Source organism: Ruegeria atlantica (assembly GCF_013032455.1).
Taxonomy (GTDB): Bacteria; Pseudomonadota; Alphaproteobacteria; order Rhodobacterales; family Rhodobacteraceae; genus Ruegeria; species Ruegeria atlantica_B.
In genome coordinates this window covers 173014-271039 of sequence record NZ_WQCF01000006.1, presented here as the reverse complement: position 1 = coordinate 271039, position 98026 = coordinate 173014, and the positions used below count along the sequence as shown (strand labels likewise).

Annotated in this window: 89 protein-coding genes and 1 riboswitch (1 of these 90 cut by a window edge); of the genes, 42 read left to right on the top strand and 47 right to left on the bottom strand. The window is 56.7% G+C overall.

What is annotated here, in order from left to right:
- Positions 1-181 precede the first annotated feature (181 nt).
- The 4 genes from GOW93_RS12845 to GOW93_RS12830 all read left to right on the top strand — a co-directional run bounded on the left by GOW93_RS12845 (position 182) and on the right by GOW93_RS12830 (position 4615).
- The gene (locus GOW93_RS12845) at positions 182-1222 is read left to right on the top strand and encodes a YeiH family protein (RefSeq protein ID WP_170384697.1); all 1041 of its coding nucleotides are present in this window, start codon (positions 182-184) and stop codon (positions 1220-1222) included.
- 73 nt (positions 1223-1295) lie between these two features.
- Positions 1296-1400: riboswitch (TPP riboswitch) on the top strand.
- 32 nt (positions 1401-1432) lie between these two features.
- Complete coding sequence (thiB, locus tag GOW93_RS12840) at positions 1433-2413, top strand: thiamine ABC transporter substrate binding subunit (protein ID WP_170384695.1); 981 nt, start codon at positions 1433-1435, stop codon at positions 2411-2413.
- Positions 2389-3936, top strand: coding sequence for a thiamine/thiamine pyrophosphate ABC transporter permease ThiP (locus tag GOW93_RS12835; protein ID WP_170384693.1), 1548 nt, complete (start codon positions 2389-2391; stop codon positions 3934-3936). The genes thiB and GOW93_RS12835 overlap by 25 nt, the downstream gene beginning before the upstream one ends.
- A complete protein-coding gene (locus tag GOW93_RS12830; RefSeq protein WP_170384691.1) occupies positions 3923-4615 on the top strand; it encodes a thiamine ABC transporter ATP-binding protein in 693 nt (230 codons plus the stop codon). The genes GOW93_RS12835 and GOW93_RS12830 overlap by 14 nt, the downstream gene beginning before the upstream one ends.
- A 68-nt stretch (positions 4616-4683) precedes the next feature.
- On the opposite strand, the gene GOW93_RS12825 is transcribed toward GOW93_RS12830, so the two are convergent.
- Positions 4684-5430, bottom strand: a complete 747-nt coding sequence (locus tag GOW93_RS12825; RefSeq protein WP_170384689.1) for a creatininase family protein — start codon at positions 5428-5430, stop codon at positions 4684-4686.
- Between the two features lie 69 nt (positions 5431-5499).
- On the opposite strand from GOW93_RS12825, the gene GOW93_RS12820 reads away from it, so the two are divergent.
- Complete coding sequence (locus GOW93_RS12820; RefSeq protein ID WP_170384687.1) at positions 5500-6108, top strand: helix-turn-helix domain-containing protein; 609 nt, start codon at positions 5500-5502, stop codon at positions 6106-6108.
- Positions 6109-6149: 41 nt separating this feature from the next.
- Here the strand turns inward: GOW93_RS12820 and GOW93_RS12815 are convergent, their stop codons facing one another.
- Positions 6150-6920, bottom strand: coding sequence for a transporter substrate-binding domain-containing protein (locus GOW93_RS12815; protein WP_170384685.1), 771 nt, complete (start codon positions 6918-6920; stop codon positions 6150-6152).
- Between the two features lie 121 nt (positions 6921-7041).
- Here GOW93_RS12815 and GOW93_RS12810 point away from each other — a divergent pair, with 121 nt between their 5' ends.
- From GOW93_RS12810 to GOW93_RS12795, 4 genes are read left to right on the top strand one after another with little or no spacing between them, the layout of a single operon-like run.
- Positions 7042-7782, top strand: coding sequence for an amino acid ABC transporter ATP-binding protein (locus GOW93_RS12810; RefSeq protein ID WP_170384683.1), 741 nt, complete (start codon positions 7042-7044; stop codon positions 7780-7782).
- A 9-nt stretch (positions 7783-7791) separates the two neighbouring features.
- Positions 7792-8550 (top strand): amino acid ABC transporter permease, encoded by a 759-nt coding sequence (locus GOW93_RS12805; protein WP_170384681.1) that lies wholly within the window; start codon positions 7792-7794, stop codon positions 8548-8550.
- Between the two features lie 10 nt (positions 8551-8560).
- Entirely contained in the window at positions 8561-8896 is a 336-nt protein-coding gene (locus tag GOW93_RS12800; protein WP_170384679.1) for a carboxymuconolactone decarboxylase family protein, read from the top strand.
- Between the two features lie 4 nt (positions 8897-8900).
- Positions 8901-9953 (top strand): aromatic ring-hydroxylating dioxygenase subunit alpha, encoded by a 1053-nt coding sequence (locus GOW93_RS12795; RefSeq protein WP_170384677.1) that lies wholly within the window; start codon positions 8901-8903, stop codon positions 9951-9953.
- A 1-nt stretch (position 9954) separates the two neighbouring features.
- Here the strand turns inward: GOW93_RS12795 and GOW93_RS12790 are convergent, their stop codons facing one another.
- Positions 9955-11061, bottom strand: a complete 1107-nt coding sequence (locus GOW93_RS12790) for a hypothetical protein (protein ID WP_170384675.1) — start codon at positions 11059-11061, stop codon at positions 9955-9957.
- A gap of 147 nt (positions 11062-11208) precedes the next feature.
- Between GOW93_RS12790 and GOW93_RS12785 the strand changes: the two genes are divergently transcribed.
- Positions 11209-11790 (top strand): carboxymuconolactone decarboxylase family protein, encoded by a 582-nt coding sequence (locus tag GOW93_RS12785; RefSeq protein ID WP_170384673.1) that lies wholly within the window; start codon positions 11209-11211, stop codon positions 11788-11790.
- 24 nt (positions 11791-11814) lie between these two features.
- Here GOW93_RS12785 and GOW93_RS12780 read toward each other — a convergent pair whose 3' ends face one another.
- A complete protein-coding gene (locus GOW93_RS12780; protein WP_170384671.1) occupies positions 11815-13170 on the bottom strand; it encodes an MmgE/PrpD family protein in 1356 nt (451 codons plus the stop codon).
- Between the two features lie 225 nt (positions 13171-13395).
- Here GOW93_RS12780 and GOW93_RS12775 point away from each other — a divergent pair, with 225 nt between their 5' ends.
- The 3 genes from GOW93_RS12775 to GOW93_RS12765 all read left to right on the top strand — a co-directional run bounded on the left by GOW93_RS12775 (position 13396) and on the right by GOW93_RS12765 (position 16173).
- On the top strand, positions 13396-14292 hold the full coding sequence (locus GOW93_RS12775) for a LysR substrate-binding domain-containing protein (protein WP_170384669.1): 897 nt from the start codon (positions 13396-13398) through the stop codon (positions 14290-14292).
- Positions 14293-14533: 241 nt separating this feature from the next.
- Positions 14534-15748, top strand: coding sequence for a pyridoxal phosphate-dependent aminotransferase (locus tag GOW93_RS12770; RefSeq protein WP_170384667.1), 1215 nt, complete (start codon positions 14534-14536; stop codon positions 15746-15748).
- A complete protein-coding gene (locus tag GOW93_RS12765; protein WP_170384665.1) occupies positions 15745-16173 on the top strand; it encodes a RidA family protein in 429 nt (142 codons plus the stop codon). The genes GOW93_RS12770 and GOW93_RS12765 overlap by 4 nt, the downstream gene beginning before the upstream one ends.
- 53 nt (positions 16174-16226) lie before the next feature.
- Here GOW93_RS12765 and GOW93_RS12760 read toward each other — a convergent pair whose 3' ends face one another.
- Positions 16227-17003 (bottom strand): FadR/GntR family transcriptional regulator, encoded by a 777-nt coding sequence (locus GOW93_RS12760; protein ID WP_170384663.1) that lies wholly within the window; start codon positions 17001-17003, stop codon positions 16227-16229.
- Positions 17004-17339: 336 nt separating this feature from the next.
- On the opposite strand from GOW93_RS12760, the gene GOW93_RS12755 reads away from it, so the two are divergent.
- The 4 genes from GOW93_RS12755 to dld all read left to right on the top strand — a co-directional run bounded on the left by GOW93_RS12755 (position 17340) and on the right by dld (position 23449).
- Positions 17340-18389: a TRAP transporter substrate-binding protein gene (locus GOW93_RS12755; protein ID WP_170384661.1), complete on the top strand. Its 1050-nt coding sequence runs from the start codon at positions 17340-17342 to the stop codon at positions 18387-18389.
- 112 nt (positions 18390-18501) lie between these two features.
- Positions 18502-20571: a TRAP transporter large permease subunit gene (locus tag GOW93_RS12750; protein WP_368039669.1), complete on the top strand. Its 2070-nt coding sequence runs from the start codon at positions 18502-18504 to the stop codon at positions 20569-20571.
- A gap of 12 nt (positions 20572-20583) precedes the next feature.
- The gene (locus GOW93_RS12745) at positions 20584-21735 is read left to right on the top strand and encodes an alpha-hydroxy acid oxidase (RefSeq protein WP_170384657.1); all 1152 of its coding nucleotides are present in this window, start codon (positions 20584-20586) and stop codon (positions 21733-21735) included.
- A gap of 19 nt (positions 21736-21754) precedes the next feature.
- Entirely contained in the window at positions 21755-23449 is a 1695-nt protein-coding gene (gene dld, locus GOW93_RS12740; protein WP_170384655.1) for a D-lactate dehydrogenase, read from the top strand.
- 52 nt (positions 23450-23501) lie between these two features.
- Here dld and GOW93_RS12735 read toward each other — a convergent pair whose 3' ends face one another.
- The 5 genes from GOW93_RS12735 to GOW93_RS12715 form a co-directional block, all read right to left on the bottom strand.
- Positions 23502-24008 (bottom strand): hypothetical protein, encoded by a 507-nt coding sequence (locus tag GOW93_RS12735; protein ID WP_254443531.1) that lies wholly within the window; start codon positions 24006-24008, stop codon positions 23502-23504.
- Positions 24009-24188: 180 nt separating this feature from the next.
- Complete coding sequence (locus tag GOW93_RS12730; protein ID WP_170384653.1) at positions 24189-24776, bottom strand: TetR/AcrR family transcriptional regulator; 588 nt, start codon at positions 24774-24776, stop codon at positions 24189-24191.
- Positions 24777-24780: 4 nt separating this feature from the next.
- A complete protein-coding gene (locus tag GOW93_RS12725; RefSeq protein ID WP_170384652.1) occupies positions 24781-25842 on the bottom strand; it encodes a flavin monoamine oxidase family protein in 1062 nt (353 codons plus the stop codon).
- Between the two features lie 18 nt (positions 25843-25860).
- The gene (locus GOW93_RS12720; RefSeq protein ID WP_170384650.1) at positions 25861-26529 is read right to left on the bottom strand and encodes a cupin domain-containing protein; all 669 of its coding nucleotides are present in this window, start codon (positions 26527-26529) and stop codon (positions 25861-25863) included.
- A 151-nt stretch (positions 26530-26680) separates the two neighbouring features.
- Positions 26681-27550 (bottom strand): LysR family transcriptional regulator, encoded by an 870-nt coding sequence (locus tag GOW93_RS12715; RefSeq protein ID WP_254443530.1) that lies wholly within the window; start codon positions 27548-27550, stop codon positions 26681-26683.
- Positions 27551-27692: 142 nt separating this feature from the next.
- On the opposite strand from GOW93_RS12715, the gene GOW93_RS12710 reads away from it, so the two are divergent.
- The 11 genes from GOW93_RS12710 to GOW93_RS12660 all read left to right on the top strand — a co-directional run bounded on the left by GOW93_RS12710 (position 27693) and on the right by GOW93_RS12660 (position 40500).
- Positions 27693-28316, top strand: a complete 624-nt coding sequence (locus tag GOW93_RS12710) for a glutathione S-transferase family protein (RefSeq protein ID WP_170384647.1) — start codon at positions 27693-27695, stop codon at positions 28314-28316.
- A 71-nt stretch (positions 28317-28387) separates the two neighbouring features.
- Entirely contained in the window at positions 28388-30448 is a 2061-nt protein-coding gene (locus GOW93_RS12705) for an FAD-binding oxidoreductase (RefSeq protein WP_170384645.1), read from the top strand.
- Positions 30449-30572: 124 nt separating this feature from the next.
- Positions 30573-31652: a cysteine synthase A gene (gene cysK, locus GOW93_RS12700; RefSeq protein ID WP_170384643.1), complete on the top strand. Its 1080-nt coding sequence runs from the start codon at positions 30573-30575 to the stop codon at positions 31650-31652.
- Positions 31653-31709: 57 nt separating this feature from the next.
- Positions 31710-34049 carry a fatty acid cis/trans isomerase gene (locus GOW93_RS12695; RefSeq protein ID WP_254443529.1) on the top strand — a complete coding sequence of 780 codons (2340 nt, stop codon included), beginning with the start codon at positions 31710-31712 and terminating at the stop codon, positions 34047-34049.
- 80 nt (positions 34050-34129) lie between these two features.
- Positions 34130-34798 carry a PAQR family membrane homeostasis protein TrhA gene (trhA, locus tag GOW93_RS12690; protein ID WP_170384641.1) on the top strand — a complete coding sequence of 223 codons (669 nt, stop codon included), beginning with the start codon at positions 34130-34132 and terminating at the stop codon, positions 34796-34798.
- A 313-nt stretch (positions 34799-35111) separates the two neighbouring features.
- On the top strand, positions 35112-36092 hold the full coding sequence (gene bioB / locus GOW93_RS12685; RefSeq protein ID WP_170384639.1) for a biotin synthase BioB: 981 nt from the start codon (positions 35112-35114) through the stop codon (positions 36090-36092).
- The gene (locus GOW93_RS12680) at positions 36089-37222 is read left to right on the top strand and encodes an 8-amino-7-oxononanoate synthase (protein WP_170384637.1); all 1134 of its coding nucleotides are present in this window, start codon (positions 36089-36091) and stop codon (positions 37220-37222) included. The genes bioB and GOW93_RS12680 overlap by 4 nt, the downstream gene beginning before the upstream one ends.
- Positions 37219-37839, top strand: a complete 621-nt coding sequence (gene bioD / locus GOW93_RS12675) for a dethiobiotin synthase (RefSeq protein WP_170384636.1) — start codon at positions 37219-37221, stop codon at positions 37837-37839. The genes GOW93_RS12680 and bioD overlap by 4 nt, the downstream gene beginning before the upstream one ends.
- Complete coding sequence (gene bioA / locus GOW93_RS12670) at positions 37836-39122, top strand: adenosylmethionine--8-amino-7-oxononanoate transaminase (RefSeq protein ID WP_170384634.1); 1287 nt, start codon at positions 37836-37838, stop codon at positions 39120-39122. Before bioD ends, bioA begins: the two co-directional genes overlap by 4 nt.
- On the top strand, positions 39119-39739 hold the full coding sequence (locus GOW93_RS12665) for a pimeloyl-ACP methyl esterase BioG family protein (RefSeq protein WP_170384632.1): 621 nt from the start codon (positions 39119-39121) through the stop codon (positions 39737-39739). The genes bioA and GOW93_RS12665 overlap by 4 nt, the downstream gene beginning before the upstream one ends.
- Positions 39736-40500 carry a methyltransferase domain-containing protein gene (locus tag GOW93_RS12660; RefSeq protein ID WP_170384630.1) on the top strand — a complete coding sequence of 255 codons (765 nt, stop codon included), beginning with the start codon at positions 39736-39738 and terminating at the stop codon, positions 40498-40500. The genes GOW93_RS12665 and GOW93_RS12660 overlap by 4 nt, the downstream gene beginning before the upstream one ends.
- Here GOW93_RS12660 and GOW93_RS12655 read toward each other — a convergent pair.
- Positions 40497-41105: a GntR family transcriptional regulator gene (locus tag GOW93_RS12655; protein ID WP_170384628.1), complete on the bottom strand. Its 609-nt coding sequence runs from the start codon at positions 41103-41105 to the stop codon at positions 40497-40499. The two genes, GOW93_RS12660 and GOW93_RS12655, sit on opposite strands and share 4 nt — an antisense overlap.
- A 174-nt stretch (positions 41106-41279) precedes the next feature.
- On the opposite strand from GOW93_RS12655, the gene GOW93_RS12650 reads away from it, so the two are divergent.
- Entirely contained in the window at positions 41280-42521 is a 1242-nt protein-coding gene (locus GOW93_RS12650; RefSeq protein ID WP_170384626.1) for an acyl-CoA dehydrogenase family protein, read from the top strand.
- Positions 42522-42525: 4 nt separating this feature from the next.
- Here the strand turns inward: GOW93_RS12650 and GOW93_RS12645 are convergent, their stop codons facing one another.
- From GOW93_RS12645 to GOW93_RS12635, 3 genes are read right to left on the bottom strand one after another with little or no spacing between them, the layout of a single operon-like run.
- Positions 42526-43305 (bottom strand): carnitinyl-CoA dehydratase, encoded by a 780-nt coding sequence (locus GOW93_RS12645; protein ID WP_170384624.1) that lies wholly within the window; start codon positions 43303-43305, stop codon positions 42526-42528.
- Between the two features lie 3 nt (positions 43306-43308).
- A complete protein-coding gene (locus GOW93_RS12640) occupies positions 43309-45324 on the bottom strand; it encodes an acetate--CoA ligase family protein (RefSeq protein ID WP_170384622.1) in 2016 nt (671 codons plus the stop codon).
- A gap of 2 nt (positions 45325-45326) precedes the next feature.
- Positions 45327-46487 (bottom strand): acyl-CoA dehydrogenase family protein, encoded by a 1161-nt coding sequence (locus GOW93_RS12635; RefSeq protein ID WP_170384620.1) that lies wholly within the window; start codon positions 46485-46487, stop codon positions 45327-45329.
- 98 nt (positions 46488-46585) lie between these two features.
- On the opposite strand from GOW93_RS12635, the gene GOW93_RS12630 reads away from it, so the two are divergent.
- Positions 46586-47509 (top strand): GlxA family transcriptional regulator, encoded by a 924-nt coding sequence (locus tag GOW93_RS12630; RefSeq protein ID WP_170384618.1) that lies wholly within the window; start codon positions 46586-46588, stop codon positions 47507-47509.
- Between the two features lie 38 nt (positions 47510-47547).
- Here GOW93_RS12630 and GOW93_RS12625 read toward each other — a convergent pair whose 3' ends face one another.
- The 8 genes from GOW93_RS12625 to napF are packed head-to-tail and all read right to left on the bottom strand — an operon-like array spanning position 47548 to position 54183.
- Positions 47548-47805, bottom strand: a complete 258-nt coding sequence (locus tag GOW93_RS12625; protein WP_170384616.1) for a hypothetical protein — start codon at positions 47803-47805, stop codon at positions 47548-47550.
- 10 nt (positions 47806-47815) lie between these two features.
- Positions 47816-48520, bottom strand: coding sequence for a NapC/NirT family cytochrome c (locus GOW93_RS12620; protein ID WP_170384614.1), 705 nt, complete (start codon positions 48518-48520; stop codon positions 47816-47818).
- 29 nt (positions 48521-48549) lie between these two features.
- Complete coding sequence (locus tag GOW93_RS12615; RefSeq protein WP_254443528.1) at positions 48550-48990, bottom strand: nitrate reductase cytochrome c-type subunit; 441 nt, start codon at positions 48988-48990, stop codon at positions 48550-48552.
- A gap of 9 nt (positions 48991-48999) precedes the next feature.
- Positions 49000-49917, bottom strand: a complete 918-nt coding sequence (napH, locus tag GOW93_RS12610) for a quinol dehydrogenase ferredoxin subunit NapH (RefSeq protein ID WP_170384612.1) — start codon at positions 49915-49917, stop codon at positions 49000-49002.
- Entirely contained in the window at positions 49914-50732 is an 819-nt protein-coding gene (napG, locus tag GOW93_RS12605) for a ferredoxin-type protein NapG (protein WP_170384610.1), read from the bottom strand. Before napG ends, napH begins: the two co-directional genes overlap by 4 nt.
- A 27-nt stretch (positions 50733-50759) precedes the next feature.
- Positions 50760-53252 carry a nitrate reductase catalytic subunit NapA gene (gene napA, locus GOW93_RS12600; protein ID WP_170384608.1) on the bottom strand — a complete coding sequence of 831 codons (2493 nt, stop codon included), beginning with the start codon at positions 53250-53252 and terminating at the stop codon, positions 50760-50762.
- A complete protein-coding gene (locus GOW93_RS12595) occupies positions 53249-53542 on the bottom strand; it encodes a chaperone NapD (protein ID WP_170384606.1) in 294 nt (97 codons plus the stop codon). Before GOW93_RS12595 ends, napA begins: the two co-directional genes overlap by 4 nt.
- A complete protein-coding gene (gene napF, locus GOW93_RS12590; RefSeq protein ID WP_368039668.1) occupies positions 53539-54183 on the bottom strand; it encodes a ferredoxin-type protein NapF in 645 nt (214 codons plus the stop codon). Before napF ends, GOW93_RS12595 begins: the two co-directional genes overlap by 4 nt.
- A gap of 366 nt (positions 54184-54549) precedes the next feature.
- Here napF and GOW93_RS12585 point away from each other — a divergent pair, with 366 nt between their 5' ends.
- Positions 54550-55722, top strand: a complete 1173-nt coding sequence (locus GOW93_RS12585; protein ID WP_170384605.1) for an acetate/propionate family kinase — start codon at positions 54550-54552, stop codon at positions 55720-55722.
- Positions 55723-55725: 3 nt separating this feature from the next.
- Here GOW93_RS12585 and GOW93_RS12580 read toward each other — a convergent pair whose 3' ends face one another.
- The 5 genes from GOW93_RS12580 to GOW93_RS12560 all read right to left on the bottom strand — a co-directional run bounded on the left by GOW93_RS12580 (position 55726) and on the right by GOW93_RS12560 (position 60321).
- A complete protein-coding gene (locus tag GOW93_RS12580) occupies positions 55726-56199 on the bottom strand; it encodes a phage holin family protein (protein ID WP_170384602.1) in 474 nt (157 codons plus the stop codon).
- A gap of 10 nt (positions 56200-56209) precedes the next feature.
- Positions 56210-56467 (bottom strand): hypothetical protein, encoded by a 258-nt coding sequence (locus tag GOW93_RS12575; RefSeq protein WP_170384600.1) that lies wholly within the window; start codon positions 56465-56467, stop codon positions 56210-56212.
- 115 nt (positions 56468-56582) lie between these two features.
- A complete protein-coding gene (locus GOW93_RS12570) occupies positions 56583-57254 on the bottom strand; it encodes a D-lyxose/D-mannose family sugar isomerase (RefSeq protein ID WP_170384598.1) in 672 nt (223 codons plus the stop codon).
- 16 nt (positions 57255-57270) lie between these two features.
- Positions 57271-58197: a carbohydrate kinase family protein gene (locus tag GOW93_RS12565; RefSeq protein WP_170384596.1), complete on the bottom strand. Its 927-nt coding sequence runs from the start codon at positions 58195-58197 to the stop codon at positions 57271-57273.
- A 39-nt stretch (positions 58198-58236) separates the two neighbouring features.
- Positions 58237-60321 carry a family 1 glycosylhydrolase gene (locus tag GOW93_RS12560; RefSeq protein WP_170384594.1) on the bottom strand — a complete coding sequence of 695 codons (2085 nt, stop codon included), beginning with the start codon at positions 60319-60321 and terminating at the stop codon, positions 58237-58239.
- A 357-nt stretch (positions 60322-60678) separates the two neighbouring features.
- Here GOW93_RS12560 and GOW93_RS12555 point away from each other — a divergent pair, with 357 nt between their 5' ends.
- The 4 genes from GOW93_RS12555 to GOW93_RS12540 all read left to right on the top strand — a co-directional run bounded on the left by GOW93_RS12555 (position 60679) and on the right by GOW93_RS12540 (position 65272).
- Positions 60679-61803: an extracellular solute-binding protein gene (locus GOW93_RS12555; RefSeq protein ID WP_170384592.1), complete on the top strand. Its 1125-nt coding sequence runs from the start codon at positions 60679-60681 to the stop codon at positions 61801-61803.
- Positions 61804-61921: 118 nt separating this feature from the next.
- A complete protein-coding gene (locus GOW93_RS12550; RefSeq protein WP_170384590.1) occupies positions 61922-63034 on the top strand; it encodes an ABC transporter ATP-binding protein in 1113 nt (370 codons plus the stop codon).
- Between the two features lie 13 nt (positions 63035-63047).
- On the top strand, positions 63048-63968 hold the full coding sequence (locus GOW93_RS12545; RefSeq protein ID WP_170384588.1) for an ABC transporter permease: 921 nt from the start codon (positions 63048-63050) through the stop codon (positions 63966-63968).
- The gene (locus tag GOW93_RS12540) at positions 63965-65272 is read left to right on the top strand and encodes an ABC transporter permease (RefSeq protein WP_170384586.1); all 1308 of its coding nucleotides are present in this window, start codon (positions 63965-63967) and stop codon (positions 65270-65272) included. Before GOW93_RS12545 ends, GOW93_RS12540 begins: the two co-directional genes overlap by 4 nt.
- 36 nt (positions 65273-65308) lie before the next feature.
- Here the strand turns inward: GOW93_RS12540 and GOW93_RS12535 are convergent, their stop codons facing one another.
- The 10 genes from GOW93_RS12535 to GOW93_RS12490 form a co-directional block, all read right to left on the bottom strand.
- Positions 65309-67216 (bottom strand): beta-galactosidase, encoded by a 1908-nt coding sequence (locus GOW93_RS12535; RefSeq protein ID WP_170384584.1) that lies wholly within the window; start codon positions 67214-67216, stop codon positions 65309-65311.
- Positions 67213-68073 (bottom strand): SMP-30/gluconolactonase/LRE family protein, encoded by an 861-nt coding sequence (locus GOW93_RS12530; RefSeq protein WP_170384582.1) that lies wholly within the window; start codon positions 68071-68073, stop codon positions 67213-67215. The genes GOW93_RS12535 and GOW93_RS12530 overlap by 4 nt, the downstream gene beginning before the upstream one ends.
- Complete coding sequence (locus tag GOW93_RS12525) at positions 68070-68675, bottom strand: 2-dehydro-3-deoxy-6-phosphogalactonate aldolase (protein ID WP_170384580.1); 606 nt, start codon at positions 68673-68675, stop codon at positions 68070-68072. The genes GOW93_RS12530 and GOW93_RS12525 overlap by 4 nt, the downstream gene beginning before the upstream one ends.
- Positions 68672-69565, bottom strand: a complete 894-nt coding sequence (locus GOW93_RS12520; protein WP_170384578.1) for a 2-dehydro-3-deoxygalactonokinase — start codon at positions 69563-69565, stop codon at positions 68672-68674. The genes GOW93_RS12525 and GOW93_RS12520 overlap by 4 nt, the downstream gene beginning before the upstream one ends.
- A 4-nt stretch (positions 69566-69569) precedes the next feature.
- On the bottom strand, positions 69570-70337 hold the full coding sequence (locus GOW93_RS12515) for an SDR family NAD(P)-dependent oxidoreductase (RefSeq protein WP_170384576.1): 768 nt from the start codon (positions 70335-70337) through the stop codon (positions 69570-69572).
- On the bottom strand, positions 70337-72043 hold the full coding sequence (locus GOW93_RS12510; protein WP_170384574.1) for an IlvD/Edd family dehydratase: 1707 nt from the start codon (positions 72041-72043) through the stop codon (positions 70337-70339). Before GOW93_RS12510 ends, GOW93_RS12515 begins: the two co-directional genes overlap by 1 nt.
- A 57-nt stretch (positions 72044-72100) precedes the next feature.
- Positions 72101-73441, bottom strand: coding sequence for an alpha-glucosidase/alpha-galactosidase (locus GOW93_RS12505; RefSeq protein ID WP_170384572.1), 1341 nt, complete (start codon positions 73439-73441; stop codon positions 72101-72103).
- Complete coding sequence (locus GOW93_RS12500; RefSeq protein ID WP_170384570.1) at positions 73438-74286, bottom strand: carbohydrate ABC transporter permease; 849 nt, start codon at positions 74284-74286, stop codon at positions 73438-73440. The genes GOW93_RS12505 and GOW93_RS12500 overlap by 4 nt, the downstream gene beginning before the upstream one ends.
- 1 nt (position 74287) lies before the next feature.
- Entirely contained in the window at positions 74288-75211 is a 924-nt protein-coding gene (locus GOW93_RS12495) for a carbohydrate ABC transporter permease (RefSeq protein ID WP_170384568.1), read from the bottom strand.
- Positions 75212-75304: 93 nt separating this feature from the next.
- Positions 75305-76564 carry an ABC transporter substrate-binding protein gene (locus GOW93_RS12490; protein ID WP_170384566.1) on the bottom strand — a complete coding sequence of 420 codons (1260 nt, stop codon included), beginning with the start codon at positions 76562-76564 and terminating at the stop codon, positions 75305-75307.
- Positions 76565-76705: 141 nt separating this feature from the next.
- Between GOW93_RS12490 and GOW93_RS12485 the strand changes: the two genes are divergently transcribed.
- From GOW93_RS12485 to GOW93_RS12455, 7 genes are all read left to right on the top strand, one after another.
- Entirely contained in the window at positions 76706-77512 is an 807-nt protein-coding gene (locus GOW93_RS12485; protein ID WP_170384717.1) for an IclR family transcriptional regulator, read from the top strand.
- Complete coding sequence (locus GOW93_RS12480; protein ID WP_170384564.1) at positions 77509-78567, top strand: ABC transporter ATP-binding protein; 1059 nt, start codon at positions 77509-77511, stop codon at positions 78565-78567. The genes GOW93_RS12485 and GOW93_RS12480 overlap by 4 nt, the downstream gene beginning before the upstream one ends.
- 158 nt (positions 78568-78725) lie before the next feature.
- Positions 78726-79685 carry a dihydrodipicolinate synthase family protein gene (locus GOW93_RS12475; RefSeq protein ID WP_170384715.1) on the top strand — a complete coding sequence of 320 codons (960 nt, stop codon included), beginning with the start codon at positions 78726-78728 and terminating at the stop codon, positions 79683-79685.
- Positions 79676-80608, top strand: a complete 933-nt coding sequence (locus GOW93_RS12470) for a proline racemase family protein (protein ID WP_170384562.1) — start codon at positions 79676-79678, stop codon at positions 80606-80608. The genes GOW93_RS12475 and GOW93_RS12470 overlap by 10 nt, the downstream gene beginning before the upstream one ends.
- Positions 80605-81843 carry an NAD(P)/FAD-dependent oxidoreductase gene (locus GOW93_RS12465; protein ID WP_170384560.1) on the top strand — a complete coding sequence of 413 codons (1239 nt, stop codon included), beginning with the start codon at positions 80605-80607 and terminating at the stop codon, positions 81841-81843. The genes GOW93_RS12470 and GOW93_RS12465 overlap by 4 nt, the downstream gene beginning before the upstream one ends.
- Before the next feature lie 9 nt (positions 81844-81852).
- Positions 81853-82878: a trans-3-hydroxy-L-proline dehydratase gene (locus GOW93_RS12460; protein ID WP_170384558.1), complete on the top strand. Its 1026-nt coding sequence runs from the start codon at positions 81853-81855 to the stop codon at positions 82876-82878.
- Positions 82879-83105: 227 nt separating this feature from the next.
- Positions 83106-85319: an NADP-dependent isocitrate dehydrogenase gene (locus tag GOW93_RS12455; RefSeq protein WP_170384556.1), complete on the top strand. Its 2214-nt coding sequence runs from the start codon at positions 83106-83108 to the stop codon at positions 85317-85319.
- A gap of 332 nt (positions 85320-85651) precedes the next feature.
- On the opposite strand, the gene GOW93_RS12450 is transcribed toward GOW93_RS12455, so the two are convergent.
- The 10 genes from GOW93_RS12450 to GOW93_RS12405 all read right to left on the bottom strand — a co-directional run.
- Positions 85652-86752 (bottom strand): transporter substrate-binding domain-containing protein, encoded by a 1101-nt coding sequence (locus tag GOW93_RS12450; RefSeq protein ID WP_170384555.1) that lies wholly within the window; start codon positions 86750-86752, stop codon positions 85652-85654.
- A gap of 43 nt (positions 86753-86795) precedes the next feature.
- Positions 86796-88058 carry a transporter substrate-binding domain-containing protein gene (locus GOW93_RS12445; protein WP_170384553.1) on the bottom strand — a complete coding sequence of 421 codons (1263 nt, stop codon included), beginning with the start codon at positions 88056-88058 and terminating at the stop codon, positions 86796-86798.
- Between the two features lie 21 nt (positions 88059-88079).
- A complete protein-coding gene (locus GOW93_RS12440; RefSeq protein ID WP_170384551.1) occupies positions 88080-88865 on the bottom strand; it encodes a PP2C family protein-serine/threonine phosphatase in 786 nt (261 codons plus the stop codon).
- Positions 88866-88868: 3 nt separating this feature from the next.
- The gene (locus tag GOW93_RS12435) at positions 88869-89879 is read right to left on the bottom strand and encodes an FHA domain-containing protein (RefSeq protein WP_170384550.1); all 1011 of its coding nucleotides are present in this window, start codon (positions 89877-89879) and stop codon (positions 88869-88871) included.
- 206 nt (positions 89880-90085) lie between these two features.
- On the bottom strand, positions 90086-92206 hold the full coding sequence (locus GOW93_RS12430) for a serine/threonine protein kinase (protein ID WP_170384548.1): 2121 nt from the start codon (positions 92204-92206) through the stop codon (positions 90086-90088).
- Positions 92207-92544: 338 nt separating this feature from the next.
- Positions 92545-93831: a dynamin family protein gene (locus GOW93_RS12425; RefSeq protein WP_170384546.1), complete on the bottom strand. Its 1287-nt coding sequence runs from the start codon at positions 93829-93831 to the stop codon at positions 92545-92547.
- Positions 93828-95870, bottom strand: a complete 2043-nt coding sequence (locus GOW93_RS12420; RefSeq protein WP_170384544.1) for a dynamin family protein — start codon at positions 95868-95870, stop codon at positions 93828-93830. The genes GOW93_RS12425 and GOW93_RS12420 overlap by 4 nt, the downstream gene beginning before the upstream one ends.
- 66 nt (positions 95871-95936) lie before the next feature.
- Positions 95937-96797, bottom strand: coding sequence for a hypothetical protein (locus GOW93_RS12415; RefSeq protein WP_170384542.1), 861 nt, complete (start codon positions 96795-96797; stop codon positions 95937-95939).
- Positions 96798-96820: 23 nt separating this feature from the next.
- The gene (locus GOW93_RS12410; RefSeq protein ID WP_170384541.1) at positions 96821-97222 is read right to left on the bottom strand and encodes a hypothetical protein; all 402 of its coding nucleotides are present in this window, start codon (positions 97220-97222) and stop codon (positions 96821-96823) included.
- 22 nt (positions 97223-97244) lie between these two features.
- Positions 97245-98026 carry the final stretch of a dynamin family protein gene (locus GOW93_RS12405; RefSeq protein ID WP_170384539.1) on the bottom strand. Its footprint extends 943 nt past the window's final position, so the window shows 782 of its 1725 coding nt (coding positions 944-1725); its start codon lies beyond the right edge, outside the window — the gene reads right to left on this strand; its stop codon occupies positions 97245-97247.

Below are 98026 nucleotides of genomic sequence, written 5' to 3'. Positions count from 1 at the left end.
ACTCGGTGAGCCCTTCCGCCGCGACGCAATGAAAAAACCCGTCGCCGTCGCAGGCATCGATGCCACAGACATGACACCGCAGGCAGAGGCGTAATCCAACCAGCAACTGTCCGGGTCAAATGTGACTCGGGCGGTTGTGGATGTGGCCAATTGACCATCCGATTGTGACAAAGGAAACAAGATGCAGGCGTTGAATGCATCCAAGTCGCCCTGGAGCTGGGCGCGGTCTTTCGTGCAGACAAACGGTCACGGTATCCTTGTATCCGTGGTTGTGGCGGTTGCCGCCAAATTTTTGTCTGAGCACTACGGCGCCCCGGCGATGCTGATGGCGCTGTTGCTGGGTATCGCATTTCATTTTCTGTCCGAGGACGATGCGGGCGGGTGTCGTGCTGGCATTGAATTTACGGCTCGAACGGTGTTGCGGTTTGGGGTCGCTCTTTTGGGCGCGCGTATCTCGATCGAACTGATGATGAACCTGGGAGCCGATCTGATCGTGGTTGTAATCGCTGGGGTTATTCTGACGATCCTGTTTGGCCTTCTGGGCGCGCGGCTGCTTGGACGTGGCTGGCGGTTCGGGGTGTTGACAGGCGGTTCGGTTGCGATCTGCGGCGCGTCCGCAGCGATGGCCCTGTCGGCCATTCTGCCCAAGAATGAGCATTCCGAGCGCAACCTGATCTTCACTGTGCTGTCAGTAACGGTGCTGTCGACCATCGCCATGATAGCTTACCCGATCCTGACCGAAGCCTTCAATTTTGACGATGACATATCAGGGGTGTTCCTGGGCGGCACCATCCACGACGTGGCGCAGGTGGTAGGCGCGGGATTCTCGGTGTCTGAGCAAACGGGTGAGGTTGCCACACTGGTTAAACTGATCCGCGTTGCTATGTTGGCCCCGGTAGTTCTGGTCGTCTCGTTCCTGGTGCGCCGCCACGCAGAGTTCAGCGAGGAAGATGGCAAGCGCCCGCCCATCCTGCCGATGTTCGTCGTCGGTTTTCTGATCTTCGCGGTTATGAATTCGATGGGTCTAATCCCCGAGTTTATTTCAACGGCCATGGCCAGCCTCAGCCGTTGGGCGCTGTTGATATCGATTGCCGCGGTGGGAATGAAAACGTCGCTCAAGCGAATTCTGGATGTAGGCGGTCAGGCCATCGCTTTGATCGTGGCCGAGACAGTCTTTATCGCAGTGCTTGTTCTGGTGGGCGTCTACCTCGTGCACTACTGACGATCTGGCCTGAAACTATCAGGCCAGACAAATACTAATCTGGTTGTAATTTGGTCTGTTCCGACCTACTCACAACTTCACCTCGGGGTGCGTGGCCTGCCGCGCTGAGATGCCATTGGCGAACCCGTTGAACCTGAACCGGCTAGAACCGGCGGAGGGAAAGGTAACGGTTTCATCCATCCTTGCCCTCTCGCCGCAATGGAGGATGACATGAAACATCTGATGATTGCTGCGGGATTACTGAGCGCAACTTCGGCCATGGCGGCCGATAAACCTCAGTTGACCGTTTACACCTATGACAGCTTTGTCTCGGACTGGGGTCCGGGGCCGCAGGTCAAAGAAGCTTTTGAGGCTGTGTGCGACTGCGAATTGAACCTTGTCGGCGTCGAGGATGGCGCGGCGCTGCTGTCCCGCATCCGTCTTGAGGGTGAAAACTCGGACGCGGATGTGGTGCTTGGTCTGGATACAAACCTAATCACCGCAGCCAAGGAAACCGGCTTGTTTGCACCCAGTTCGGTCAGCGCCGAGTACGCGCTTCCGATTGAATGGTCGGATGACGTCTTCGCGCCCTACGACTGGGGCTATTTCGCTTTTGTCCACAACGCGGACACCCCGGCACCCGCCAATTTCCGAGAGCTGGCCGAAGGTGATACCAAGATCATTATTCAGGATCCACGCTCATCGACGCCCGGTCTGGGGCTGCTGTTGTGGGTCGAAGCCGCCTATGGTGACGACGCACCCGAAGTCTGGGCAGGGTTAGCCGACAATATCGTAACCGTCACCAAAGGCTGGTCCGAGGCTTATGGCCTGTTTCTGGACGGCGAAGCGGATATGGTCCTGAGCTACACCACCTCGCCGGCCTATCACCTGATTGCTGAAGAAGACGCCAGCAAGGCAGCAGCAGCTTTTGACGAAGGTCACTATATGCAGGTTGAGGTTGCGGCAAAACTGGCCGGAACCGATCAACCAGAACTGGCGGATCAGTTTCTGGAGTTCATGGTTTCTGACACTTTCCAGCAGATTATTCCGACGACAAACTGGATGTATCCGGCAGTGACCCCGGCTTCGGGTCTGCCCGACGGGTTTGACACACTGATCACTCCGGAAAAATCTCTGCTGTTCAGTCCCGAAGAAGCCGCAGCAGTGCGGGATCAGGCGCTTGCGAAATGGCTGGGCGCGCTCAGCCAGTAAGCCCATGGCCGGGTGCTGGCGCGGCGGCTTTGGTCGCGGCGCTGATCTTGGGCACTTTGGCCGCTGTGGCCTTGCGTGCAGAAACATCAGCCGGGTTCGGCCCGGCTGACTGGGCTGCGTTGAGGTTTACGCTGGTGCAGGCGGTGTTGTCTGCGGTGTTCAGCGTGGCCTTGGCCATTCCGGTCGCGCGCGCACTTGCCCGGCGTCGATTTCCGGGCAGACGCGCTTTGATCGCATTGTTAGGAGCGCCTTTCATCTTGCCGGTCATCGTGGCGATCCTTGGATTGTTGCAGGTCTTTGGAAGGGCAGGTTGGATATCGGAGGTTTTGGGGTTGTTCGGCCTGTCGCCTCTGCGCATTTACGGGCTGCACGGCGTGGTCTTGGCTCATGTGTTTTTCAACCTGCCTCTGGCAACGCGCCTGATCCTGCAGGCATGGCAGGAAATCCCGGCTGAACGCTTTCGACTCGCTGCACAATTGGGCTGTAATGGTACAGCGATGTTTCGGCTGATCGAACTGCCCATGCTGAGGCGCATACTGCCGGGCGTTTTGGCTGTAATCTTCGCAATCTGCCTGACAAGCTTTGCTGTCGCGTTGACCCTCGGAGGAGGGCCGCGAGCAACAACAATCGAACTCGCGATCTATCAGGCCTTCACCTATGACTTCGATCTCGGCCGGGCGGCGCTGCTGTCCGCATTGCAACTGGCCCTGACCGTGGTCGCTGCACTGGCTGCGCTGAGGTTTTCACAGGGTGATGGGTTCGGTGCAGGGCTGGACCGCGCCATCCGCCGTTGGGACGGTGGGTCGCCCTTGTTCGATGTATTTTGGATTGGCACCGCTGCGGCGTTCCTGCTACTGCCATTGGCCGCAGTTGTCATATCTGGATTGGTCGGGTTGTTTGAGATGCCCGCCTTGGTATTTCGTGCCGCGTTGATCTCGGTTCTGGTCGCCGCAGCCAGTACAGCCGTTTTGTTGCTACTTGCGTTGCCAATGGCCACGGCCGTCGCAACCGGGCGCTATGGGATCGTGGAGCTTTGCGGTATTTTGGGGCTGGCGGCTTCGCCTTTGGTGATCGGGACGGGGTTGTTCATCCTAATTCGCCCGGTAGCCAACCCGACAACGCTGGCACTGCCGGTGACGGCGCTTGTGAACGCGGTCATGGCGCTGCCGTTTGCCCTACGCATTCTGGTACCCGCTGCGCAGGACGTGGTCACCCGGCATGGACGGCTGGCCCTGTCACTGGATATGGACAAGAAGACATTTTTTACTCGCGTTCTGCTGCCCCGCATGCAACCGCAAATACGCTTTGCCGCTGGCCTGTCGGCTGCCTTGTCGATGGGTGATCTGGGCGTTATTGCCCTGTTCGCCGATCCGCATATCGCAACACTCCCATTACAGATCTACCGTTTGATGGGCGCGTACCAGATGCAGGCCGCAGCCGGTGCGGCGTTGCTGCTGCTGCTCCTGTCGATGGGGGCATTCTGGTTGCTGGATCGAGGAGGGCGTTTGCATGCTGAAACTTGACGGTTGCCTCATCGAGAACGGAAGCTTTTCGCTGCAAGCCGATTTCACCGTCGAGACCGGCTCCAGCGTGGCTATTATCGGCCCCTCCGGGGCAGGAAAATCGACGCTACTTGAATCGATTGCCGGGTTTCGCGATTTGAAACGCGGGCAGATTCTCTGGAACCGAGGTCGAATATCTGATCTCTCCCCCGGGCAGCGTCCATTGGCGATCTTGTTCCAAGATGGCAATCTGTTTCCTCACCTGACAGTCGAACAGAATGTCGCCCTCGGGCTGCGTCCTAACGGTCGTTTGTCCGGTGACGAGCAAGCGGAAGTCCAAAATGCGCTGACCCGCGTGTCCCTCTTTGGTCTGGGCGGTCGCAAGCCCGCCGAACTGTCCGGTGGACAACAAAGCCGGATTGCGTTGGCTCGCGTCCTTGTGCAACGTCGCAAACTCTTGTTATTGGACGAACCCTTTGCAGCACTGGGACCAGCACTGAAGGCCGAAATGCTTGACCTCGTTGCCGGATTGGTAGCCGAAACTGGCACGACCCTGTTTATGGTCAGCCATGATCCACAAGACGCGCGCCGCATTACCAGCCATACTGTTCTGGTGGCGGATGAACGCGCACATCCGCCAGCATCGACAAAGGCTCTGTTGGACAACCCGCCACCCAGCCTGCGCGATTATTTGGGGTAGGTGTCGAACTGGTTCGGTGCAGGCGCTTCCACCACCAAAATTTTCTTCGGCAAGCTGCACAGAGAAATTCAAGGCAACCTAAGCCTGGCCTGAAATTCTTCGAATTCCTTCGCGACGCCAGAAGCACTTGCCGCTAACAACTTGTGCCCGTCTTCCGGGGTTGCCAAAGCCGAGTGTGATCCGACGCGGCCATCTGGGAACTGCGCACGATGTGCATCAGGCGGCCCATGCCGATCCCCTGAATGCTCACGCAGATACTCGGCGCTCAGGCGTTGCGGAGGATCAGAGGCTTCGTTGGGTGGAAGCGAACCCAGCAGGGCTTGCGTGATTGCAATTTCCGAAGGCGTCGCGTGCATGCCTTCCCATTCGCCGTAAAGATCTGACCGAAGTGCATTGACTGCTGCGGGTTCCCACCAACTGCGTATCATGCATCTGTCCACCGTCAGCTGTTCAACGATCCTTCGGAGCGGTTCCAGATTGGCGCCGTGACCGTTCACTATAAAAATACCCAAAAAACCCTGCGCCAAGCATCCCGAGATGACCTCGTGCGCCAGATTTTGGAATGCCTCTTCAGATACGGAAATCGTACCCGGGAAAGCGGTGTTAAATGGCGCGGGTGTATAGGCCAGTGGAGGTGCGACAATTGCACCGACCTTTTCTGCCGCAGCCAGCGCAACGGCGTTGGCGCAGATCGTATCCGTGCCGATCCGACCCATTGGCCCGTGTTGTTCGGTGGACCCGACCGGCAGTAGGATGGCGGCGCCTTCTTTGATACGGGTTTCCACCTCGTACCACGTCATGTTTTCAAGTTTCATTCGCACCCTCTCTGCCTTTGACCCTGAGTATCGCTTTTCCTTTTTGCACGACGGCACTAGGCTGAGCCAATGGAAGATTCACCTGTGATCGAGACCCGGAAACCACCTCTGGACCAGCTGATCGGAACCGCTGTGAAATCCCATCGGGTGCTGGCCGGTCTGACGCTGACGGAATTGTCGGCGCGGTCTGGTGTGTCCACGGCCATGATCTCGAAAATCGAGCGCGGTCAGGTGTCTGCATCTTTGAACTCTCTGGAAGCGTTGGCACAAGGTATCGGCGTGCCTTTGATCAACTTTTTTGCTGCAACTGTCGACCGTTCAGATGCGTCCTTTGTGGCGGCGGGTGAGGGGGTTACGGTTCGGCGCGTGGGCAGCGGGTATGGTCATAGCTACAAGCTGATAGGTCGGGCCGAAGCAAAACATGTGAGTTTCGAAAGCTTCAGCGTGACCCTCGAGGCGCCGCTGGACGCCCGCCCGCTCTACCAGCATCAAGGCGTTGAGTTCATTCATGTCACGGATGGAGAGATGGTCTATGGCTGCGGCGATGCCACCTATCACATGCGTCCGGGAGATAGTCTGAGCTTTGATTCAAACGCTGCGCATGGCCCGACCGAGCTGAAAACGGAGAAAGTCAGTTTTGTGACCGTAGTTGCCAAGGCTATTACCGGCGAAAACTAAAACGCCCGACTATTATAGCCGGGCGTTTTCCTTGATCTGAATTACAGACCCCATTTCTCTCTGTTTTGTTCAAAGAAGCCTTGGGCTTTTTTGACTTCGATCCAATTGTTCACATAGTTGATCCAGACCTGATCGCCCTGCGGCAGGATCATTGCAATCGGAGATGGTGAGCGCGGCCCCGCATTTTTTACCCGCTCAACCGGGAATTTCTCTTCCAGGGTCGCGCCTTCGATATTTGATGTGATGAACACATCTGCACGGCCGGCAATGACCTCTTGGAACCCGCGTGCGGGGGCCTCGACCACTTTGATGTCAGCATTGGGGAACCACTCGCGCACGCGCTTTTCAAAAGTGGTGCCCAAGGTTGTGGCAACCTTTACGTCCGGTTGGTTGATCGAGTCGTAACCATCGAACTTATCGGCCTTGTCCTTGGTTGTGTAGGGAAACAGTTCAACCGAGATGTAACTGTCCGAGAACCCGGCAACCTTCATGCGTGGCGGAGAAATGGAGGCTGAGCCGGTGAGGTGATATTTGCCCGCGACCACACCATTTACCAGCGTTTTCCAGTCGGTCGGCACGTATTCAACTTCAACCCCAAGATCGGTGGCCAGCTCGTTCATGATGTCAATATCATAGCCTTTATAGCTGTTTGTCGCGGGATCACGTAGGGACATGGGATTCCAGTCCCCTGTGGTGCCGACCTTCAAGACCCCTGAATCCAGTACTTCGTTCAACGCCGATTGCGCCTGAGCGGCCCCCGACAATACCACGCCAAGCGCAGCAACAGCTGCGGCTTTCCAAAATGTTTTCATCTTTGTCTCCCGTTGGTGGCGGTTAGGCCTTGCTGCCATATTGTTCCTTGATTTAAGCGCAAAGACAAAGATAACCTCAAGAAAATATTCCACTGTGAATAAAATAAGGGCAGTTCAGCCGATGCCAGACGCCGTGATCGAGCTTGTGAACGTAAACAAGTGGTATGACACATTTCACGTTCTCAAAGACATCAACCTGACAATCGACAGCGGTGAGAAAGTGGTCATCTGTGGCCCGTCCGGGTCAGGCAAATCAACCGTGGTTCGCTGTATCAACCAACTGGAAAAGCACCAGAAAGGCACCATCCGCGTTGATGGAGTCGAACTGACGGATGATCCGAAGTCAGCGGCTGCGATCCGATCCGAGGTTGGGATGGTATTTCAGCAATTCAACTTGTTCCCCCATCTGACCGTACTTGAGAATCTGACCCTTGGCCCGATTAAGGCACGCGGGCTCAGCCGCAAGGATGCCGAAGAGAAGGCCCGCCATTACCTGGAGCGCGTACATATCCCCGACCAGGCCGACAAACGTCCGCTCCAACTGTCCGGTGGCCAGCAGCAGCGCGTGGCCATTGCCCGATCCCTGTGCATGGAGCCGCGGGTTCTGTTGTTCGATGAACCCACCTCGGCGCTGGACCCCGAGATGATTTCCGAGGTTCTGGATGTAATGGTCGAACTGGCACAAGAGGGCATGACCATGGTGGTTGTCACCCACGAGATGGGTTTTGCCCGAAAAGTCGCTGACAAGATGATCTTCATGGATGCTGGTGAAATCGTGGAACAGGGCAAGCCTGAACATTTCTTCACCAACCCCGAATCCGAACGGTGCCGGAAGTTCCTCAGCCAGATTCTGCAGCACTAGGTGAGACCGATGAAAAAAATCCTGTTGATCTTGCCCCTGCTGTTGCTGACGGGTTGTTCTTCATCTCAGACTTGGGGTTGGTATGTGATCGACCCGACCACGCAATCGGGTTGGACCAATGTGAAATTCCTGATCTCGGGCATGGGCGCGACGATTCAGATTTCGCTGATCGCAGCTGTGCTGTCGATTGGCATCGGGTTGTTGGTGGCGCTGCCCGGCTTGTCGGAAAAGCGTGGCTGGCGGTTGATCAACCGTGTTTATGTGGAATTTGTCCGCTCGATTCCACTGCTGCCGATGCTGTTTTGGGTGTTTTACGGGCTGCCGATCGTGTTCCAGTCGATGGGCATGAATATTCCGATCGACCCGTTCTGGGGTGCGATCATCACTCTGGCAATCTCTGACAGCGCTTTCACTGCTGAAATTTACCGGGCAGGCATTCAATCCATTGCAAAGGGCCAAAGCGAAGCCGCGCGGACAATCGGGCTAAATTACGTGCAGACGATGCGTTACGTGATACTGCCGCAGGCGATCCGGCGTATCCTGCCGCCCCTGGCCAACCAGTTCATCTACATCGTCAAGATGAGCGCCTTTGCCAGTGTCATCGGCATGCAGGAACTCACCCGTCGGGCGAATGAGCTGGTGGTCACCGAATACCGCCCGCTGGAAATCTACACATTGCTGATCTTTGAATATCTGATCCTGGTTCTGATCATCAGTGCCGGTGTGCGCTGGTTGGAACGCCGCATGGGCGCGGATGAGCGCGGATAAGGAGGGCCTTATGGACTGGAAAGACTTCATTGCTGAGACCGAGGCCAATATCGGTAGCTTTTCAAAAGAGGTGCCTGATACTGTCCGTGGCTTTGGCATCATGGGTAAAGCGGCCAAAACTGACGGAGCGCTCAGCGAGAAAACCAAAGAGTTCATGGCCCTTGGCATTGCCGTGGCGACACGCTGTGACAGTTGCATCGGATTTCATGTGAAATCGCTGGTGCGTCTGGGTGCCACCCGCGAGGAACTATGCGAGGCACTGGCCATGGCAACCTATATGGGCGGTGGACCCTCGTTTGCCTACAGCGCCAAGGCGCTCAAGGCGTTTGATGTATTTTCGGAGTAGACAGATGCGCCCAGACCTGGCCGGAGCCGAAGGCTTTATCCGCAATTGCTGGTACGTGGCTGGCCGTAGCGAGGATTTCGGCCGCACCCTCAGCGCGGTGCGGATGCTGGATGAAGAGATTGTTATCTATCGCGACACCAAAGGCATGGCCATCGCGTTGGAGGATGCCTGCCCGCATCGCAAGCTGCCCCTGTCGCGCGGCACGATTGAAGGCGATCATGTGGTCTGCGGTTATCACGGGCTTACTTTTGGCTGCAGCGGGGAGTGCGTGAGCGCTCCGACCCAGTTGGACAATCCTCCACGCCGGGCGGCTGTGCATTCATATCCGGCCGAGGATCGCTGGGGGTTTTTGTGGCTGTGGATGGGTGACCCGGTGCAGGCCGATCGCAATGATATCATCGACATCCCGAACTTCGAAAGCCCGTCCTGGGGCAAGACGCAGACTGGTGCGATGGAGATGGCGTGCCATTACCTTTACATCATCGACAACCTGCTGGACCCAAGCCATGTCGCCTGGGTGCATCTGACCTCATTTGCGGGGGCTGGAACCGATAGTCGACCGTTGGATCTGGAAGAAACCGACGAGGGCGTGATCGTGTCCCGCTGGATCGCTGATGAGCCTGCGCCGCCCTACTACGCTCCGATCCTGCCTTTTGGTCCAAGCTGCGACCGCAAGCAGCATTATGAATGCCGTCTACCCTCGACCGCGATTAACATGTCGGTCTATACCCCGACAGGTGAGGGTGGGGCAGATCGCGAGCTGTCACCGAATGCTTTTGTAAACATATCGTATAATTTCATCACGCCGGTCGATGAACAGAACTCGCGTTATTTCTGGTTCCAGCACCGCAACATGCATGCGGACGACGTGGCCATGTCCCAGCGGATGTTTGACGGTGCAATAATGGCGTTCAACGAAGACAAGGACGTGCTGGAATATGTTCAGACCGGCATGGCGCGACGCAAAACCGGGTATATCAACCTGGGGCTGGATGTGGGCGCAATGCGCTTTCGGTCACGCGTTGCCAAACGGATCACTGAAGAAGCTGCGCCCTGACTTACTTGGCCGACAGGCGCCCGTCAGAGCTTTGGCCAACTTGCCGTTCAGGGGCGTCAAACACTGCTTTAATCGAAGGGTGCCGATCCAGAATTTCGTCGCCTCCGGGTATGGTTTCCGGTCGCAATACGCCCTTGTCCCACACGGCAACACCATCCACCCGGATCGTCGGGTCCAGGACATTCAGAGAAATTTCGCCCGGCGCGTAATCTCCGCAGGTGTGGAAATGCAGCAGCCGGGGATTTCCGAAGGCCGAACCGCTCCAGCGTTCATAATTTTCATACGCAGGGGTGGGATAAGCACATCCAGGGTGTATTCCCGCATGCCATGAGTGCATTGTCATCGGGTCCAGATCGAACATTTTGCCGACGGCTTCATAGTGCATTGTGGCACAATGCACGTCCATCTGGTGGCCCGAAAACCCGGTAAGTGTGTTGTCTTTGAAATGTACCGCAAGTGGTTCGCGCAATGTGCAGCCGTAGGGTTCATAGAACTTCGACCCGGTACCCACGAGAAATCCGTCCTGTATCAAAGTGCCGGAAAACCCTTGCGCCGGAACCGGGGCAAATACCGACATTGGAAACCGCGCTACGCTGACATCTGCTGCTCCCGCCTTTGGATAGGCTGCCCCGGGGCCGGAGAAATCCGTACCCAACGGGCATGTGACCTGAATCCGTGTCGCGGTAGCCATTAGCGCATTCACGGCATCCTTTAGCGCCACAAAACCAAAATAATCGGCCCGCCCAAACCCTGACGCCAGCATTCCCGCATCCACCACGTAGGACATGATAGGGCGAATGTCGCTCATCCCGGCGTCAAAGCGGATCTGATCCCCGGTGCGTGACAAGAACAACGTACGATCGGCAGATTTCATTGACGCGATCAGACCATCTGGCAACGCCCCGCCCATTGGGTCAAACGGAATGGTCTGAACAGATGTTTCTATTCCGTGTTGCCGGGCGCAATCCACAACCGCCTGACAGAGATCGGCATAGTAATACCCCAGGCTGGGATCTTCACAGAGTACCAGCAACCGGTCACCCGCCTTTAGGCCACCACATTCAAGCAACAGGTTTTCTGCTCCGGTGCGCAAATCCGGGTTTCTCATGATCGTGGCTTTCAACAGTGTTCGGTCAGAATTTACACTGATCACATTCCTGTGATCCACTAAAATGTCGCCACAGGAAAATTTTTTACTGACACTCCGCGTTCCGTTGTTCATATGATGATCCCATCACAGACAGGAGACGCCGAAATGAGCGCTTGGATCGAAATGGTCTCGGACGAACAGGCCGAGGGCCGCCTGAAAGAGCTGTTGGATAAGGCTCGGACCCCTCATGGGACCGTGGACACTGTGATGCGCGTTCACTCACTTCGGCCCGAGACGATGAACGGGCACGTGACGCTTTATCGTTCCGTCCTGCATTCCAAAGACAATGTGCTGCCCTTTTGGTTTCTTGAGGTGGTGGCCAGCTATACCTCGATCCTGAATGACTGCACCTATTCTCTGACCCATCATTTCATGAATGTGCGCAACTTGCTAAAGGATCAGCCCCGCAGCGACCGCATTTTTGTAGCCCTCAAGGCGCAGCGGCCCGAGAATGAATTCGAGGGTAAAGAACTTGCGCTTTTGCGTTATGCGGCCAAGCTTACGACCGATGTGGGAAAAATGGTAAAATCCGATTTTGAGGCGCTCAAAATCGAAGGGTGTTCGGATGGCGAAATCCTCGAGGTCAATCAGGTCTGCGCCTATTTCAACTACTCGAACCGGTTGCTCAACGGGCTCGGCGCCACAACCGATAACGATGTGATCGGGTATTACAAAAGCGATGACTGACCGCTTGCTTCACCTGGGAGTTCGCTAACCGAACTTGGGCGCGTCATAGATCAGTGCACCTAGGTCCGAAAACTTTAAGGTTGGATCAGTTAAACTTAGCGCTACATCTCGAATGGCCGCGGCCCGGCCCTTGCCCAAGGACGGCGTGGCGAATTCCATGAATTTGTCGACGATTTCGGATTGATCCATTGGGGCTTCGGGGCCACCGCGCGCGTGGACATCCCCCGAGTTCAACACGCGCCCATTGTTTAGCGTCATGCTAACATCGGCAACGCGGCTTGTGGGGAAACGTTTCGAATGGCGCGCGTCTTCAGCCACGGAAATGCGTTCGATAATCGACGCCACCATAGGATCGGACAGTCCCGCCCCGGTGATATGTTCAACACCGATCCGCCCATAAGCCATCATCGTGGCGACGGCAAAAGGCAGGGAATATTGCGCCTTTGAGGTATCGTCAGGCATACCCTGGAATAGACAGGCGCTTTCGTGGAACGTGTTGACCTGAACCGAGGCGATGTCCGAATGGCTCAGATGATGTTCTTTGATCAGCGAACGAGTGGCGTCGATGGCAGCGTGCGCCCATCGGCAGATCGGGTAGGGCTTCACATATTGATGCTCCATCTGCCAGAACTGGCCTAGGTCTTGCCAGTGCGGGGCGGCCTCCTCTGCCTCGACGGTGATGGCGGGTGCTCCGGTAAAGCCTTTCTCGGCCAATATTGCCGCCGAGATTCCTACCAGTGCGCCGCAGCCCGAGCCGTCATGCAGCATGGTGGGGTTGGCAATCTCGCGCATCATCTGGCTGCGGGGGCCGTGATATTCGGCGATGCCCATCGCCTCTCGCATCTGTTCCGGGCTAAGTCCGCGCATACGTGCGGCGACGGCAACAACCCCCAAAGCGTTCCATGCGCCCGAGGTGTGGTAATCGCTGGCGGTATTGTGCAGCGAGATGCCCGCACGCCCGGCGACCTCGTACCCGATGGTCACGGCTGCCAATGCTTCTGGCCCTGAGAAATCCGGAACCGTTTCAGCCAAAGCAGCAAGGGCAGGAATAACAACGACACCGATATGGCCTTTTGTGGGGTTGTACCCATCATGCCCGTCTAGATTGTCGGTTTGGGTGGCTGCGGCATAGGCCGCCCCGGCCACGCTGACCCGGCGACCGTCAAACAACATTCGTGCGCCAAGTGTATCCTCACCCGCGCCGTAAAGCGCCAGTGCCGCTTCCCGTGCAATTGTGCCCGCTGTCATCGGACCCGACCCGATTGTAATGCCTAATGTATCCAACAGCATCAGCGCCGCCGCATTCAGCGTCGTATCCGGAATATCCCCAGCTGTGCTGCCGAGTGCGAAGTCTGCAACCTTTTGAAATGTTTCCACCACAGCCAGCCTGCTTGTCTTGGAGTTTGGGACAATATGCTTGCAATCCAATCTAGGTGAAATTGAACCAAGCGGCACGAAAACAATCCTTGGGCTATGGCGCTGGATTTATTGTGGTTGTCAGTTTCGTTGTGCCGCGAACAAGACAATTCTAAAGTCGCAAATGAACTAGAGGGTCCGTTCTGACCGGCTTAATCAATGTAGTATCAGCCTCGGAATACGCCAAATATGATGAACCTGCCTCACCTGTCCTTTCTCCGTTCCTTTGAGGCGGCCGCTCGGCATCTGAGCTTCACAAGCGCGGCGGAAGAGCTGAACTGCACCCAGTCCGCTGTCAGCAATCACGTGCGGTCGCTGGAAGAGTTCATCAAACGGCCCCTTTTCGTTCGCCACCCGCGTTCCTTGTCCCTGACCGATGTCGGCAGGGCCTACCTGCCGTCCGTGCGCCACGCGCTGCAAGAGATCGACGCGGCCACACAATCGATTGTGCTGCGCTCGCATACCCGCACCGTAGTCGTCTCGTGCCCGATCAGCCTGGCAGAGAATTGGTTGCCGAACGTCATTCAGGGGTTTTCACAGGAGCACCCGGATATTGCCCTGACTGTTCACGGCACGATCTGGACGGATGTAGAGCCAAACGTGTCGGATGTATCTATCACGATCAACCATGTGGATGATGTGGCGGATGGGCTGACGCGCTTGTGGGTGGACAAGCTGACCGTGGTTTGCGCCCCCGGATTTACGGTCAATGGGGATCCTTTGACCCATCCCGAACAACTGGACGACGCGCCGCTGATACATATCCTTGGCCGCCCCGCCTATTGGGAAAAAATCGCTGCCGCGTTCGGTCTTGAAGATCTGAACCTCAAAGAGGGGCAGCGAACCAATGTGTCCAACCTCGCGTTAGAGCTGGCGGCGAAATCTCTGGGATGTGTCGCGTTGCCGAAATCACTGGTACGGTCCTATGTGGATCGGGGGCTGCTGGTCGAGCCGCTGGAAATTGATCTGGACAGCCCTTGGGCCTACTACGCCAAATTGCAAGAGAAATCGGTAACCCCTGCTGTTCGTCTTTTTCAGGATTGGCTTTTGCAGATGGCGACCGAAACGGATGCTGTGATCCGATGATCCGAGATGGGGCGTTCTTTATGGTCCAAGGCCTGATCACCCTTCTATCCCAGTTGTCTGGATCGTTTTACCAAGCTTTTGCGAAGAGCTTTTCCATGGCTTCTAATACGCTACACAGCCATAGCGGGCGTCAGTTTCCCGACCCGTGTCGTATTCGCAAACGAACCGAGATTTTCCGCCTTGTACCCATTTCGAGGCGACGTGACCCCAGAGTGATAACATCTGAAAATAGGTGGAATTGATGCCGAATATTCTTGAGAAATTTGCGAAAATGGCGACCGAGAATGCCCCCGGACAGGAAGCGCGGCACGACGACGGGCATCTACATACCATTATGGTGGGCGACGTTTTGCCCGGTGAGCCGGTGGATTTTTCACACGGTGATGTAGATGCGCATGCGCCGACGCCCGGCGCCCGCGAGATTTGGAACGAAGGATACGACGCGGGTGGTTGTCAGGCCTATACCGAATATCGGGGTCTGGCTGAAATCCGCGATGGTGTCGCCCGGCGGCTTGCTGCATTCACGGGTGCGCCGGTTGATCCGGTACATGAGCTGATCATCACCCCGGGCACTCAGGGCGCTTTGTTTCTGGCGCTTGGGGCTACGGTCGATACGGGCACTAAGGTAGCCATTATCGAGCCTGATTATTTTGCCAATCGTAAACTGGTTACCTTTTTTGGAGGCACCATTTTACCTGTTGGCCTGCGCTATCAGGGGGCAGATGATGAGACCGGGCTTGATCTTGAGGCGCTTGAGCAGGCATTTCAGGGTGGGGCAGAGGTTTTGGTTTTTTCGAACCCGAACAACCCGACCGGTTTCGTATATTCTCAGCACGAGATTCAGGCGATGGCCAAACTTGCGGCGCAATACAGTGTCACCGTAGTTGCCGACCAACTGTATTCCCGCCTGCTATATTCTGACGCGCAGTTCACCCATTTTCGCGCCTGCGACACTTGCCCCAAGAATGTCATCACAATCATGGGCCCATCCAAAACCGAGTCACTCAGCGGTTTTCGACTAGGTGTGGCATTCGGAACAGCTGCGATCGTCGACCGGATGGAGAAATTGCAGGCCGTCGTGTCGCTGCGGGCGGCGGGGTACAATCAACGCGTGCTAGAGACTTGGTTTAATGAGCCCGAAGGCTGGATGGCGGATCGGGTCGCGCAACATCAGGCCATTCGCGACGATCTGCTACAGATTTTCAACTCGGCAGGTCTGCCGACAACAATACCTCAGGCGGGAAGTTACCTGTTTCCGCGGCTACCGGAACTGACTGTATCGCCGGTTGATTTTGTGCGGCTACTTCGTCTGCAGGCAGGCGTTATTGTCACCCCAGGTTCTGAGTTTGCACCCTGGACCGCCAACAGCGTTCGCCTGAACTTTTCGCAAGACCACGCAAAGGCCGTTGCGGCGGCTAAGCGGATCGTGACTATGGTTGAAAGGTACAAGCAATGACGCTCAAGGTTCCACCGCCCCAAGGATTTTACAATCCGGTCGCACGGTACGGGGATATTGTCTTTACCTCGGGGATGACACCGCGTCAGGACGGCAAGTTGTTGTTTTCCGGTGCAATCAAGGTAAACGATACACCGGATCAGCACCGTGAAGCCGTTCGCTTGGCGGCGCAGAATGCGCTGATGGCAGCACGCTCAGGCCTGACCAAAGGTGAGAAGCTGGGAGTGATCCTGCAACTCCAGGTCTTTCTGAATTGTGAGCCGGGCTTTGCCGCGCATCCTCAGGTGGCGAATTTTGCTTCGGAGTATCTGGCGGAAGAATTGGGCGCGGCCAGTATTGGCAGCCGTGCGGCGATTGGGGTTTCATCCCTACCGTCAAATGCCACTGTCGAGATCACGCTTACAGTGGCGGTTGATCGTCCATAATGCTTTGGCGTCGGCCGTTCACCACTTCATGGCGATTTGCGCGGTTTCGAAAGTTACCGTTCAGATAACAATCGGCGCTTTTCGGCCATGGCTTCGCGGCGGCTGCGTTCGATACCCAATCTGAAGGACTCTTCGACAAAATCGATATGATCGGTGGCAGCTTTGGCGGCGCGTTCTTCATCTCCGTCGATTACTGCCCGACCCAGTTCCAAGTGCTGCGCCAAAAGTTGGCGCCCTGTACCGTCAATCGTTTTCAGAAAGTCGCGGTTGTAGAATACACCTCTTCGGGTGAGTTCATAGATCGAAGCCATGATATGGATCAGGGTCGCATTTTGACTGGCGTCCACGATTGCCGAATGCAGAGCAAAGTCAGCTTCCTGTGCGGCTTTAGTATCGTTGTCCCGCCAGGCACGCTCATTTTCGGTCAGAATTTCTTCGATCCGCTCTTTGTCCGCTTTGGTTGCCCGCCGTGCTGCCAAGCGGGCCGCAAAACTCTCTTGCTCGCGCCGGTATTCTAGATAGTCGAAAAAGGCGGGCTCATGCCGTTCGTACAGCGCCAGAAGTGCGGGCATCATCGCTTGGCCGGTCAGGGCGGCGACAAAGGTGCCTTCCCCATGCTGAGTTGTAACTAGACCGCGTTCTTCCAGAATGGCCAGAGCCTCGCGCAACTTTGGGCGGGACACGCGCAACATCTCGGCCAGATCCCTTTCAGATGGCAGTTTGCGCCCCTGTTTCAGAATGCCCGAGGCAATCAAGTCCTCGATCTGCGCCACCACGGCGTCGGCCAGCGATTCGTGTCCAACAGGTTCAAATATTGCTGAGGGGCTCATGACGGTTTGCCTTAAATAGCTGCCAGCTCAAAGGTTACTGGTAAATAAATATAACCATATTGGACGAATATTCAAGCGACACAGGAGGCTCGCACTGAATGCGGCAGTATTATGATTTCACTGAAGAAACAGTGAGAATTATTTTCTAACTGCTTTTTTAAACTCAGTGACAAACTTCTTCTCGAAGTCGTGCGTTTAATAATGGAAGAATGCCAGTGGTAAATAAAATTGTTGACTGGTTTGTAATGGTAAAGTTAGTTTACCACCGGAGCGGCGCTGGAAGAGCCTGCGCCATTGATTGGGGTAGATACCCCGACCAACCCTGGAGGAGATTTTATGAAAAAGACCCTGACGAGCCTCGCCGTGGCAGCCAGCCTACTGGCCGCACCTGCGGTTGCCGCTGACAAGCTGCTGCTGAAAACACCGATTGCTTTTTCGACTGAGCTGCCGGGCCTCGGGTCGCCGATCCCGCGTGTGGCCGAACAGCTGAACGTGATGTCTGGCGGCACGCTGAAGATGAAAGTGTATGAGCCGGGCAAACTGGTTCCGCCGTTCGAAATTCTGGACGCTGTGTCCACAGGCAAGATCAACTCGGGCTACACCACGGCTGGGTACTGGGCGGGTAAAATCCCGGCTGCACCGCTGTTTTCTGCGGTTCCCTTCGGTCCTGAGGCGGGCGAATACATGGCGTGGCTGTACTACGGCAACGGTTTGACGCTGTATCAAGAGATGTATGATCAGGCTGGCTATAACGTCCACGTTCTGCCTTGCGCGATCATTGCGCCTGAAACTTCGGGCTGGTTCGCATCCGAGATCAACGCGCCTGAAGACCTGAACGGACTGAAGATGCGTTTCTTCGGTCTGGGCGGTAAGGTGATGCAGAAACTGGGCGTGGCGACCTCGCTGCTGCCGGGTGGTGAGATATTCCCCGCGCTGGAAAAAGGCGCCATCGACGCGACCGAGTTCTCGATGCCAGCCATTGACGCGCGTCTGGGCTTCCACAAGCTGGTGAAGTTCAACTACTTCCCCGGCTGGCACCAGCAAGCGACCGTGTTCGAACTGCTGATCAACAAGGACGTCTGGAATGAAACCAGCGACCAGCACAAGGCGATCATCGAAAGCGCCTGTAAGGCTTCGATGGCTGACAGCTTTGCCGAAGGTGAAGCCATCCAGCACGCGGCTCTGATCGACAATGTTGAAAACAACGGTGTCACCATCAAGCAATGGTCGCCCGAGATGCTGGATACCTTCCGTGCGACTTGGGAAGAAGTTGCCGCAGAAGAAGCAGCAAACGACGCCTATTTTGCGAAAGTCCTGGCCGACATGAAAGAATTCCGTGACGGCTACGACCTGTGGAAAACCAACGCTTTCCTCCCGCGTCAGTAACCTCCCACGCTGACGAAACCGGGGCGGCGGTGCCCGTCGCTCCGGTTCTTTTTTCCTGAACTTCGGAATTTCTAACCTTTCACTGCCCGCGCGCCGGGCTGCTGAGCGAGGAATGACCATGGCCAATCAAAAGAACCTCAACGATCCGGTCGAAGCCTATGAGGGCATCCTGGAACACCCCGAGACTGACCGTCAGAAGATAGCTGTCGCGATCGACTCGAGCGTAAAAGCAATCGGCCATGTGGTCATGTGGGCAAACGTGTTGCTGATGGGGGCGATTTTCGCTCAGGTCTCGCTGCGCTATCTGTTCAGCCAAAACTATCCCAAGTTGGATGAGATCCAGTGGCACTTCTACGGCATCGTCACGATGATCGGCATTTCCTATGCCTTGATCACCGATAGCCATGTGCGGGTCGACGTGTTGCACATGCAGCTTTCACGTCGCGCGCAGCGAGTGATTGAAGTGATCGGCATCCTGACCCTACTAACCCCGTTCATCTATCTGATAGTGGATCAGGGATATGACTATTTCTACGAAAGTTTCCGCGTTAACGAGCGCTCGGACAGCCCCACCGGACTGCCTGCACGTTGGGCCTTCAAGGCGGTCATTCCGATCAGTTTCATTCTGCTGGCGCTGGCGGCACTTGCGCGATTGATCCACGACGGGCACGCGTTGCTGTACGGACCGGAGTCCGAACGTGAAGGCGCGCCGCTGCGCCGGATACTGCTGGTGCTGGCCGTGTTTGCCGCCGTCTGCGTCGGCCTGACCTTCTTGGTTGAAACGACCGAGGAAAAGCTGGTCATCGCGATGTTCCTGACCTTCATCGCGCTGCTGTTCACCGGTTACCCGGTGGCTTGGGTTCTGGCCGGTGTAGGCGTGGCTTATTGCGGTCTGGCCTATCTGTTCGACAATGATCTGATGCTGTGGACCGGGTTAGAGAGCACCTTCACCGGGCTCGACTACCTGACCCTCGGTGCCGTGGTGAACCGCGTCTATGCGACCATGTCTAACGCGGTTCTGGTTGCCCTGCCGATGTTCATCTTCATGGGCCTGATGCTGGACGAATCCGGTGTGGCCGAGCGTTTGATGTCTTCGATGCAGCGTCTCTTCGGTACGGTGCGTGGTGGGTTGGCAATCACGGTGACCCTGATCGGGATCATTCTGGCGGCTTCGACCGGCATCATCGGTGCGTCTGTCGTCCTGCTGGGTGTGCTGTCGCTGCCGTCGATGATACAGCAGAAATACCAACCGACGCTGGCGGCTGGCGTGGTCTCAGCTTCCGGTACGCTGGGCATTCTGATCCCGCCGTCGATCATGCTGGTGATCATGGCCGACCAGATGGCTCTTTCGGTCGGTGATCTGTTTATGGCAGCGGTCTTCCCCGGTGTGATCATCGGTGGCCTGTACCTGACATATATCTTCATCCTCGCACTGGTGAAGCGCGACGCGGCCCCCGTGCCCGAAGGTGCCACGGCCCCTGATTGGGCCGCGGTGAAGGATGTGCTGATCGCCGTAATCCCGACGCTGATGTTGATCCTTGCCGTGCTTGGTTCCATTTTTGCCGGTCTGACCACTCCTACCGAAGCCTCGGGCATCGGTGCGCTGGGTGCGACACTGCTGGCTCTGGGGTATCGTAAACTGACCTTCGCCAAGCTGTGGAACGTGCTGGTCTCGACCTTCAACACCACCGCTTATATCTTCGCGATCTTCCTTGGCGCGACCGTATTCTCGTATGTACTGCGGGAATTGGGTGGCGATGAACTGATCGAACATGTGGTGCAGTCCACCGGCTTTGGTGCCAACGGGACGATCCTGTTCATCCTGTTCATCGTCTTCCTGCTGGGTTTCGTGTTGGACTGGATCGAGATTACGCTGATTGTGCTGCCCCTGATGCGCCCAATCGTGAACGGCCTTGGCATCGACATCCCCGGCTTTGGCGTTCTGGATGAGCCCGCACTGGTGTGGTTCGTGATCCTTGTCGCGGTGACGCTGCAAACCAGCTTCCTGACACCTCCAGTAGGCTTTGCCTTGTTCTATCTCAAAGGCGTTTGCCCGCCAGAGATTAAACTGACGCATATCTATAAGGGCATTATCCCCTTTGTCCTACTGCAATTGACCGGTCTGGCGCTTGTCTTCCTGTGGCCGACACTTGCCACCTGGCTGCCTTCGGTCGCCTACTAAGGAGATCTCGTGATGCGTCTAAACCAATGTCATAACTTCCACGATTTCCGGCGGCTGGCCAAACAGAGGCTGCCGGGACCGATCTTCAACTATATTGATGGCGGTGCCGATGATGAGGTGACGTATCGGGAAAACACCAATGCGTTTGACCGCTGCGATTTGCTGCCTTCGGTCCTGCGCGGGGTGTCCGAGGTGGACATGTCTGTCACGGTGATGGGGCAAAAGCTGGATATGCCGGTCTATTGCTCGCCGACAGCATTGCAGCGCCTGTTTCACCATCAGGGTGAACGCGCAGTTGCGGCAGCCGCCGAGAAATACGGAACCATGTTTGGGGTCTCATCGCTGGGCACTGTTTCGCTGGAAGAACTGCGGCAAAAGCACAAGAACCCCCAAGTTTACCAATTCTATTTCCACAAGGATCGCGGCCTGAACACCGCAATGATGAAGCGCGCCAAGGAAGCGGGTGTCGAGGTGATGATGCTGACCGTCGACAGCATCACTGGTGGCAATCGGGAGCGTGACCTGCGAACTGGTTTCTCGATCCCATTCCGCCTGACACTTAGCGGTATGATCCAATTCGCGATTAAGCCGATGTGGGGGATCAACTATGTCACCCACGAAAAATTCCGCCTGCCACAGTTGGAAGAACACGTGGATATGGGTGGTGGAGCAAGCTCGATCGGTGGGTACTTTACTGACATGCTGGATCCGTCGATGAACTGGGATGACGTGGCGCAAATGGTGCGTGACTGGGATGGTCAATTCTGCCTCAAGGGCATCATGACCGTCGAAGACGCCAAGCGCGCGGCTGAGATCGGTTGTACTGGCATCATTCTGTCGAACCACGGTGGCCGCCAGCTGGACGGTTCGCGCACGCCCTTCGATCAATTGTCCGAGATCGTGGATGCTGTCGGAGACAAGCTGGACGTGATGATGGACAGCGGTATCCAGCGGGGAACCCATGTACTCAAGGCATTGTCGATAGGCGCTAAGGCGGTTGGGGTCGGGCGGCACTACTTGTATCCGCTGGCCGCGGCAGGGCAGGCGGGTGTCGAGCGTGCCTTAGGTCTGATGCGGGCCGAGATCGAACGCGATATGAAACTGATGGGCGTTACCTGCGTCGACCAACTGAGCCGCGAAAATATCCGTTTCCGCAACGTTTGAACCCAAGACGAGGGCTGCTATGACCAACGACGAATTGATTAGACATTTTCGCTCAATCGTCGGTTCGCGCCACGTTTTAACGGGCGAGCGTGCAACAGAAAGGTTTCGGCGCGGTTTCCGTTCGGGTGAGGGTGAGGCCCTATGTGTCATCCAGCCCGGCAGCCTGCTTGAGCAGTGGAAGGTGCTGCAAGCTTGCGTCGCGGCGGACAAAATCGTCATCATGCAAGCCGCCAACACCGGCCTGACCGAGGGCTCAACCCCGTCGGGCAGCTATGACCGGGACGTGGTGCTGATCAACACGCGCAGGATGGATACTCTGGTGTCGTTGAACAATGGCGAACAGATTGTCAGCTTTCCTGGTGCCACGCTATTTGCGTTGGAAAAACTGCTGGCCCCGCTGGGGCGCGAACCACATTCGGTGATCGGTTCATCCTGCATCGGGGCGTCGATCGTGGGCGGGGTTTGCAACAACTCCGGCGGGTCGCTGGTAGAGCGGGGACCTGTCTATACCGAGCTGTCCCTCTATGCACAGATCAACGAGCGCGGCGAACTGGAACTGGTCAACCACTTGGGTATTGACCTAGGCGACACACCCGAGGCGATCCTTGCCAGTCTCGACGCAGGCACGTTTGACCGGAACCCGGGGGCCACGAACAAGCGCGCGTCGGCCAGTGACTATGCGCAGATCGTGCGAGACGTCGATGCCCAAACGCCTGCCCGTTTCAACGCGGACAAGGCCAAATTATTCGAATCTGCAGGTTCCGCTGGTAAACTGGCAGTCTTCGCGGTGCGCCTTGATACGTTCCCGAAGAATGAGGCCGAAAAGGTCTTTTACATAGGCACCAATGCTCCCGGCGATCTGGCGGCCTTGCGTCGGCACATTCTGTCCGAGTTCAAATCCCTACCAGTTTCCGCCGAGTACATGCAGCGCGAAGTTTTCGACATTACTGCGAAATACGGCAAAGATACGGTGGTGATGATCGACAAGCTGGGCACCGATCGACTGCCGATGTTCTTTGCCATGAAGGGCGCGGTCGATGCGCGGCTTCGACGTATCCCGTTTCTACGCAACTTCACCGATCGCTTCATGCAGATGGCAGTGTCACTTTGGCCTCGGGTCCTGCCGAAACGGATGGTGGCGTTCCGGGATCGCTATGAGCACCATTTGATCCTGAAAATGAAAGACGAGGGGATTGCTGAAGCCGCGAATTGGTTGCCATCATTCCTGAAAGACCGCGACGCAGATTTTTTTGAATGCTCCGTTCGTGAAGCCAAGATCGCGGGCTTGCACCGCTTTGCCGCCGCTGGTGCCGCCGTACGCTATATGGCAATCCACGCAAATGAGGTTGAGGACATCATTGCACTGGATGTCGCGCTTCGTCGAAACGATCAGGATTGGCTTGAAAAGCTGCCGCCTGAGATCGACGACCACTTGGTTCACAAGCTCTATTACGGTCATTTCATGTGCCACGTGATGCATCAGGATTACGTGGTTAAAAAGGGCGCTGATCCCAAGGCGCTGAAAGCGGCGATGCTTGAGCTGTTCGATAAGCGCGGTGCAGAGTATCCGGCAGAACACAATGTTGGCCATCTCTACAAGGCGAAACCCGATCTGGCGGCGCATTACAAATGTTGCGATCCGACCAACTCGTTCAACCCCGGGATCGGCAAGATGTCCAAAGCACGGAACTATGGCCGAGAGAACTTGACCTAAATGCTGTTGTTTGAACTGGCCGGACGGTTGCACATCCGGCCAGATAAACGGTTTACGACCAGCGCTCAATCAGGCGGATGACCCAGACCAGGACGATGCCATAGAGCACATGCCCAGCCAGCGCGACCCAAGTGATGCCTGTGAAGTTCAGAAAGAATGGCAGGCCAGCAATGGCCGTGATGCCGCCGATGGCAAAGACCCAAAGCCCGAACCCATAGATCGCCGAGCCCAAAAATATGTGGCGGCCTTTGAAGATCGACGTCCAGATTGGGTTAAAGATGTACAGCCAGCCGATCGGATAGCCTATCAGACCTACAAGATAAAAATGGACGAAATAGCCGGCAAAATCGCCGTTGGGCAGGCCCAATGTTCCTAGCAGGCTGCGTGCCAGACCATGCGGTGACAGGTTGGCAAAACCCAACGCTGGGCTAATCAGCTGCCCCCACAGGTCAAACGCGTTTGAGGCAAAGAAACCGGAAATAAACATCATTCCCAAAAGCGGGATGTCGAACCTTGGGAATAGTCCCGTGGAAGCTTTCGAACTGTCTGACATCGTCATGGGTAGCCTTTCATTCCGCTAACGTTGTTTTCCGCCCTTAAATCGGGAACCAGAGGCTGAATTCAACGCATTGAAAGAGCTTTCACGCACAGGTGACAACAATCGGGTTTTTGAAACAAACAGGCGTTGTCATTAAACCTCTTGAAATTTGAGGTCCGCATTTGGTTCTTGTGAGTGATTTTACTGCTGATCTTGAGCAGCGCCATGACACCGGATTTTCAAAAGAGACATTGCTTCGTCAAAAGGCTGTATCTCTTCAGCTGCACGGGCCGTCAGGTGCGCGCCTTCCAGCAGGGCCAGAGCAGCGTGGGCCTCTGCCCTTGGTGCACTTACATGCGCAATAGTCTTATCCTGCATCCCCAGTATGAAAATCGCCTCGATCCTCTTGGTCATCATAGTGTGAAATGTTTTAAGTTTATCAATAACGTCCGCAGACAGGCTTTCGCGGCTGCTTATCAACGCGACACACAAGCACAGTGTTTTGCCGTTGTTCAGGGCGTTGCGATATAGTTGGATCAGGGCCAGAAGCTGGTCGGATCCAATGTCATAGGTGGTTTCGATTTTCTGGCATTCGTTCTCAAGTACAGCGTGGTACCGGTCCATCAACGTGGCAGACAGGGCTGCTTTGGTGGGGAAATGGTAATGGACGGATGCCTTCCGAATCCCGACGGCTTCGGCCAGATCGGCATAGCTGAACCCGTCGAACCCACGTGCGCGGGCCGCATGTTCGGCCACGTCCAGCAAAGCGGTTTTGGTATCGCGTACCATACTCTTAAACCTTTTCTGTTTCGATCTGTTCAAATGCGTTTTCCGCAGCCTCAAGTGCCCCTTCCAGATACCCGCCAAACTGCGCTGCAACCTCGGTGCCGGAAAAGATCAGGCGGGCTTCCCACATGCGATCCAGAGCACGTGGCAAGCCATATTGCGGATGCGTAAAAACGGGTTGGTGATCAAGTGGCGTAGCGGTGTAGGGGTCAAACGCCCAATCCATGATCCGTAAAGAGGTGGGAGCGGCAGCTTCTGGTCCGAAAAGCCGGATCAACTGCTCCAACAGCGCCTGCCGCAAAGGTTTTTCATCTTGTCGGGCCTGTGGCGGAATCCCAATGAAACCGAACAGGGCAAAGGGGCCACCTTTGGCAGGCGACGCATCGTGCAGCTCCACCATTGGGCCACGGCGGCTGATAGCATCGCCAGACAGTCCGGCGTCACGCCAGAAAGGGGTATCGTAGGTTGCGATGGCCTTGGCGTGCCCGGCCATCCAAGTTGCAATCCCGTTCATGGCATCCAGCGCGGTCAGAGGCGGGGCGGGTGAGAATGCAATCTGACTGGCGAGCCGGGGTGGCAAAGCCAGAACCACCTTTTGCGCCTGAATCGTCAAGCCGTTATCCGAGATGGCGGTAATACCATCGATATTTCGGTTCAGTGCGATGATTGGCGTTGATAATTTAAGCCGAGTCGCGGAAAGTTTGGCGGCCAGTGCATCAGTCAACGCAGCCATCCCACCATGAACACGGTAGGACCCTTGCATCGAGGCAAATCCGCGGCCCGTCTCGACGTGTCCGAGGGCATCTTCAAACCTGAGCGCGCCGTCCGAAAATTGCTCGAACCACGTTAGACCCAATTGATCAATCAAAGCGGCGATGCGTGGCTGCCCCGGCCAAAACCACGCCGGACCGAGGTCAAAATAGCCGCCCTCGCGCAGCTCGGTCAGAACACGACCGCCGGGGCGATCCCTCGCTTCCACCAACAGGATATCATGGCCGCGCTCTGACAACTGCGTAGCAAGGTTAAGGCCTGAGAGCCCGGCGCCGATGATTAATATCTGTGTTTCCACTTTTTGGCCCAGTCAAAGTTATACTTCTGGTGCTTTGGCAAAAGGCAAATGACCGGATTTCACCCAAACCTTTGCGCCTTCAGGGCCAGCAGTGCCTGACAGTTTTTCGCCCTCGGGCAAACGCAGCCAGCCGGTCGCGTGCAAAACATCTTTTCCGACTGTGATCGTACCGTCTATGACCAGAAGCTCGGTGCCGCCCGCGGCGTCTGAGGCAAAGGTTGTGTCCGGCTCAAGGTGGCCGTAGGTGACGACCTCCCTCGCGTCTCTGTGTAGGACCGCCGTCGCCAAACCGTTCTCCGGGGCGGGCAGCTCGTCCGTCATGTTTTTGCGGAACTGGTTGCGGTCCTGCATGTCGAACTGCCAAAGTTTGACGAAAATGGTGCAGCCAGATTCAGACCCTGGCGTGTGCGATGTCGTGGGCGGATTGCGCACATAGGTACCGGCGGGATAGTCGCCGTGTTCGTCCTGAAAGACACCCTCAAGCACGATGAATTCCTCTCCGCCTGTATGAGTGTGGGCCGAAAAATGGCTGCCCGGTGCATAGCGTACGATAGTGGTTGCGCGGGCGACTTCGCCACCGATGCGGTCCAACATGCGCCGGTCCACGCCTTTCATCGGCGAGGCTTGCCATTCAAGTTGATCCGAATGAACAACGACGCGGGAAGAGAAGTCCGAGTTAAGTTCCATGAGGGTATGGTTCCTTTTGACAGCGGGATTTCAATGGCATCACTCATCAGAGGATTGCGCTCGCATTACCTACCTAGTGATAGGTAGATGATTTTGCAATGTCAGATCCGTTGTGATTTACGGGTTCAAGGAGTTGTGACGGTCCTAGGTTTCATGATCTGCGCAATTGACCGGCCAGATGCTCGATGAGCGCGCGTATCCGCGCAGTAAGATGGCGGTTTTGCGGATAAACAGCATAAAGACCCAACGAGACCGCCTCCTGCGCCTCAAACAACAATTGCAGCTGACCTGAGTTCAAAAACGGTTGCGCTGTGTACATGGGGATACGCCCGATCCCCAATCCATCAGATGCCATATTGGCCACGGCGCGTGGCGAATTCGCGCGAAAATTGCCTGTCACGGCAACCGAGTATTCACCGTCTGGCCCTTTAAATGACCAGTGGTCCGTGTTGTTCCCAACGGTCTGCAAAAGGCAGTTGTGGTTGGCAAGCGCTGCAGGTTCACTTGGCGTTCCACAAAGCGCCAAATAGTCAGGCGACACGCAGCACACGATCCGCATGTCCATGAGTTTGCGTGCCACAAGGCTTGAATCCTTCAGCGCCCCAAATCGAATAGCCAGATCATAACCTTCCTCAACCATTGAGACGTGATGATCCGATAGGTGAAGATCGATCGAAACCTTTGGGTGCTGGGCCTGAAACGGCTTTAGTAGATGGATTAACTCGGCCGAACCATAGCCTGTTGGCGCTGTAACCCGAATGCGTCCGGCCAGTTCAGACTGCCGTTGCTGGACCAGACCTTCCAGTTCATCAAACTGCTCCAAGAGCGGCAGGCAGCGTTCATAGTAGGACCGTCCGGTATCGGTCAGGGTTACGCTGCGGGTCGTTCGGTTGAACAGCTGCGCGTTCAGCCGGTCCTCTAACTGTCCCACATATTTGCTGGCCAGCTTGGTGCTGATGCCAACTTGTCGTGCGCCTTCGGTGAACGAGGAATGCGCGGCCACGGCCGCGAATGCGCGCATACCTTGAATCGTATCCAATATCTACACCACGTTCATAGTTAATCCCAAAATTAGTATATTATCGCCCAAGGACAATCAAACTAAGTCTGGTGCTCAGATGCTGGTCCTCAGCCGAATTCCAAATCAGAGAAAGAGCTATCAGATGCCCAATACGATCCGAATCCACAGTTTCCCGCTGTCCGGCCACGCCCATCGGGCAGTTTTGTTTGCCAGGCTCGCTGGCATCAAGCACGACGTGATTGACGTCGATCTCGCCGCCGGAGAGCATAAACGAGAGCCGTTTCTATCGCTGAATTCGGTGGGTCAGGTACCCGTACTAGAAGATGGCGACGTGGTTGTTACCGACAGCAACGCAATTCTGGTCTATCTGGCCCGGAAATACGCCCCGTCCTACCTCCCGTCAGATCCGGTGCTTGAGGCAGAAGTGCAGAAGTTCCTGACACTCGCCGCTGGTGAGATCGCTTTTGGTCCGGCAGCTGCAAGGCTGATCACCGTATTCAACGCGCCCTATGATACGGAGTTCACGCATATGATCGCTGCAAGAGTTCTTAAAAAGCTGGATGCACATCTGGAAGGGCGCGATTGGCTGGTGGGTGATGCGCCCACCATCGCTGATGTGGCGATCTACAGCTACACCGCGCATGCGCCCGAAGGCGGTGTTTCGTTGAAACCATATGCGAACGTGCGCCGCTTGCTAAGCAATATTGAGGCGCTGAACGGTTTTGTGCCGATGCCCAGTACGGCTGTTGGCCTAAACGCGGCCTGATCCGAACGCACTCCCGGTCAGTTGCGTGCAGATGCAACTGGCCACTCACCCCTACACCTATGAGGTTTGCCATGAATGCTCCGGTCACAGCACAAAAGTCGCCGTTTCATACAGGCGAACAGGATATGCAATCCCGCGTTGGCAAACGTGAAAAGATCGAGGATCTGGGCCGCAACTTCATTCGCCCGTTCATGCCTGACCAACATCGGGAATTCTTTGGCAAACTACCCTTCATCGTCATTGGCAGCGTCAATCCCGATGGGTGGCCCTGGGCGTCAATGCTCTCGGGGCGGCCGGGGTTCATGAACTCGCCGCACAACGCGCGACTTGATATCGATGCCCGACCTCTGGTGGATGACCCTCTTGGCGGCGCTCTGGAAACTGGCGCGCCCATTGGCCTCGTCGGGGTGGAGTTGTCCACCCGCCGCCGTAACCGCATGAATGCCACGGTCGGTCTGGTCGAAGGCGATGGTTTCTCGCTGGATGTGGTGCAGTCCTTTGGTAATTGCCCGCAATATATCCAGACCCACGAAGTTTCGTTTGTGCGGGAGCCGGACGCCAATATCGAACGGCGGCGTAGCGACCGCTTCTTTGAACTGGACACCCAAGCCAGCGCGATGATCAGTTCGGCCTATTCTTTTTATGTCGCTAGTTCGGCAAATACTCCGGACCACACGGGCGTGGATGTCTCGCACCGGGGCGGGCGGTCCGGGTTCGTCAAGGTCGAAGGCAATAGTCTTCTGGTGCCGGATTTTGCGGGCAATAATTTCTTCAACACGCTGGGCAATTTTCTGGTGAATCCGCGTGCGGGTTTGTTATTCCCAGATTATCAGACCGGCGATGTGCTGATGTTAACCGGGACGGTCGAAGTTCTGCAGGAGGACCACCCTGAAATCGCAGGTTTCCAAGGTGCAAGTCGAGGTTGGCGGTTTCATCTGTACCAAGGTTTGCGCATTTATGACGCGCTGCCATTCCGGGCCGAATTGCAGGAGTTTTCGCCCAACAGCCTGATGGCGGACAGTTGGCAGGCGGTCGAAGATCGGCAAAAGGCCGAAGTGCTGCGGCGACAATGGCGCTGGATGCGCGTGGTCTCGGTGTGCGACGAAAGCAAGACGATCCGTTCATTCAACCTTGAGCCAGCGGATGGATTGCCCTTGCCGTCATTTGAAGCAGGCCAGTTCCTGACGATCCGCGTCAGCCCTGACAGCGAAAAACCGATGACGCGGACCTATACGGTTTCCTCTGCGCCGGGTGACCCCGGAAACCGTATTTCTGTGAAACGCGAACCCGATGGCATCGTGTCGAAATATCTTCACGATGTGATCTCCGTCGGAGATCTCGTTGAGGTCAAAGCCCCTCGGGGTCAGTTTTATCTGAACGCTGATGAGACCCGTCCTGCCGTGTTATTCGCGGGCGGGGTCGGGATCACACCGATCATGTCAATGACCCGCCATGTCCTTAACGAAGGACAGCGGACGGGACACACACGCCAGCTTACCATTTTCCAAGCTGCTCAAACTGTCTCACAGCGGGCGTTTCACGCTGATCTACGCCGGGCCGAAGCCAAAAGCGGTGGCAAGGTCCGTCATGTCTCGGTCATTTCCCGGCCCGAGCATGACGTCCGTGAAGGTAAGGATTTTGATGCCAAGGGCCACATCACGCCAGAATTGATCCAAGAAACGCTTCCATTGGATGACTATGACTTCTACCTCTGTGGACCGCCGCCCTTTATGCAGGCCGTTTACAATATGCTGTGTGACCTTGGAGCCCGTGACGACCGGATATTTGCCGAAAGCTTTGGGCCTGCAGCGCTAAAGCGGCGTTCTGACGGCACGTCTGCTTCGTTTCAACCCGAGCCCGAGGCCCAAACGGCTTTGGTCACCTTTGCAGCCAGCGGGAAAGACGTGCAGTGGAAGCGCAACGACCCGACATTGCTGGAAACTGCCGAAGCGCTGGGATTGTCGCCATCATTCTCGTGCCGAAGCGGGTCGTGCGGCAGTTGTCTGACCCGCAAGACCAAAGGCCAAGTTGCGTATCGCACCAAGCCAGAGGCAGATCATTCCGAAGATGAGGTGCTGATCTGTTGTGCCGTACCTGCCGAAGGTTCGGATGAGGTGGTGCTCGACCTTTAAAGAGCGTTGCGTGACATTCAGACCAAACGTGTTTGGTCGGTAATTAAATGAAAGGGGACGGGACATTGCCATGTGCGCCGGGTAGAAAGGTTTGAACGCGCGGCCAAAAACGTGAGGAAACCCAATGACCGTCTCCAAACTCAGAACCACTTCGGGCAATGGTCGTACCTTTGACAGTGTGCTCGACACGATCGGGAATACACCGACGATCCGGATCAACAATTTGGGGCCAGAAGGTATCAATCTGTTCGTGAAATTCGAGGCGTTCAATCCTGCAGGGTCGGTCAAGGATCGGCTGGCCGTCAACATTATCGAGGCGGCCGAGCGCAGTGGAGCGCTGAAACCGGGTCAAACGGTTGTCGAGGCCACCAGCGGCAACACCGGCATTGGTCTGGCCATGGTTTGTGCGCAGAAAGGTTATCCGTTGGTGGTGACCATGGCCGAGAGCTTCTCGACCGAACGCCGCCGGTTGATGCGTATGCTGGGGGCCAAGGTTGTTCTGACGCCAAAGGCAGAAAAAGGCTTTGGCATGTATCGTAAAGCCGCCGAGTTGGCCGAAGAACATGGCTGGTTTCTGGCGCGTCAGTTCGAGACGCAAGCCAATGCAGAAATTCACGCCGCAACAACTGCGCAGGAAATTCTGGGCGACTTCAACGGCGAGCGGCTGGATTATTTTGTGACGGGCTATGGTACCGGCGGCACGGTTACGGGTGTTTCGCGGGTTTTGCGTACTGAGCGCCCCGACACTAAAATCATTCTTACCGAGCCCGCCAACGCGCAGCTTGTGGGCAGTGGACTCGCCACCGAGCGAGGTGAGGACAATGATCCCGTCGCAAGCCATCCGGCGTTTGAGCCGCATGTGATACAAGGCTGGACACCCGATTTCATCCCTGCGGTTTTGCAGGAGACCATCGACAACAACTATTTCGACCAATTGATCCCCGTTGCTGGTCCTGACGGGGTAAAATGGGCGCAAAAGCTGGCAAGCCAGGAAGGAATTTTGACTGGCATTTCCGGTGGCGCGACGTTTGCTGTGGCGATGCAGATCGCCGAACAAGCTGAACGCGGCGCGTCGGTTCTGTGCATGTTGCCTGACACGGGTGAGCGGTATCTCAGCACGCCTCTGTTCGATGATTTCCCCGTGGACATGACAGAAGAAGAGGCATCAATCTCACGTTCAACGCCGGGGTATCAAATTAGCTGACGGTTGCTTAATTTCCCCCGTATCTGCAATGATATTTGGAGGTTACGGGGGGTGCGTATGCGAAATGGTCTGTGGTCGCTGACAGTTGCAGTCGTTTTGGCCGTTGCGATTGGCTTCACACCAGAGGGTCGGGCTCAGGACACGGTGTCTAGCACGCAGAGCCCGACTCTGGCCGAGGTAAAGAAGATCATGGATCGCCGCTGTGTCGTCTGCCACAGCTGCTATGACGCGCCGTGTCAGTTGAAACTCACCTCTTTTGCGGGGGTGCAACGTGGGGCTAGTAAACAAGCCGTTTATCATACCGAACGCCTTACCGATGCGCAGCCCACACGACTTGGCGTTGATGCGCAAACCGTGCCGCAATGGCGCACGTTGGGGTTTCATTCAGTTACCCGTGATCCGGGGCAGGGTGCTGGCCCGAGCCTGCTGGAACGGTATCTCGAGTTGGGCCGCCACAACCCGCTGCCGGTCAATGCGCCTTTACCCGATCAACTGGGCTTGGCGCTGGACCGTCCTTTGGTTTGTCCGACGTCCGGCGAATTTGAAACCTTCAGTCGCGATCATTCGCTGGCGGGCATGCCCTATGGTACAGCTCCGCTTGCGGATGAAGAGTATCAGGCCCTTGTGGCTTGGGTTCGCAGCGGTGTGTCGTTACCAGCCGCTGCATCCGACATCCCCCGTAAAATTCAGGACCAGATAGCAGAGTGGGAGGCATTCCTGAACTCAGATGATCCAAGGTCCCGGTTGATGAGCCGGTATCTTTATGAACACCTCTTTCTGGCTCGGCTTCATTTTCAGGGTGACGATCCCAGACGTTTCTTCCAACTCGTGCGCTCCACCACAAAACCGGGTGAAGTCATTGATATCATTTCCACGCGGCGGCCGTTTGACGATCCCGGTGCGAAGCCGTTCTATTACCGGTTGGAGCAGGTCAACGAAACGATCGTGCACAAGGAACACTTGGTCTACCTACTTGGGCCGGATCGCATGGCGCGCTATCGGCAGTTGTTCCTTGACACGGATTGGGCGTTGGGCGCGCTGCCCCCTTACGGAGACGCTGAGGGCGGCAACCCGTTCACGACCTTCATGCAGATACCAGCAAAAAGCCGCTATCAGTTCCTATTGGACGATGCGCTGTTTTTCGTCCGCAGCTTTATTCGCGGACCCGTGTGCCACGGAGAGACTGCGGTAGATGTGATCGAAGATCGGTTTTGGGTCAGTTTCCTGGATCCCGATGCAGATTTGTCGGTCACGGACCCGAGTTATCTGCAGGAAGGTGCCAGCTACCTTGAACTGCCCGTCTCAGAAGCTGACGCAAGTGTGCTGGGCTCGTTACAAGGGTTCTCGCACAAAAACCAGGTGCGGTACCTCGAATTTAGGGATGCGCGATATAGAAACGCTCCCGTTTACGAGACCGGGTTTGACTATAGTGCGATTTGGGATGGTGATGGCACCAATCCCAACGCGCTGATTACGGTGTTTCGCCATTTCGATAATGCCTCGGCCATGACCGGTTTTCACGGTGATATTCCGGAAACCGCGTGGGTCATCGATTTCCCGATTTTTGAGCGCATCTACTATGACCTTGTCGCCGGCTACGATGTATTCGGTCGGGTCGAGCATCAATTAGCCACCCGGTTGTACATGGATGAGCTGAGGATGGAGAGCGAGGATACGTTTCTGTTTTTCATGCCAAGGGGCGTCCGGCCTCAGATGCATAAAAACTGGTATCAGGGTGCGCTGGCCGAATTACATACCTATTGGCACCGCCGCCGAGTCGACGACAGTTTCCCCGCCGGTATTACCTATGAAACCGCCACGCCCAAGCGCGAGTTCCTACTGAACCTGCTTGAACGCGGCAACGGGCTGTGGCCCGTCACGGACTCGATCAACAGATGCGCCGACGGTGAGTGCCCTGTGGATCAGTTGAGCGAGGCGCTGCGCGATCTGGCAAATCAACCCGGTGATTGGGTGAATTATCTGCCGGATCTGTCTGTTCTTTTAGTCGAGCAGGAAGGCGGGCCGATTGAGCCTTTCACCCTTGTCCATGACAAGGCGCATTACAACGTCGCGTTCCTGTTTCATGAAAAGGCCAGACGGGATTTTAAAGAAGACGTTTTAACAATTCTTCCCGGCCTGATCGGCAGCTATCCCAATTTCTTTTTTCACCTTCGTCAGGATCAGCTGCCCTCGTTCATAGTCGCGCTGAAATCCGTTCAATCGCAAGACGACTATATGGCCGTGGTGGCCGAGTTTGGGGTGCGCCGGACAAGTCCGAGTTTTTGGGCGCTAAGCGATCAGGTCAATGAGGAGTTCCTGAACCGGGAACCCGTCCAGGCGGGACTCTTTGATCTGAACCGGTACAAAGACCCTAAGTCAGGCGATAAGCCCGACTGAAAGCTGTATTGCTTGGGGTTTTGATTGGGCTTGAGGGCCGCAGACTTGCTCGATTGCCGACTGACGCCTACGTTTGAACTATGTGGTCCTTCGCAGATATACGTCCGGATTACAGCCGGGCCGAGCGTGTCAGCGATGGAATCGTGCATATTTTAGGGGTGACCTCAGCCCTAGTTGCGGTTCCGGTCCTGATAACGGTCACTGCCCAAAACCGATCCGAACCCGAGGCTGTCCTGGGCGTTTTTGTCTATGGTGTTGCGCTGGTGCTGATGCTCACATTTTCGGCGCTGTATAACATGATTGAAAGTGAAAGGTGGGCAGACTTGCTGCGTCGGCTCGACCACACAGGCATTTATGTGAAAATAGCAGGTACCTACACACCGTTTCTGTTGCTGCCGGGCGTTCAGGCGCCGGGACTTTTGATCGGTCTTTGGTCATCTGCCACGCTGGGGTCTGTGCTCAAGCTTATCGATCCTGGTCGTTTTCGATGGTTTGGGTTGGCGTTGTATCTGATGATGGGCTGGGCTGTTGTCTGGGCTGGGCAGTCCATGCTGTCAGCGCTTACCCCGACGGTTGTTTGGCTGATTATTGCGGGCGGCAGTGTCTATACCGTCGGCGTTCTGTTTTACCTTTGCGAACAGCTGCCCTTTCATAACACGATTTGGCACGTTTTCGTTCTGGCGGGCAGCGCGCTATTTTTCATCGCGATTTATGTGCAAATTCTGTTTGGTCCGCAGCCAGTTGTCTGAGCCTCATCACAATGCATGCTTTCAAGGTGTTGGGCCTAATTGGATTAAAAATCCGTTAGCCTGCGTCCCGCATTGGTAATCTCCAACCGAAGGTCAAGCAGAAACGAAACCCTCGGTATGCCGACACGGCCAAATGTCGATCAGGACGTGGGGTTAAAGATCATCTGCAGGATCAGACCCACAAGCACAGCAGCCCGTTTGTGCGCGGCATAGCCGCGCGGTGCGTATTGGTTGACCAGTTTTCAGTTGTAGTTTGTGTATCTATCGATATTAAAAAGCTTAGGCATGGAGTTTCGGATAGATTATCGATAAAATGGAAAACACCTCCCCCACTTGGACCCGCGAGGCGGCGCAGGCCGTATATGACCTTCCTCTGATGGATTTGCTGTTCCGCGCGCAAACCGTGCACCGCGAGAATTTTGATCCAAACAAAATTCAGACATCCAAACTGCTGTCGATTAAGACAGGCGGTTGCGCCGAGGATTGTTCCTATTGCTCACAGTCAGCCCGCAATGGCTCGCAATTGTCGGCCTCTAAACTGATTGAGGTTCAACGCGTGCTGACCGAGGCCCGCAAGGCAAAAGATGGTGGTGCAACCCGGTTCTGTATGGGGGCTGCTTGGCGTGAGCCGAAAGACCGCGACATGGACGCGCTTGTTGCCATGGTCGAAGGTGTTCGCGACATGGGAATGGAAACCTGCATGACGCTGGGCATGCTGGACGAAGATCAGGTTTTCCGCCTGCGCGATGCCGGGCTGGATTACTACAACCATAACATCGACACGTCCGAGCGTTACTACCCCGAGGTCATCACCACCCGCACATTCTCTGACCGGCTTGATACGCTGAGCCGGGTGCAGGATGCCGGAATCAAGGTATGCTCAGGCGGCATCCTTGGTATGGGTGAGGAAATTCAGGACCGCATGGATATGTTGGTGACGCTGGCCAATATGGGGCCTGCACCTGAATCGGTGCCAATCAACATGCTGATGCCTCAGGAAGACACGCCACTGGCTGATGCCAAACCAATCGACCCGATCGAATTTGTGCGCGTTATTGCCACCGCTCGGATCATGATGCCGAAATCCTATGTGCGTCTGTCGGCTGGCCGCAGCGACATGAGCGATGAGCATCAGGCCATGTGTTTTCTGGCCGGTGCGAACTCGATCTTTGTCGGGGAAACGCTGCTGACCGCAGAAAACCCCGAAGAGGACACGGATGCAATCCTGTTTGCCAAGCTGGGGTTGGAAGCCGAAACCGTGGCGGGGCAAAGTTGTGCGGAAGCGGCTGAATGAAAGCATTGGGTCGCCTGAACTCGATGCTTGAAACCCTAAGCGCCCGGCATCGCCGCCGGGTGCTGGCCCCGAGGCGCGGCCTGGATTTCGCTTCGAATGATTATCTGGGGCTGGCAAAATCCCCACTGCTTCAGCGCGCGGCACAGAATGCTTTGCAACGCGGTGTGCCGCTTGGTTCGGGCGGATCGCGTTTGCTGCGTGGGAACCATCGCGAACACGAAGCGTTGGAACAGGAAGCTGCCGCTTTTTTCGGGGCCGAGGCCGCCTTATTCATGGGTGGCGGTTTTCAGGCCAACCAAGCGATTTTCTCGACCCTGCCCGCCGCAGGCGACTTGATCTTGCATGATGAATTGGTTCACGCCAGCGCCCATGAAGGCATGCGTATCGGTCGTGCTGACACACGCTCTTTTGCCCATAATGATGTGACGGATGCCCGCCGCGCGATTGCGGAATGGCTGGCCGCCGGTGGCTCTGGTCAAATCTGGATAGCTGTTGAAAGCATCTATTCGATGGAGGGTGATATTGCACCTCTGAACGGGTTATCGGATCTGGCCGTTGAGCATGGCGCGGTGCTTGTCGTCGATGAAGCGCATGCCACCGGCATCTTTGGCCCGAACGGCAGGGGCATGGCACATGGTTTGACGGCCGAGGTTCTGACATTGCATACCTGCGGCAAAGGTTTGGGCGTTTCGGGCGGTTTGATCTGTGGTCCTCGGGTCATGATCGATACGCTGATCAATCGCGCACGACCGTTCATTTTTGCGACCGCACCGTCGCCCTTCAACGCGGCCCTCGTGAGGGCGGTGCTAAAGACCCTACAAGAAGATCCTTCGCTGACCGAGGCGGCAGTCGCCCGTATGCGCCACGCTCATGTCGAAGCTGCGCGCTGTGGTTTGCCCCAAAATGCGTTGAATAGCCAAATTATCCCGGTCATTACAGGGGATGACGAACGGACGATGGCGATGGCTTCTACTTTGCTGGAACAAGGTTTCGACGTTCGAGGTATTCGCCCGCCTACGGTTCCGCGCGGCACATCGCGTTTGCGTGTGTCCGTCACTGGTAATGTCACGATGTCCAATATCTCTGCCCTGTTTGAAGCGTTGGCGCCTCATCAAAGTGAGGCCGCATGAGCACCGTCATCGTCACCGGGACAGACACCGGCATTGGCAAAACGATATTTGCGGCGGGTCTTACCGCCGCCCTTGGCGCAAGGTATTGGAAGCCGGTGCAATCAGGGTTGGAAGAGACGACCGACTCGGAAATTGTAAAGGCTTTGTCCGATGCCGAGATCCTGCCCGAGGCTTATCGCCTGAACAAACCAGCGTCGCCGCATTTGTCTGCCGAAGATATGGGGATTGAGATTGATCCTGTCCGCCTGGCTTTGCCGCAGTTTGATGGACCCTTGGTGGTCGAAGGGGCGGGCGGGTTGATGGTGCCGCTGAACCGTCAGGTGTTTTTCCTTGATGTAATCGCCCAGTGGCAGGCGCCGGTGGTGCTTGTGGCACGCACGGCTTTAGGAACGATCAACCACACAACCCTATCCCTGATGGCTCTGCGCAATGCTGGCTGTGAGGTGCTTGGGGTGGCATTCGTCGGCGATGCAGAACCGGATGTCGAACAAACCATCGCCGAGATGGGCAACACACGGCATCTGGGTCGCTTACCATTCGTTGATCCATTGTCCCGCGACACACTGGCCAGTGCTTTCTCTGCAATCGACGTCGACACAATCCGGAGCGCCCTATGACCCCGTTGGAGTTTGACGCACGCCATCTGTGGCATCCATACACCAACGTGTTGCAGCCCGGCCCGATGCACCTGATCACCAGTGCGGATGGCGTCTGGCTGACCACCGAGGATGGAACACAGATGATCGACGCGATGTCGTCGTGGTGGTGTGCGGTGCATGGGCATCGTCACCCCGCCATTATCGGCGCGATGCAGGCGCAGTTGGATCAGATGCCGCATGTGATGTTCGGCGGGCTGACCCATTCGCCTGCGATTGAGCTGGGCCGCAGGCTGATCGAAATGCTGCCCGACGGGCTGGACCGCATTTTCTACAGCGACAGTGGTTCGGTCGCCATTGAAGTGGCGCTGAAGATGGCAGTGCAATACCAGATGGCGCAGGGCCGCAAACAGCGCACGCAATTTGCCACCATCCGAGGCGGCTATCACGGCGACACTTGGAAGGCGATGAGCGTCTGTGACCCGGTCAACGGAATGCATGGTTTGTTTGCGGGGGCCTTGTCGGTCCAGCATTTCCTGCCGCGCCCGCAGATTGCATTTGGTCAGGAATGGTCAGAAGACGGCGGGACAAACGGCCTGAACGCGCTGGAACACCTGTTGGAAGCTAAGGCCGATCAGATCGCGGGCCTGATCCTGGAACCTGTCGTGCAAGGGGCGGGGGGGATGTATTTCTATCATCCGACCTGGCTGCAACGGGCCTATGAGATGTGCAAGGCGCATGACGTGCTGGTTATCTTCGATGAGATTGCCACCGGTTTTGGCCGTACCGGAGAGTTGTTCGCGCTGCACCATGCCGATGTGGTTCCGGATATCCTCTGCGTCGGCAAAGCGCTGACGGGTGGGCATATTACACTGGCCGCGACAGTCACAACCGAAACTGTTGCCCGCCGGATCGGCGAAAGCGAAGCGGGTGTGATGATGCACGGCCCGACCTATATGGCCAACCCTTTAGCCTGTGCGGCGGCTGTGGCCAGCCTTGATCAGTTGGCGGTGCGGGATTGGCGCGGCGAAGTAAGCGCCATTGCCGATCAGATGACGCACGAACTGGCCCCAGCCCGAGATCTGCCGGGTGTTGCCGATGTGCGCGTACTGGGGGCAATCGGCGTCATTGAAATGGAAGGTTGGGTCGATCCGTCAGTCGCGCATGGGTTAGCTCTTGAAACCGGTGTGTGGCTGCGCCCCTTTGCGCGCAATATCTATTGCATGCCGCCCTATATCATGGCCCCGGATGAGCTGAGCCGCGTGACAACTGCCATGGTTTCGCTGGCACGAGGAATGTCATGAAACAGCGTTGGTTGTCCCGCGTGGGCACCAAAGAGGTGCTTGTGATCTTTGGGGGTTGGGCCCTTGGAGCTGCGCCTTTCGAAAGTGTGGCGGGCGACATGGACGTTCTACTGGTTGAGGATTACATTCGACTGGATGACCCACTGACTGATCTTGTGTCGTTTGACCGGGTCAATTTGCTTGCCTTTTCCTTCGGCGTAGCATCGGCGGCGCACTGGTTGGCGCAAACGGGATTTCGACCGGATAAACTGACTGCAATAAGCGGTACACTGTCCCCCGCGGACCCCGAATGCGGTATTGCGCCGGACTTGATCCGCGCGACTGCCGAGCATCTAAGCCCCGCCAATTTTACCAAATTCTGCCGCCGGGCTGGTTTGGACGGGCCTGCGCCTGAAATCGACATCGACGCTGCTCGGGCCGAGCTTTATGCGGTGATCGACCGCGGTACGGCCCCCGACACCCGTTTCGATCGGATTTGGATTCCAGAACGCGACCGCATTATCCCAAGTCAGGCACAACATGCTGCCTGGATCACTCAACAAGAGGCGGTCCGACGTATTTCCGGTGCGCATGTCCCCTTCCAAAGTGGGCAAAGCTGGGAGGAGTGGCTCGTATGAACACCCAGATGACCGACCGTGTTCAGCGCAGTTTCAGCCGCAGCTTTCGCACATATCATGATGCGGCCTGTCAGCAGGCCCGGATTGCAGAGCGCCTGGCCCAGGACTTGCGCAAGAGCGGTGCACCGCAGCATTTTACCTCGGCATTGGAGTTTGGTTGTGGGACCGGGTTTCTGACACAAAAACTCTGCGCTGACTTCACCTTTGAGAAGCTGACGATCAATGATCTGTCACCCGAAGCCCGGGAAACAGCCGATGGTTTTGGTGCCGATTTCCTGTGCGGTGACGCCGAGACTGTCGCTTGGCCCAAGCGCCCGGATCTGATTGCCTCGGCTTCGATGATTCAATGGCTTCACGATCCCGCAGCATTCCTGCGACGCGCGGCTATTGCAATGGCGCCAGGTGGCTGGCTCGCGGTTTCGGGTTTTGGCCCTGGGCAATATCGCGAACTGGTGCATGTTGGCTCGGCAGCCAAGGCACCTGGATTGTGCAGAGTGGAAAAGCTGGTCGGTGCGGTTGATGGCCTTGTGGATGTCATCTCTTATGGTGAAGACGAGCGGCAGATGCAGTTCTCGACACCCAGAAAAGTATTGGATCATCTGCGTAAAACCGGCGTGAATGGCCGCGCGCAGAAACCTTGGACAAAATCCAGCCTGCTTGCGTTCAGCAATGACTATTGCCAGCGGTTTGGCGATGCGGGTGGGGTTTCACTGACCTATCATCCGACCTGGATCATAGCGCGAAAACCAGACACAGTTTAGGGTAGCCGGGTCAGGTGGCGCTGCATCACTGCATGCGCTTTTGCCGCGTCGCGATCCTTGATGGCGGCCAGAATGGCGGCATGATCCGGATCGGCGCGCTGTCGCCATTTCCCTGTGTGCAGATTGTTGAAATGCCACGCATACAGCAGTTGCAAATTTTGGATTTCAGCGATCATACGCGGCATATTGCAGGCCGCTATGACAGCCATGTGAAAACATTGATTGGCATCCTCCCAATCATCCGCCGTCTGCGCCTTGTCGCATTCTTCGTGGACCTGTTCGATCTGCGCGATCTGACGAGCGGTCAGGTTTGGCACCGAATGCAGCAATGCCACCGGCTCAAGCGCCCGGCGCATGACCCGAAGTTCCTGAATTGCGTTCTGATCCATGGGGGCCACGCACATTCCGCGACGAGGCAGGCCGACCACCAGTCCCTTTGAGGCAAGGTGCAGCAGAGCCTCGCGCACAGTGACCTGACTGACGCCGAATTCACGCGCAATCAGGTCTTGCCGCAGCTTTTCGTCTGGCTTCAAGGCACCGCTAACAATGCGCGCCGAGAGTTTGTGCGCAATGTCATCCGATTTCTTCATTTGCTGCTCGGACACTTGGCCTCCGTCACTCTGACACGTTCCCCTTTGGTTCAGACGCTTATCGTCAAGCTGCAGTTTGAGCAACCAAACGATGTAGTCACAGCGCAGCGGCGTTCAAGCAGGTTTCACAAACGCGAAAGGCGGGGCTAGGCTACAAGGAATGCCTCAACAGCCTAAAAAGGGACCGCCATGGATTTTGCCCCATCGCCGCGCGCCGTGGAATTCCGCGACCAGCTGAAGCGCTTTATGGAAGCGCATATCTATCCGCGCATCCGCGACCACAAGGAGGAGCTTGAGGCAGGCAATTTCCCAGTTTCCTTCATTGAAGAATTAAAGGCGCAGGCCCGGGCCGAAGGGCTGTGGAACCTGTTCCTGCCCGCCTTGCGCGAAGATGAGCCCGGCACGCGGCTGACCAACTTGGAATACGCGCCGCTGGCTGAATTGATGGGGCAGGTCAGCTGGTCTTCAGAAGTGTTCAACTGCAGCGCACCGGATACAGGTAACATGGAGCTGTTGCATATGTTCGCCACGCCGCAACAGCGCGAAGAATGGCTGGTGCCGTTGCTGAATGGCGAAATACGGTCCGCCTTTGCGATGACTGAGCCGGATGTGGCCAGCTCGGACGCGACCAATATTACCACATCGATCCGCCGCGACGGGAATGAATACATTATCAATGGGCGCAAGTGGTTCATCACCAATGCCTGTCATCCGAACACCAAGATGTTCGTTGTCATGGGTAAAACCGATCCCAGTGCGGACCGGCATAAGCAGCAGAGCATGGTGATCGTGCCCAAGGACACGCCCGGTCTTGAGATTGTTCGAAACCCAACGATCCTGAATATGCATGATCCGGAGGGTCACGCAGAACTGATATTTAAAGATGTACGAGTACCCGTAAGCAATCTTTTGGGTGAAGAGGGGAGCGGCTTCGCCTTGGCGCAGGCTCGGTTGGGGCCGGGCCGAATTCACCATTGCATGCGCTCGATCGGAGCTGCGGAAATGGCGCTGTCGCTGATGGTGGAGCGCGCGCAGGAGAGGACGGCGTTTGGCAAGCAACTCTCGGAACAGGGTGTGATCCGTGAGTGGATCGCGAAGTCACGGCTTGAAATCGAACAGGCGCGCTTGCTGACCCTGCAGGCTGCGTGGAAAATTGATCAGGTGGGGCCCAAAGCGGCGCGGCGTGAAATCTCACTGATCAAGGTTGTGGCACCGAATGTACACGCGGCAGTGACCGACCGCGCGATGCAGGTATTCGGCGCCATGGGTATGACGCCCGATACGCCACTTGCCGACAGTTACACCTGGGCGCGGGCGTTGCGCTATGCGGATGGCCCGGACGAGGTGCACCTACAGGCCATCGCCAAGCAAGAGCTTAAGAACACAAACAACGGCATGTCGGCGCAATGGCTGACACCGCCAAAGCGTTGATCGCTTATTTTCCCTTCCAGACCGGATCGCGTTTTTCCGCAAATGCGCGCGCGCCTTCCAGCTGGTCCTCGCTGGCGTACAGTGCGTCCACCGTTCGCAGCTGACGATTGGTAATGCGGTTCATGGCATCCTGAAACTTGCTGTCCTCGGCATCGCGCACGACCTCTTTGATTGCGGCGTAAACCAATGGCGGCCCCGAGGCCAGCAGGCGTGCCAGTTCCCATGCGCGGTCTATCAACTGATCGGCAGAGATGATCTCGTTCACCAGACCCCAGCGGTTGGCTTCTTCGGCATCGAACCAGCGCCCGGTCAGTAACAGTTCCATCGCGATATGGTAGGGGATGCGCTTGGGCAACTTGACGCTGGCAGCATCCGCAACGGTGCCCGAGCGGATTTCGGGCAAAGCGAATGTGGCATGCTCGGCTGCCAGGATCATGTCGGCCGACAACGCCAGTTCCAGGCCGCCGCCACAGGCGATCCCGTTCACCGCCGCAATCACAGGCTTGTTCAAGTCGCGCAGCTCCTGAAGGCCGCCGAACCCGCCGACGCCATAATCACCATCAACCGCATCGCCTTCGGCAGCGGCTTTCAAATCCCAGCCGGGGCAAAAGAATTTTTTGCCTGCGCCAGTCAGGATGGCGACGCGCAATTCGGGGTCATCACGAAACTCGGCAAAGACTTCACCCATGATGCGGCTTGTTGCCAGATCAATGGCGTTGGCTTTGGGCCGGTCCAGTGTCACCTCAAGGATCGCGCCGTCGCGTCTGGTTTTGATCGGGTCCATGTCTCAAGCCTTTCTAATCAGGGCATCCACTGCGACCGCCGTGTCGGGAGTGCAGAGAAGCGGGTTAATCTCGACCTCGCCAAGCGTGTCGGCATTTTGCATGACATAGGCCTGAACGGCCTGAACGGCGTTGATGATTGCATCCATATCAGCCGGGGGCTGACCGCGGTAGCCCGCCAGCAATGGAGCGATCTTCAACTGAGAAAGCGCGGTGCGGATTGCGTCAGGTGAACTGGGCACCAACAGAGAAACTGTGTCGCGCAACAGCTCAGTTAGCACACCACCTGCGCCAAGGGTCAAAACGAACCCGTGCGCCGGGTCGCGCACGACGCCGATTAACAATTCAGCCACGGTGCCGGTTATCATTTCTTCGATCAGGACCTCATCCGTTCCAATATCAGCGGCCACATGCGCCACGTCTTCGGCTTGAATTCCCAATCGGACTGCCCCGCATTCGGATTTATGCGCAAGCCCGATGCTCTTAACGGCAAAAGGCGGGACCATTGCCTGCGCGGCATTCGCTGCATTTTCTGCGCCGCGTACTGTCCGGCTCTGTGGGATGTGCAATCCGAATTCAGCCAGTGCCTTTTTCGCCTCAGCCTCGGTCAACATGTGCGTGGTTTTGGCTGTGCCAGGACGGTGAACAGGGGTGTCGGCAGGTGCTGAAATCTGACCAGCTGCGCGAATGGCTGACAGGGCTTCGCGCAAGCCCATCAAGGGGACAACGCCACCTGCAATCAGTTCCCGAGCTACTTCTTCGGGCAAGAGTTCGGGTAAAGTTGCTGCAACCGCAAATCGTGCGCGGGTTTCGGCGCGTACTTTTAGCGCAGCACGAGATGCGCAAGCCCAATCCGTTGGGTCGGTGGTCGGGTAGTCGACAATGGAAACGGTCAGGTCGATGCCGTCGCCTGTCATTCCAGACCACGCCCGCGCCATCGCATCCTCGTCGCGCCAGATATAGGTGTGGTAGTCCAGCGGGTTATTCAGGGCGACCATTGGGCCAAGCGCATCGCGCAGATTGGCTTTCTGTTCCTCCGCCAAATGCGGGAATGTCAGCCCGGTGTCGTGGGCCATATCAGCGATCAGGCTGGCCTCACCCCCCGAACAACTGATTGAGGCGATGTTGCCGCCCGGCAAAGGGCCGTAACAATGCAACAGTTTCAGCGTTTCCAGAAAGTCGGGCAGGGCAGACAGACGTGGAATTCCTAACCTATCCAGCAGTGCCTGTGCCCCCGCGTCACTACCCGCTAAAGACGCAGTATGTGAAACAGTTGCGGCCTGCGCCTGTTCTGATGCGCCGACCTTGAGCGCAATCAGGGGAATACCTTTTGCATGCGCCGTGGCAGCCAGCGCCTCCCATTGGCGTATATCCTTGAAACCCTCGATATGCAGGCCAATGGCGGTTACGCGTGGATCGTCGATCAGCGCTGATGCAATCTCGGCCTGACTGGTCTGGGCCATATTCCCGCACGTCACCATATAGGCAATCGGCAGCGCGCGTTTCTGCATGGTCAGATTGATCGAGATGTTCGAGCTTTGCGTCAGGATCGCAACGCCTTTGTCGACAGGTGTCGCGCCGTGTTGATCCGGCCATAACAGCGCTCCGTCCAGTGCGTTGATGAAGCCATAGCAATTCGGGCCCAGAATGGGCATGTCGCCTGTTGCAGTGACCAGATGGTCCTGCAGGTCGCCGCCGGTGTCGTCTTCGGCCACCGCTTCGGAAAAGCCCGAGGCAAAGCACACCGCCCCGCCCGCGCCCATGGCGGACAGCGCCTGCACCGCCTCAATCGTGGCGTGGCGGTTGATGCCGATGAATACAGCGTCCGGGGCTTGTGGCAAGTCTTCGAGGCGCGCAAAAACCGAATGCCCCGCGATGTCTTGTGCCTTGGGATGTACCGGCCAGATGTGACCGGCATAGCCCATGCGTTCTGATTGCAGGATGACCTGCTGACACCATGCACCGCCGCCAATGACGGCAATGGACTTCGGACGCAGCAGCCGGTTCAGATCTTTGCTCATCATCAGGCGCCCAAGGGACGCAGAAGATCGCGGCTGATGATGTGGCGCTGAATCTCGCTGGTGCCGTCCCAGATGCGTTCGACCCTTGCATCGCGCCAAAACCGTTCGATTGGGAAGTCATCCATCAGCCCCATGCCGCCAAAGATTTGCAGCGTACTATCCGTAACCCGTGCCAAGGCCTCTGAGGCGTAAAGCTTGGCCGAGGCGATCTCACGGTTCGACGGCAAGTTCTGGTCCAGTCGCCAGGCGGCCGCGAGTGTCAGCCAGTCGGCAGCGTCGATTTCGGTGATCATATCGGCGATCTGGAAGCTAACACCCTGGAACTTTCCGATAGGTTGACCGAACTGTTTGCGCTCGGCCGCATAGTTCAGCGCATAGTCAAAGCATCGGCGCGCGCGACCGACCGAAAAGGCAGCAACCGTCAGCCGGGTCGCGTAGAGCCATTCGTTCATCACCGCAAAGCCGCCATCGACCTCGCCCAAAACCTGCGCATCAGGCAGGCGGCAATTGTCGAAATAGAGGATGTAGTTTTTGTAGCCCTTGTGGCTGACCGAATTATAACCCTCACGCACCTCAAACCCAGGCGTGCCACGATCCACCAGAAAGGTGGTGATCCGTTTTTTGGGCCCTTTCGGTGTCTCATCCACACCGGTTGCGATGAAGACGATGAAGAAATCCGCGTGTTCCGCGCCCGAGATGAAATGTTTCGATCCGTTGACGACCCAGTCCCCACCATCGCGCACGGCCTGACATTTCATGCCTCGCACATCTGATCCCGCATCCGGTTCAGTCATCGCCAATGCGTCCATCTTTTCGCCCCGCACGGCGGGCAACAGATAGCGTTCGCGTTGCTCGTCATTGCAGGCCATCAGGATATTTTGCGGACGCCCAAAGAAATGGGTGAGCGCCATGGAGCCACGTCCCAGTTCACGTTCGACCAAAGTGAAATCGAGATGCGACAGACCTGCTCCACCTACTTCTTCGGGGAAGTTGCAGGCATAGAAGCCCAGATCGATGCACTTTTGTTTGATCTCTTCACCCAGTTCCGCTGGTACGGTTCCGCTGCGTTCAACTTCAGCTTCGTGCGGGTAGATTTCGTTTTCGACAAAGCTGCGGACCGTCGAAACGATCATTTCCTGTTCTTCTGACAAACCAAACTGCATGGCGCGTGTTCCCTAGCTGGTGGTTGACGAATGAAACGTCAAAGGTCAGATTAACGGCATGCAGTGTTAGTCAATTATCGTGCAGAAATGGTAAAATTATGACCTGCCGCTACAGTATCCTTCTATTTAATGGGTTCTCGAACCACTGCCTTGCCAACATGGTCGAGCCATTGCGGGCAGCCAATACGCTTTCGCGGCAGCTTCTTTACGAATGGCGATTCTATTCGCTGGACGGAAAAGCGGTCCAAAGCTCCAGCGGTTTGATCGTCACTCCGCATGGCGCGTTGCAAGATCAATGCGGGGAGATTTTGGTTGTCATGCCGTCCTATGGATACCTGGCACTGGACACCCGCGAGACCATCCGCGCATTGCTGTCGGCCGCTCGGCATCACGCTCAGTTGGCTGGGCTGGACACTGGAAGCTGGTTGCTGGCACGCGCCGGTTTGCTGGACGAATACCGCGCGACGATTCACTGGGATGAGCTGTCGCGTTTTGAAGAGACCTTTCCATCAGTTGAAGCGGTACAGGAACGTTTTGTCATCGATGGCAACAGATTGACCTGTTCAGGGGCAATGGCTGCGTTTGATCTGGCTTCGGCCCTTATTCGCAGGGACCACGGGCCGCTTTTGTCGATCGAAGTTGGCCACCTCCTGATGAGTCGTGGCGTTGCGGACCCATACGCCTTGCCGTTGAAATCTGAAGACACGTTGGTCAATCGCGCGCTGGCTGTGATGCAGGGAAATCTTGAAACACCGCTGTCGGTCAGGGACGTCGCGCGCAAAATCGGCTGCTCGCAGAAACGGATCGAGATGCGGGTTCAGGCTGAACTGCGCACCACTCCGCAAGCTTTATATCGGCGATTGCGGTTGAATCTGGCACGGAAACTGACGGAAGAGACGGAACAGTCCATTGCAGAAATTGCCAGTCGCTGTGGCTATGAAAACGCCAGTGCGATGACACGGGCGTTCAAGGCTGAATTTGGAAGGACCCCGACTGCTTTTCGCAGCGGGGCCCCGAATTAGTTTATATTGCACTGCCCAAGGAGCAGACCGTCCTTGGATCAGACAGTTGCGCCCTTATTGCGGATCACCGAGCCTAATGTGCCCGCGCACAGGCCGATGACGACCGCGATCAAAAGCTCAACCGAACCGACATTGGCAAAGTTCCAATGAGCAAAGATCACCGTCTCCAGCATGCCGACCACGGCGCCCATCAGACCGCCTAGCCACAGGCGGCGAGTCATCATTCCCAGTGCAAGGCCAAGAATACCCGGCAGGCTGATGATGTTGGCGCCGATTGTTCCTAGAAGTTCCAGCATATCTCGCCCCTCATTGATCCGCACTGTTGGTCAGGAATGACCGGATTTCTTCGCTGCCATCGGCGACCTGCTGATAAAGCTTGCCCGAGGGTTCACCGGCCAGCTCGTCTGTAATTTCTTGATAGGTCTCAAGGTAATCCGACGGCAGGCGGTGCGCGATGCCCTGGTGACAGTCAATGCAGGTCAGGCCTTCGTCGATCGCACGCTGGTGTTCTGAGGCGGCGCGGGTTTCCTGAATAGTAAAGTCCATATAGTCGAAGTTGTGGCAGTTGCGGCACTCGCGGCTGTCAGACGCCTTCATCTTCTTCCAAACGGCCGAGGCCATGCTCAGACGGTGGGCTTCGTATTTTTCAGGGGTGCTGATGGTACCGGCCAACTCGTGATAGACGTCCTTCACGGCCATGATCTTGGCCTTAATTTTGTGGTTCCACTCATGCGGCACGTGACAATCGGAACAGATTGCACGCACACCCGAGTGGTTGTTGTAGTGAATAGTCTCGCGATATTCGCCTAGGTTGGTTTCCATCGTGTGGCACGAGGTACAGAATTCCTCGGTGTTGGTCAGTTCCAGGGTCCAGTGGAACCCACCCCAGAACAGGATGCCAGCCAGAAACCCGGCCAGAACCAGAAAGCCAGAGCTGAACAGGACAGTCGGTGTCCAGATCACGTTCCAGATGCGGCCAATCCAACCGCGTTTTTCGGGGGAGTCTGCCATCTCGGTGCTCCTTTCAGATATGCGTTGGATTAGTTGCCGGACGAGGGTTCAAACACGTTGTCGACCAACGCTGGTGCATCCGCCTGAGGCACGTGGCACTGGTTGCAGAAATACCGGGTACCTGCGATGTGATCCAATTCACGGCCTTCGCGGTCCAGATAGTGGGTCATCGACAGGGTTGGTGCGTTGCGTTCACCGGCTTTGGTCCAGTCATGGCAGGCCAGACACTGATTGGTGCGCGTGTCGATTTGGTATTGCTCGATCGAATGCGGTATCAGTGGCGGTTGCTGGCGATAGTTGCGCACGATCCGGCCTTCGATATCCTTGTGGATCTGATGCAGGGGGATGGGCTCGTCCACATCCGCCCCGCGTAGGGTTTCCACTTGGGCTGACTGGGCAAGGGCGAACCCGCTCAGGAGCAAAACGGGGATCAAGGCAATTCCGCCTGTCAGGATTGATTTTTTCATCATGGCACTCCCTTAGATAGGTCTGGCTGCGCGCGCTTCTGGCGCGGGAACTGGATCGGAAGGTGCGGCGACATGGTCGTCGAACCGGTGAGTAAAGTTGAAGACGTCGACCGCGCAGACATCGATGCAGCGGCCGCAATTGGTGCAATCCGGGGACAGGATCAGTGGTGTTGTTCCCGGTTTCCCTTTCAGAGCTGGGGAAATGATCTGGTTTTCGGGGCATACGGCATAACAATCCATGCAATCGTCACAAGCGGCTCGGTTTGCCGCGCTGACGCGCAACAGGCTTTTGCTGCCGATCAGGCCATAGAACGCACCCACCGGGCACAGGTGACCGCACCAGCCGTGGCGCGAGACAAACAGGTCGAAGATGAAGATCGCAATGACCATGGCCCAGACGAAGCCCGCGCCGAAGATAAGCCCCCGGTGCAGCATGGTGATCGGGTTCACCAATTCCCATGCAATCACGCCGGTCAGCCCCGACACAATCAGTACGGTTGCCAGTATCCAAAGGCGGGTTCCGCGCTTTGGCTGCCAGCCCTTTTGCATGTCCAGCTTGCGATGCAGCCAGTTGGCGGCGTCGGTCACCGGGTTGATCGGGCAGACCCAAGAACAATAGACCCGCCCTCCGATCAGGGCATAGGCGACCAGAACGATCAGCCCGCCGATTAGTGCGGTCAGTTCAGGCCAATGCCCGGCGACGATGCTTTGCAGCAGGACCAAAGGGTCGGTCAGGGGCAGCACGCCGAGGGTTAGCGACCCGGCTAGCGTACCCTGTACGATCCAGACGCCGAACCACGGACCCAACAGGAACAAGGCCAAAAAGAATAACTGGCTCGTGCGGCGCAACAGCAGAAAGCGATGCGCCCCGATCCAGCCTTTGGCCTCAATCGCCTCGTGACCGATGGGGAGATGCGTGCGGGCACTCATTGTCCCACTCCTGGCAAGTCATAAGACGGAGCGAAGCCGCCAGGCGTGGCCAGATTATCCGTACCCGGTCCGGGTAAACGGTCGGGCAGATCTATCAAGCCGTCCACAAGGGGACCGCCATGGGCATCTTTCTCTTCCCAGCCTTTGCGGTAATGATCTGCGCTGCTGCCGCGAGCTAGACGGGCTGGCAGGACCTTGATAGCGGCTTCGGGCAGAACACAGCTTTTCTCGCACATGCCGCAACCGGTGCAACGATCGGCATGCACGGTCGGAATGAACATCGCATGGTGACCGGAGCGGTCGTTATGTGCGGTTTCCAGCGTGATCGCCTCGTCGATGACGGGGCAGACACGGTAACAGACGTCGCAACGCAGGCCGAGGAAGTTCAGGCAGTTTTCCTGATCGACCAGAACCGCAACGCCCATTTTCGCATCGTCGATATTGTCCAGCCCCGGATCCAGCGCTCCGGTGGGGCAGGCGGCAACGCAGGGAATGTCGTCACACATCTCACAGGGCACATCGCGCGCCGTGAAATAGGGGGTGCCGGTGGCGACGGCATCGACCCCAAGTTCAGCCAGTTTCAAGGTGTCGTAAGGGCAGTCCCGCACGCAGAGCCCGCAGCGGATACAGGCCGACAGGAACTCTTTCTCTGGCAACGCGCCGGGCGGGCGCAATGCCTCGGCCGGCAGCGCTCGGGCATCGCGGGCGAACCAGGCCAGCGTTGACCCGGCGACCACGCAGCCGCCTGCCGCGCGCGCCGAATCCTGCAGGAATCGGCGCCGTTGCGGCGAGAGAGGAGTACCGGTCAGGGACATGGGGACTACCTTTGCGATCCTTCCCGGTTACGCGCGCTCGACCTTACACGCGCACTTCTTGAAGTCGGTCTCTTTTGACAGCGGGCAGGTTGCGTCCAGCGTCAGCTTGTTGGTCAGCTGATGCTCGTCGAACCAGGGCATGAAGACCAGACCGCGCGGCACTTTGTTGCGCCCACGGGTTTCGACCCGGCTGGTGACCTCGCCGCGGCGGGTGGAGAGGATGATCTCCTGCCCGCGACGCAGACCTCGATCTTTGGCGTCCTGCGGGTGCATGTAGACGACGGCGTTCGGATAGGCGCGGTGCAGTTCCGGCACACGGCGGGTCATCGAGCCCGAGTGCCAGTGTTCCAGAACACGACCGGTGGACAGCCACAGATCATATTCTTCATCCGGCTCTTCGGCGGCAGGCTCGTATGGGGCAAAGATGATATTCGCTTTGCCATCGGGCTTGCCGTAGAATTCCACGCCCGCACCCTCTGACACATAGGGGTCGTACCCTTCGCGGAAGCGATAGAGCGTTTCCTTGCCGTCCACGACGGGCCAGCGCATGCCGCGTGCCTCGTGGTACATCTCGAACGGTGCCAGATCGTGCGCATGGCCGCGTCCAAACTCGGCGTATTCTTCGAACAGGCCTTTTTGGACGTAGTAACCAAAATGCTCGGCATCGTCATTGTCAAAGCCTTCTGCAGTCTCGGACAGTGGGAACTGGTCGATCTTGCCGTTGGCATAGAGAACGTCATACATGGTCTTGCCGCGATGCTCGGGCATCTTGGCCAGCAGTTCTTCGCCCCAGACCTCTTCCACGGTGAAGCGTTTCGAGAATTCCATCAGCTGCCACAGGTCCGATTTTGCCTCACCCGGTGCTTTCACCTGCTGACGCCAGAACTGAGTGCGGCGTTCGGCGTTGCCGTAGGCGCCTTCCTTCTCGACCCACATGGCTGTGGGCAGGATCAGGTCGGCAGAGACTGCCGTGACCGTCGGATAGGGATCCGAAACAGTGATGAAGTTCTCGGGGTTACGATAGCCGGGATAACCTTCTTCGTTGATATTCGGCGCGGCCTGCATGTTGTTGTTGCACTGCACCCAATAGGCGTTCAGATCACCATCCTTCAGCTTGCGGTGCTGCAATACGGCGTGGAAGCCGGGTTTCGGAGGAATGGTGCCTGCGGGGACGTTCCACGCGGTTTCACAAATCTCGCGGTGTTTGTCATTCGCGACCACCATGTCGGCGGGCAGGCGGTGGGCAAAGGTACCAACCTCACGTGCCGTACCACAGGCCGAAGGCTGACCAGTCAGCGAGAAGGGTGAGTTGCCCGGCTCGGAGATCTTACCAACCAGCAGGTGGACGTTATACATCAGCGAGTTCACCCACGAGCCGCGGGTATGCTGGTTAAAGCCCATGGTCCACAAGCTCATCACCTTGCGGTTCGGGTCGGCATATTGCTTGGCTAGTTTTTCCAGCTTGTCTGCAGGGACGCCCGACAGTTCGGCTGTGTATTCCAGGGTATAGGGCGCGACGGCTTCGGCGTATTCTTCGAAGCTGATCGGCTCCATCTTGCCCGAGTTCGGGTTCTCAGCCTCTTGCTGCAACTCATGAGTGTCGCGCAGGCCATAGCCGATATCGGTTGCCGTCTTGGTGATGTTGACGTGTTTCTTGACGAACTCTTCGTTCACCGCGCCATTCTGGATGATGTAATTGGCGATATAGTTCAGGATCGCCAGATCGGTCTGTGGTGCAAAGACCATGCCATTGTCGGCCAACTCGAACGAGCGGTGCTCGAAGGTCGACAATACGTGCACTTCGCAGCCTGGTTTGGTCAGGCGGGTATCAGTCAGACGTGACCACAGGATCGGGTGCATCTCGGCCATGTTCGAGCCCCACAGCACGAAGGTGTCCGCGTGCTCAAGGTCGTCATAGCAGCCCATCGGCTCGTCGATGCCGAAGGTGCGGATAAAGCCCACAACGGCAGAGGCCATGCAGTGCCGCGCGTTGGGGTCGATGTTGTTCGACCGGAAGCCGGCCTTCATCAGTTTGGATGCGGCATAACCTTCCCAGACTGTCCACTGACCCGAGCCGAACATACCGACACTGGTTGGCCCTTTCTTGGCCAGCGCTTCCTTCCACTTTTCGGCCATAACGTCGAAGGCTTCGTCCCAGCTGACCGGTTCGAACTCGCCATTTTTGTCATAGACGCCGTTCGTTTTGCGCAGCAGAGGTGTGGTTAGGCGGTCCTTGCCGTACATGATTTTGGAGAGGAAGTAGCCTTTGATGCAGTTCAGACCGCGGTTCACCGGCGCGTCCGGATCGCCCTGAGTGGCGACGACGCGGCCTTCCTTGGTGCCGACCAGCACCGAACAGCCGGTGCCGCAGAACCGGCAGGCTGCCTTGTCCCAGCGGATATCGGGGGTGCCGGTCTGTGCATTGGCCTGACCGGTGGCCAGTGGGATGCCTGCGGCCGACGCAGTGGCAGCGGCCGCGGAGGCCTTGAGAAAAGTCCGGCGTGATTCTGATGTAGTCATAGCGTGAGCCTCCGGCTGGTGGTTTGGCTTAGGGCATCGGGATGCGGAGTGCTTTCCGCGAGATCCTCGAAATGGTGATAGGTCAATGTCAGTGAGATCACTCCGGGGATCTGGTGCAGATCCATGATGATCTCGGACGCAAGGCGATCGGACGTGTCTTCGACAACAACGACGAAACGACCGTCTTCGGCCTGGGCATGTACTTCGACGCCCGGTGTGCCGCGCATCGATTGCGCGGCGGCCTCGGCCTGATCAGGGGCGACATGTATAAGGCAACCGCATATATTCATTGTAACGCTTCCGTTTGAAGTGTGGGTTGGCGCTGGAGCGCCACGGCATTGACAGGGCAGAGGGCGACACAGGCACCGCATCCGTTGCAGGCGTCAACTTCCAACAAAGGCGTCGCCCGCCCGCCGCGCTGCAACTCGAAACGAATGGCGTTCTGTTCGCAATTGTCCTGACACACGCGGCAGCTTACGCCGTTCATGGAGAGGCACGTGCCGTCCTGAATTTCGGCCCGCCACGGCCAGTCGACAACTCGTTCGATTTGCAGAGCATCCGTGGGGCAAGCCTTAGCACAATCGCCACAGAAAGTGCAGGGGTCGTCGCCGGGCTGAAAGACCGGAAATCCTTGAGGGTCGAGCGAAATGACGGCCTCTTCACATGCCTCGATGCAATCGCCGCATTTGGTGCACTGGTCGACAAACCCCGGCACAACCGAGCCGGGGGGACGGACAATACTGCTGTCCTCCCGAAAAGCTTTGGCGCTCAGAAACGCCCTGCGGCTGGTCATCTGGCTCATTTTTCTAAACGGTTCGCGCTTGATTCCCTGTTCACGGCTTCTCAGTAGCGCGTTTAGAGGGAATGCTTTTTGATCCAGATCATTATTCGAGATTAATAGTTTTTGTTTAGAATGAAAGTTGAAATACACAGAAATATCAACGTGATATTTCGGCGCATTTTTTGCTGCAGATGATCCGGTTTCTACTTCAGCTAACTTCCAGAAACCGGAGCGTCCGGGCTGATTTTTCGCAGCCCAGAATGACTGAAGGTGGGGAGACTACTGGCGGGCTCGTCAATGGTCTCTGGCAATGGGCACTGCGGTCGATCTGATGGCCGCGCGCAAAAAAGGCATCAGTTCCGAATATTGCGGCAGGTAAAATTTTGGCAGAACAGCTTTACTATATCTAATACGCAAAGATGACGGGGTTCGCGGGCGCCAATCACATTGACATTTCGGGCGGATGACGATGCTTTACGGCGCGCCTGCATGCGCACGAGAACAAAAGGAAAATCCATGGTTGACCATGTGTTGGCACTGAATGCCGGGTCTTCTTCGCTAAAATTTGGGCTGTATGAACTGGTCGAAAACAACCGCCCCAGAATGCGTTGGCACGGGCAAATCGAACGCTTGGGGGACGCGCCGCGTTTGTTGGCGGAGTCTGCTGGCGGGCGGTCAGTCAACCAACCCTTGACCAACGCCCACGGGCATGGCGAGGCAATACATGCCTTTCTCGATATGACCCGTGAATACCTTCCGGACATTCGAATTCGCGCTATTGGTCATCGAGTTGTACATGGCGGTACAGTCTATTCCGAACCCGTGCGGATCAACGACAAGGTTCTGGAAACTCTGTCGGGATTCATCCCATTCGCACCGTTGCATCAACCCTACAGCCTTGCCGGTATCCGCGCTGCGAGTGATGCATTCCCAGAGACCGAGCAAGTGGCTTGTTTTGACACCGCCTTCCACCGAACCCATCCGTGGGTAAACGATACTTTCGCCCTGCCGCAAAGCTATTTCGACAAGGGGGTGCGTCGCTATGGTTTCCATGGTCTGAGTTATGACTACATCACGGAAAAACTCAAAGAAATTGCCCCTAGCCTCTATGATGGCCGTGTTGTCATCGCTCACCTGGGCAACGGTGCTTCCATGTGCGCCGTTTCTGGTGGACGGGCTGTGGCTTCGACCATGGGGTTTTCGGCGTTGGATGGTTTGCCGATGGGCACGCGCAGCGGTCAATTGGATCCGGGTGTCGTGCTTTACATGATGCAGCAGGAAGGCATGAGCGCGGACGAGATCGCGGAAATGCTCTATCGCAAATCGGGTTTGCTTGGTCTGTCGGGGATGTCGTCGGACATGCGCACTTTGTTGGCCGCCGAAACGCCCGAGGCACGCAAGGCCATCGATTATTACGTTTTCCGCATCCGCCGGGAATTGGGCGCACTATCTGCCGCGTTGGAAGGGCTAGACGCGCTGGTATTCACGGGTGGGATCGGTGAAAACTCTGCACAGATCCGTCAAAGAGTTTGCGAGGGGATGCGCTGGATCGGGATAGAAATGGACCCCAACAGAAATGCTGACAATGGTACGGTTCTGTCGACCGATTTCAGCCGGGTACGCATTCTGGCAATTCCCACGCACGAAGAGATGGTGATCGCACGCGCAGCGGCGCGGCTCGTGCAATAGGCGCTATTGCTCGGGTTTGTCCTTCCGACGCTTGGCGTATTTTATCAAGATGCCCAGAATGGCGCTGATGGCATCTGGCGTCAGCGCGCCAAGCGGATCTCGCCGGATGCCGGTCACGGTGTTGCGCGCCTCAGACAAGGTATCCTTGATTTCTGTCTCGATATCTTGCAGCGCCATATCGCGCAGCTCGACCGCCGCCGTCGTGTCGGCCTGCGCGTTCTGTGAGTTGGCAAGCAGTGCCAGGACCAGGGCCAATAACAGGTTGACCCCTGCCACGATCACGGCAGCAAACGGCTTGGAGAGGGATGCTGACAGCCAGAAAAAACCGGCCACATTCAGCATGATAACGGCCAAGCCGACCGCCAACCCTGCAGCAGCGTAGAATCCTGTACGACGCGCGGCGACAGCGACATGGCGTTGGGCAATCAGCCGCTCAGCACGGAGGACGATGGAAATATTGCGGGATATGCGGCTCATGATCAGGCTCCTACCGTGACCGGCCCAGCAGATAGCCAAGCGTAAATATACCAAGCGCAAACAAGATTGGCCGTTTGTGGGGCAGGTCTTCCAGTTCGGTCAGCGCTTCTTCGAGTTGACTGGACCAGCCGTCGATGTTCTCGGCAATCTTGTCAGCCATAGTATCGTGTGGCGAAGGCGCCGAAGCCTTTTCCCTGGCTTCGGTTTGCTCGGCAAGTTGGCGGCGCAGGTCGGCGACTTCGGCTTCAAGCTCGGCTTTCGTAACCATTGGTCCGGTCCTCTCACAAGTTTTCTGCCTGTGGGGCGAGGGCAGCGACCTCAACCCCTGTTTCGAGGGCCATGTTAATTCGATTTTTCGGTTTTAGAAAAGGGGCTTATCTTTTTCAGGTATCGTAATCCGAAACCAGCAAGAAATCAGGCGCGACGTCTTCTTCGATAGTGGCAAAGCGCGGGATTGGGTCCTCGAACACATTATCGGTGCGGTCATCGTTGACAGTTGAGACCTCGCCGATTAGGCAATCGCCCTTTTCTGCCCAGAAGGCATGCCAGATGCCGGGCATCAGAGTGACGCTCTGACCAGGTTTCAGGCGCAACAATTCGCCGGGTTGGATCGTGACCTGGCAGCCGTCGCTGGGTACAACAACCCGATTGTCTCGGTCGATGCCGCCTTCGGCGTCCGAGGCATAGATCTCCATCACCAGATCGCCACCGCCCCGGTTGATGATGTCCTCGGCCTTGACGATATGGCGGTGCATTGGCGACAGCTGTTTGTCTCGCGATACCAACAGCTTTTCTGCATAGAGCATCCCCCGACCGTTGTTCAGATCACTCACGTCGCCATTGCGCAAAGTGAATAGGAACAGGCCAAGTTCGTCGAAACGGCCCTGCCCGTAGTCGGTAATGTCCCAACCCAGCCCGCGCTCTCGGATTCCAGCGGCCTTTTCATCACGCATCTGGTCTGGGGACCAGTTGGCAAAAGGCGGCAGGACTGCACCGAAGGATTGGATAAAGGCTTCGGCCTCGATCTTGATAGTGTTGATGTCAGAACGTTTCATGCTGTCCCCTATGGGTTCAAAGCTCGTGCGCCCAAGGTGGGTTGGCCCCGGCGCGGGATACAGTGATGGCGGCGACCTCTGCGCCTTTGGCAAGGGCCGTACGCAGATTTTCAGTGCTTAAGGCCCGCAGGTTGGATTTGGTCAGATGGCCAGCGCGCTCGAGTTCCGCCAGAACACCAGCGTTGAAGGTGTCACCAGCACCGACAGTATCGACCACCTGGACCCGCTGAACCGGGATTGCGGTTTCTGACCCGTCGGCTAGATAGCCCGACGCCCCGTCGCTGCCTCGGGTCACAATGACTAAGGCTGGGCCGGATTGCAGCAGCAGGGGTACTTTTTCGGCGATGGTTTTCGGGCCGGGAACGATCCAATCCAAGTCCTCGTCCGAGACTTTCACGATGTCGGCCTGAGCGATCATCCGGTTCAGCCGGGTGCGATATCGGGTTTGATGTTTGATAAAATCTGGTCGGATATTCGGGTCGATCATCACGGCGCGGTCGCCTCCGTGGCGATCCAGCAATGCGGCAAAGGCATCTGCGCAGGGCTCGCAGGCCAAGCTGATCCCGCCAAAATAGAGCGCGGAAACAGCGGGCAAATGCCCTGGCATGTCCTCGGGCATCAGCATCCGGCCTGCCGAATTCTGATCCATGAAGCTGTAGGTTGCGTGCCCGTCCTTTAGTTTAACAAACGCCAATGTCGTGGGACGGTCCGAGCGGATCACATGACTGGCATCCACGTGGCTGGTCTTCAAGCTGTCTTCCAGTTGTTCACCAAACATGTCCGACGACAGACCCGCCAGCAGTCCGACCGGAGCCCCCAGCCGCCCAAGCGCAATGGCCGTGTTGAAGATGGCCCCACCGGAATGGGGCACAAAGCCTTCCCCGCCCGAAACCGTTGGGGCAGCGATCATGTCGATCAGGGCTTCACCGCAGCATAGGATCATGCCGTGGTCCTTTCTGTTTCTAGGGATCAGGCGGTCAGTTTACCGCGCGAGCGCACTTTTGCAGAAATTGTTAGCGCCAACAATACCAAATTCATGCTGTTCGGACACATAAAGGTTCATCGACCGCCGTAAATCACTGAACCGTCCACCAGCGTTGAAGGCATCACGGAAAGCATCCTTGAACAGCCAGCGGTTTTTCTCGGCCACGCCGCCAACAAGGAACACGCCTCCCACCGGCATGAGGACCACAGATAGGTCTCCCATGACTGCCCCAAGATGGGTGGTGAACATATGCGCGGCTTTTTCTGCAATTGGATCGGCCTGTGCGCGAGCGTCCTCAAGTATGTCTCTCGCGCTGCGGACGGGCACATTAGACTGACCCGCAGCCATCCCGGCAGCCTGATAGAGGATCGGCAGGCCTGTGCCGCTCAGGAACATTTCAGCCTCAAGGACCAAGGTGTCATCAAAGAAGCATTCCGGGGCGATATGACGGGCCGCCTTGAAAATCTCGACCTCGTCGACATGGCGTGGCGAAAGCCCGATATGTCCCCCTTCGCCGGATGCGGTGTGATAGCGACCTTCGGAATACAACAGTGCCCCGACACCCAGACCAGTGCCGGGACCCACAACAAGCCGTGTTCCCGAAGGCGGTGCCTTGGCGCCCTGCAAAACCTCGACATCATCGCTGGTGATCTCGGCCACTGACCACGCTGCAGCCGTGAAGTCATTGATTACAAATGTATGCTGTGCGCCTGTGGCCTTAGCAATATCGTCTTCTGAGAGATCGAGCTGAGCATTCGTAAGCCGGATTGTTCCGTTGTTCACCGGGCCCGCGCCGGCCGCCACGACAGCGCGCGGGTTGGTGCCAATTTCGTCGCGTAAGGTATGAAATGCGTCCAAAAGCTCAGGCAAGCTGCCGGTCGGATATTTGCGCAATTCGTTTAACGTTCCGTCTGTGATCACGCCCAACCGGGTGTTTGTGCCGCCAATATCCGCAACCAGATCCCAGTGTTTTTGCAACGCTCCAACCGGCTGTGCCAAAGGCAAGGAGACTGAGCCGCCCGACAAAGCCGTTTTCAGAGTGTCAAATGTGGCTGTTAGTTCCGGGTTTGGCAGGTCAGATTCCAAACCTTCCGGAGCAAATCTATCTTTGCCACATCCGGCACCGTCTACATTTCCGGAGAGGTGCCCGACAAAGTAACCTTTAACCGGCGCTCCTTGTTCCAACGCACTTTTTGTTGCCGCTAGGTGGTGGTTAAGGCGATCAACCTTTTCATGGTTGGAACCGATTATTTCATTTACAGTCACGAAGATAGGCAGTTCACGGCTGAACTCCTGCCACATCTGAGTTAGGAAAGGAACCCGTGCCGAGAGGTCGGTTTGAGCGCGGCTGAAACAGGTGAGGCCACACCAGTCGACGGGCTGTCCGATGTTGCCAAAATCTTCCTGCCAGCCAGTCGGAAGGTGCGATTCCAGATCGGCAAGTTCATTTATGGGGTAGGTGTTGTTGAATACACCGCTCAGGAACAGCCGAGCGTGACGGTTGTCGACCAGGGTGAGGAGTGAATTGTCCTCAGAGGTGTCATTGGCGGGATCTAACCAATCAAGATCGAGTTCTACACCCAGGTTGGACATGCCGAGGTTACGCATTGCGTCAATGCCTCGTCCATGGGCCAACAACAAGTGGTGCATCGCACGGGCGGTGGTGCGGCGGCAGTCACCAAGATTCAACCGGTTTACCTGTGTTGGCAGGCTGATCGGTGCCGCACTAAACATCCGGTCGCCAATTCGGCTCATGACGATCTCGGTGAAATCAGCGAACCAACCCGCAATATCCCGATTTCGCCAACCACCTAAGTCACCCAGTGTCGGTGGCAGTTCTCCGTTAGACAGAGTCGCACAAGGGCGGATGCCACGTGCTAGCAGCGCATCAACCAGCCTATCGTAAGCGTCCAAGCCCGACTGGCTCACCTCGCCACGTCCTTCGGGTAATACCTTCCCCCAGCTGATCGGAAATTTAAAACAATCAACTCCCGCCTCACGCATCATGTCGAGATTCTGTTTGGTCGAGGCTGCGACGCCAAAGAGAAAGTCTCTGGGAAAATCAGAGCGGGTGTATTTCATGGTCAAAACCTGTTTGGGCCGATTGAACGGCCAACTATCAGTTCGTCCGTCTGCATACTAGGTGTTAGCGGTATCATTGGCCATTTCAAGCGATTTTTTGAGCATTTTGACTGAAATGTGCTCGAAGAAAATCTGACATAACTCGAAATAACGAATTCCCTACTGATCGAGATGCTGTGGATGGCATCCAGGGTTCGGCCAAGGCAGATTTGCTGATCCTCCTGCTGGTTAAGTGGAGGATTGATAAAGCAACTTAGGGAAGGGTGTGGTCATTTTTGGACTGACAGGCGCGCCACAAAGCTCTAGCGTGACATCAAACAAAAAAAGCAACTTAGGCCAATAATGGGAGAATCGATTATGGTTGAACGGAAGACTCTTTCCAGACGCACGGTGCTAAAAGGTGCGGGGGCTGCTGCTCTGGCGGCGCCGCTTTACAGCAAAAGCGCTCTGGCCTCTTCGGGTGAGATCAACATTCTGATGTGGTCGGATTACCTGCCGCCCAGCTTCATTGAGGAATTCGAGACCCTGACCGGGATCAAGGTAAATTACACCGGTATCGGCTCGAACGAAGAAATCATCAACAAGATGAAGGCGACCAAAGGTCAGGGCTTTGACATCGTTTCGCCGACCAACAACCGCTCTTTGCAGTGGGAGCCGCTGGAACTGCTGCAACCGTTCGACATGAACAAGGTTCCGATTGATCTGGTGAACCCTGCCATGGCGGCGATTGGTACCGATGCTTGGAACTTTGGCGGTTCCGGCGTGCACTGGCTGCCACATATCTGGGGCACCGAAGGTATTGCATACCGCACTGACCTGTGGCTGCCGGAAGGTGACGCACCATCTTATGGCGACGTCTGGTCCGAAGAAAACGCGGGCAAAACCATGGGGCGCGCGCATTCCATGATGCTGGGCGCGGGTCTTTATATGGAGCGCGCGGGTGAGATGGAGCCTGGCTCTGTCTGGGCTGCTTATGGCGACGAAGAGACTATGCGCAAGGTCTGGGGTCAGATTACCGACTGGTGCATCGAACGCAAAAGCCGGATCAAGTTGATCTGGAATGACGCGGATACCCAGAAGAACGGCCTGCTGAACGAAGGTGTGGTAGTTGGTCAGACTTGGGATGGCCCGCCGCTGGCGCTGAAATCCGCAGGTGAGCCTGTACACTATCAGGCTCCGATCGAAGGTGCGATGGCATGGGTGGACGGTATGTCCATTCCCTCGGGCGCAGCCAACATCGATCAGATTTATGCCTTCATCGACTTCGCCTATCAGGCGAAACCGGCCGGTGTCGCGATCGACAGCCACGGCTATAACTCGCCTGTTCTGGGGGCCGATCAGTATTCTGGCGACACCTACAAAAAGAACTTTGCCGAGGCCTATCCGGGTGACTCGCTGGCCAACCTCAATCCATGGCCAGCCGAAGCTCCGTGGTATGCGGAAACCCGGACAGAGTTCGTCAACAAGTTCAAAAGCGCCTGATCGCTTTTACTCGACGCCCTCCGCCATTGTGCGGGGGGCTTTCCACCTGCACGCCACTCAGGCGTGACAGATGTTATTTCGGTGCGGCCAGCCACCGCGCCATACGGAGATACCAAAGATGAGTGCAGGGGTCGGTGTAGATCTGGAAAACCTGTGGATCCGCTTCGGCGATTTTGTCGCCGTGCGAGACGCAAATGTGAACATCAACGGAGGCGATTTCTTTTCGTTCCTTGGGCCCTCGGGTTGCGGCAAGACAACGATCCTGCGTGCCGTGTCGGGCTTTCTTGACCCCAGTGAAGGCCGGGTTCTGATCGGCGGCAACGATATGCAGGGTATCGGCCCGAACAAGCGCCCGACAGCACTGATTTTCCAGAACCTTGCTTTGTTCCCGCTGATGAAAGTGTGGGAAAACATCACGTTCTCGATGGAAATCAAAGGGGCCAGCGCCGCACAGCGCCGTAAACGCGCTGATGAACTGCTGGATATGATCGCATTACCGGGGCAGGGCGACAAACTGCCCAGCGAATTGTCGGGCGGTCAACGTCAGCGGGTGGCGATTGCCCGTGCCCTCTGTGCGGAACCGGATGTGCTTTTGCTGGACGAACCGCTGTCAGCGCTGGACCTAAAACTGCGCCAGCACATGCGGACCGAGCTGCGTGAAATACAGCAGCGCGTTGGCATTACATTCATCTACATCACTCACGATCAGGGCGAAGCGCTGACGATGTCGGACAACATTGCCGTCATGCGGGCCGGGGTGATCGACCAGATAGCCGACGGCAAGACGATCTATAATGACCCCAATACCGCCTTCGCGGCCTCGTTCGTAGGCGAAAACAACGTGTTCCGTGGCAAAGTCAAGCAGGTCATGGGCAATGAGGCGATGATTGCAACGAACCGTTCGGGCGATCTGGTGGCGCGCATTTCGACTGCCAATCAGGGCAAAATGAAAGAGGGCGATGACGCCATGATGTTCATCCGCCCCGAAGCCTTTGCCATCGCCCCCGATGGCGCGACGGGTGACCATTTCGTCACCGCGCGCGTGAACCACGAAGAATTCGAAGGCAACGTCTTCAACATCTTCACGGAAGGAGAAGGCGGTAAGGAAATCAAAGTGTCGATCCCGAACCACGGTCAGTCCTTTCAGGATCATACCGGGCAGAACATCACGCTGGAATACGAAACCCATAACGCGGTTCTGGTTCCTGCGGGTGAGCTGGCAGCGGAATAAGAGGGTCTGACACATGCCCAAGTTTCTGAAAGAATTCCTAAACCGCAACGGCACCGGCATGGGGTTGGCAATCCTTGGCCTGGTTCTGTTCTGGACGATCGGCCTGATCATCCTGCCGCAGCTGTCGATGCTTGATTTCTCGTTCCGTCCGAACCTGCCGCCGCCAGAGATCGGCGGGCCAAAGGACGTGTATACGCTTGAGAACTACAAATACCTGATCTACGGACCTGAAGGCGGCAGTCAGGATTATAATGCCGTCGATCTACGCGTCTTTTTCCGGACATTGCTGGCGGCGGTCTGCGTCACGATCTTTAACCTGATTCTCTGTTATCCGATTGCCTATTATTTGGGGCAATCGAAGGGCAATCATATCCGCATCTTCGCGATCATGTTGATCATTCCCTACTGGATCAACGAGATCCTGCGGGCGTTTGCTCTGCGGATCATCTTTGGTGAGACCGGAGTGCTGAACACCCTGTTCATGGGTCTGGGCATATGGGATACGCCGTTTGACTTCATCCGCAACGACATCGCGCTCTATGCGGGTCTGGGATATGCCTACATTTTGCTGATGATCTTCCCGATGTACAACGTGATCGAAAGTCTCGACAAAAACCAGATTGAGGCCGCGCGTGATCTGGGTGCGCCCTGGTGGCGGATTCATTGGCGTGTGGTCATTCCTTACGCAAAGCCGGGTATCAGCTCTGGTTGTACAATGGTGTTCATGCTGTCCGCCGGTGCGCTGGCCGCACCCCAGATTCTGGGCGGGCCGTCGTCGCTTTGGTTCACGCAACTGATCTATCAACAGTTCAACGACAATAACGACTGGCCGCAGGGCGCCGCCTACGCCATCGTGCTACTGGTGACCTGTATCCTGTTCGTGCTGGCAATGATGCGCGTGTTCAAGGTGAACATGGGGGATATCGGGAAATGAACAATTCCTTCCTTCGTGTAAGCATCTGGGTCTATCTGGTCATCTTCTTCCTGTACCTGCTGGGCCCGCTAGTGATCATGTCGGTCACTGCGTTCAACTCTTCGGCTTTCCCGAGGATGACGCCGTGGGAATGCCTGACCTTCCAGTGGTTTGGCGAGTTGTTTCAGGATCAACGTATCCTGAACGGCATCAAGAACTCACTGATCATCGGGGCCGGAACGGTTGTTCTGTCGGTCGCGATGGGTCTGGCGGGCGCGCTGATGCTGACGCAGATTTGGCCCAAACTGCGCGCGACCTACTACACGATCATCATCGCTCCGATCCTGATCCCCGGCGTGGTTTTGGGTATCTCGACGCTGGTGTTCTGGGATCGGATCAATCGTATGCTGGGGCTGGGCGCGGATAGTGTGCTGTCAAACGGGATTTTCCTGACGGTGATCGGCCAGTCCACCTTTATCGCCAGCTATTGCATGCTGGTGTTGGTGGCACGGCTGCAGCGCTATGACATTGCCTTGACCGAGGCGGCGCTGGATCTGGGTGCCTCCCACGCGCAGGCGTTCCGCAAAATCCTGTTGCCGTTCATGCGCCCGGCGATTGCTTCGGCGGCGGTGCTGGCGTTTCTCGCCTCGTTCGAGAACTACAACACCACCACCTTTACTTTCGGGGGATACCCAACGCTAACCATCGAACTGGCGCAGAAGGTGCGTTATGGCATCACGCCGTCGATTTCGGCGCTGGCCTTCATCATCGTGGCGCTGACCGTATTCTTTGCGCTGTTGAATGAGGCCAAGCTGAAACGTCAGGAATTGGTGGCTGCTGCGCGCAAACAAGCAACCGTTGAGGAGTTGGCTGGCAAGATCAAGCTGCCCAGCTTTTTCGCAGGTAACATGGCCGCAGTTCTGCTGGTCGTTTTTGCCGTCGCCACTATCACCGTTGTTGGTACAGCGACCGCCTATGATCCGGGTCAATGCATCGCCAACGTCAAAGAGCAAAAGCAGCTTGAGGCGGAGCAGCGCATTCAAGAGTTGCGTAAGCAACGGGAAGAACAGCGCTTACGACGCGAGGAGGAACGCAAACAGCGCTTCGAAGGCGTGTTTGAGCCCGGTGATCTACAACCTGGATCAACCGAGGAAGAAGCAGAGCCAGATACCGGCACCAATAACTCTGGTTTCGGCAACGTGTTTGCACCGAATGCCTTGGGCGGTGACAGCGATGAGGGCGAAGCGGAACCCGAAACGCCGCCTGCCGGCAATGGCGGCTTCGGTGGGGCTTTCGATCCCAACAGCCTGCAAAGCGATGACTAGGTATCACGCCTGACAGAAACCCACGCGCCCGGAGAGTTACCCCCCTTCGGGCGCGTGTTTTTTCAGGATCAGCACGTCGCAGGCCGCAATCTCACGCCCGTTCCATGACACGGGAGCAGAGGTGTAGTTGATCAGGAAAACGTGCTGTTCGGTCTCACGCCGCCGCAATCCTGCGGGCAGCGGATGCAGGGTCAGCCCAACCTCTTGCGCAGCCATTGAGATCACCCGATCCCAAAGGGCCTCATCCGGGAAGCCGGACAGATACCAAACCCCGTTTTCCCCCTTCAGGGCGGGAGTCCCGTCGGCATAGGTCAGCAGGTCTGGGGCGCTGCCGGACAGGCGATCGACCCAGTGCTGGGCCGCTCCGCCGCCAACCACCTCACGGCGCACGTTCGGGGGCAAGGTTTCGACGAGGTCGACCTCGCAATCCAGTTCAGACAGGCCGGGGCGCGCTTTCGGAATCTGGAAGTCGCGCGTGATGGCTCCGCTGCGGGGGCCATAGACTGTCAGCTGGCTCTGATGTTGTTCTGCCTTATCGTCCAAAGTGGCCAGCCCGTGGGCAAAGAGCAGTTTGTACCCAGCCTTGGGCGTTTCGGACGCCGAGAGGAGATCCACCGACAACCCAGCCCGTCGCAGCGCCCGATAGGCCGAGAAGACCAGCCGGAAATAGTTGAACCCGGCCCCTTGCGGCTGTGTGGTCCACGCCCAGTCCGAGGCGTAGTCGAACAGAATGGCTACGTCTGCCTGTGTCTGGGTGACCGCGCCCAGCTGTGCCAGATCATCTGCGGTCTGACGGGCCTCGGCCAAAGCCGGGGCGGGGGCGTTGTTCGGGGTCAGTAGCCCTGCGTGCATTTGTTCCTGTCCGAACGGGGCCTGGCGCCAGCGGAAATAGCTGACCACCTCGGCCCCATGCGCCACGGCCTCAAGCGACCATAGGCGCACCATGCCGGGCAGGGGGGCGGGATTATAAGGCGCCCAGTTCACTGGGCCGGGCTGTTGCTCCATCACCCACCAGCGGCCACGCCCAACAGCGCGGTAAAGGTCGTGGTGAAAGGCCTGCAAGTCCGGGTCGCCCTGCTGCAGGAACGTGATTTTGTGCGCCTCGTCGGCCTCAAGCCGATCGGACAGGAAGCCGATCGGGTAACTGTCCCATGTGGCGATATCCAGATCCTCACCGACCTTGAAATGGTCGAAATCCAGTATCCGCCCCATATAGTTGTGCAGCAGCGGCGCGTCGGTCAGCGGCCGCAACACATCGACTTGCGCCTTGTTGAACACCGCCACCTGATCCGAGCTGAAGCGGCGAAAGGCCAGAACGTGGGCGGGGTTCGGCTCGGTCACTGTCAGGTTGGGCAGGTCGATCTGATCAAAGCTGTCGTATTCCATCGCCCAGAACACATTGCCCCATGCCGTGTTCAGAACTTCAACCGTGCCATACTGATCCGCCAGCCACAGCCGAAACGCCTGCAAGGCCGGTTGGCTGTAGCTGACCGTCGTTTCGTGGCAGCCATATTCGTTGTCGATCTGCCACGCAGCCACATGCGGGTTGCGTCCGTAGCGTTCCCCCATGATCCGCGCGATGCGGGTGCACTCCTCGATAAAGTCCTGATGGCTAAAGCAATAATGCCTGCGCGACCCGAATTTGCGCGGTTGCCCCTGAGCATCCACGGCCAGCATGTCAGGGTGTTTGTCCAACATCCAACGAGGAGGCGTCGCCGTGGGCGTACCCAGCACCACCTTGAGCCCCGCAGCCCCCAGCACATCAATCGCGCGATCCAGCCATTCGAACTGCAAATCGCCGGGGCTTGGCTCCATCCGGCTCCAGGCAAATTCGCCGATCCGCACCCATGTCAGGCCGGTTTCCACCATGCGGGCGGCGTCCTCGGCCCACATATCTTCGGGCCAGTGTTCGGGATAGTAGCAAACGCCAAGTTCAGGCTTCATGGCAGAACTCTGTGTTCGGCCTGCCCCTTGCCTACTCCGAAGGCGGCAAAGGTCATTCCATTCGTGGGTTGAGAGATCAGTGTTTCGGCGTCAAGTCCCTCGCGGGCCGTGGTGCAGAACAGCGTGGTTAGGTCATCGCCTCCGAACGCGGGGCAGGAGGTGTGCGCGGCCTTGAATGAAACAGCCTTCAGAAATTGGCCTTCAGGAGTATAGGCTGCCACGCGGCGCGCACCCCATTGTGCAACCCAGATATTGCCATATGCGTCAACGACCGCACCGTCCGGGTTCAGGCCATCTGCGTTCAAGTCCAGAAACACAGTGCCATCGCCCTCGGGCCAACCAGTTTGGGCGTTCAAAGGCCACCGCATGATCAGTTTTGTCACTGTATCCGTGTAATAGGCGCAAGATCGGTCTGGCGCGAAACAAATCGCGTTCGAGATCGTGACGTTCTGCAGCAGCTGTCGCAACTCGCCCTGCCAATAGCGATAAATGGCACCAGCGCCGGGTTCAGCGTTCTTGCCCATCGTCCCGATCCAAAATCCACCCCAAGGGTCAGCGCGGCCGTCATTTGAGCGCGTGACCGGATTGTCGGCTTCCAGCAGAGTGATCAGGTCTTTTTGGCCGCTCTTCAGACCAAAGCGCCACAACCCAGTTTCAGAAGCAATCAGCAGCGTCTCCAAGTCGACCCAGCCCGCCGCCGAGACATGCTCATCGAATTGCCAGCATTTGGGAGACCCATTTTCCCGCGTCATCAGACGTTTGCCCACGATGTCGAACCAAAACAGCTGACGTCGTTCGGGGTGCCAAAGCGGCCCTTCGCCCAACTCGCATGGGCGGTCGTCAAAGACGGTGCTCATCCGACGGCCTCATCATAGGCCGCCACGATTTGTTTAGCCCGGTCCGCCACCTCGGACACTGCCATACCGGGTTTGAAAAGCGCAGAACCGATGCCAAACCCATCCGCGCTGGCCTTGATCCATTGGTCGAAATTTTCGGGTCCCGCACCGCCAACCGCATAGACCTGGGCTCCCTTAGGCAATACAGCACGCATCGCTGCAAGTCCGGTCGGGCCAGCCAGAGCGCCGGGGAACAGTTTCAGCCCAGTTGCTCCGGCTTTAAGTGCCGCAAACGCCTCGGTTGGTGTGAAGACTCCGGGCCAGCTTTCAAGGCCCTTATGGCGAGTATGCGAGATAACCTCTGGGTCGCAATTCGGCGACACGATCAATTTCCCACCAACTCCGGCGACCGCGTCAACCTGTTCCACGGTTAGAACAGTTCCAGCACCGATAAGTGCTTTGGTCCCTATTTCCTTGGCCATAATGCCGATCGACACCAATGGGTCGGGCGAATTCAACGGCACCTCAATCTTGTCGATCCCGGCGTCGAGCAAGGCTCGCCCGATGGCCACTGCGTCAGTTGGATTCAGGCCGCGTAAAATTGCAATGATGGGGCGGCTCATGCGGTTTGCCTCGTCAGGTTTCGGGCTTGTTGCAAGCCCGCCAGTGTACATTGCGTGCCGTTGGCGGTTTCTAAAAATGCGCCCTGTTGCTTTAGGGCTTTGGCGTAGATATCGGAAAGACCTTCAGCTCCGATGATCGCCAGTTGCTGACCCAGCCAATAAGGGCGAGTGGCAGCCAGTTCCGCGCCGATCAGATAGCCCGACAGCTGTGCCCGTGCGATACCTTTATCTTGCCCCTGCAAAAGGTCGGCGGCGCGCAGGCCAAACAAGCGCGCAGCCAATTGTTCAGGTTTTGACAGCGCGTCTGCAGCTGCGTCGGCAAAAGCAACATCGTCCCAGCCATCGCTTACCGAGTGTTTCAATACGGATTGTCCGCGTAGAAGGTCAAAAATCTCTCCGGTCATGAAAGTGCGGAAGCTTACAATCTCTCCTGCACTGACCTGCACCCATTTGGTGTGGGTTCCGGGCAGACAAATTACGCCATCCCAGTTTTGATGGCTTGCCAGAAAGCCCGCGATCTGAGTTTCCTCGCCGCGCATTACATCTGGTGGTGCCGTCTGTTTTACTCCGGGCACAACGAATGCCCGGATGCGCGGGTCCGTACCCGGAACGCGGACAGGAACGACCGGGGTGGGCACGCAAGGGGCTGCCGAGTAGGGGGCCTCGACCCAGCCCTGCCGTGCGCCCACCATGCCGCAAGCAATGACGTCAATCGGAGCTTCGTCCAGCCAGCCTTCGATCAGTTCGAATAATGCGGGCTGGAACCCGTCTGGTTCCACCTTCGCCATCCCTTTGTCTGACTGTGCCTGATCCAGCACCTTGTCGCCCTGCATGGCCCATGCCCGCAGATGAGACGTTCCCCAGTCAACAGCAATCCATTCTGGTTTCATGGTTTCACCCCGTTACGACGACGCCGCCGTCGACGGCCATGCATTGCCCGGTCATGGCTCGGCTGGCGTTTGAGGCAAGAAACAAAGTCGGTGCGATTATGTCTTCGGGCGTTAAATGTTCTTTTAGGCATTGGCGGTCCATATGGGCAGCCAGATCACCGGGTGTGGCCCACATATCCATTTGCTTTTGCGTCAGAACCCAACCGGGGGCCAGCGCGTTTACTCGGATGTTCTGCGGCCCCAATTCGCGGGCCAAAGATCGCGTCATACCGGTGATCCCGGCGTTCGAGGTCGTATAGATCGGATAGCCCGCATTGCCCATCATGTAGCTGATTGAGCTGAAGTTGACGATCGCTCCACCCTTTCCCTGCATCTGGCGCGCGGCCTCCTGACAGGCAAAGTAATAAGCCTTGAGGTTGACTTCGATCATCCAGTCCCAGAACTCGCCGGTGGTTTCGTGTAATGAGTGGCGTTTGTCGTTTGCGGCATTGTTGATCAACACGTTCAGAGGGCCATGCGCTTCGGCGGCCTTTTGCATGGTGGCATGCAGCAGCTCGGTATCCGTCATGTCGCCTTGCATGAACAGAGGCGCGCGACCATGTTTGTCGCGCATTTCTTCGACAAAGCCGCTGGCGTCCGAACGTCCGATGAAGGCTACATTGGCGCCTTGATTCAAAAACCCGTCGGTCAGCGCGGCGCCAACGCCGGAGCCCCCGCCGGTGATATAGACGGATGCCCCGTTGAGATCGTGGAATGTGGCGGGTTGATCCATCAATGGCTCTCTCTGGTCACAAGGCGGGTGTCTTTGCCGACAAGGAAATCTAGGTCCGCGCCCTGATCGGCTTGCAGTACGTGGTCGATATAGAGTTTCGCATATCCGCGGGTGTAATGCGGTTCGTCCGGTTGCCACGCGGCACGGCGGGCGTCCAGTTCCTTTTCATCGACCAGCAACTCCAGCTCTCCCTTTCCGGCCGAGACGCGGATGCGGTCGCCAGTTTTGACCAGTGCCAGTGTCCCGCCCGCCTGCGCCTCGGGGCTGACATGCAGGATAACGGTGCCGAATGCCGTGCCCGACATGCGCGCGTCCGAGATACGGATCATGTCGCGCACGCCGTCCTTCACCAACTTGGCCGGGATCGGCATATTGCCGACCTCGGGCATGCCGGGATAGCCCTTGGGGCCGCAGCCTTTGAGTACCAGAACGGTCTCGGGTGTTACCGGCAGATCATCCCGGTCAATGTTGGCTTTCAGGTCTTCGATATTCTCGAAGACGTACGCTTTGGCTTCGGTTTCTAGCAGAGCGTCTGTGGCCGCCGAGGGTTTCACAATGGCTCCTTTGGGTGCGAGGTTGCCGCGCAGGACACGCAGGCCGGCGGCAGGTTTTACCGGATCGCCGAAAGGACGTATGACGTCGGTGTTGAAGCATTCGGCCCCTTCATAATGGGCCGAGATATCCTTGTTCAGCACCGTTTTGGCCGACCGCAGGAAGGGTTTGAGTTCGTTCAGAACCACAGGCACTCCGCCCGCGTAACAGAAATCCTCCATCAGATATTTGCCCGAGGGCATGCAGTTCACCAGAAGCGGGATTTCCGACCCGATTTCAAAGTCTTTCAACGTCAGGTCCACGCCAACGCGACCCGCGAGCGCTAAAAGGTGAACCACTGCGTTTGTCGATCCGCCTACGGCGGCATTGGCGAGAATGGCGTTCTCGAACGCTTCTTTGGTCAAAATGTCTGAGGGTTTCAGTTCCTCGTCCACCATCTCGACAATCCGTTTGCCGGTCAAATGCGCCAGCGCCATGCGCCGGGCATCGACGGCGGGCAGGGCGGCGTTGGTGGGCAGGGACATGCCCATCGCCTCAACCAGCGAGGCCATGGTCGAGGCCGTGCCCATGGTCATACAAACACCGGCGCTGCGGGACATACCAGATTCGGCGTTCATGAAGTCCTGCAGGGTCATTTCTCCGGCCCGCACGGCCTCGGAGAATTTCCACACATCCGTGCCCGAGCCGATATCCTGCCCGCGGTACTTGCCGTTCAGCATCGGGCCTGAGCTGACCACGATCGACGGCAGATCGACTGAGGCCGCGCCCATCAGTTGCCCTGGCGTGGTCTTGTCACAGCCGCCCAACAACACAACGCCGTCGATGCCGTAAGCGCGAATAGATTCCTCGACATCCATTGCCAGCAGGTTGCGGAACAGCATGGCGGTGGGTTTCATCTGGGTTTCACCCAGTGACATGACGGGGAATTCGACCGGGAAGCCTCCGGCCTCCCACACACCGCGTTTGACACCCTCGGCCAAATCGCGCAGACCCGAGTTGCAGGGGGTTAGTTCCGACCACGTGTTGCAGATACCAATTATGGGGCGCCCGTCAAAAGCGTGATCGGGAAAGCCTTGGTTCTTCATCCATGAGCGGTGGATGAAACCGTCCTTATCGAGTTTTCCGTACCAGTGCTGAGAGCGGCGTTTTGTCATTTTGGCGATGTTTTTCTTGGCTGCGGTTGGAATTGAGTATTTGTGAAAAGATGAAGATCAGGCGGCGCGGGCCGGGCGGCACCAGTCTGGCAGCCAGTCAGCATGGGCGTTCAACAGATCGGTTACAAGGTTGCGGATCTGGCGCAGGTCCAGTTCTGCGGCGGTATGCGGGTCCATCATGGCAGCGTGATAGATGTATTCAGGGCTCTGATCGACCAGTGCCCGAACGGTCAGTTCCTGCACATTGATCTGGCTGCGCATCAACGCGATCAACTGCGGTGGAATTTCCGTGACAACCGACGGCTGCACACCGTTACTGTCCACCAAGCAAGGTGTTTCTACCGCCGCTCTCAACGGTAATTGCGGGATCTGGCCCGTGTTCGGCAGGTTGCCATAGGCCGTATAGGGCGTGTTGGTGACGATGGCGTTCATCAGGTCAGCAGCAAATTCGTGGCTGCGGGTCACCTCGATATCGCGCCCGTCGGTCAGGGTCTTGGCCTGTTCCTTCCAAGTGGCGACCTGTTCGATGCAGCGAGTAGGGTATTCGTCCAGAGGGATGGAAAACTGTTCTATCAAATCCTGCCGCCCGTCCTTGATGAACCACGGGACGTATTCGGCAAGATGCTCAGAGCTTTCGGTGCAGAAATAGCCGAGGTGGTCCATCACCTCGTATCGCACCTTGTTGGGGCAGCGCGGCATCAGCAACGGGGCCTTTGGGAACTGGCCGCTGGCATAGCCTTGCCGCAGCGCCGGGTAGAGATCGCGCTCCCGATGTTCGAGTTTCAGGAAGAAGGCGACGTGATTGATCCCCGCGACCTTGTAGCGGATGTCGCCCTTTGGCAGATCAAGGTCATGCGCCAATTCCTCGACTGTGTTTTGGACCGAGTGGCAGAGGCCCACATGCTTCAGTGCGGGAAATTGTTCGGCCAGTGCCCAGGTGTTGATTGCCATCGGGTTGACGTATTGCAGCAGGGTCGCATTCGGGCACAACTGCATCATGTCGCGCGCCACGTCCCACAAAACCGGAACCGTGCGCAGACCGCGCATGATCCCTCCGATCCCAAGGGTGTCCGCGATGGTCTGGCGCAGGCCATACTGTTTGGGGATTTCAAAATCAGTCACCGTGCAGGGCTCGTAACCACCAACCTGAAAGGCAGTAATCACAAAATCAGCCCCCTCCAGCGCTGCGAGCCGGTCGGTATGCGTGGACAAGGTTGCGCCCGTTCCGACCGAGCGGATCATCGAGCGAGCCACAGCCTCACTTTCGGCCAGCCGCTTGGGGTCGATATCCATCAACGCGAAATGGCTGTCGGCCAGGGCAGGGGTCAACAGCGCATCACCAACAATATTCTGCATGAAGATCGTGGAACCCGCTCCAATAAAAGCGATTTTGGTCATTTTACAGCTCCGAGAGTCAGACCCGCAATGAAGTGTTTCTGCATCAGGAAGAACATGGCCACTGGCGGCAGGGCCGCAACGATTGAGCCTGCGCTCATCAATTGATAGGCGGCCCGGAACTGGGCGTTGAAACTGGTGATCCCTGCTGTGACAGGTTGGCTTTCAGCGCCTTGGGTCAGAACCACGGCCCAGAAATAGTCGTTCCAGATGAAGGTGAAGATCAGCACGCTGAGCGCGGCGATGGCTGGCTTCATCAGCGGCAGGACAACATACCAAAAGATGCGCCATTCGCTGATGCCTTCGACGCGGGCGGCCTCGATCAACTCAAAGGGCAGCGCGCGGATGAAGTTGCGCATGAAGAGTGTGCAGAAGCCGGTCTGGAAGGCGATATGGAACAGGACGAGACCGGTTTTGGTATTGTAGAGGCCCAGTTGCAACGTCAGGTCACGAACCGGGACCATAAGGATCTGGAACGGCACGAAGTTGCCCGCGACGAACAGGAAAAAGATCCAAAGGTTCGAGCGGAATTTGTAGATGCCCAGTGCGAAGCCGGTCATGCAGCTGAGCGCGACGCATCCGATCACCGTGGGGATGGTGATTAGGAACGAATTCAGCAGGTAACGCGGCATGTCCGAGTTGAAGAAGACTTGCCCGTAGTTGAACGCTCCTTCAAAGCTGGAAGGCATTCCCCAATAATTGGCGTTGGTGAAATCTGCAGCAGGTTTGACTGAAAACAGCGCGACGGCCAGCAGCGGCCCCAGCCACAATAGCAAGGCCAGCGGCAGCATGGCCTGATAGCTGATCTGTGCCGCGCGGGATTGTTTTTCGATGGGTTTGGGAAACATCTCAGTGCCCCCTTTCTTCGCGGTACATCGACCACAGGAAGTAGGCGATGAAGCAGAGCATGATCAGGAACAGGACCACGGCGATTGCCGCGCCATATCCCATGCGGAAACCGTATTCGGATAGCGCGACCTCGAACATGTAATAGGCCAGCACGCGGGATGAGCCGAACGGGCCGCCCTGGGTCATGATCGAGATCAGGTCGAAACTGCGCAACGCGCCGATGATGGTGACCACAAAGGCGATGAAGGTCGCGGGGCGCAGTTGCGGCAGGATGATGTGCCACAGCATCCGCCAGCTTTTTGCACCGTCCAGACGACCGGCTTCGATTTGTTCGGGGTCTACGGCGTTCAGGCCGGTGAGATAGAGGATCATGCAGTATGCGGTCTGTGGCCACAACCCGGCGAAGATGATGCCGTATGTGACAAAGCGTTCGTCGCCGAGCACATTCAGCGGGCCCATGCCGAACAAGCCGAGGAATTCGTTTAAAAGGCCAAAAGTCGGGTCGTAGAACCAAGTGAATACGAGGCCCACGACGACCTGAGAAATAACGAAGGGGAAGAAAAATAGTGATTTGTACAGGCGAATGCCCCAGACTGTCTGGTTTAGGAACAGTGCAATGAACAGACCCGCCGGGATGGCGGCCAAATACAGGATCAGCCAGATCAGATTGTTTCTAAGTGACGTGTAGAATGCGTCGCGATCCACCCATTCCCAATAGAGGTCTTCGTAGTTGCGAAACCCAACATATTCAGCTGCACCCAGACCATCCCATTCGTACAGTGACAGGTTAAAGGACTGGAATACCGGGATGATCACATAGACCATAAAGAACAATAGACCGGGGGCCAGAAACAGCCAGGGCGCAATGCGCTGTTGGTTTCTGTGGAACCAGCTTTCCAGTTCCATATCTGATGCAGGGGTCATGATGTTGTTCCGGTTGAGAGACTGGCGGACCAGAGCCTACCTATTTGTCAAGATCGGATAGGGCCGGGTCTTTTGCCCGGCCCAAACCGTCGGTTACTGATCGTAGATGCGCTGACGTGCGCGTTCCAGCTTTGCCAGAATACGGTCGGCATTGTCCGGCTTGACCATAAACTCCTGGAAGCCCTCCATCGACACTTTGGCCATTTCCGCCGGTGCGTCGCGGTCCCAGAACTGAGCAACGCCGCCGGGGCTGTTGGACGACAGCATCGTAAATCCCTGTTGCAGGAACTTGTCGTCATCCACGGACGACTGAGCATTCACAGGCAACTGACCGAGGTTGGCGCCGTTGTTGATTTCGGTTTGTTCATCCGCCGAAACAACGAAGCGTAGGAATTCACGTGCGGCTTCCTTGTTCGAGGCATTGGTCGGGATATGGAACGTGTCGGTCGGCGCGTCTTCGGCCAGCTCCACATCTGGGTTGATCGCGACAAACTGGTAGAAGTCCAGTTGATCGTCAGTCAGGCCAGCCTCGCGCAGCGGTGCGACGGCGAAGTTGCCCATCAGATAGGCCGCGGCTTCGCCGTTGACCATGAATGGTAGGGCTTCTTGCCAGCTATAGGTCTGGTGGTTGTCGATGAACGCGCCCATGTCGATTAGCTGCTTCCAGTTGGCGAAGGTCTGTTTGACCCGGTCGTCCTCCCAGCTGATTTCGCCATTGGCGAGTTGGTTGTGGAAGTCAAACCCGTTGGTGCGCATGTTCAGGTAGTCGAACCAGCCACCAGCGGTCCACAGGAACTTGGTGCCGATAGTATAGCAAGCGCGACCGGAATCGACGATCTTCTGGCAATTGACAAGCTCTTCCTCCCAAGTGGTCGGCTCGGACAGGCCCAGTTCATCAAAGATGTCTTTGCGGTAGTAAACACCCCATTGGTAGTAGGTATAGGGCACGCCCCATTGCTTGCCGTCGATAGTCATCGCGCCCTTGGTCGAGGCAAGGTTTTCGGCGATTTCGGGCTCGGCCCACAGGTCTGAAACATCCTCGAACAAGCCGGCTTCTACATAAGGCTTCATGCGGTTGGCGGCATACCATGTGGCCACGTCCGGTGTGTCCGCAGTCAGGAAGTTGCGGATCTGAGTTTTATAAGCCTCACGGTCTATAACGGTGGTCTCGATTTCCAGCCCCGGGTGCTGAGCTGCAAACCGCTCTATCATCGCTTCCATCGTCGCGCGCGGCGCCGGGTTCGATGTGTCGAGGAAGATTCGAAGCTCGCCGGACAGTTCGGCCGCGACAGGCGCGGCAAGTGCCACACTGGCTGCCAACGCCGCCGCTGAGCGCTTGAACATGGAATGCATGGTTTCCTCCCTTAGCTTCCACTATAGGTTCCAAATAATGAAACAGTGTTTTATATATTGAAAACTACACATCGACTCGGTTAGTCTTGTCAAGACCCTCGTGAAGACGGCGATGGATCGATGAGAGGAGACCAAGCATCCGTGGCAGGTGACGGTACAATAGGAAAAGCATGTGATGTGTTGGATCAGGTGGCGGCGTTTCAGCGCCCGGTGAGATTCGCAGAGCTGTTGGAAAGCAGCGATTTCCCCAAAGCGACGCTCTATCGGTTTTTGCAAACACTGACCAATCAGGGGATGCTGTCGTATGATCCTGATCGACAGACCTATACGCCCGGTTTGCGGTTGGTCCGATTGGCGCATGCGGCTTGGACGCAAAGCTCGCTGGCACCTATAGCGCGGCCCTTTCTGGATGCGCTTAGCCAAGAAACCGGAGAGACGGTGCATCTGGCGCAGTTGGATGCCAGCCAAGTGCTTTATGTCGATAAACGCAACGCTGCCCAACCGGTCGAGATGTATTCGCAAGCTGGCAAGGTTGGTCCGGCCTATTGCACCGGCGTTGGCAAAGCGATGATGGCACATCTGGATGAGGCCGCGCTGGATCGGGCTGTGTCACAGCAAAGCTATCACCGGTTCACGGAAAAAACGCTAACGTCCGAGGCCGCGCTGCGGGCTGATCTCGACCTGATCCGCAGCCGAGGCTATGCCGTTGACGATGAAGAGCACGAGCCCGGCATCATCTGTGTTGCCTGCCCGATCTTGACCTCTGGCGGTCGGATGCTGGGGGCGATTTCGGTCACTGGGTCGACCGAGCGAATGAATTTCGAACAGCTGAAGCATTGGATTCCCCGAGTTCGCCATGTGGCCGAACAGATCGGAGCCGAAGCGCAGGCTTGGCGGTTCCCCGAAACCCGCGTGAATGCTGACAAAGACAGGATGCAAGCGACATGACAGGTGTGACTCTGAACCAAGCGATCAAGCGATACGGCGAGACGCAAGTAATTCATGGGATTGATCTTGAGATTGAGGATGGAGAATTCTGCGTGTTCGTTGGCCCATCGGGTTGTGGTAAATCCACCCTATTGCGAATGATCGCGGGATTGGAAGAGACCACCGAGGGGCAAATTCAAATTGGGACGCGTGACGTGACCCATATGGACCCGGCCAAGCGTGGCGTGGCGATGGTGTTTCAGACCTACGCTCTGTATCCGCATATGACTGTGGCCGAGAATATGGGTTTTGGACTGCGCATGAACGGGGTCGCCAAATCCGAGATCGACCAGAAAGTGCAGCAGGCGTCGAATATCCTGAAACTGGACCCGTACCTCAAGCGAAAACCTAAGGCACTGTCTGGAGGGCAGCGTCAGCGGGTGGCTATCGGTCGTGCCATCGTGCGGGGGCCGGAGGTGTTTTTGTTCGATGAACCCCTGTCCAATCTCGATGCCGAACTGCGTGTCGAGATGCGGGTGGAAATCGCACGCCTACACAATGAGATAGGCGCGACGATGATTTATGTGACCCATGATCAGGTCGAAGCAATGACCATGGCCGACAAGATCGTGGTTTTGCGGGATGGTCGGATCGAACAGGTCGGCGCCCCTATGGATCTTTATCGCGACCCGGACAACCGCTTTGTGGCGGGGTTCATTGGCTCCCCTGCGATGAATTTCCTAGAGTGCGATTTTGCGGACGGCACGGTTTCGCACCCCGCGCTCAGTGCGCCTTTGGTGGTGTCGGCGAATGTCCCTGCGGGTATGAACAAAGTTACGTTGGGTATCCGTCCTGAGCATATTGAGGTGGACCGCACCGGGGAGGCATGCTCTGTTGATCTGACCGAGGCACTTGGCGGAGTAAGCTACTCGTATTTGCTGACGCCGAATGGTGATAAGCTGATCGTTGAAGAGCGTGAAGATCAGCGCAGCAAACAAGGGGAACGAATTGGCATTAGTGTCCGGAGCGACCGTGCCATGCTGTTTGACCCCAATAGCGGGCAACGTTTGAGATAGAGACAATGCTGTGACCCACGTTAAACGCGCCGATCCACTGATCCGGCGCGTTTTTTGTCCGAGAGATTTTTATGGATTTTGTATCCAATATCCGTTATGGCGAGTCGAAAGGGCGCATCCCGCCCGGTTTCGCTGCTCATTTTGGAAGGATAGCCCTGATGTCGACCAATGTTTTCACCGGCACCATGCCAGCACTTATGACCCCCTGTAAGGACGATCGTAGCCCGGATTTTGACGCGCTGGAACGCAAGGGTAAACAGATGATCGACGCGGGTATGTCGGCAGTTGTTTATTGCGGCTCGATGGGCGACTGGCCATTGCTGACCGACGAACAGCGTATGGAAGGGGTCGAAAGGTTGGTCGAAGCCGGGCTGCCTGTCGTGGTCGGAACCGGAGCGATCAACTCCAAATCCGCCGTCGCCCACGCTGCACACGCCCAAAAGGTGGGGGCAGTTGGCCTGATGGTGATCCCGCGCGTCCTGTCACGCGGCAGCTCTCCTGCCGCGCAAAAGAATCACTTCAAAGCGATCCTTTCGGCGGCGCCGGATGTGCCCGCGATCATCTACAACAGCCCGTACTACGGTTTTGCAACCCGTGCTGATCTTTTCTTTGCTTTGCGCGCCGAACATCCCAATCTAATCGGATTCAAGGAATTTGGAGGCAAGGACGACCTGCGTTATGCCGCAGAAAACATCACAAGCCAGGACGATCAGGTAACGCTGATGGTTGGCGTCGATACCGAGGTTTACCACGGCTTAGTCAACTGCGGTGCGACCGGCTCAATCACAGGAATTGGTACCGCGCTCCCGCGTGAAGCGCTGATGTTGGCAGCTCTGTCCAAAAAGGCGGCACAGGGTCACGCCGAAGCGCGACAGCGAGCACAGGAACTGACGGATGCCTTCCATGTTCTGTCCAGCTTTGACGAAGGCCCGGATCTGGTGCTGTATTACAAGCATCTTCTGGTGCTGAATGGAGAACAGGAATATCGCCTGCACTTCAACGAAACGGATGAACTGACCGACGCGCAGCGCAACTATTGTGAACAGCAATACGACCTGTTCCGCACATGGTTCGCCGATTGGTCCAAACAGGGCGGAGTAATCGCTGAATGCATGTGATCGACAGCCATACCGGGGGTGAACCGACGCGGGTCATCCTCGACGGTGCGCCGGATTTAGGCAATGGCCCGCTGGCTGATCGCGCCCATAGGTTGGCGACGGAACATGAAGGATTCTACCGCTCGATTATGCTGGAACCGCGCGGGCAACCTGCCATGGTCGGCGCGCTTTTGGTCGAGCCAGTAGATCCTTCTTGCGTGACAGGCGTGATCTATTTTGACGTGGATGCCGTGCTGGGCATGTGCGGGCATGGGACCATCGGCTTGACTGTCACGCTGGCGCATCTGGGGCGAATTGGCGTTGGGCGTCACAAGATCGAAACGCCCGCAGGGATCGTGACAGTCGAGTTGCACGACGCCAATACTGTGACTGTCACAAATATCGAAAGCCGCCGGGTCCATCGTGATGTGGCGCTGGATGTCCCGGGCTATGGCACCGTCTCGGGTGACGTTGCTTACGGTGGGAATTGGTTCTTCATCGTCGAGCCCAGCCCGATTCCGGTTGAGGCTGCCAATATCCGGCAACTTACGGATATGACGGTCGCTATCCGCGAGGCCTCGATCGCGCAAGGCAGCGGCGGAGAGCAGGGTGAGCCGATCGACCACGTGATTTTTCAGGACACTTCACCCGATCCTGGGGTTCACAGCCGTAACTTTGTCTTGTGTCCTGACGACAATTATGACCGCTCTCCCTGTGGAACGGGCAGTTCGGCGCGGCTGGCCTGCCTTGCGGCCGATGGGCGTTTGGCACCTGGTGACGAGATTGTGCAGCACAGCGTTATTGGCAGCGCCTATCGCCTGTCCTATCAGCCGGGTCCTAACGGAGGAGTCATCCCCTCGATCACCGGGCAGGCCCATATAATGGCCGAGGCGACGCTGATCTTTGACGCAAATGACCCTTTCAAAACGGGCATAGAGGCATGATGGCCAAAGTCGTTGTGATCGGAGCCGGTGTGGTCGGCCTCACAACGGCGCTGGAATTGCAGCGCCGGGGCTATTCAGTTTTGGTTCTGGACCGTGAAGGAATTGCTGCGCAGGCTTCGGCCGGGAATGCAGGGGCTTTCGCCTTTTCCGAAGTAGAGCCGCTGGCCACACCCGGCATTATGCGGAAAGCTCCGAAATGGTTGCTGGATCCGTTAGGCCCTTTGTCCGTGCCGCCTTCTTACGCGCTGAAGATTGCCCCATGGATGTTTCGATTTTGGAAGGCGAGCCGCCTCGGGTCCTATAAAGACAGCTTGCGCGCGCAGGCCAGCCTGATGGAGCAGTCTGCAGCCGCCTTGACCCGCCTGATCACCGATATTGATGGTGAACACATGATGCAGCGCGATGGTCAAATGCAGCTCTATGAAGGCGAGGCGGAGTATCGCGCCAGCCTGCCTACGTGGGAGCTGCGCCGCCAGCACGGAATTGAATTCGAACTGCTGGAAACTCGCGAGGGCATTGCCGAAAGACAACCCGGCCTCAGCCCTCGTTTTACCCATGCCGGTTTCACCCCCAATTGGATTAACACCGTCGACCCCAAAAACTGGGTTGAGCATTTGGCGCAAGCCTTCCTTACGCGCGGTGGGCGCATCGAAATTCAGGAAACCCGCGCGCTGTTCCCTGTGAACGGAGCCGTGCGGATCACCTTGGCAGATGGTGAAATCGACGCGGACAAGGTTGTGGTGTGTGCGGGTGCATGGTCTCATCATCTTGCCCGTACAATTGGAGACCTTATCCCGCTTGAAACTGAGCGCGGCTATAACACGACCTTGCCCGAAGGCGCGTTTGACTTGCGTATGCACCTTACATTCTCTGGCCATGGGTTTGTCGCGACCCGGATCAATGGCGGTGTGCGGATTGGCGGAGCGGTCGAACTCGGCGGGCTGGATCTGCCGCCAAATTTCAAACGGGCCGACACCTTGCTGAACAAAGCCGCAAAATTCATGCCCGGGCTTAAGACCGAAGGCGGCACGCAATGGATGGGATTCCGTCCGTCGCTACCCGACAGTCTGCCGGTCATTGGGCCCTCGCCAAGCGCGCCGGACGTGATTTATGCTTTTGGTCATGGGCATCTCGGCCTGACCCAAGCGGCGGGAACAGCCGAACTGGTCGGTGCCTTGGTTGATGGGCAACCCACTCAAATTTCTTTGACCCCGTTCTCTGCTTCCCGGTTCTAAGGACACGATATGCGCAGCACCAAAACCATCCACGTCATTTCCGCCCATGCAGAAGGCGAGGTGGGCGATGTAATCGTTGGCGGAGTACAACCGCCGCCCGGAGATACGATCTGGGATCAGCGCGCATTCATCGCCCAGGACCAGACTTTGCGCAACTTTGTCCTGAATGAACCGCGTGGTGGAGTGTTTCGCCACGTCAACCTGCTGGTCCCACCCAAACACCCCGAAGCGGATGCGGCTTTTATCATCATGGAGCCCGAAGACACGCCACCCATGTCTGGCTCTAACTCGATCTGTGTCTCTACGGTGTTGTTGGATGGCGGGATTATCCCGATGCAGGAACCGGAAACCCGAATGACACTCGAGGCCCCGGGCGGCCTGGTACGTGTCCGTGCCGAATGCAGAAATGGCAAGGCTGAACGTATCTTCGTGCGGAACCTACCCAGCTTTGCCGATAAGATCTCGGTCCCGCTTGAGGTTCCGAATTTCGGAACCCTGACTGTGGACACCGCTTATGGGGGGGACAGTTTTGTTGTGGTCGACGCCGCCGCGCTGGGGTTTGGGATCGAGGAAGATGAAGCCAGAGATATTGCGCGCATAGGCGTTGCGATCACAAACGCGGCCAATGAGCAACTTGGCTTTACGCATCCCCAGAACCCCGACTGGAACCATATCTCGTTTTGTGCTTTTTGCGGACCGCTGGAGAAAACCGATACAGGCTTGACCGGCAAATCTGCTGTTGCCATCCAACCGGGCAAGGTCGATCGGTCCCCCACCGGAACCGCGGTATCCGCGCGCATGGCGCTGATGGCGGCGAAGGCGCAGATGACGGTCGGGGATACGTTCGAGGCGATCTCGATCATCGGGTCGCGCTTTACTGGCCGGATTGTCGAGCAGACAAATGTCGGCGAGCGCGCTGCCATAACCCCCGAGATCAGCGGTCGCGGCTGGATCACCGGCACCCATCAACACATGCTTGACCCGGACGACCCATGGCCGGGTGGGTACAAATTAAGTGACACATGGGGTGTTTGACTGCGACTTTCGCATAAGTTTCGAGCAATTTCCCCGTTTTTCCCAAGCCGTGTCAATTTGCGCCCCCACTAGACGATTGATCCCAAGGCCAACCTGATTTAAGGGAAGCCCTGTCAAATCAGAGTCACCATTGGGGCGGTAGGATACCCGCGCCCCTTATCGCGCCACGCATAAGTGGCACACTCTTGGATCGCACGCCCCGAAAGGCTTAAAAAAGGTTAAAGAATATGGCAGAAAAATCGAACTTCGATATATTGTATACCATTGTAGACGAAGCGCCTGAGTTGGCTAGCGCCTCGTTCCTGCCCATCATTCGCAAGTTCGCCTCGGCGGCGGGTGTCAGCGTAGGCACCAAGGATATTTCTCTGGCTGGCCGCATACTTGCAACCTTTCCCGAGAACCTGACAGACGAGCAGCACATCACCGACGATCTGGCCGCATTAGGAGAATTGGTGAAAACGCGCGAAGCCAATGTGATCAAGCTGCCGAACATCTCGGCCTCGGTCCCGCAGCTGGTGGCTGCCATCGAAGAGTTGCAGGCGCAGGGTTACGATATCCCGAACTACCCTGAAGAACCGTCTAACGACCAAGAAAAAGCGATCCGTTCACGTTATGACGGCATCAAGGGCTCGGCTGTGAACCCGGTTCTGCGGGAAGGAAACAGCGACCGTCGTGCCGCAAAGGCAGTCAAGAACTATGCCCAGAAGAACCCGCATTCCATGGGTGAATGGGTTGCCGACAGCAAGACCAAGGTCTCGTCGATGTCGGGCAACGATTTCTACGCCAATGAAAAATCGACCACTATATCGGCCGCTCAGTCTGGCGACGCAAAGATTGAATTTGTTGGTAAAGACGGCGGTGTTACTGTGCTGAAAGACGGCTGGCCGCTCGCCGAAGGCACTGTGGCCGACTCAACTTTCATGTCGGTCAAAGCGCTGTCTGCCTTCTTGGCCGAAGCCATCGAAGACACCAAGAAAGACGGCACCATGTTCTCGCTTCACATGAAAGCGACCATGATGAAAGTGTCGGACCCGATCATCTTTGGCTATGCGGTCAAAGCCTGGCTGGCCCCGGTGTTCGAAAAGTTCAGTGCTGAACTGGACGCGTTGGGTGTGAACCCGAACTCGGGTCTGGGTGATCTGCTGGAACGCGTCAAGGATAGTGCCGAGATCGTGGCGGCCATCGATGCTCTTAAAGGCGACCGCCCGTCGATGTATATGGTCGACAGCGATAAAGGCATTACCAACCTGCACGTACCGTCGGACGTGATCATTGACGCCTCGATGCCTGCCGTAATCCGTGCCGGTGGTAAAGGCTGGGACGAGTCTGGTGCCAAAGGCGACACCAATTGTGTAATCCCGGATCGCTGCTATGCCGGTGTGTATGACGAAACCATCAATTTCTTCAAAGCCAACGGCGCGCTGAACCCGGCCACCGCCGGAGCCGTCGCCAATGTCGGCCTGATGGCGCAGAAGGCCGAGGAGTACGGCTCGCATCCGACCACTTTTGAGGCGCCTGCAGACGGTACCATCCGCATTGTTGCCGCAAGTGGCGAAGTGCTGCTGTCGCATGAGGTCGAGTCTGGGGACATTTGGCGTGCATGCACCGTCAAGAAAGCTCCGATCGAGAACTGGATTCAGTTGGCTCTGGATCGGCAGCGTCTGACCGGATCCGAAGCGATCTTTTGGCTGGACTCAAACCGCGCCCATGATGCGGAACTGATCAACTACGTAACACCAGCACTTCACGCCGCGGGCGTATCCGATAAGTTCCTGATTATGGCTCCGCGCGAAGCGACCCGTCAGTCTCTGGAGACAATCACCGCGGGCAAGGACAGCATCGCCATCACTGGCAACGTGTTACGGGATTACCTGACCGACTTGTTCCCAATCCTCGAACTGGGTACCTCGGCCAAAATGCTGTCCATCGTCAAACTGATGAATGGTGGCGGCCTGTTTGAAACCGGTGCGGGCGGTTCGGCGCCGAAACACGTGCAGCAACTGGTTGAGGAAAACCATCTGCGCTGGGACTCGATGGGTGAGTTCTGTGCGCTGGGTGAATCCTTGAACTTTCTGGCGGATAGCAAGGGCAACGCGAAGGCAGGTGTACTTGGAGCCGCGGCCGAGGCTGCAACCCAGGGCATTCTGGATAACAACCGCTCGCCCAGCCGTAAGGTTGGTCAGCCCGACAACCGTGACAGCCACTATTGGTTCGCGCGTTATTGGGCCGAGGCTCTGGCCTCTCAGTCAGATGACGCTGAATTGGCAGCCGAGTTTGCACCAGTAGCTGCCGAACTGGCCGCCAAAGAAGAGCAAATCCTGAGTGAGTTGGCTGCGGCACAGGGTGGCGCTGCCGACCTGGGCGGATACTATCACACCGACCCGGTCAAAGCGTCAGCGGTGATGCGTCCAAGCGCTACCCTGAATGCGATTATTGACTGATTGCTGCAAGCCACGCCGGGCGTGGTAATGCGTCGTAAAAATAAAAGGGACCGACCCCCAAAGTCGGTCCCTTTCTGAGTGAGTGGCAAGGGCGAGCCCTTACCGGTTTAGTTGATTTCAAGATACCAAATTCAAATTATTGGGATATTAGGGGTTTCCCGTAACCTTTGAGAGCGTTGACTGTACAACTCCGATCTCCACGCTTCAAAAGACATCACACTGGTTCTTGGTTAATTGGACCCCGATTCTGACATGCATCGTACTTGCGAATATAAGGTGCATTGAAAAGGGCTGGTTTCGGGCAGCCCCTTTGGTTCTCTTTACTTACGCGCTTAGTTCGAAATTGTTCTTTTATTTGCCTCGCGTAGAGTGTCCGAAACAATCGCGTACCATTCACCACTTTCGCGCATTTCGATCAAACCACGGTTCAACAATGCAACGTATTTGCGTGCGTGCGGGTTGGATTTATGAGCAAAGAAGTGCAGGCTCAGGATGTTGTTCAGATAGGCGTTCTCAACAATCTCACCTGATGCCACACCCATTTGAGCAAGAATATCCGCTGCAAGCTCAACTTCGAAACTGACGACATCGGCAGTTCCATTCAGCACAGCATCCATACATTCCACCGACGTTCTTGGCTGCATCATGGAAATGTTGGGGGAAACGAGGCCAACTTGCTCCAGATCAAAGGTGAACCAACCTTCGGTCCGGCAAATGGTGGCACCGTGGAAATCTTCGAAACTCTGTGCGTTGGCATACTCACTTTCCGCCAGCGTGAAAAAGCCGATTACCGAGTCATAAACCGGGACTGTAACATCGAATTCGGTGCAGCGCATCGTGGTGTTTTCGCCCCACTCATACGACTTGTTGCTACAATCAGGCATGTACCAGCCAAGGGATACATCAAACGCTCCCAAAGGCAGCAATGTGCTGAGATGAGACGCCCAATCGTCCACAAAACTAATCGAATGTTCACGGTTGTTACCGCCGCGACGCAAGGCTGTGGAGGCGAGGCGAGCCATCATGCCACCACCGTTCATAGATTCATCAGCAAAAGGTGCCCAATCATCCCCGAGCACCATACGGATCGGAGCTTCGTAGATATTTGTGGATTGATTATCGGCGTTTCTCGCTTCTTCGTTTGCGATCACTTCCCGGGCCGATTGCCCGTTTGGTAGGCTGCCATCGTTACAAGGTAGTGCCAGGATCAACCCTGGTTTTAGATTGTTCGGATTCGTGATGTTGTCGCGGTTAGCGTTAAATATCGGCTGATAGTTGGACGTGCCATAAGCTGCGATCGAGATCGTCGCAAGAGTATCACCGTCCGATACAGAATAGTTGGTACAGGCTTCTTGCGCAGCCACTGCGCCAGCGCTGAGAACCGTAAGAGTTGATGCCGACAGCACTGCAGATTTCAGTTTATTCTTTAACATGTCCACTTCCTCCAGACTTGTAGTTACCAGGCCTGCTCGGGCCTTAGCCATTTTCCATTTGATGACGCAGAGCGGTTGACACGATGTCGCGCCACTCTCCGGATTGCTGCATGATCGCCAGACCCTGGTTGAGCGTCGCAAGGATCGCTTCCCCATCCGGATTATCTTTGTGGGTCATGACGTTAAGCGACTTGATCGCTGCTAGGTTGGGGTTTTCGATGATGCGGTGCTCGTAACCGAGACGCGCGATTGCCTCGCCCGCCAGATGTGCTTCGATCGCGATGATGTCGGCCTTGCCTTCCATCACAGCGTGAAAGCAGTCGTCCGGGGACACCGGGCTCAGAACCGTGATCGCGGGCTCATACAGACCTACAGCATCCATATGTGATGTTGACCACCCTTCGGGGCGGCAGATCGTGGTTCCCGCAAAATCCGCATAGGTCAGTGTCTGCTCGTAGCCTGAGCCTTCAAGAGCAAAGAATGTGTCCACAACTTCATAGAATGGGTCCGAGAAGTGATATGTCTCACATCTGTCGCGGTCTTTTTCCGATAGTGTCTGGGCTTCTTCGCAGTTCGGGCGTGACCAGGGGAAAGTCGCGTCGAAGGCCAATGTCGGCATCAGCAGGTCCAGATGCGAGGACCAGTCATTTACAAATTGAATCTTGTAAGCCTGCTCGGGTGCGGCCCGCAGCATGGCTGTCTCTACGAGGTTAGTATAGAGACCACGATGAGGCAGGGCCTCATCTGTAAATGGAGCGTAGTTGCCACCGGTGATCAGCAATAGTTGTCGATCCCGGATTTCCGGGCGTTCTCCGGCATCAGCCTCGCGGATCAGCGCGGCCCCTTCGGCACGCGCAGCTTCGATTTCTTGTTGGGCGGCGACCTTGGCCGCGTTAACGGCTTCTTCGCTGGCCTTTTTCGCTTCAGCTTCCGCTTCGGCGACTCTGGCTTCGGCTTCTGCAATAGCCTTTTCAGCGCGCTTTTCGGCGGCTTTAACCAATTCTGCGGCCATCTCGGCGGCCATGGCCTCGGCTTCTGTTTCCGGAGCCGCCGGTGCGTGTCCGATATCCTCCAAGCATGGTAGGGTCAGAACATCGCCTACACGGATGATGTTCGGATTGTTGCCTATAACATCGCGGTTGGCGTCAAAGATGATCCGAAAATCCTCGGTCGAATACACTTCGATTGCCAGATCACGAAGGCTGTCGCCGCGCTGGATTTCATAGGTCGAGCAAGCCTCTTTCGCCGAAGCTGCTCCGGCCGCGGCAGCAAGTGCCAGGCTGGATATGAACAGATGGGTTCTCATGGTCCTGTATCTTTGCCTTGGTTAGTTTCTTGTGAATTTCACAACGCCGATTGAGACGTTGTCCTGATCCGGATCACCCTTGGCCCGAAGGGCCTGCCAGAGTGCATCTGCGATGTCTTGTGCCCAAGCTGCCGCGTTCTCTTGCAAAATGGTCTGGATCTTCTCGTCACTGATATATTGAAGCCCGTCACTGCCTAGGATCAGAGTGTCTGAGGCGGTCAAGGTCAGTGGGTTCTCTGGGCAGTCGACCTTGGGGATCGCACGTCCCATGATCACAGATGTCAGCTGATTGCGGTCGGGATGAACCTGCGCTTCGGCTTCACTCAGAGTGCCTTGGGCAACCTGCGCATCGATCATCGGTGCCATTGAGTGGTCTTCGTTAATCTGTCTCAGCACCCCATCTCGGAACAGGTACAACGGGCTGTCACCGATCGAGATCCAATATACACGGTTGTTCAGTAACAGGACTCCCAACAGGGTCGACCCCATGTTGTAGCCACTACCTTGTTCCTCGCAATGATTGGAAATTAGTGCGTTGGCCTGCATCGCTGCCAAGGGCAAAGCATCGAGCAGAGCGGCCTCGGTCAGAGCAGTGCCTTCCAATTCGGCATCCAAAGCTCCGCGCCAGGCTTTGACAACCAGCTCCGAAGCAACCTCGCCGGCTGCGTGTCCACCCATGCCGTCTGCGACAACAACATAGGCTGAATTGGAAAAATCAAACATGCGGGCAGCAACCGCGTCTTCTTGCGTTTCTCGCTGACCCTTATCCAGGATCAGCGCAATATCATATGCCGGTTGAGCCAGCATCTATTAGGCGTCCCGCCAGTCAAAGCCGTCGTCACAGAAGGCGGCAAATCGGATCGAAGTTTCGCTGATCCGGATCAGGTCACCACTGTTCAGCGCAACAGTGCTCAGCACCGGCTTGCCGTTCAGGCGGACCAGATTGGCCTTGCCGCCATGACCGAGATAACATTTTCTGTCTTCGGGGTCGTAGGCGATCACAGCGTGGTTGCTGCGCGAGATACCGGTATCGCCGAAATCCAACTGAATGGCCTGATCATCGTTGCGCCCGATCTGCATCAGACCTTCGGTCAGTGTGATGCAAGAACCGCGACCTGGCCCAGCGGTCACGACCAGCCAACCAACGGGAAAAGTCTCTTGCGCAGTTTCGGTTTTTGCGACGGGCTCCGAGCTTTCGATCAACTCCTGAACGTGTGTGTCCGCGCGCTCGAAGCCAAGGAATGTGGTCTTGACACGTCCGCGACGATCCGTTTGAGCAGGCGCTGGTTCGGGTTCCGAAATCTGAAGTTCCGGCTTAATTTCAGTTGTCGGCTCAGCTTCTGCGACGGGTTCGGGTTGAACGGGCTCCTCGGCTTCTACAACGACCTCAACAATTGGGTCTGCTGCAGAGGTGTCATCTTCCAGAACTTCAACCGAGACGGGTTCCTCCTGGGTGGCCACATGCAGGGTTACAACCGGTTCTTCGGATTCAGGCTGTGCTTCAGTTGCCTCAAAGATATTGTCCTGAGTTTCGGTGACGACCTCTGTCATTACCGTCTCGTCTTGTGCTTCCGCTTCTTCCGTGGCCTCGGAAAACTTGGGCATCTTTTCTTCAGGAATTAGCTCGTCGGTGTCCTCATAGGTTTCCGACGTCAAGTTGCCGCCTGCCAAAGCGTTTCGCAGCGCGTTGAAATCCGCAATTGGCTGAGGTTTTTCGGCTTCGGATACTTCGACTGCTTCAGCGACTTCTTCGGTTTCAGCGTCTTTGGGTTTGCCGGCACCTTCCAGAAGCCGGCTAAGAGGGCTTTTATATTTGAACATGGTGTCGACACCTTTGCTTACTGACACAGGGCTTGTCGTCCTGCGGGGCTGCTATTCGCCTCTGCGCGCATCGGCACAACGGCACTAGATTTCGGAAATCAAACTAACTTTTCTGCCGCGACGGGCCGGTCCCCGTCAGGGTGGTGGACTTCCAAGCACCACCCTCAGTTTTCACATAGCGGCAGATCACTTGCGATCCGGTCAGATTACTCCTGTGCCAACTGCATCGTGGCGGTTGTTTCGGCGCCGTTGCGCAATACGGTCAAATGCGCCTGAGATTGTTTTTCCGCGACCAATGCCTCCAGCATTTCGTCCAGACTTTTCTGGTTTTCGATTGCGGACCCTGTTTGCGTCTCTCTGAGTAAGACATCGCCCTTCTGCAGGGTGCTTGCCGCATCAGCAGGGATTGAGGTCACAACGGTTGACCATCCCTGACCGTTTTCATTGCGCACTGTGAACCCGTATCCGTTTTCCAATCCGACCATCCGGATGGCCGGAAGGGCCAACAACCCGTTTTGGGCCAGCGTCTTACCAAGTGGGCGATAGCGCGCAGTCACACGGATGTATCCGTCAGGATCAACAGACAGCTCATCCAAAACCTGAGCGGCGAAACTGGTGTTTTCGCGAACCGGTTCGCCGTTAAACGTGTAGATCGCCACGCCACGTTTCACCCATTCCCCGATCACCGACATATCTTGGTTCGGATCAACGCCGGTAACAGCGATGATGTTGCCGGTTGATGTCCGTCTCTGTGAGGTCTGGAACGGGATCTCGACATCCCAATGCGAGAAGCCAACCTGCGCTTCTGCGGGCGGGGGCAATGTGATTGGGGCAGATACGGCTGTCTGGGCTTCAGCCTCTTCTATGACAGCCGTCTCAGCCTGCGCCTGCTCGACAGGTGCCGGAGTGGGTTCTGCTTGTTTCGGGGCTAGAATGGGTTCTGGCTGTTCTTGTGCCAGATCATCCTGTTCCGGCTGGAGTTGAATTTCAGCTTCTTGCGTGGGCGATGCGATTGTTTCTTGCGAGTCTTCCGCGACAGCGGAAACCTCTGCCTCAGGTGTGTCGTTTTCACCGGACAATATGAAGAAACCGCCAGCGGCCAGACCGGCCACGACAATAGCAAGGCCCGCAATTAGCTTACCACTGCCACCAGAACCACTTTTAACCACGGTGTCCACGGCGACGGCCGTTTCCTCTTTGGGGGTGAACTTGGCTAGCTCTTCTTCATTCTTTTCTTCGTTGCCCAACACCAGATCTGCGTTTCCGGCCAAAAGGGCGGTGACCACAGCTTCGGCATTTTCGCTTTCAGCTTTGATTCTGGCTTTTTCAGCTTCGTCGTCATTGCGGTCCATCGCAACAATGACCGAGACCGGGCGATAGTCGAATGTATCGAACATGACGTCCGTGCCACGGAACATGCGAAGCCAGTCTAAAGCGGTTTGCAGGCGGTCGGTGGCGTGCACTTCCATTGCCTTGTCGATCGCTTCAAGGAAACCTTCGGGATACCCTTTGAATCGTCCGGCCAGCGGGGTGTAGGGATCTTCCTGACTGTTGTTAAAAGCATTCAATCGGGTTTGCCCGTCAATCGGACGTTCACCGCTGATGGCATGATACAAGGTGGCCGCCAGTACATACAGGTCACTGCTGGGGCCTTGATCGGCACCGCGCACGTAGAACTCGTGCGGCGAGTAGCCATCTTTGATTACCCGCAAGGTCAACAAGGCTGCAGACTGATTTGCAGCTTGTTCGCGCGCGGCACCAAAGTCGATCAGAACCGGATCGTCGTTTTCGTTGATCAGGATATTGTCCGGTGAAATATCCCGGTGAAGCATGCCGCTTTGGTGAATGAACGAAACAGCCGACAGCATCTTTTCGGTGACTTGAATGATGAAATCGGGGCCAGACTTATTGTCTTCATTTTCGACATAGTCCAGAAGGTCGCAACCCTTGATAAAATCCATCGCGATATATGCGGTGTTGTTGTCTTCAAACACCTGATGGACGTTGACAATGTTGGGATGCACCAAGCGAGCGTGGTTGCGCGCTTCCAGAATAAACAGGTCGATGATAGCGCGCAGATCATCCTTGTGGTTTGGATCCGCAGCCTCGACCTTGTCGCCGTTGCGCACACAAAGAGCACCTGGATAGCACTCTTTGATTACTACGTCGCGCTCTAAGCTGTCACGCGCCAGATAGGTAATGCCGAACCCGCCATTGCTGAGGAAGCGCAGAATTTCATACTGCCCACGCAACAGCTTGGCGCCAGGTTCAAGTCCTTCGATTTTCGGTTCGTCGTGCGATGCACCGACAGCCTGGTTGTGGCTCATTTCTTCCCGCCCGTTCTAAACATTTTGCGGTAGTTCAACTGGGCTAAATCGCCCCAACACTCACAACCAAAAACAACCGCAAGACACTGCATACGGTTAGACGTTTCAAATTTGACTTTATTGGGGCCGCCTGATGGCTTCACTAAGGATCGTTTTCGGTGAAAATCAACATATAGGTTATAGATAGTTTTCAAATACTATATATAGATTTTAGCTCTGTACAAAATGCTGGGTAATCACCTGTTTGTCTCCGCTTGGTCAACGGACTCGCTGTGTGAGAGGCCCGATTCCGAGCCTCTCGAATCGCCGCGTTGCGGCTAAATTTTAACGGGAAATTGTTAGGTGCCGGTCTTGGACTGAACCGACTCTGCCCGGCTGCCAGCCCAGGCCAGGTTATCACTGAGCTGCGCCAAGATACTGATCGCATCTTTCAGGGGCGCGTCGCCGCTTTCGAATTGAAGCAGCAAAAGCAAGTCGGTGGCCTTTTCGAACTCACCAGGAATCCAATCGGCGGCCGGGTCGATCTCGCCACCATGTTCCAGCCGTTCGGCAAAGTCTTCGACGATTTCTTGACAGGAATGCAAGAAGGCCGCGGGTTCAATGTCGGAGGACTCGCGCAGATCTTCGTAGATACTGGCAATAGCCGCCAGCCAATCTTCAAGGATCGGATTTTCAAGTGGCGGCAGCACAGCTTCCAGAGTGGCGTGAATAGATACGGTGTCGGACTGTTCCGGCTCAAAGTCAGTCGCACCCAGAGTTTCCAAATAGGGCAGAAAATCCTGTCCTAGATCCGTGCGAGCGGCCTCAATGTCCGCAAGACGCCGGTCCGAAGCAATTTGTAGCACCTGTTCCGCCAGATTTTGACCGCCACAGGTTTCCCAAAGGCCAAAATCGGGTTCGGGTTCCTGCGCCATCGCACGCACAGCAATCGGGGTGCCAATTGGCACGACCGAACGGAACAATTCGCCTTTTTCCTTGTTCAGTCTCGCCACCACTCGATCCAAGGCGTCCCGAACCGGGGGTAGGTCGGCATGAGTGACGGCCAGCAGGCTGTTTGCCCGCAGTTCTTGAGGGACTTGCGCCCAAAGGTGGCGCTCGGTTTCGCGCCAGGCATTGGTGCCATTGGTGCACCAGATCGCGCAATCGACAAACTTCAGAAGATCCAGTGTCGCCTTGTAAGTATCATCCAAAGCACCCGTTCCGGGCAGATCGAATAGAGAAATTTCCTGCAGGGCAGGGGTGTTCAGACCCACTGAAATGAAGTCGGGCTCATCTGCTGCCGCTTTTTCCAGCGCGATACCGGAATAGACTTTGGGCTCTCGATCCCACCAGCCGACTGTAGTTTCGGGTATTTCAGAATAAGCCACGATAACCAGAGGCAGTTTTAAATGCTGTGGTCCGGTAGGAAGAATATCTGCACCAGCGAGCATATTGGCGAGGCTGGATTTGCCGGCCCCAAACTCTCCGGCGAACCCGATGTTCACAGCATTGGACAGCCGCTCGGCATGGGCCAGAGCACGCTTGCGCATTTCATCCAGCGCAACCTCTGCTGGCTGGTTTTCGGTCGCGGTCAGAAAGCGTTCAAGTTGCCTCACTTCCTGTTCGGTTCCGGGAAATTCGATCATTCGGCAGCCTCTGCTAGTCTTTTTTCTACGTCATCTGCGCCAAATATCGCACCCAGTTCCTCTGTGATGCGCTGTGCCTGATCAAATGACGCCTGAGCTTCGGCTCGTTCATTTGTTTCGCCGCTTCCGGCCCGATGTTCAAGATGTCCTGCCAGCAAAGCAAGATAGTGATCAAGAACTGTATTCAAGCGTTCCATCAAATCACCACGCGCTGTGTCGACCAGATCGTCACCGATCATTTCGAATTCCTGCACAATCATGCGCTCGGCGCGCGCGATAACACTCTTGCGTGAAATCAGGCGCGACAGCCAGGTGATCCGCAGTTCGACCGTAATGCCACGGGTAAGGGCAGTGGTGTCCGGTCGGAACCACCGCACGGCGCTGGTGTTCATGCGGTTGTCAGCCGGATCTTGCCAGCCGGGCAGGGTGCGCAAAGCTGCATTGCTTTGCATGTCGATCGAGTACAACTCGCTGAGCATGCGTTGCCGCACCACCTGCGTGGCACCCTGAACAAGTTCGCGCATCCGGTCGCGTAGCGGACCAAAGTTCAATTCAGTTTCACCGCCCTTGGCCATAAGCGGCGAGTCGCCGTTGGGGCCGCGCACTACAACCGAAACGGATTCGGCCACTGTGTCGTCCATCACGCCGCGCAAGTTGGCCAAAACGTCATCCATGTCATTGACAATCTCTGCGGTTTTCTGGGTCACAAGTACCCGTAAATCAGACAGGGTCTTATTGTTTTCACCACCGCTTTCCGCTGTTAGGCGGCTGTCATCTGCGATCGCGCGCAGATGGGCTTTGGAGCGTTCAAGTTCACCTTGTGCGAAGCTGTTGAGATGCTGCCACGCCATTTGAAGTTGTTCGTTGCGCGGGCCTTCGGTCAGGGCGCTGGTCACATGGCGACGCAGGTCCGGCAAGCCTGACGCGATCATCGCAGCAAAGCGCAAAACACCTTCGCGGCTGATCGGACCCGAGCCCTGTTTGATCTCTTGCACTCCGTCCAGATATTGCCTCATCTGTTCGGGATGCGTGCGCAGCCAGGCCAGAACCTCATCGTGGTTGACGCCTGTGTCATCTCCTGTCAGTGCATAATGCGCCCATTGCGCGCTGCCCATCAGAACGTCGATGTCTGAATTCCCCAATGCCTGTTCCAAACCGTCCATGACGTCGGCCCGGACCTTTTCGGCATCTTCCGCACCGCCGCCCAATTCATCGACACGGTTGATGAAGACCACGATCTGTCCCAGCTCCAACGCTTGCATCAGCCGGAACAGTTTCAGGTCTGCCCGCGACAAGGCTTGATGTGCAGACAGAACCACCACGAAGAAATCAGATTCCCTGAGGTATTGGCGTGAAATTTCCTCACGGATCAAAAGCGGGTCATTAACGCCCGGCGTATCCGTCACCGTCAACGGGAACGGGAAATGGCCGATGTCGAAATAGACCTCGGCCTTGCGGGTGATGTCACTATATAGACCGCGATCCGACCCTGGATCGTGCTCACCTTCCTCAGTCGGATCATCCCCGGCGCAAACATAGCGCGCCAGATCGTCCGAGGTCAGTTCGTCCAGGTCGTGATGCTGGCCCAGCAGATGCTTGTAACTTTCGCCCAATCGCAGTTGGGCGCGGATTTTCATCGCCTCGACCTGCTCTTCAATCATCTCGCGCTTATAGCTGTCCTCGTCATCCGGGAACATGTTGCGCAACTCTTCGCCCTCGGCAATCAGTGCTTGCCATTGACGGTTGTCGAAAAAGTGGAACTCCGCCCCAGTGGTGCGACCCGAGGGGTGACCGAAATGCATATCTGTGATCACGGTAGTCCACGGGTTCACGTCCGAAGGCAGATATTCGGCCTGCCCGGTGAACCCGTTTATCAGACGGGACTTGCCCGCCTTGATCTGTCCGACAAAGGCAATTGAGGGTTTCAGATTTGTTAGATCGTCGACAATGCGCGAGATAAAGTGACGGGTTTCCTCGTTAGAGGTCCCGTTCATATCCTCGGCAATTCGGATTAACTCGAGACGGTTGTTTTCACTCATTTACCTTACCCTGGCAACTTGTAATCACGGATCGAATACACAGAAAATTTGAACAATCCGGGCCAATCATTCCTCTGGCCTCGTCAAAGAGGTCCAAAGGTTGACGACAGCGCCCAATTTGCGTGCCTCATGCACAGCCACAGCGATTTTTTCACCATCGTTAAGAACAGCCAGCCCGGCTCCTTTACCACCAGAAGGCCGCATCACGATCAGTTGCGGATGGTCCATCGCGGTGTTTACGTCTTCATCCCAGCCCGCTAGATCCTGTGCGAAACGGGACAACAGATCATCGCTCGGATGCAGAGGTTCATTTGCTTGGCATGCGCCATCCACGCGCAGCGCCACTCCGTCGGCTCCATCAACCAGTACACGGCCTTGCGCAAATCGTTCGCACCCTTCGTAAAAAAGCTGAGCCAACCTGTCAGGCCCATCTTGTTCTACCGCCGTATCCTGTGGCGCCGGGTCACCAGCAACAATGGAAATGACCGGATCTGCGGGCAGCTCAATGCCCTCACAGGCGACTTCAATCTCGCTGATCGTAATGCCGACGTCGTCCGCCTCAAGCGCGGTATCCGGTTGCAGGGAAATCAATTCCAGAGGCGCGGGCGCGCAGGCTATATCACTGACCAGTTGGGCCAGTTTGCTTGCCAATTCTTCACGCGGTTCAGTTTCGAAATCCGGAGCGATACCTGACAGCACGCGGAATATATCCGTCACACGAGAGCTGTTGACCTCGATGGCAAGACAATCGCCGTTGGCCGCTGTGAATTCTAGACGGCGCGGTAAAATGGTGCCGCGAATAGTTCGCAATACTTTTTCGCGTCGTACCAGCGCGGTTTCACCTGGAACCTGTACCGCTGGGGTTAGGCGCGCGACAGAAGAACGCCCGATATCGTCGAGCATTTCCAGTATGTCCGTATCCATCATCCCGTGACCCCCTCTGATCCGGTTTAGACTGCGGCCGCGACGGGCCCCAGGCTCAGATGTGATTTCGTCAGCGCCAAACCAACATTGGCACTGCTTCGGCAGATGTAGCAGACCACATGATCGGGGTACTCCCGGGTCCGCAAAAAAATGTTCAGCCTGTCGTTCGAAAACACCGCAATTTCCCCAAATCCAGGGTCGTCCGACTCCTCGGAACCGGCGTTGCGTAACAATTCTTCGAAGGCTTTTATTCCCCGTCCTTGAAACAGGTTAGCCACGGCAATCGCAACACTATCCAGAACGGCCGCGCTGTCAGGGTCCGAAGTGTTGGCCCCCAGCAACATGCCAGTTTCCATATCGACATACCCGGCTGCGATGCAGTCGGGTATGGTCGTCATTGCGGTCGCCATTGCGGTTTCGATGGTCATCGCATTTCACCTGTGCCTTTGGTCACAACACATGGTATTCTGCGCTGCCGTTTTTCGGACTGTTCCGGCTGGGAAACTTCGTTTCTTTGGCCTGACGCGCAAAATGCTCGGCTGCAATTTGGTCGTATTCTTCCAGAAACGATTTGAAGACTTTCTTCATGCCTTCTACATTGTCCGGTAGTTCTTCGTCTTGAGTAACTTCGCGCCACATGGACGAAGCACTGATTGGTGTGCCCGCCGGAACATTCAGCAAATCTTCAAGTTTTTCACCTTCATCTTCGCACGAGATAGCCTCTTCCGAAGTCTTGCCATTGGACAAGGGCACAACCTGCGTATCCATCAGGCCGTTGGTTTCGGGTTCCGGCTCATACTCATCTTCGCCATCTTTCGCCTGCTCTGCCATCAGAGCGGTAATGGAGGAAACGGACATCTCTGCGCGCGGTTCCTCGGGCTCCTCCGGCGTTTCTTGGGTTTGCTCAGGTGTTTCAGAAAGTTTGCCTTCCAGCGACGACATGAACTTGTCCGGAGTGGAAACCTGCGTTTCGTCTGTCGGTTCTGCTTCGGATAGAAGAGTATCCTCGTCTTCCAACTCATCTTCGTCCAACAAATCGAACGAGTCTTCCTCACTTGCTGAACCCGCATATTCCGACAGATTCAGGCTGCTATTGGGTGTATCCCGAAAGAAAGCCCGCAGTTCTTCCTCATTGGACTCTTGAATGGGTTCCGCGGTCGGTGTTTCGGTTGTCATCTCGGCGCGCAGGCGTTCGGCTTCGGCAGCGTCAATGCGTTCTTCGCGATCTGTGT

Excerpts from the sequence above, each read along its gene's own strand:
- GOW93_RS12845 (WP_170384697.1), top strand. The coding sequence starts at position 182 with ATGCAGGCGTTGAATGCATCCAAGTCGCCCTGGAGCTGGGCGCGGTCT.
- thiB (WP_170384695.1), top strand. The coding sequence starts at position 1,433 with ATGAAACATCTGATGATTGCTGCGGGATTACTGAGCGCAACTTCGGCC.
- GOW93_RS12835 (WP_170384693.1), top strand. The coding sequence starts at position 2,389 with ATGGCTGGGCGCGCTCAGCCAGTAAGCCCATGGCCGGGTGCTGGCGCG.
- GOW93_RS12830 (WP_170384691.1), top strand. The coding sequence starts at position 3,923 with ATGCTGAAACTTGACGGTTGCCTCATCGAGAACGGAAGCTTTTCGCTG.
- GOW93_RS12825 (WP_170384689.1), bottom strand. The coding sequence starts at position 5,430 with ATGAAACTTGAAAACATGACGTGGTACGAGGTGGAAACCCGTATCAAA.
- GOW93_RS12820 (WP_170384687.1), top strand. The coding sequence starts at position 5,500 with ATGGAAGATTCACCTGTGATCGAGACCCGGAAACCACCTCTGGACCAG.
- GOW93_RS12815 (WP_170384685.1), bottom strand. The coding sequence starts at position 6,920 with ATGAAAACATTTTGGAAAGCCGCAGCTGTTGCTGCGCTTGGCGTGGTA.
- GOW93_RS12810 (WP_170384683.1), top strand. The coding sequence starts at position 7,042 with ATGCCAGACGCCGTGATCGAGCTTGTGAACGTAAACAAGTGGTATGAC.
- GOW93_RS12805 (WP_170384681.1), top strand. The coding sequence starts at position 7,792 with ATGAAAAAAATCCTGTTGATCTTGCCCCTGCTGTTGCTGACGGGTTGT.
- GOW93_RS12800 (WP_170384679.1), top strand. The coding sequence starts at position 8,561 with ATGGACTGGAAAGACTTCATTGCTGAGACCGAGGCCAATATCGGTAGC.
- GOW93_RS12795 (WP_170384677.1), top strand. The coding sequence starts at position 8,901 with ATGCGCCCAGACCTGGCCGGAGCCGAAGGCTTTATCCGCAATTGCTGG.
- GOW93_RS12790 (WP_170384675.1), bottom strand. The coding sequence starts at position 11,061 with ATGAGAAACCCGGATTTGCGCACCGGAGCAGAAAACCTGTTGCTTGAA.
- GOW93_RS12785 (WP_170384673.1), top strand. The coding sequence starts at position 11,209 with ATGAGCGCTTGGATCGAAATGGTCTCGGACGAACAGGCCGAGGGCCGC.
- GOW93_RS12775 (WP_170384669.1), top strand. The coding sequence starts at position 13,396 with ATGATGAACCTGCCTCACCTGTCCTTTCTCCGTTCCTTTGAGGCGGCC.
- GOW93_RS12770 (WP_170384667.1), top strand. The coding sequence starts at position 14,534 with ATGCCGAATATTCTTGAGAAATTTGCGAAAATGGCGACCGAGAATGCC.
- GOW93_RS12765 (WP_170384665.1), top strand. The coding sequence starts at position 15,745 with ATGACGCTCAAGGTTCCACCGCCCCAAGGATTTTACAATCCGGTCGCA.
- GOW93_RS12760 (WP_170384663.1), bottom strand. The coding sequence starts at position 17,003 with ATGAGCCCCTCAGCAATATTTGAACCTGTTGGACACGAATCGCTGGCC.
- GOW93_RS12755 (WP_170384661.1), top strand. The coding sequence starts at position 17,340 with ATGAAAAAGACCCTGACGAGCCTCGCCGTGGCAGCCAGCCTACTGGCC.
- GOW93_RS12750 (WP_368039669.1), top strand. The coding sequence starts at position 18,502 with ATGACCATGGCCAATCAAAAGAACCTCAACGATCCGGTCGAAGCCTAT.
- GOW93_RS12745 (WP_170384657.1), top strand. The coding sequence starts at position 20,584 with ATGCGTCTAAACCAATGTCATAACTTCCACGATTTCCGGCGGCTGGCC.
- dld (WP_170384655.1), top strand. The coding sequence starts at position 21,755 with ATGACCAACGACGAATTGATTAGACATTTTCGCTCAATCGTCGGTTCG.
- GOW93_RS12735 (WP_254443531.1), bottom strand. The coding sequence starts at position 24,008 with ATGACGATGTCAGACAGTTCGAAAGCTTCCACGGGACTATTCCCAAGG.
- GOW93_RS12730 (WP_170384653.1), bottom strand. The coding sequence starts at position 24,776 with ATGGTACGCGATACCAAAACCGCTTTGCTGGACGTGGCCGAACATGCG.
- GOW93_RS12720 (WP_170384650.1), bottom strand. The coding sequence starts at position 26,529 with ATGGAACTTAACTCGGACTTCTCTTCCCGCGTCGTTGTTCATTCGGAT.
- GOW93_RS12715 (WP_254443530.1), bottom strand. The coding sequence starts at position 27,550 with ATGCGCGCATTCGCGGCCGTGGCCGCGCATTCCTCGTTCACCGAAGGC.
- GOW93_RS12710 (WP_170384647.1), top strand. The coding sequence starts at position 27,693 with ATGCCCAATACGATCCGAATCCACAGTTTCCCGCTGTCCGGCCACGCC.
- GOW93_RS12705 (WP_170384645.1), top strand. The coding sequence starts at position 28,388 with ATGAATGCTCCGGTCACAGCACAAAAGTCGCCGTTTCATACAGGCGAA.
- cysK (WP_170384643.1), top strand. The coding sequence starts at position 30,573 with ATGACCGTCTCCAAACTCAGAACCACTTCGGGCAATGGTCGTACCTTT.
- GOW93_RS12695 (WP_254443529.1), top strand. The coding sequence starts at position 31,710 with ATGCGAAATGGTCTGTGGTCGCTGACAGTTGCAGTCGTTTTGGCCGTT.
- trhA (WP_170384641.1), top strand. The coding sequence starts at position 34,130 with ATGTGGTCCTTCGCAGATATACGTCCGGATTACAGCCGGGCCGAGCGT.
- bioB (WP_170384639.1), top strand. The coding sequence starts at position 35,112 with ATGGAAAACACCTCCCCCACTTGGACCCGCGAGGCGGCGCAGGCCGTA.
- GOW93_RS12680 (WP_170384637.1), top strand. The coding sequence starts at position 36,089 with ATGAAAGCATTGGGTCGCCTGAACTCGATGCTTGAAACCCTAAGCGCC.
- bioD (WP_170384636.1), top strand. The coding sequence starts at position 37,219 with ATGAGCACCGTCATCGTCACCGGGACAGACACCGGCATTGGCAAAACG.
- bioA (WP_170384634.1), top strand. The coding sequence starts at position 37,836 with ATGACCCCGTTGGAGTTTGACGCACGCCATCTGTGGCATCCATACACC.
- GOW93_RS12665 (WP_170384632.1), top strand. The coding sequence starts at position 39,119 with ATGAAACAGCGTTGGTTGTCCCGCGTGGGCACCAAAGAGGTGCTTGTG.
- GOW93_RS12660 (WP_170384630.1), top strand. The coding sequence starts at position 39,736 with ATGAACACCCAGATGACCGACCGTGTTCAGCGCAGTTTCAGCCGCAGC.
- GOW93_RS12650 (WP_170384626.1), top strand. The coding sequence starts at position 41,280 with ATGGATTTTGCCCCATCGCCGCGCGCCGTGGAATTCCGCGACCAGCTG.
- GOW93_RS12645 (WP_170384624.1), bottom strand. The coding sequence starts at position 43,305 with ATGGACCCGATCAAAACCAGACGCGACGGCGCGATCCTTGAGGTGACA.
- GOW93_RS12640 (WP_170384622.1), bottom strand. The coding sequence starts at position 45,324 with ATGAGCAAAGATCTGAACCGGCTGCTGCGTCCGAAGTCCATTGCCGTC.
- GOW93_RS12635 (WP_170384620.1), bottom strand. The coding sequence starts at position 46,487 with ATGCAGTTTGGTTTGTCAGAAGAACAGGAAATGATCGTTTCGACGGTC.
- GOW93_RS12630 (WP_170384618.1), top strand. The coding sequence starts at position 46,586 with ATGACCTGCCGCTACAGTATCCTTCTATTTAATGGGTTCTCGAACCAC.
- GOW93_RS12625 (WP_170384616.1), bottom strand. The coding sequence starts at position 47,805 with ATGCTGGAACTTCTAGGAACAATCGGCGCCAACATCATCAGCCTGCCG.
- GOW93_RS12620 (WP_170384614.1), bottom strand. The coding sequence starts at position 48,520 with ATGGCAGACTCCCCCGAAAAACGCGGTTGGATTGGCCGCATCTGGAAC.
- GOW93_RS12615 (WP_254443528.1), bottom strand. The coding sequence starts at position 48,990 with ATGATGAAAAAATCAATCCTGACAGGCGGAATTGCCTTGATCCCCGTT.
- napH (WP_170384612.1), bottom strand. The coding sequence starts at position 49,917 with ATGAGTGCCCGCACGCATCTCCCCATCGGTCACGAGGCGATTGAGGCC.
- napG (WP_170384610.1), bottom strand. The coding sequence starts at position 50,732 with ATGTCCCTGACCGGTACTCCTCTCTCGCCGCAACGGCGCCGATTCCTG.
- napA (WP_170384608.1), bottom strand. The coding sequence starts at position 53,252 with ATGACTACATCAGAATCACGCCGGACTTTTCTCAAGGCCTCCGCGGCC.
- GOW93_RS12595 (WP_170384606.1), bottom strand. The coding sequence starts at position 53,542 with ATGAATATATGCGGTTGCCTTATACATGTCGCCCCTGATCAGGCCGAG.
- GOW93_RS12585 (WP_170384605.1), top strand. The coding sequence starts at position 54,550 with ATGGTTGACCATGTGTTGGCACTGAATGCCGGGTCTTCTTCGCTAAAA.
- GOW93_RS12580 (WP_170384602.1), bottom strand. The coding sequence starts at position 56,199 with ATGAGCCGCATATCCCGCAATATTTCCATCGTCCTCCGTGCTGAGCGG.
- GOW93_RS12575 (WP_170384600.1), bottom strand. The coding sequence starts at position 56,467 with ATGGTTACGAAAGCCGAGCTTGAAGCCGAAGTCGCCGACCTGCGCCGC.
- GOW93_RS12570 (WP_170384598.1), bottom strand. The coding sequence starts at position 57,254 with ATGAAACGTTCTGACATCAACACTATCAAGATCGAGGCCGAAGCCTTT.
- GOW93_RS12565 (WP_170384596.1), bottom strand. The coding sequence starts at position 58,197 with ATGATCCTATGCTGCGGTGAAGCCCTGATCGACATGATCGCTGCCCCA.
- GOW93_RS12560 (WP_170384594.1), bottom strand. The coding sequence starts at position 60,321 with ATGAAATACACCCGCTCTGATTTTCCCAGAGACTTTCTCTTTGGCGTC.
- GOW93_RS12555 (WP_170384592.1), top strand. The coding sequence starts at position 60,679 with ATGGTTGAACGGAAGACTCTTTCCAGACGCACGGTGCTAAAAGGTGCG.
- GOW93_RS12550 (WP_170384590.1), top strand. The coding sequence starts at position 61,922 with ATGAGTGCAGGGGTCGGTGTAGATCTGGAAAACCTGTGGATCCGCTTC.
- GOW93_RS12545 (WP_170384588.1), top strand. The coding sequence starts at position 63,048 with ATGCCCAAGTTTCTGAAAGAATTCCTAAACCGCAACGGCACCGGCATG.
- GOW93_RS12540 (WP_170384586.1), top strand. The coding sequence starts at position 63,965 with ATGAACAATTCCTTCCTTCGTGTAAGCATCTGGGTCTATCTGGTCATC.
- GOW93_RS12535 (WP_170384584.1), bottom strand. The coding sequence starts at position 67,216 with ATGAAGCCTGAACTTGGCGTTTGCTACTATCCCGAACACTGGCCCGAA.
- GOW93_RS12530 (WP_170384582.1), bottom strand. The coding sequence starts at position 68,073 with ATGAGCACCGTCTTTGACGACCGCCCATGCGAGTTGGGCGAAGGGCCG.
- GOW93_RS12525 (WP_170384580.1), bottom strand. The coding sequence starts at position 68,675 with ATGAGCCGCCCCATCATTGCAATTTTACGCGGCCTGAATCCAACTGAC.
- GOW93_RS12520 (WP_170384578.1), bottom strand. The coding sequence starts at position 69,565 with ATGAAACCAGAATGGATTGCTGTTGACTGGGGAACGTCTCATCTGCGG.
- GOW93_RS12515 (WP_170384576.1), bottom strand. The coding sequence starts at position 70,337 with ATGGATCAACCCGCCACATTCCACGATCTCAACGGGGCATCCGTCTAT.
- GOW93_RS12510 (WP_170384574.1), bottom strand. The coding sequence starts at position 72,043 with ATGACAAAACGCCGCTCTCAGCACTGGTACGGAAAACTCGATAAGGAC.
- GOW93_RS12505 (WP_170384572.1), bottom strand. The coding sequence starts at position 73,441 with ATGACCAAAATCGCTTTTATTGGAGCGGGTTCCACGATCTTCATGCAG.
- GOW93_RS12500 (WP_170384570.1), bottom strand. The coding sequence starts at position 74,286 with ATGTTTCCCAAACCCATCGAAAAACAATCCCGCGCGGCACAGATCAGC.
- GOW93_RS12495 (WP_170384568.1), bottom strand. The coding sequence starts at position 75,211 with ATGACCCCTGCATCAGATATGGAACTGGAAAGCTGGTTCCACAGAAAC.
- GOW93_RS12490 (WP_170384566.1), bottom strand. The coding sequence starts at position 76,564 with ATGCATTCCATGTTCAAGCGCTCAGCGGCGGCGTTGGCAGCCAGTGTG.
- GOW93_RS12480 (WP_170384564.1), top strand. The coding sequence starts at position 77,509 with ATGACAGGTGTGACTCTGAACCAAGCGATCAAGCGATACGGCGAGACG.
- GOW93_RS12475 (WP_170384715.1), top strand. The coding sequence starts at position 78,726 with ATGTCGACCAATGTTTTCACCGGCACCATGCCAGCACTTATGACCCCC.
- GOW93_RS12470 (WP_170384562.1), top strand. The coding sequence starts at position 79,676 with ATGCATGTGATCGACAGCCATACCGGGGGTGAACCGACGCGGGTCATC.
- GOW93_RS12465 (WP_170384560.1), top strand. The coding sequence starts at position 80,605 with ATGATGGCCAAAGTCGTTGTGATCGGAGCCGGTGTGGTCGGCCTCACA.
- GOW93_RS12460 (WP_170384558.1), top strand. The coding sequence starts at position 81,853 with ATGCGCAGCACCAAAACCATCCACGTCATTTCCGCCCATGCAGAAGGC.
- GOW93_RS12455 (WP_170384556.1), top strand. The coding sequence starts at position 83,106 with ATGGCAGAAAAATCGAACTTCGATATATTGTATACCATTGTAGACGAA.
- GOW93_RS12450 (WP_170384555.1), bottom strand. The coding sequence starts at position 86,752 with ATGTTAAAGAATAAACTGAAATCTGCAGTGCTGTCGGCATCAACTCTT.
- GOW93_RS12445 (WP_170384553.1), bottom strand. The coding sequence starts at position 88,058 with ATGAGAACCCATCTGTTCATATCCAGCCTGGCACTTGCTGCCGCGGCC.
- GOW93_RS12440 (WP_170384551.1), bottom strand. The coding sequence starts at position 88,865 with ATGCTGGCTCAACCGGCATATGATATTGCGCTGATCCTGGATAAGGGT.
- GOW93_RS12435 (WP_170384550.1), bottom strand. The coding sequence starts at position 89,879 with ATGTTCAAATATAAAAGCCCTCTTAGCCGGCTTCTGGAAGGTGCCGGC.
- GOW93_RS12430 (WP_170384548.1), bottom strand. The coding sequence starts at position 92,206 with ATGAGCCACAACCAGGCTGTCGGTGCATCGCACGACGAACCGAAAATC.
- GOW93_RS12425 (WP_170384546.1), bottom strand. The coding sequence starts at position 93,831 with ATGATCGAATTTCCCGGAACCGAACAGGAAGTGAGGCAACTTGAACGC.
- GOW93_RS12420 (WP_170384544.1), bottom strand. The coding sequence starts at position 95,870 with ATGAGTGAAAACAACCGTCTCGAGTTAATCCGAATTGCCGAGGATATG.
- GOW93_RS12415 (WP_170384542.1), bottom strand. The coding sequence starts at position 96,797 with ATGATGGATACGGACATACTGGAAATGCTCGACGATATCGGGCGTTCT.
- GOW93_RS12410 (WP_170384541.1), bottom strand. The coding sequence starts at position 97,222 with ATGACCATCGAAACCGCAATGGCGACCGCAATGACGACCATACCCGAC.